Genomic DNA, 115,343 nt, shown 5'->3' with positions numbered 1-115,343 from the left:
TTCCCGATATCAAGTACTACATAGCCGTTGCGAGCGGCAAAGGAGGGGTGGGAAAATCAACCGTGGCCGTTAATCTGGCAGTCGCGATGGCCAGGAAGCGAGATAAGGTCGGCCTGATGGACGCGGACATATGGGGACCGAGCACTCCCACTATGCTGGGCATAAAAGACCGCCCTCACGCAACCGAGGAAAATAAAATCATTCCCCTCAAGAAATACGGACTCGAGCTCATGTCCATAGGGTTTCTCGTCAACGAGGACGAAACCGTAATCTGGCGCGGCCCCATGGTGCACGGAGCTATAAAACAGTTTATCGAGGACGTGGAGTGGAAGGAAACAGACTATCTTGTTATAGACCTCCCCCCCGGCACCGGAGACGCCCAGCTTTCGCTCGTTCAGACGGCGCCCCTGAGCGGGGGCCTTATTGTTACTACGCCCCAGGAAGTAGCGCTTATAGACGTAAAAAGGGGCATACAGATGTTCAGAAAGCTAAACGTCCCGATACTCGGCATCGTTGAGAATATGAGTTACCTCGAATCCCCCGAAGGGGGAGAGCCCATCGACATATTCGGCAGAGGAGGCGGGAGGAGAATGGCCGAGAAATTCGAAGTCCCGTTCCTGGGAGAGATACCCATCGACCCCCGGATAAGAAAAGGCGGGGACTCGGGCGTTCCGATAGTCGAATCCCACCCTGAGAGCAAAGCCGGAAAGGCGTTTCTGGACCTTGCCGACATCGTGCTCGAATCAATAGAAAATCCCCAGTAACCTGGGGCTCTTACACGGCTTAAAACCCCTCAAGCCATGTCTTGACTCAATCCATCCGATGATTATTTTAAAAACATAAACCAATACATCAAGGAGGGAGTTAAAATGAGAAATTTAAGAACTTTCGATCCTTCGAGAGATTTCGGTTCCCTTCAGGAGCGTATCAACAGGCTCTTTGACGATACTATGAGAGCATCGTCCGAAGGGGATGAGGAACTTATGAGAGGGGCTTGGGCCCCCGCCGTCGATATTCACGAAACCGATGACGGTTTCATGGTCACTGCTGATCTGCCGGGCGTAAAGAAGGAAGATATAGAGATCGACCTCAAAGACAGCACTCTCACAATAAAGGGTGAAAAGAAGTTCGAGGAGAAAGCCCCGAAGGAGAGTTACATCAGAATAGAGAGGTCTTACGGGAAATTCATCCGCAGCTTCTCGCTCCCGAACAATATTGACTCGGAGAAAATTAAAGCTACCTTTAAGAACGGGACGCTTGAGCTCAGCATTCCCAAGAAAGAAGAGGCTAAACCAAGGCAGATAACAATTGACGTAAAATAATATTCTGGCTATTCTGTCCTGAACACGTCAGTAAAGATCAGGGCGGAATAGCCCTTTTACAAGAATAAATGGCGACTACCACAAAAGACTATTACAAGATCCTCGGCATCTCCAAGAACGCCACAAAAGATGAGATAAAAAAGGCTTACCGCAGCCTTGCTCGTAAATACCATCCTGACCTCAATCCGGACAACAAGGAGGCCGAGGAAAAATTCAAAGAGGTGCAGGAAGCGCACGAGGTTCTGTCCAACGAAGAGAAAAGGAAGACCTACGACATGTTCGGGAGCGCGGAGTTCAGGCCCGGCGGAAGAACCACATGGAGACGCGCGGGCGCGGAGCAGGGAGGATTCGAGTACAGCTATAGCGCCAATGACTTCCCGGGGTTTGAAGATATTTTCAAGGATATTTTCGGATTTGCGAGCGAAGGGAGAGCCGGCAAAAGCAGGGGAGACGCGTTCCGTGACATACTCAATTACGCCGCTGAAAGGACTTCTCGCGGCAGGGATCTCGAGTCCGAGATAGAGATAGACTTCAACACCGCGATCAGGGGTGGCGTCAGGGACATATCCATCAGCAGGCAGAGAAGAAATAATATCGATACGGAAAAACTTTCGGTCAAGATACCGGCGGGGGTCGATACCGGATCGCGTATCAGGGTTCAGGGAAAGGGCGAGGCCGGAAGCGGAGCCAAGGGGGGGGACCTATATCTCAGAATAAAGGTAAAGCCCCACCCCATATTCAGGAGAAAGGGAGATGATATCCACCTGGAAGTCCCCGTTACTTTCTATGAAGCCGCTTTGGGCAAGAACATAGAAATCCCCACGGTTGACGGACGCGCCGAAATTACAATACCGGCAGGCGTGCAGAACGGCACAAAACTCAGACTCAAGGGCAAGGGCGTTCCTAACCTGAAAACCAAAGCGCGGGGAGACCAGTACGTGGAAGTTAAGATTGTAATGCCCGACAAGATAAACGAAAGCGATCGTAAAAGATACGAAGACCTGGCTAAATCGCATCCATACAACCCGAGGGCGAAATTCAGCAGATATATGGGCTGAGTTCGGAAGCTAACGCTTCAATACATCCCGGTGACCGCGACCGGCAACCGTAAGTAAACGATTGGAATTATTAAATCATGGAGGAGAAGAAAAATGAGCGACGAACAGAAACCCAAAGGGTCGGGAGCATTCACTATGGATTTCTCGGCCTTTATCCTTTCGCTAAACGCCTCATCCCTGATCCATTTGGGAGAGATCCCCGATCCTCAGTCAAGGGAGAGAAGCGTCAATATCCCCGCCGCCAAACACACTATTGAGATACTCGAGATTTTAAAAGAGAAGACAGTGGGCAACCTGGACGAAGACGAAGACAAACTTCTCGATGACATACTATACAATCTCAGGCTGAAATATCTGCAGTATTCGAAATAACAATATCGGGATAGAACTGAGCAAACGTTATTTATCTGCCGCCCGGTTTCCGTTTATGACCTTGTAGCTATTAGTAATTATCTCAGTAGTTTTCTCGGCTCCTATCTCCTTCTCCAGAACCGCAAGACCCCTTGACACTACAGGGCTCCTGTGTTTTACGGAATGGGCGTCTGAGGACACGAAATGAACCGCGCCCAGATTGGCGAACTCTATGGCGCACCTCCTGGCAGAATCGCCGAAATTCCCGCACAGACTCCCGGCGGTCACCTGCACCATAGGGCCTAAATTAACAAGCTCGATTATCCTCTTTGGCGTCGCCTGGAATTCCCTGTTTCTCTCGGGGTGTGCGAGCACCGTTTTTTTACCCATCGATTCGAGGCCGAAAATCACCTCCTCTATTCCGAGCGGAAGGGAATAAAAGGGAATCTCTATCAGAACGAAGTCTCCCTCCGCGAGCGGCAGCACCTCCCCAGAAGACACAACTCTCGCAAGATCGGCGATAATTCCTATCTCCATTCCCGGATACACCCTGAAATCCATGCCGAGCTCCCCAATCCGGGCATTCATCTCCTCAACCAGTATCCTCACAGTATCGGCGCTCGGCTGCCAGTTAGTACCCTGTATCCAGTGGGGAGTTGTAACCGCCCCGGTAATACCGTCCCCCGAAGCGATTCTAACCATTTCCAGACTCTCGTCCCAGCTCTTGGGACCGTCATCGATGTTGGGAAGAAGGTGGCAGTGTATATCAATCATCGCATTAATTATATATAACTATCCGGTGCCGTAAACCGCTTTAATTTACACAAAATCTTAATTCAATTATAATTGTTGTGTGATCACACAGAGACCGGGACGCTCCTGGGTTGCTTGTATTTGGAGGCACATTGCAAAAACACCACGTTGCCAATATCAAAGGAGAGCCGTCTCGCCCGGTTCAATTAGCCTGCGCATTTAAAGGTAAATATAATGCGTGTTGACGAAATATTAAATCGTTTTAAAAATCAGAAAATCCTGGTCGTTGGGGATATCATGCTTGACCGTTACGTGCTGGGCGGAGTGGAGAGGATATCTCCCGAAGGGCCGGTCCCGGTTTTAAAAGTCAGGGAGGAGATCGAGACCCCGGGAGGCGCAGGGAATGTGGCCCTCAATTTGAGGACCCTGGGCGCTTCAGTCGAGCTCGTCGGCACTGTGGGTAAAGATAGAGAGGGCAAAGAGCTCATTGAGGCGCTGGCGCATAACGGGATCAGAACCGGCGGAATCGTTCGGGATAAAACAAAACCCACTACGAGCAAAACAAGACTTATCGCCGGAAACCAGCAAATCGCGCGTATCGACAAGGAAACGAACACATCGGTATCTATGAGTGTGGAAAAAACGCTTATAGACGCAATAAAAAGCTCCGTGAACAATTTTAAACCCAAAGCGATAATAATTTCAGATTACGCAAAAGGGGTGGTGACCGAGAATGTCGCTTCCAAAACGATGAAGCTCGCGAAGGAAGCCGGTATTTTTATAACTGTCGATCCCAAAGGAGATAATTTCACCAAATACTCAGGCGCAAGCGCAATCACTCCCAACGAGAAAGAAGCCGGGGCCGCCTCCGGTGTTAAAATTGTTGACGAGGAGTCGCTCAAGGAGGCAGCTAATACGCTCATACGGATTACCGAGGCGGATTTCGTGCTGGTAACGAGAGGGAAAGAAGGCATAAGTTATTTCTCCAAAAAGGGCGACGCCGGAACAATCCCCTCGCAGGCTGTCGAGGTATTCGACGTCACCGGGGCCGGCGATACGGTCGTAAGCGTTTTCACCCTCTCCTTCATCTCATCGTACCTGCTCGAAGAGTCCGCCGGCATAGCAAACGCAGCGGCCGGAATAGTCGTAAGCCGCATAGGGGCGGCAAGCATCTCTGTGAGCGATCTTACGGCGCATTTCCTGAAGGAAGCCGAGAAGGAAAGGTCGAAAATATACAAGCGCAAAGAGCTTTCCGGAGTTCTCTCCGGCCTTAGAGCGAAAGGGAAAAAAGTTATATTCACGAACGGCTGCTTCGATCTCTTTCACACAGGTCATCTCAAGCTATTGAGAGAGGCGCGGAAGCTCGGGGACTCGCTTGTCGTAGCTATTAACAGTGATGATTCCGTAAAAAGGCTCAAAGGCGAAGGCCGTCCTTACATATCCGAGACCGACAGGGCGAATCTGCTTACCGCTATTGACTGCGTGGATTTTCTGGCCGTATTCGAAGAGGATACCCCGCTTGAGATCATAAAAGAGCTCAAGCCCGACGTAATCGTAAAAGGCGGCGATTACTCGCCCGAAGAAGTAGTCGGCAAAGAGTTTATCGAGAACCGTGGAGGCGAGGTCAAAATTATTCCCCTTATCGACGGCATTTCCACATCTTCTCTGGCGGAAAGGATAAAAAACAGCGGAGAGTAAATTTCTAAATGCGCTCGGGCATGAGACGTCGAGAGAAAAATCCCGACCAAGACCGCTCTAAATCTCGGCCCTTCACTGACATACGGAATTCAGGTAACGGTTGGAATTCACACCGAATTCGGATGCGGGAGCGATTTCAACGACCTTCCTGAAAGACTCGCAGGCATTGTAATTATCATCTGTCTTCAGGTAAGCAAGTCCGAGATTGTAGTAGGCTTCCTCGTAAGCATTATACCCCGAAATAGCCTGCTGAAACTCAAATATCGCCTCCCCGTACCTCCCCGTGGCCATATAAAGCTTCCCGATCTCGTTATGAGCATAGACAAACGCGGGATTGATCTCAAGAGCCTTATCGTAATTTTCCCTTGCCCTCGTCATGTCTCCTTTATTGAAGTAAGCAAGTCCGATATTAGTGTATGCGTTCGCCCTGGCCTTATAGGTCGGATCCGCTACGACCTCGGAGCACTCGGCTATGACGCCGTCGAAATTGTTTTGCTCGAGATAAAGGCCGCAAAGATTAAAGTGGGCGGGCGTATAGTTCGGATTCAGCCCGATCGCCTGTTTATAAAACTGCTCCGCCTTCGCGTAATCCCTAAGCCCGAAGAATATAGCACCTTTAATGGCATAAACCTCGGGGTCCTTGTCATTGATCTTCTCAGCTTCGTTTATCTCCTTTAAAGCCTGCTGAAAATTTCCCCGCCATGATGAAGCGGCAGCGAGCGCCTTTTGATTAGTGAATTCTTCTTCTTTGTCCATGGCGAATTCGCTATTTTTACTTCCGCCGCCACAGGAAAGAAGGAGTACAAAAATCATAATTGAGCTTAAGAATATATTTTTCATTTTAGTCCAGTTTTGAGAGCTGCAGAAACGCGGTAAATCTTTGGTCAATCTCCGCAGGCTTCAACCGGGAGATTCTTCTCACACTGTAATTCTCAACAGTAAAAGAAGCGGCCACACTTCCGTAAACCACCGCTGTTTTAAAGCCGGTATGATCCATAATGTCGTTACCCGCGATAAAACCCATGAATCCCCCCGCAAAAGTGTCTCCCGCTCCTGTAGGGTCTATTACTTCTTCGAGCGGATAACTCGGAGCCCAGAATATGCCGTCATCCGAGAACATGAGAGCGCCGTACTCCCCCCTTTTGACGATCAGCACTTTAGGCCCCATATCGCGGACAACCCGCGCCGCCTGTGTAATCCTCGGCTCCCCGGCAAGAGCCCTCGTTTCCGAATCGTTAAGCATGAGTATATCTACGTGCTTGAGCACCTTTTTAAGCTCGTCCGGCTTGTTGCTTATCCAGTAATTCATCGTATCACAGGCGACAAGCTTTGGATCATTCACCTGATTTAGCACGCTTAATTGTAGCTCGGGATCTATATTCGCAAGAAACACGTACTCCATATTACGGTAGCTTTCGGGAATAACCGGGTTGAAGTTCTCGAATACGTTAAGGTACGTTCCGAGCGTCTCGGGATCGCCCAGATCGTAACCATACCTTCCCTCCCATCTGAAGGTGTCCCCCGACTCCCTCTTTACCCCCTCAAGCTTTATTCCCTTTGACCTGAATAGTTCGAGATGCTCCTCTGGGAAATCTTCCCCGACTACCGCCACAACGGATACGTCCGTAAACATGCTGGCCGCGAGAGAAAAATAGGAGGCCGACCCACCAAGCACGTTTTCCTCCTTTCCGAACGGGGTTTCGATAGTATCAAGCGCCATGGATCCGACAACGAGCAGTTTCATTAGATGTACCTCTCTATAAGTATTCCGAGCCTCTGTTTTACTTCCTCCGAGATGGCGTCTCTGGAAGTGATGATTGCGTTTTCAAGCGCGTTCCGGCAATGACAATCCCTAGATTCACTGATCTGCGGCAAAACTTTGGCAATGACCTTCTTTGCAAGCTCAACGTTTCTTGTAAGGGTTTCGATTATATCATCGACAGTTACGTTCTCATGATGCTCATGCCAGCAATCATAGTCAGTCGATAATGCAAGAGTAGAATAGCAAATCTCGGCTTCACGCGCAAGCTTGGCCTCGGGCATATTCGTCATGCCTATTACGTCCACTCCCCATTTCCTGTATATGTTGCTTTCGGCCCGCGAAGAGAACTGCGGCCCTTCCATACATATATATGAAGCGTCTTTATGCACTGTGGCGCCCGCGTCTACAGAAGATTGGTAGAGCGCCCCGGCTAAATCCGGACAAACAGGGTCTGCCATCGAGACATGCGCGGCAATACCGTCCCCGAAGAATGTTGAGATCCTGGACTTCGTATGATCGTAGAACTGGGAGGGTATTACGATATGACCGGGCTCAATCTCCTCTTTCATGCTTCCGACAGCGCTCACCGATATGATTCGATCGACCCCGAGCTTTTTCATCGCGAAGATATTTGCCCTGTAATTGATTTCAGAAGGCGTAAGCTTATGCCCCCTTCCGTGCCTGGGTAGAAATATGAGCTTTGCGTCACCCAGATTCCCCACACTAAAATCATCTGAAGGTTTGCCCCAGGGGGTATCCACGCTTACGGTAGTGACGCCGGTCAAACCCTCCAGGGCATAAAGTCCGCTCCCCCCTATTATTCCCACTGTTTTCATAATATCCTCTTTTACGTGATTTTGAACTGAATTAGATTTGTGGCTTTCCCATCAATATAAACTTCGAATTATTTATAAAGAAGGTATATCGAGTTTACTGCCGATGCCGGCGCCGGTTGCGATCTTATAGATATGAGCAGCCACCGCAATATCCTCGACCGCTATGCCCAGAGATTTAAATAACGTAATGTCATCCTCCGACTCCCTGCCCTTTGCCTTACCGGCAACTATATCCCCTAACTCCAGGAGGTCAGACCACTGAAGCCTGCCCTTTCCGACGAGCGGCATAAACTCCCCGGCCTCGATGCGGCACTGCTCGACCGACTCGACAGCTATCACATTCGAGCGCATCACGGCCCTTCCGTCAATCTCCCTTTTGAACAAAAAATTTCCGCCGATCGCATTCATATGCATCCCGCTCGTTAGCCATTCTCCCTTGAAAACAGGCTCGAACGACGAAGTGGAGGTGATGACACAACCGACATCAGCGATAGCATCCTCCGGCCTTTCCACCGGGACAACCTCAACGCCCAGTCGCTTCTCCATATCCCCGCTGAAAGCCTCTCTATTCTCGGTATTACGGCTGTAAACATTTATCCTCTTCACGCTTCTGACGGCGCAAACCCCGAGCAACTGCCCCTGAGCCTGCCACCCCGAGCCGTATATGCCTACGCTGTTCAGATCCTCTCTCGCCATATACCTGGTCGCAACAGCGGAAACGGCTCCGGTACGCATCATTCCCATATAATTTCCGTCCATTATCGATAGTAGCTCGCCCGTTTCTATATCATGAAGAAAAACCCTGAACTTGAGCCCCCCCTTGTAGGATGAGTAGGCCTTATAGCCCATTACCCCTAGATGGGGAAGAGCTCCGGCAAGGTAGTGCAGCATACTGTTCTGGGTCCTGATCCTCTGCCTGGGATGGTTAATGATATTCTTTAATCCCTGCTGCCTGAATGTCTCTTCGAGGACTGTTACGGCGTCTTTCATTGTAAGAATCTGCCTTACATCGTCCTCTCCCAGAAATAAGACCATCGAATCCTCCATTCGGTATAATGCAGAAGCCTAAGATTTTAACATTTAAGAACAACTCTTTAAAGAAGCGCACACTCTTGAAAGGCTCGCGGCAAATTAAGGCCGCGCCTATCACCCGCTCATAAAGTATTATTAGCGCAATTCTTCCACGATACAACTTTAATCAGTCCCTGCGTCCAAAGGCTCGATCGCAAAGATAACCCTCGTCTGTCCGCCGTAAGGAAGTTTCAGCGTCTTACATTCGGCAATTCTGAATCTTTTTTTTATTCCCTCGTCCGCCGTTTCCAGTTCTTTCTCCCCCCTCCTGCCCCTCATTAGGACAATCTTTCCTCCCGTAGCCAGATAGGGCGCGCTCAAGTCAAGCATATCGGAAAGCCCTCCGACCGCCCTCGATATGACGCAGTCGAAGCTTTCTCTCTTTATACCGTTATCCTCATCCTCCGCCCTGCCCCACACGGCGGCGGTCTCCCGGAGCCGGAGCTCCCTGATCAGTTCTTTAATGAAAACAACCTTCTTCTGCACCGAATCAATAAGCGTCAGCCGTACTCCGCGGTATACGATTTTGACCGGTATACCGGGGAATCCCGCGCCCGACCCTATATCGAGCACTCTCGATCCGGGCTCTATAAAAGATGAGGCCGAGATTGAATCAAGAAAGTGTGAAATAATGATATCTTTCTCATCCTTGAGACCGGTCAGGTTTACTTTCCTGTTCCAGAGCTTGATCATGTCGAGGTAACGCATAAAAAGCCGTGTCTCCTCCTCCGTGAGCTCAATCCCCAGCTCCAAAGCGCCCCGTGTAAGCATTTCCTCGCTTCTCATTCTACCACCCTGATCAGCATCGGATGATCGACTATCATTCCGGGGGTCCCTCTGTACATCCTGACCCTGCCCGTAACCTCCACCCGTCTCCCCTTATAATAGATCCCGGGATCAATGCCGAAGAACTTGAAATTGCCCCAATCGTCTGAAAATATCACTATATCGAAGCTGTCCTCTATGCTAATCACAGTAGCCTTCTCCGATTTTTTTGCTCCCGTAACCAGCCCCGAGACCAGCACTCTCTTCCCCTCGTACCGTGGAGCGTTCTGAATATCTATCGTGAAATCGAGGTTCCCCGGCGGCGTGTCAAAAGAATTCAACTCGCTCCACATTCCCTTCCTCAATCTACGGGCCTCTTCGGTTGCTTCGTAAATCAAATCCGAGTACCTGCCGTTAGGCTCTATGATGAGAGGAATCGCAAGCCCGCCACGTAGGATTTCCAAGTTCACGAAAAGGCTGTCTGCATAAACATAAGCAAGAAGTCTCCCGTAAACGTCGTACTTCTCTTTATCGAACTCAAGTCTGACCCGCTTCCCCTCCACAAGCGCGGCGTTGAAGTCGCGAGCCTCCTCGGAGAGCGGATCCCCGGGGGAGTCCTGAACAGCTATTTCCGGGCTGTCCAGACCTAGATATCTGACTCTGGAATTCTTTTCGTCGTCTATTATCACGGTATCGCCGTCAACAACTTCGACAACCCTGAAAGAGACCCCGTCACCTTTCCCGTCGTCCTCACCGGAAAAGAAATAAAATCCGAGGGCGAGGGCAATAAAAATCAATACTACTATTGGGTCTCTTCCCGGCTTCATTGTGTTTACAGGCTAATGGTAAGTTTGTAATTCAAGGCAATCATTGCACTTTACTCAGCGTCCGTATCCGTCAAGTTCCCCGGCAAAGGACTCTTTATGAGCGCTTTTCTGCCGAAAGTCAGGAATCCCGTATGGCTTACCATACGGTCAACCGGCCTCGTTTTACCGGTGCTGACCCTGATATACCGGACCAGCACCTCCAGAGTCTCGATGAAAACGAAGCCTTCTTCCATGAGAGTCTCGACGCACTTCTCAACCTGATTGTATGTCGGCGACAGGCTCGCTATCCGCCCGCCGCCTCTAAGCGCCCTTGCGGCTGAAGGGATACCGTGCCAGGGCGAGGGCAGGTCCAGAATCACTACATCCACTTCTTTCTCATCGAAACCTTCCTGAGCTTCCCGCAGTTTGAACTCGACAAATTCCGAATATCCGGCGTTCTCAATATTCCTCCCGGCGTTCTCCAGGAACTTTTCGCTCCTGTCGTATGTGAAGACTTTTCCGTCAGGCGCCACGGCGGTCGCGAGTGCAATCGTAAGCGCACCCGAGCCTGAGCCACACTCTATAACCCTCATTCCGTTCTTGATACCGGTTTTAAGCAGAATGAGGCCGGCATCCTTAGGATAAATTATCTGCGTAAAACGCCTGACCTTCATCATCTTATCCTCTACAGTCGGCTCGAGGAGTAGAAACGGATGCTCAAGGTTTGAGTATATCGTCCCGCCATAATCCAGTCCTATGGCGTCTCCCAGATTTATCTCACCCAGATGGGTGCCCATGCGCTTTCCTTCATCCACTGTTACGAGAAATGTCTTTTCATCAGGGGATATTACGAGAACGGAATCACCGCGTTTTATACTCATTTATTCGCTAGACTAAATAATAATCCTCCTGTTTTCAAGAAACCCTGTCCGATTCGAGAGAGGTAAACAGCAGAAACCCCAGAAACACCGCGCAGCCCGCTACAAGGTACATTCCCTCGTACCCGTAATCCCTGGCAATTACGCCGAAAGGGAAGGCGAGAAAATTTATCCCCATGCTGTAGCTCGCGTTGAAAGCCCCCATGGCTTTCCCCCTTTCGTCGGGTCCCGCTTTATCTATGACAAGTGCGCTCAGGGTCGGATACAGGAATCCGTAGCCGAAGCTGAAAATAAATGATATGAGCACAGCCGTGAAGGCGGAATCAACGAAATACATCGAGGCGAGTGATAGCGAGACCACGAGCAGACCCGGAGAAGCTATTATCTTCCTGCCCCACGTGTCGGATATCCTCCCGCCGAATATCCTCACCGCGGTTACCGTAACGGTATATGTGAGGAAGAAATAATAGGCGTGGAGCTCCTTGGACCTGAAAAACGCCGCAATGAAGTTGAGCACGGCTCCGAGCCCGCCCGCCAGTATGAGATTTGAGATAAGAAGAAGCGAATATTTTCGGGACGAAATGAGACGAAAGAAACCGAATCCGTAAGGGTCTGAAGAGTGCTCGAATTGACCGTCCCTCATAAAAACCGTAAGCACCACGGCAATGAGGCTGAAAAATGACGTATAGAGGAAAAACGAATGAAAACCGAACAGCTCAATTACAAACTCCCCGAGAGAAGGCCCTATCGCATAGGAAGCTATGGTGAATGCGCTGAATATTCCGAGGCCCTCGGCTCTCCTTGCAGGGGGAACATAATCCGCGACGAAAGTCCCCGCTGCGGTAAAGGAGAACGCAAAAGATATTCCCTGAATCAACCGGAGCGCGTATATAAAAGGTGATAGACCGGATATCAGGGTATAGGAGAGCGAAGCCAGGAACATTACCGCGTATCCGAGCAGCATGAAGCGCCTTCTGCCGTATTTATCAACGAAAAATACCACAAATGGTATGGCCCCGAGAGAAGTGATGCCGAATGAGCCCATTATATAGCCGATTTGAGCCTCATCCCCTCCGAGGCTCTTTATATATAAGGGAAGCAGGAAAAAGGAAGAGAAGTTGCAGAAAAAGAAGAAATTCGAAGCTGTGGCGAGCGTGAAATTCCTGAGCTGGGTTTTAGTAAATCCGGAAACCATGATTGTTTCTTGAAAATCGGGCTAAAAGCGCTTAGATTAGTAGCGGTAGGCTTTAAACGCCGCGAGGAAGAAATAATACACTCTTTCTTTGACAATGTGTAATGGCGTGATATATTTTACGCCTTCAAAACTGAGCCGTTAGCTCAGTTGGTAGAGCAACTGCCTTTTAAGCAGTGGGTCACAGGTTCGAATCCTGTACGGCTCAATTCAGACCCAGTCCCCATCGTCTAGCCTGGCCCAGGACATCGGCCTTTCACGCCGAAAACAGGGGTTCAAATCCCCTTGGGGACGCGCTAACCTTCCTAAGTATAGTGACAATATTGCAATCAGCCAATGGCGTCCGGCTGCTCACTTGCTCACCGCCGTTCCCTTGGGAACGCGCTAACCTTCCTAAGTAAATTGACAGAAATTGTATTCAGCAGGGGCGTCCCGTTTATTTCGGTTTCTGATGGACGAGTAAATTTTCACATCCATAACAAGCAAGTGTGTAAGCTTACCTCACAAGCCTCGATATCTGTTTGAATTCGTCTGTGCCTGCGCGCTCGAGAAGCTGGAAAAGGAAAGCCTCGGTGGTGCCCACGACGGCGCCCGCTCTTTCCATCAGCTCAATACCTTTCCGCCAGTCGAGCTCTTTTCTCGATACTACAGCATCGGCGGGCACATATACGCCGTACCCTTCATTTACGAGGTCGATAGCCGTCTGGAGGACACATACATGCGTTTCTACCCCGGCCAGAAGAACGGAGCTCCTTCCGAGGTCATTTAAAGCGGATTTGAATTCCTCGACCCTCGCGCAGCTGAAAACGACTTTCTCTATCGGATTGAACCCGTCTCCTACCGATTCCTTTATATCCTCGATTGTAGGGCCGAGCCCTTTGGGGTACTGCTCAGTGATGTTAACCGGCATATCAAGAATGCGCGCGGACTCAAGCAGTATCTTCACATTTTTAACCGCGCTGCTGCTGTTTATTTCAGGCATCGCCGACATCAGCCTTTCCTGCATATCCACCACTACGAGCGATGTATCTTCCCTTTTTAGAAAATCCATTATCTGTCTCCTTCCAGAAGGTAGCTGGTCTTCTAACCATATTACTACGCATCGCGCTATTTATAAAGTGCCGCAGTAACAGGACGTAAAAACGGTCTGAAGAACGAACGCCGGCAATCCGAGGCACGAGTCGGGCAGAATGAAACAGACACGGAAAAATTCCGACATAATAGTTCAGAATCAAATTTCCGACACACACGTTGTGTGTCTCTACAATTTCTCCGAAACTCCTGCGAATACCTTCAGTGGGTGCTGTCTGCTCATCCTGGGCGCACACGAAGTGTGCAGTCGAAGGGCGGTTTCTCCGAATTCCTGCTTCTCATCCACTGTAGGAGCGGCATCCCAGCTGCGAATAAAAGAAGTCATTGCAAAGACGATTTCGAGCGAGCAACGATTGCAAATGAGCCTCCATCGTTAATCCTGAATCGTGCATCTTTTTTCATTTCAACCCGCTCGTCCTGAGTCCAATCGAAGGACGCTATCCTTTTATAAACAATACAATATGGCCCTCTCAGGAAACACACGGAATCTTTTCAGGAAACACGCTAATTGTGTGTGTTTCTTTTTATCAAGAAAAAGAAAATATTCGCTTTTCTTTTCAGCTTTTATGCCTGGCGAACTCTTCCTCGAATTTAGCGGCAAGCCCCTTCGCCTTTTCATCGTAAGAGTCAGGGTCGTCCCAGCTCTTTCTCGGCTCGAGCAGCTTACTGTCCACTCCGGGGCACGATTCGGGAACCATGAGCCCGAATATGGGCACCTCTTTAAAAGATACTTTATCAAGCTCGCCGCTTACAGCTGCGGTCACGAGCGCTCGTGTCTGCGGGAGTGGCATCCTTTTCCCCGTCCCGTAAGGACCACCTGTTACTCCGGTATTGAGGAGCCAGACGCTGGCGCCGCTCTCCTCCAGCTTCTTTTTCAGCATATCTGCGTAAAAAAGCGGCGGTCTCGGTAGAAACGGAGAGCCGAAACAGGAGCTAAATGTCGCCTGCGGCTCGCTCACTCCCCTTTCGGTCCCGGCCACCTTCGCCGTGTAGCCGAGCGTGAAGTAATACATAGCCTGCTCCGGCGTGAGCTTCGAGATAGGCGGCAGTACGCCGAACGCGTCGTACGTAAGCATAAATATAGTTTTCGGAACGCCGCCCACCCCCTCCGGAACTATGTTTTTAAGAAAGTCGATCTGATAAGCGCTCCTCGTATTCTCGGTATGCTTGTCGCTGTCAAAATCAATCTTGCGAGACTCCGAATCCACCTCAACGTTCTCGAGAACACTACCGAAATGTAAAGACGCGTCGTAAATTTCGGGCTCGGTTTCAGGGTTCAGCTTTATCACCTTGGCGTAGCATCCTCCTTCGAAGTTAAATACGCCGTTATCGAACCACCCGTGCTCGTCGTCTCCAATGAGCGCGCGGTCTGGGTCAGCCGAGAGCGTCGTCTTGCCCGTACCCGAAAGACCGAAGAAAAGCGAGACATCACCGCCTGCACCTATGTTCGCCGAACAGTGCATGGGGAAAACCCCCTCTCTCGGAAGAAGAAAATTAAGCGCTGAGAATACGGATTTCTTCATCTCCCCTGCGTAGTGCGTCCCGCCGATTATTGCCATGCGCTTTTCAAAATTAAGAACGATAAAGGCCCCGCTCTTGGTGCCGTCCGTTTCAGGGTCGGCTTTAAGTCCCGGCGCGGCTATAACCGTAAAACCTACCGACTTGTGCGGAAGCTCTTCGGGTCGGGGTCGTATAAATAGGTTGTTTACAAAAACATTATGCCAGGCGAATTCGTTTATCACGCGGACGGGCATACGGTACTCAGGATGCGCGCACACGTACAAATCCCTTACAAACAGATCTTTGCCTTCGTAATATTGGAGAATTTTATTGTAGAGCGAATCAAATTGCTCGGGCTTGATCGGTTTATTTACACTACCCCAATCAATTTCACTTTCAGTACCGGGCTCTTTTACGATAAATCTGTCCTGAGGCGACCGTCCTGTATGAGGGGCGGTATATGCGACCAGAGTCCCCGCTTCGGCAATCTCTCCTTCGCCCCTTCTTACAAACTCTTCATAGAGCGCGGGTATGGAAAGATTATAGTAGATTTTTCCGGGATTCTTTATTCCGTACTGTCGCTGAAGTTCGTTTTCGGTTAGCTGCTGCACTTAAAATTACCTCCGTTGTTCTCTGCATCCACCTTATATTGGAAAAAGATATGAATACTATCTCAACATCAACCCGATTTCAAGCATACCGGTGTTTATCAAGACAGGCCCAGCGGCGCTACAGTCTTCGAGTTACTATAACCCTGTTCGCCTAAACCATTAAGTATAATTCTTCTTTGGCAAAAAAGCCCATAATTAGCGGATCATTGAGGCATTGAACCATAAAGCTGCCGGGAAATACAGCAAAACGAATTGAAAAAAGATAATTTTAAGGTTAAAAAATATAATCCTACGTCGGATGATACCCATCCCTATTTCTATAAATTTTTAGCTCCTTAACAGAACAAAAGGGAACAATTCAAGAATATATATAAGCATAAATATATATGTTATATTTATTTAATATAGTTTTATCCGAAAACCGGACTACACTTCAAGACTCCGAAAGCGTGCTATCGGATTAAATCTGCTCCGGCGCATGTTAAATCGGTAGATTTGACCTTGGTCCCAAATTATGATAGATTTTAGTTTTCAGCGCCACCTGTAACAAAGGGGAGTCACAAAGAAAATATGTTTAAAGTAGGGAAAAAAGCTGTATATCCAGCTCACGGTGTTGTTCAGGTAAAGGCGGTAGAATCCAAAGAGATTTGTGGTACTACCAAAGACTTTTACATTCTTCAGGTTATCGACAGCGATGTCACCGTTATGGTCCCCACCGATAACGCCAAGTCCGTAGGATTAAGACCCGTAATTACTAAAAAGCAAATCAGCAGAATATACAACATACTTAAAGAAAAGGATAAAGAGTCAGGACAGCAAAACGGCAATCAAAGCTGGAATAAAAGATACCGCGAATACTCCGACAAGCTTAAGAGCGGGGATATATTCGAAGTCGCCAATGTGCTCAGAGATATCAATCTTTTGCAAAGAGGCAAAGACCTTTCCTTCGGCGAAAAGAGAATAATGGACTCGGCGCGAACACTCTTGGTTAAGGAAATTTCAATTGCCAAGAATCTGGGGGAAGACTCGGTAACAAAAGAAATCGAAAAACTTCTAGACTAAGAACCTGAATCTTTACCCTCCCTGGGTTATACTTTCTAACAACAGTCAACTACAATGTCAAACGGTATCCTGGACATAGAGACCGCGCTCAGGCTCAAGCAATTTTACTTCCGCACGCCTTCGCGAGTAAGGGGGCGAAAATCCGGAATTCACAAGAGCTACTACAAGGGCATAAGCCCTGACTTCATGGAATATAAGGAATACAACCGGGGCGACGAGCTCAAACAGGTCGACTGGAGGCTTTTCGGCCGGCACGACAGGTTGTACGTAAAAAAATTCGAAGATGAGGTAAATCTCAACTGGTGCGTACTCATCGACTCAAGCGCTTCAATGGGCTACGGTGAGGAAATTGAGACGAAACTCGACCATTCGAAGAAACTGGCGGCTACGCTCGCATATCTCCTCTTGAGACAAGGGGACGCCGTAGGGACCGGATCCTTTTCAGAAGATGTTTTCGAATTGATACCGCCAAGAGCCGGCAACAAATTCATTTCCCCCTTACTTGAGCACCTCGAATCACTTACGCCTTCGGGCAGGACAGGACTGAGAGAACCCGTGCTCCGGGCACTGGAAACCTTCAAGACCGATGCCTCCTTCGTAATATTGTCCGACTTCCTCACGGAAGAAGCAGAGATAGAAAACACCCTTCAGCTACTCAGGGCATCCGGGAAGGAAACGACCCTGTTTCATGTTCTGCACCCCGACGAGTTCGAATTCGACTTCAGCGGGTCCGTCGAATTTCAGGATATGGAAACGGACGAGAGAGTGGTTGTTGATACTAGAACCATCAGAGATACTTATATGAAAAGGATAAGGGAATTCATAAACAAATTAAAACTAACCTGTCACGAATACGAATCGCGTTATGTTTTTTCTCCTTCCGGCAGACCTATCGAAGAGTCCCTTATTGAAATTGCGGATAAATAGAGAGAGAGGTTTTGAATTTTTCCTTCCTTAACCCATTATTTTTAATCGGCGTCACGGCCCTTGCGCTGCCCATCATAGCACATATTATATCCCGTAAAAGCGGCATCAAAAAAAAGTTCCCCGCAGTTACATTCCTGCTGGCTTCACGCGGCGACACGGCGTCAAAATCCAGGTTGAAAGACCTTGTTCTTTTAATCCTGAGGTCAATCATAGTCGTACTAATAGTGCTGGTATTCGCAAAGCCCGCGGTGTTTTCCTTAGTCCCGGCGGGCAATGAAAACCCGCGCTCGGTCGCAATCGTGATTGACAATTCCTTCAGCATGGAATATGACGGCAACTTCAAGCGTGCGAGACAGAGGGCCCTCAATATAATAAACACTCTTCCTGACGGAAGCTTCGGTCTCGCTGTCCCACTGGTTACCGAAGAAAGCGGCCGTCCCTCTTCCTCTCAGGACCTCGGAAAGCTCAGGGACGAGGTTAATGAGATAGAATTATCGTCGTCATTCACCGACAACGAAAAAAGACTCGAGCAGGTTTACGCAGCGCTGGGGAAAGCTCCTACCAAAACAAAGCAGGTCGTACTGATCACAGACATGCAGAAAAACGGATGGAAGAATGAAGCATACGAGAAAGCATGGCTTCAATTGATCGACATAACAAAAGAGCCCGAACCTGAGAACAGAGCCGTAACCGACGCTGGCGTATCTTACGCCAGGAACTCATTGAAGCTGTCCGTAGAGGTCTCGAATTATTCTGAAGACGCATCGAAAGAGCTACTTGCCGACATTAGCGTCGGCGGTGAGGAGATGAAAGGGTTTTTCAATATTGAGCCCTGGGAGAGCGGGACAAAGGAATTCACTATTCCCAAAGAAAAATTCACGGCGCGGGAAAACCTCGAAGGTTTTGCGGAGATTACTCACGACAGGCTCAAGATCGACGATACGAGATATTTTGTCCTCTCGGACAGGGAGGATTTCAAGGTCCTGATCGTGGACGGCGATCCGAGGGAGGACTCGAGACTCAGCGAAACATACTATCTTGCGAGGGCGGCTGAGACAATCGCCGAGCTTTCAGGTTCAAACATATCAGTCAAAGACAACGACAGCTTCCTCAATGAAGACCTATCAAACTACGACCTGATATTCCTGGCAAACGTGGGAGATATCACGCCCCGGAATTCAGAAGATTTAGAGAGTTTCATTGAATCAGGCGGAACGCTTGTTATTTTTTTAGGTGAAAGGATCAGGAGCAGCTCGTATAACACGCTTCTGAAGAATATACTTCCGGGCGAGCTTTTAGCTGTTAAGGACGGCGAATTTAGAATATCCCCTCTCAGCGCCGGAATGTTCGCAGATAACATAAAAGATAAGACTAATCAGGTACGGGTCAACAGATACGTTGGCACAATACCCTCCCCGGGGTCGGATGTGATATTCAGCATATCCGCCGAAGAGCCGTTTTTGATATCGAAAGATTTAGGCAGGGGGAGTGTTTTCCTGTTCACATCTACGGCGGACGCAAGCTGGAACAATTTCCCCATTACACCCGTGTTTCTGCCTGTAGTGAAGAAGTTCATGGATTTTTCCGGTCATTCCAACTCAGAAAGAAGAAATTACATTATCGGTGAAACCGTCGCAATCGACATCTCTCCCGGCGAGGGCGCGGCGGAAATAATCAATGCGTCAGGAGATAAATTCGAGGTGGGCGCGGACAACCCGCTGTTCGCGAAAACTTATATTCCCGGAATCTATACCGTAACGGAGGGAGGCAAGACCTCTTATAAATTCTCTGTCAATATAGATCCCGCCGAATCGAACCTGGCTAGGATTACAGCCAAGGAAATCGAGGCGGAACCTGAAAACACCGGAGGTTTCGTAAAGGTCTTCAGAGAAATATGGAAGTATTTCCTCTGGGGCGCCCTTGCCTTATTCATATCGGAATCTATCGCGAGAGCCGCTTTTTCATGAATTATTGACAGGCGCTCCGAAACTCTTCATTCCGTCAAATTTACGCCGTCTATATCAGCCGTCACGGATTGTCCGAGAAGGGTTAAAATAGTCGGGTAGATGTCCACGGTGCGTACACATTCTTTATTAATTTTTACGTTCATCGCCAGAGGTACCATCATATGGTCCCTGAAGAGCGCGCCGTGCGATGAAAAATGCTCTGGATTCTCATGTCTGGCTCTGAGATCGTACCCCGGGTTTGCGCTTAATACCAGATCTCCCGACCGCGGCGCTTCCAGCAGCTGTATGATCTGCATCAAAGCGTCCGGATATTCGGAATGATAACTTTCCTTAAGGGCATCTCCCATGCTCATTTTTTCGGGCATACCGTTATAACCGAATGGATCGCCCGAAATCTTTTCGTAATTTATCAAACCCTTCTCATCAAGCCAGGCTGCCGCCTCTCCCCGTACGCTCTTGATTCTGGACCTGCCCATTTCATCAAGACCCGCAACTATATCGACTTCGGGCCTTTCGACAATGTTGTCCGCGAGCCGGCCCAGCTCTTCGAACGTGGATTTCCTCCTCCATCCATCAGGATGCTTCACGTATATATTGCTCATCGCGTTCCCCGAAACCATGCTCGCCGCCTCGGCATCGGTAAAGTGTTTGAACACGTTGGGGTAATAAAACGTCTTATACCCCTGCTTCCTTATGAACTCAACCGAATCAAAATGGGAATGGGTCTGAGTGAGGCCGTGATCGCTTACGATAATGAACAGGGTTTCATCGAGTCTGCCTTCGCTCTTCAGTTGCGCCGCCGCGACACCCACCGTTTCGTCGATCCTCCTGTAGGAGTCGATGACCTTTTTATGAAACGGATGATTTATATGCGAGTAAGTATCGATACCCAGAAAAACCACGAAAATGAAATCGTGCAGGTCCTTCAAGGACCGGAGCAGAATTCTGCGGGCAACCATATCCACCTCATCGCTCCTGTCCGTAAAGTGGCTTTTTACCTTGTAATAGAGCTTGGAGAAACGGGTTTTATCGTTTGTGATTTTAACTCCGCGCGAAAGCTCGTTAAGTATGTTTCCGCTCCTCGGGAAAATTTCGAAGAGGCTTCTGTTGTTATTAGAAACGTCGCTGTTCATGAAGTATGTTTCGAGACCTATGTAGCTTCTGAACCTGTGAAAGGAAAAGAGCCTCCTTTTGTCCGCATACAGGCTCCTGTCAAACCATCTTATTCCCGGAAAGTTGCACCTGCCCGGGTACTTCCCAAGAATATAAGGGGTATAGGCAGGCCCTGTGGTCGAGGGGAAAACCGATACCGCTTTTCTGAACGAGCCTTTTTCAATTATATATTTCGATATATTAGGAAGCTCGCCTTGCTCAAGAAGCTCGGAGAAAACATCCGCCCTCGCCCCGTCTGCCATAATGAATATACAGCTATTAAAACTTGTCATAGATTTAGACCCCTTCCGGATTAACCGATCACTTTACTCGACTTATGAAAAGTATTTATCATATATAGTCCTTATCTTACCCGTCCTGGAAACGTATATTTCTCTCAGTATCTTCCCCTCCGATTTCTTATCCAGCTCCGAGGACAGCTTCTCGAAATCGCTTTCATACAGCTCATTTATTGACCTGTCATGGAGAAGCCTGAGCAGATTCTCGATTTTCCTCAAGAAAAGGAGCCCGTCTCTTAATACCTCGAATTCCTTCTCCTCGATCAGATTTTCATCCCTCAATCCCGTAAGCGCCTGAAGGGTGTTCTGTGCTCTGACTTTCTTATACTCACCGCCGTGCCGCAGCTGAAGCATCTGTACGAGGAACTCTATATCCACTATACCGCCCCTTCCCGTCTTTATATTGAGCTTCTTTGCGCTTTCCTTCGCAAGCTCCTTTTCCATGCGCGCGCGCAGGTGACTGATTTCCCTGTGAAAACTTTGAGGAACCGGGCTTCCGTAGACGAATTCCTCTATCGATTTCATCACCTTTTTGCCGAGTTTCTTGTCCCCCGCCGACGGCGCGGCGCGGACAAGAGCCTGCCTTTCCCACATCTGGGCGCTTTCTTTATGGTATTTCCTGAAAGAATCGAACGAAGTAACGAGCGCCCCCGAGCGCCCGGACGGCCTGAGGCCCATATCTATCTTATACGCAAATCCCTCGCCCGTCGGTATTGAAAGCACGGAGATTACCTTTTGTCCGAACTTCGAGAAAAATTCGTGCTCTTCTTCCTTACCGTCATAGATAAAAATTACATCGAGATCAGAATTATAACTGAGTTCCTTCCCGCCGAGTTTGCCCATACCGAGTATAAGCATACCGGGGTCCTTTATCTTTCCCTTCCGCTTTCCCCGTAGCTCATGCCAGGCGAGTTTCAGCCCGGCTTCCAGAACCGCTTCGGCCACCATGGAAAGATATCTTCCGACATAAAAAGGGTCCACCTCTCCGTTTAGGTCCCTCAGGCATATCTTGAGTGTCTCCACATGCCTGAACCTCCTGATTGCGTCGAGCTTGCCCTCATAATCAACCTCCTCATTTACCGCCGCTTCAAGCTCCGCTATCATGTCCTCTTTCGAACCGAACTCCGTCCTTACCTCCCTGAGCGTGATTACGTCCAGGTATTCGGGATGCCTTATAAGAAAGTTTGAAAGATACCCGCTCGTAGAGAAAAGCTTTGACAGAAGCTCGATAATATCGGGATTTTCAAGCAGCACGGCATATATAGATGTCCTCCAGCCGATCCCCGAGATGAAACGCTCGAGATTCACTAGGGCTGAGTCCGGTTCAGGCGATTTCAAGATACTTGCCAGAAACGCGGGAATCACTCTCCTGGTTGCGAGTTTTCCCTCCCCAGTAAGAGCGCCCCTTCTCGGATCAAGCAGCTTGGAAAACAGGTCTATCGCGCTATCAGGGTACTTAAAACCGAGCTTACTCAGATTTTTGACCGCTTCCTCTTCATCAACATTTCCCTCGGTCAGGAAATCGGCCACTTTCCAAAACTCTTTTCCAACCTCTTCGGTCTTCCGGGAAGGCTCATGAAAGAGACTCTTGTAAATTTGCGAAACTGAATTTGTCATTTCATCATATACACTCTCGAATTCCTCTTTACCGCTAAGTCCCACTCTCCTGGCAAGCTTTTCCAGCTCCTCAGGGGATTTGGGAATCCTGTGAGTCTGCCGCTCGTCAACTATCTGAATATTGTGCTCTACTCTCCTGAGAAACAGATAAGAGGAGCCGAGTGACTCACAGACTTCATCTTCGATAATCCTTTTCTCATTTAATTTATCGAGAGCCCGGAGTGTATTGTTGTCCCTTATAGCCTTAATACCTCCTCCGTTTATAAGCTGAAGAGCCTGTGTGAAAAACTCGATCTCCCGTATCCCCCCCTTACCCAACTTGACGTCCCGCTTCTTCTCCAGCTGGTCGAGCTTTGTCTTCATGTCCTTCAGGCCTTCGATTGAAGTATAGTCGAGAAATTTCTTATATACGAAAGGCTCGATTTCGCGTATGAACTCATCCCCCAGAGCAATGTCCCCGGCCACTGTTCTGGCCTTTATCATAGCCGCCCTTTCCCAGGTGTCACCCCAGTAAAAATAGTGTTCTACCGCTCCTTCGAAAGGGACGGCAACGGTGCTCTTTCCTCCTCCCGGCCTGAGAGCCAGATCCACCCTGTAGAGAAACCCGTCTTCAGTAACAGCGCTCAACGATTTCGTTACCCTTTCCGCAAGCTTGAAAAACGGGTCCGGATCACCTTCATCGCGGTAAATATAGATAATATCTATATCGGAGCTGAGATTGAGCTCCCTCCCCCCGAGCTTGCCCATACCGAGAACCACGAACTCCCCGGCACCGTCCATTTGGAGCTCGGCGCGGTAAAAAGCGATAGCAGCTTCCAGGATGCCGCTCGCCAGATCCGAGAGCTCTTCCATAACATCCGAGAAGGGGGAGCGGCCCGTAATATCCCGGTAGAGTATCCTGGCAAGCTCCCTGTATTTATAGTTCCTCAGGCCTGACTCAAGCTCCGCAGACGATTCGGAAGATTCCCTGATACCGTCTGCCTCTTCCACAAAACGGGAAGACGCTTTCTTCGTTTTTACATTTTTTGCGGAGTCCAGATAGTCGAGGATTTCGGGATCCTTGAGTATTACCCTTCCGAGGAAACTGCTGTATGAAGCAAGAAGCTCAAGGATATTTTTTTTAGAGACGGGTATGCGCCTGTGTATTTCTTTGTAACGTTCTAAAGCGGTCCGGGCGTTATCCGGATCGGGCAAAGCCTTATTCAACGTCAATTTTCCTGTTTCTTTTTCCGCTCGACCCCGCGGCTCCGCTCTTTCTCCGCTCTCTAACCTGCTCCCCGGCCCTCCTGACCAGATCAAATCCTTTGTTGACGGCCTTAAACGGCAGTTCGCAGACGAATTTCCGCCCCTCTTCTTTCTCCAGAAGTTCCTTCACGCCCTTTATGGCAAAACCGGTGCCTACAACCATCTCGGTAGCGCCGACAATAAAATGCTCGCCCGCCTTTCCGAGGTCGGCAAGATTTATCTCGGGCTCTTTCCGCTGTCCGCCCCTTTTCTTCTCCCCGCCGTCTTTCCGCCGCCCGGTCCCTTTCTTTTGCTGCCTCGTAACCATTATTCAGCCTCTCTGTCCGAATTATTACTATCTAAATAAGATAATAAACCCGAATACCAGATTTTACCAGAAAGACGGGCCGGTGTTTATAGTAGAGCTAATTCGCACTCGTATATATAGTGTGTATCTACGAGCTCTCTGTAGCTCGTCCAACCCTGTGCCGTCATTGCAGGTTGAGAATCAACCGCGGCAATCCTGTCCTTTTCCTTTCCCGACATCACGCATACGAATTAGGATTATATGATTCCCTCGAATCTCATCCGCTGAATGAACATCCCGCCCTCAGCTAAAATTATACGGATCGACGTCTATGGAAACCCTCACCTGCCCCGCTTCCTTTGAAATCAGTTTTATAAGCTGCCTCGAAAAACTGTGAAGTATGCCCGTGTTCGAGGATTTCAGGAGCATCTGAAATCTGTACCTGTTCCTTATCTTGCTCACCGGACACGGAGAAGGGCCTAGTACCTCCAGAGCGCCTGGCTTTAGCTTCGACAGGAGCTTTCTGGCAATCTCTGCCGACTTTTTAGCAACATCCCCCGTATCCTTCTCGAGTCTTCCCGTAAATCTTATATTCACAAGTCTCGAGAAAGGTGGATAATCGAGCTCTTCGCGCAGTTTGATTTCTTCTTCAAGAAAGCCCTTGCTGTCCTGCTTCACCGCGAAGGTGATGCTAGGATGATCAGGATTATATGTCTGCACTATAACCTTCCCCGGCCCCTCCCCACGGCCCGCTCTTCCGGCAACCTGCGTCACGAGCTGAAAGGTTCTCTCCCCCGAGCGAAAGTCCGGGATGCCCAGTGATATATCGGCCAAGACTACACCCACGAGCGTTACACCAGGGAGGTCGTGTCCCTTTGCGACCATCTGCGTCCCGATAAGCACATCTATCTCCCCCCTTTCGAGCCTTCCGTAGAGCCTGAGCAGCTTTGTCTTGCCGGCTACCGTATCCCTGTCCATACGGGCTACCCCGGCCTGAGGGAGTATTGCCTTTATCTCGTCCTCGACCCTTTGCGTCCCCATGCCCAGGCCCCTTACCGGCTCCCCGCAGCTAGAGCAGTTTCCGGCGAGCTTCTCCGAGAGACCGCACAAATGACACCTCACCGAATTGTCCCGCGCATGATAGGTCAGTGAAACGCTGCAATTGGGGCACTTGAGTATATCGCCGCACGCGGAGCAAATAACGAGAGAGGAAAAACCCCTCCTGTTCAAAAAAAGTATCGTCTGTTTGCCGCGCTCGAAATTCTCCCTCATAGAATCCTTCAGCTTTCCTGAGAACACAGCGCCCCCCTCATATTTCATATCCGCGACCGTCACCGCCGGAAGAGCCCTGTCCTCTACCCTGAGGGGCAGGGACAAATAGCCGAATTTATGCTTGAGCGAATTGTAATAGGATTCAGCAGAAGGTGTCGCCGAGCCCAGGACCACGACCGAGTCCGTCATTTTCCCGAGCACAAGAGCAAGATCCCGTGCGTTATAGGCCGGCGACTCGTCCTGTTTATAGGTAGTCTCGTGCTCTTCGTCTATAACAATCATCCCTAAATTTCCGAACGGGGCGAATATAGCGGAGCGCGCGCCTATTATGACCTTTACTTCACCACGGCTGGCCATGCGCCATGCGTCGAAGCGCTCCCCGTCGGAAAGAGCGCTGTGAATTACCGCGACCTTATTTCCGAACCTGGCCCTGAACCTTTTTACCAGGAGAGGAGTAAGGGATATCTCCGGCACGAGCACTATCGCCTCCCCGCCTGAAGTCATCACTTCTTCTATGGCACGCAGGTAAACCTCTGTCTTTCCGCTTCCCGTAACCCCGTGGAGCAGGAACGGCGCGTAGGCCCCTGCCTGGATAGCCTCATTTATCTTCTTATGTGCGATCTCCTGATCTATTGTCAGCGTCGGAGGTTTGTCCTTCGTTATCTCCATACCCTCAAACGGGTCTCTCGTCACTTCCTCATATTCAATCCTTAAGAAACCGCTTTTCTCGAGCCAGGGCAGGTGCTGTCCCACATTCCCGAATATCTCCTTCAAGTCATCCAGAGGCACCCTGCCGTGGCTAATCACAAACTCCATAATCTCGGCCTTTGCGTGCTTTCTCTTGAGCGAAGGATGCTCCAGGCTTATACCTTTCTCGGCAACTATGATTTTTTCTGTTTTTACCTTGGGGTCCGATTTAAGCTCGTAACCGAACTCGACCAGATTTCGTCTCCTGAGCGAGTTGAGCAGCTCGTTAGAGGTATTCTCCACCAGATTGAGCAGTCTTTGAGACGTGATCTCCCCTGAATTCAGAATTGTCTTGAGCACAAGGCCTTCGTGTCCTGTAAGCGTATCCTTGAGAAGTGCTTTCTTGCCGTTCCCGGTGATCCTCATAACACGCTTCAGGCTCACGCCGAGCCCCCCCGGGTGGGCGGCCTTCAACACTATGCCGAGAGAAGAAATGTAGTACCTTGCGACCCACTTCAGAAATTCGAGCCTTTTTTCATCGAACAGAGGCTCCTCGTCCAGTATGTCGAGCACCTCCCTAAGCTCCAGATCCGGAGGCGGCTCGCCTGTCCCGACGATGAATCCGATGGACCTCCTGTTCCTGAACGGCACGAGCACGCGCTTGCCCAGCGCGGCTCCCTCCCTCAAATGCAGGGGTAATTTGTAGTGATAGAACTCTTCCCCCGGTATGGGGACAGCGACCTGAATTGTCTCACTCATTTTACTTCGGAGAGTCTAATTGGTTTCGAAAAGCGGCGCAACACCAAGCCCTTGCAAAGACAATATCTTAACAGGATAAAGACAATTAAAAAATCTTATTGTAAATGCAAAGGGTCATGCCTGCCCGCTCTTCTTCATCTTTACGAGCATGTCCTTGACCTCCCTGAATCGCGGAATAGTAAAAAACCCGATTATTAAAGCGGCCAATGTTATACCGCTGACCCTAGGTTTCCCGCTGTGCGGGTAGTGCCTGCTTACATATTCCGAAGTCTCGGAAAGTCCCGGACGCAGGAAACTCTTCTTCCCCCTCATACGTGAGAGCTCATCAGGGGTGAACGAATGAACCGTTTCCCTGTCCAGAACGAAAAACTTCTTATCCGTCACAGCGTAATGAAGTCTCTTGATCCTCACGAAGAACCAGAATGCGCCCAGGAACTGTACAAGGCCAATCAGAACAAACGGAACGCCGAAGAGCGCGAAATAGTCGGACGGGTTACTGAAGTCGGGAATTTTATCGCCCGCAGCCGAGTATATCCACCTTGCGGACATAGCGGTCCAGAATACCGAGAAGATTATTAAAGGCGCTATTACGAGCAGCAACTTTGCGGTTTGCGGACGGCCCGACCACACGAGGGACTCACCGCTTTCGAGAAGCGAATACATTCTGTTGTTCTTTATCAGATCTGAATTCGAGCGCCCGCACATAACCCTAATTCTAGGTCCGATTCAAAGCACAGACAAGCACGGTATTAACAGCTGCAGAGCTCTGAAAGCAATTATTTCATCTCAACTCTTGTACGCGCATTAATTGCCGACTTCCCGACAGCTGCGGCCCACCGTTTCACATTATTCTGGCCGGCACACTCAGGCTAATAAAACTTTTTCGAATTCCTATTCGCCGAACTTCCTATTTTGTGATTTGTCTATTTACCTAATCATCAGATCAGGGCCTGTACGGAGGCCCTATTCATGTCCTAAAGTAGAGGATAAGGCAAGAGCTCTAAGGTCCCTTAGTCATTTCGTATTTTTCAAACCGAGTGACTACATTCGAGAATCCGCCGATTTTAGCCGGAATTAAAATAAATAAATTAAGTTTCGGCTGTTGACAACTCGTATCACAGCAAATATGCTTTAATCAATTTGGATGTCTCATCCAAACGGAGTAAATAATGGGAAGGCTGGACAGGCTACTAAATAAGGCCGACGATTTCAAGGAAGCAGGGCGTTTCGACGACGCGCTGAAAGAACTCACTAAAGCCGTACAAATCGCGCCTCATGATCCGGATGTATATCTCTCGTTTGCGCTTACTTACGACGCAATGGAGGATTTCAACGCCTCCGTATTTTATTTTAGAAAAGCCGTGGACCTTAACCCGGGAGACTCATATGTCTGGGCGCAGCTAGGTATCACTCTTTCAAGAATGAGCAGGCACGATGAATCGCTCAGGGCTTTCCAGGAAGCTCTCGAAATCGATCCCGATTACGTGATTGCAAAATGGCACATGGCTCTTACCTACAGATCAATCGGGCTTTATGAAGACGCGCTTCATTATTTAGAGGAATGTCAAAACTCGGAAATGGATGTCGACTACATAAAGGACGAGATATACTATCAGACCGGACTATGCTTCTTCGATATGGGCTGGACGAAGGAGGCGCTATACGAGTTCAGGAAACATCTCGAAATATGCCCTACGGATACGTGGGCGCATCTATCGGTCGGCAACTGCTACTTCGATTTCGGATGGATAGATGAGTCTTCCGCGAAATTCAGGGAGATCATTTCAATCTCCCCCGAATTCATCCCCGCCTACAACGCCCTTGCTCTCTCGCTTGCGGAAAAAGGCTGGTACGACGAGGCGCTGGAAGTGCTCAGAACCGCTTTACAGATAGCTCCCGACGATGAAACCGTAAAAGATAATATGGATTATATCCAGTCTTTGAAGGAAGATGATGACGGGGCAAAGGGTGTAATACTGTTAAGCCTTATACTCCAGCTTCTAAAGAAGAAAAACATTTCGGATTAGGCGCCGCAGGCTTTTAATTAATATACTCGTCCGCCGCCGATTTACCGGCGAATTCCCTGCCCTCATCAGTAAGCTTCAAGCGCCCGTCATGGGCAAGAATCATACCCCGCTTTACAGAACGTCCGATCACGCCCCTAGCAAACCTTTCATTCCATCTGAGAGTTTCCTCAAGATGCTCTATCCGCGATTCCCGGTCTTCTTCGGGGGTCCCTTCATGGTTAAGGAGATGTATCGCAAGCACCCTCCCGGCAAATTCCCATCTCTGACGCGACCTCCTTCTTGCAAGTGCGATCAGTCCCCTTTCGGGAGCGAGTAGAAATACGAAAATAAATATAACTCCCGACATAGTAGCCATCGAGCCCGCTATGTTCGCATCGAGCAGTATTGCAACCCAGAATCCAGAGACCGCACTGATCACCCCGATCACCGCGCTAAAAATTATCATGTTCGACAGCTTGTCGGTCAGGAGGTAAGAAGCAGCCGGAGGCGCTATCATGAGAGCCACGACCAGTATCGAACCCACAGCGTCGAACGCCCCGACGGCAGTGACGGACACGAGGCCCATGAGTCCGTAATGTATGAGTCCGGGATAAAAACCGAGCGCGGCTGCTAGTCCCGCGTCGAAAGTCGCGACTTTAAGCTCTTTATAAAACAGGGTAATGAAAACAAGGTTAAGGGCCAGTATCGATCCCATAACGTACATCGATTTCGGCCCGAAATCGTGGCCGCCGATAATTAAACGGTCAAAAGGCGCAAAGGCTAGCTCGCCCAGTAAAACTGCGTGAACGTCCAAGTGTATGTTCCACGCGTAGCGCGCGATCAGAATCACTCCGATACTAAATAAAAGGGGAAAGACAAGACCTATCGAGGCATCTTCCCGCACAAGCCCGGTTTTGTTAAGCAGCTCAACCAGACTCACGGTGAGAACCCCGCTCAGTGCCGCCCCTATGATAAGAATCGGGGATGATATGTCTTGTACGACGAAGAATGCGAGTACTATACCTAATAGAATAGCGTGACTTATAGCGTCGCTCATCATAGCCATTCTGCGCAAAACCAGAAACACTCCGGGTATCGCGCAGGTAACCGCTACTAGAGACGCTATAATCTGAACTTCAAACTGCTCAATATTCACTTGTTTCACCCTTCCGTAATTCGATCATTTTTTCGGCTTCCGAGATACCAGTTTTCGTAAGCGCCCATTCCCCGGGTCTTACCAGACGCACAAGGCCTCTTTCTCTCAAGATATCGAGGCTCTTTTCCACTCCTCCCTTCCCGCCGCTCATCAGCCTGAGCACAGAAACCGAATGCGCGTGTTCCGGATTTTCGTGGCTCAGCGCGAGCGAATAGAGGTCTTCCAGTATTCCCTCGAGCCGGAGCCTGCCCCTGTTCTTTCGCTCCCGGAACCATTTCCATAGAAGCCCCCTTCGGGGAGCTGTTAAAAAAGAGACAAACACTATTGCGCTCACGGAGAGAACAATAGTAGGCCCTGTCGGAAGTCGCGGAACGCTTGCGCTGAGAACAGCTCCGCTGATACCGGCCAGCGCCCCGAAAAACGAAGAGAGAATTATCATTATTCCGAGATTATCGGTCCACTGCCTTGCAGAAGCCGCGGGCGCCACTATCATGGCGCTCATCAGAACCACCCCTACCGTTTGAAGCCCGAGCACTATTGCGACTACTATCAAAGTCGTGAGTAATATGTCGAGAATTCTGATAGGGAATCCGAGAGTTGCTCCGAAATCCGGGTCGAAACTGAGCAGCTTAAATTCCTTCCAGAAAATCAAGACCATTGTTATCGCGACAGCTCCCAGAATACCCATCGTTATTACATCTCGCTCGAGAAGGGCAGCCGCCTGACCGAAGAGGAATTTATCCAGACCGGCCTGCGTCGCATCGGGTCTTTTCTGAATAATTGTTAAAAGCACGAGTCCGAACCCGAAAAAAACGGATAAAACCATTCCAAGCGCCGAGTCATATTTGACCCTCGTGCTGTTTACGATGCTCATGATAAAGATAGTGGCGATCCATCCGGCGATTGCGGCTCCTAAAATCAGCACAATGGACATCTTGCTGCCGGTGAGTAGAAAGGCGAGCGCGATACCGGGAAGTGCTGCATGCGACATCGCATCGCCCAGCAGGCTCTGTTTTCTGAGAACTGCGTAAGCACCCAGGGCTCCGCTCACTATCCCGAGCACCGCGGAGCCGAGCGCGACAGTCCGCAATGTGTAATCGAAAAGAAGGTCGTATAGAATCTCGGTGACGTCCACCTTACTCTCCGCTGGTCCCGGTTTCCCGCTCGAAGTCCCCGCTACCGGTCTGGCTCCCGTGCTTGAGAAATGAAACGCGGCCGCCGTACGTAAGTCGGAGATTCTCATCCGTAAACACCTCTCCGACAGGACCGCTCGCGATGAGGCGCACATTCAGAAGCGCCGTCCAGTCAAAATACTCGGGCACCGTCTGCAGGTCATGGTGAACGACGACCACGGTTTTGCCCAAAGCCCGCAGCTCCTGGAGAAGTGTTACTATCGCCCTTTCGGTTGTGGCGTCCACACCCTGAAACGGCTCGTCCATCAGATAGACCTGTGCGTCCTGCACGAGGGCGCGGGCGAGAAATACGCGCTGCTGCTGCCCGCCTGAGAGCTGACTTATCTGACGCTCGGCATAACGTGACATGCCCAGCTTCTCGAGAGCACCGAGCGCCATTTCCGATTCCTTCTTTCCGGGACGTCTGATCCAGCCGAGAGATCCGTAGCGACCCATCATTACCACGTCCTTAACATTTGTCGGAAAATCCCAATCCACGCTTCCCCGCTGGGGTACATATCCCACAAGATGTCTCTGCTTCGTATAGGGTTTCCCGTATATCAACACCTGTCCTGCTGCCGTGTTTACAAGATTCAGTATGGCCTTGATGAGCGTCGTTTTGCCCGCGCCGTTGGGACCCACAATCGCCATCAGCACCCCCGACGGCACAGTGAGATCAATGTCCCAAAGGACGGGTTTTTCGCCGTATGCGACTGTTAAATCCTCAACCTCTATTGCGTTTTCACTCACTGTAGTTTCAATTTCCATCAGGACTGACCGCCCCTGTTTAATGCGTTCACAATAGTATCTATGTTATGCCGCACCATTCCGATATAGTTGCCTTCAGGCGTATCCGGATTGCCCATGGCGTCGGAAAACAGCTCACCGCCCACTTTCACGTCGAACCCTTTTGCCCTTACCGCGGCCTGAACCGCTTCAATATATCTCGGCGGTACCGAGGACTCGACGAAAATGGCGGGAATTTTATTCTTCACTATAAAGGAGGCGAGATTCTGCACGTCCTGTGTCCCGGCTTCAGACTCCGTGCTTATGCCCTGAAGCCCCTTAACCTGAAAACCGTACGCCCTTCCGAAATAGTTAAATGCATCGTGAGCGGTAATAAGCACCCTCTTATCTTCGGGCACCATCCCCGCCAGTGTTTTCATATATTCGTTTAACTCCGACAATTCTTTCAAATAAGCCTCGGTGTTAGAATCGTAATAATCCTTGTTCGGAGGATCCATCCCGGCAAGACTGTCTCTCACAGTCTCCACGGCTTTCATCCACATAGCCACGTCAAACCATACGTGCGGGTCGTAGTTCCCCTCGAATTCGGGAGGGGTGAGGAGAATATTCCGATCGATACCGTCTGTAACAGCAACGGTTTCGATGCCGCGTTTTTTCATCTGCTCGAACACTTCCGACATTTTCCCTTCCAGATGGAGCCCGTTGTAGAATATCAAGTCAGCGTTTGACAAAGACGAAATATCCCCGGCACTCGCCTTATACAGGTGCGGGTCAACTCCGGGCCCCATAAGCCCCTTCACTCTGACATGTTCTCCCCCGACTACGCGGGTTATGTCCGCTATCATTCCGGTCGTAGCGACTATGTTTATTACTTCCCCTTCCGGACGCGTTAACGAGGTCTCTTCGCGATTATCAGAAGAGCACGCAGCAAGAACCAGAATGAACGGAACAAGTAATCTTATAATTTTCATTTACGCAATCTCCTCAGCTGTTAGCGACTTTCACAACACGTAAAGTTAAATCGTAAATAATCACCTTAAGACTCGTGCTATGAAATATATCATACAGTTTTCTAGCTTCAGTAAAAGCAATGCTATCTTAGCCTCTTACGAATAGCGACACTCATTTGCTCCACCAAGACAACCATGAACAGAACAACAATCGTCAGAGTCGCTACTTTATCATATTGAAAGGATCGAATGTATAATTGAATATAAAATCCGATCCCTCCCGCGCCGACAAGCCCCAGAATTAACGATTCTCGGAGATTTAACTCGAACCTGAAAAGTGTGTCCCGTGCCAGATCGGGCGCCACCTGGGTTATTACTCCGAAATGCACTTTCTGAAGCCAGGTAGCTCCGGCACTGTCGAGTGCTTCAAGCGGACCGGGTCTGGCATTTTCAAAAGCCTCTGCGTAAAACTTGCCAAGCATACCGGTCGAATGAAACGCAAGTGCAAGTACACCGGGGAAGGGACCGAGTCCTACCGTGCTTACAAACATCAATGCGAGCAGGATAACCGGTATTCCCCGTAGAATACCCAGAAGCCATTTTACGGGTTGATGCGCCCACCTGGGAGAAAGGTTTTCAGCGCCGAGTATCCCCAGGGGGAAAGAAACCAGAGCGCTGAGAACAGTCCCCGCAAAAGCAATCTGCAGTGTTTCCACGGTAGATGCCAGAACGGTTTTTGCAACGGCGGTATCAGGCGGAATCATACGCCCTATGAATTCAGCCATGCGCGGGAAACTGGTCACGAGCTCTTTCAGATCAATGTCTAAATCTGAGAAAGACCATGCTACCAGAACAACCAGAAGCAATATGCCTCCAAAACGAAAGAGGCTTGCTGCTATCGAACGGCGTATATAATTTCCGGCTATTGGAACACCTTCCTGATACCTAGTTCCGGTCTTTAGGCAATTTCAAGGATGGAACTTCAGGATCAAATATAGAGTTGGGAACAGAGTTGAAAAACATCTCTTCTGAGCTGTCATACACAACTTCTCCGTTGCGGAGACCAACCACCCTGTCGGCGAAGCGTTGAGCTAATTCGACCTGATGCAAATTCATCAGAAGAGTGACTCCATGGTTTTCACTCACCGCTACGAGCAAATCCATAATGTCGGAGGTCAGTGACGGATCGAGATTACTGACAGGCTCGTCAGCCAGTATGATTTCAGGTTCCTGGGCTATTGCACGGGCGATGGCGACACGCTGCAACTGACCCCCGCTCAGCGTATCGGCTCTTTGGTTGATCTGTTTTACGAGATTTACTTCTTCAATTGCTTTGAGAGCTGCTTCCTTGTCCCGTCTCGTGAACCAATTTATCATACTGAAGAGTGAATTAATATACGCCAATCTGCCCCATAAAACGTTTTCGAACACGGTTGCCCTGTCAATTAGGTTAAAATTCTGGAAAACGAAACCGATGCGACGCCTGAAATCCCGGCTTCGTTTAGAATCCGGTCGCAGCCTGACTCCCAGAATCTCGATCTCACCGGATTCAGGCTGTATGAATCCGTTTATCAGACGCATAAGCGTAGTTTTTCCCGCGCCGCTGGGCCCGATGATGGCCACCCTCTGACCTTTTTCGACCATAAGATGCTCAATATTCAAAACCGGGGAAGCATCACGGCTGTAACGAAACTTAATATCCCGAATTGCTATTACATTCCGGGCCCTGATTTCATCAAGATTTTTTACCTTATTTCTATATTCTATTGGTGAATTCAAATTCATCCTAAACGCCTCTATGATTAATTCATAAACCCGTATTGGCGGGCTTTATCTTCAACCGATTTATAATCCGAGTGATCAGCTTCCACGTAGCCGTCCGGGCCATATACATGCTTCAGGAGATATTTGTATTCCGGTTGATTGAGTTTCAGCATCGCCCTTTTAAAAGCATCCACACGCTCTTGATCCAACCCCTTTCTGGCGCAGACAAGATGTGAAGGAATAGGCTTTGACTCGGCAATCCAGGTGATTTTGGGCAGCTGCTCCGGAGTCAGCAAAAGATCGGCAAATTGGCTCACTCCGGCGGCGTCAACCAAGCCATTCGCAAGGGCTTGAATAGCCTGCTGATATCCTCCGGCGAAATACACCTCACCGAAAAAATCTTTCGGATCGTCACCGCGCTTAATAAGACCCGCTTCAACAAAAGTTTCCAGAGGATATATGTAACCTGATTCGGATATGGGGTCTGCAAAAGCTATACTCTTGCCTCTTAAATCATCGAGCTTCTCTATGCCGCTACCCTTGAGCACGAAGATTCGTCCGCGGTAAGTAGGGCTACCCCTGTATACCTCGGCAAGTATTACCTCGGCGCCTATTTTTTCGTGGGCTAGCACATACGGCAATCCGCCCATAAACGATATATCCGCCTCTCCATTGCGCAGGGCTTCAACGGCTGCAGCGTGATCCTGTGTGACGTAACCCTTTACGGGCATACCAAGTTCTTCCTGGAGATACTCAGTAATAACCGCAATGTCCCCGATCAGTTTTTCCGGGTTCTCTTGAGGAATAAAAGCCAGAACGAGCGGCTTCTTTCCCTTATTTCCCTCGGCTAATGCACAGGCGTCCCGGCCGTAACCAATTACAGTTACAGCAAGAGCGGCAAAGATAACTAATGGCAGTCGAATCATAAAATTTCTCACTTATAACTCCTCGCAGCTATTTAAATTGTGATCCGTATTTTTCTTCTATAGACTTGTATTCCATCCATAACCTTGCGGATTCTTTCCAGTCGTTCGCCTCCACAGCATCCAGTATCTCATCGAGCTTATCCGATAATTCATAAACCATCGGCGCTTGGCCGAGGTCCTGCAACCCGATTGCGTCAGCGCGTAGATCGGATGAAACCGTTTCGATCAGAAGCTTTGTATGATATTCATCCTCCGCCGGAATAAGGGTGTCCAGAGTGCTTATGAAAGTCGAGAGCTCCGCCCAGTCTAGCAGGAATGGAGTATTCTCGTTATCAAAAACCTCAAATGGCTCATCGCCTGTACCAACAGCGTCCAGATAGGAAGTTAAGTCTGCTTTCTGCTTTTTGTTCAGACCGAGACTGAAATTAGTATTGAACCAATCTACAACATCTTCGAGAGATTCAAGAGACCCGTCATGAAAGTAAGGCGCTGTGTATTTGATATTTACAAGTGTCGGTGTATCAAAGAAGCTATCTCGAGCTCCCGGACTGGACGGTTCGGCAGAGCCGATGTCATGTCGTAAACCGTCTATAAAATTCGCGCTCGGAATATGGCATGTGCTGCAAGCCCTTCCGCCCATCGATTCAAACTCAGTATTGAATATTACCTCCCCCCGTTTCGCTGAGTCAGACGCCTTATCAGCCAGAGTGCCGTCCGGTCGTAAATATACTGACGGCAGCCAATCGAATTCGAGCATGTAAGTTACAAGAGCATCCAGCATAAACGGCGTAGGCTCCGGCCCTCTGAATTCATTTACTATTACATTCCGGACAAAATCTCTCAGGCTCGCGAAACGACCGTCTCTTCCATACGGAGCTGTAAACCGCAGGCCCCTCAGACTGGGAATATCCAGAGAATCATTACGGTGATCGTTGAATATTGGATTGAATAGGTGACCATCCACGTCCACAGAACCGGCCCTGTGGCTGACACCCGGAATAATAAAACTTTGGTTTATATCACTTCTGTTGTGACAGGTGCTACAGGCAACCCCAAAACTGCGTGCCGGCTCACCAAGAATTTCAGTCGAGTCAAACAGCATATCCCCATACGCAACAAGAAAAAGATCCCTTTCATCCAATCCCCGAGACTCGAAGTTAAGAACCAGTCTGGGCAGTGGGCTTTGGTCGTTTAAGTTACTGCCCGGAGGCAGCCAGGCGGCAATATTCACATCGTTATTCACACCGGATTTATTTTTAGGTAAGGGCAAAAACTCGGGCCGGTCGCTTAAATCGCCAATTTCGTAATTACTCTTCAGATATTTTGTAATATAACTGCTTGCGGAATTGAAACTTTCCTCGTTTGGCGCTACGCCGCCAATATCCAATACACCGGCATTCCCGACACTGTTGGTCAGGCTTAACCATGAACGTCCCATCTGATCATAGGCGTCCGGATCGGCCTGGTCAATGAAACTCTCAAGCGCTCGATATAGCCGTCTGGCTTCTAATACATCTTTAAGCGCTGCGCCCGGCTCGCCGAGTTTAGACTCCGCTCTATCCAGGTGGTAGCGGATGTATTGAGAGAAGGCGCTCGTTGACGAAGAAAAAAGGGCCCTCGGGTCCTTATCAGCGATAGCTTTACGTATGGACTCCACCTGATCTACGTTATCGGTTTTCGGGAGAACGGCTAATAAGTCGTATATCGTCTTTGATTCATAGCCCGGCTCGCCGATAGGGTCCTCGTACTCCCTCGCTATAAGCTCCCAGTTAATTGGCTTGAGGTTAGCGTAAAATAAACTTCGCAGGTAGGCAGCCGCCACAGGATGCCAAGGCTCCTCCCTTATTATGTGCGCGGCGCCTCTGATAGTAAAAGGCAACGAAAGTAAAACGACCAATGCTGCAAAGGCGGCCCCCTTAATCAATTGCATTTTTTTTAATTTCATTTTCCCGGATTCCTTTACTTTTTTTATACTTAACATCTAAACTCAAAAGCTGATAGCCGTATTTAAGACATTTCAGATTCGGCCAGCTGAACATCGGTAATAAAGATGTATTGAGCGGCCTCCGCGCCCAATATGTGTTTCTTATTTCCAACATTTATGGTCATCGGACCGCTAAACGGCTCGACAGAAACAACCTTGACGTTTGTCTTTGGATAGAGCCCCATTTTACCGACGTAGCGCAGGAGACTGGGGTCGTGATCGCTAACCTCCGCGACAACACCCGACTGCCCGGGGCCGAGGTCCGCAAGCGGTATCGACTCTAGCTCTATTATCTCCCCGTCCCTCGTGGGTATCGGGGAGCCGTGCGGGTCCCTGGTCGGATGGCCGAGCGCAGCGTCCATGCGGTCTTCGAGATCCTCTGACAGAACGTGTTCCCACTTCTCGGCCTCCTCATGGACCTTGTCCCAGGGTACGCCGAGAGCTTCCGCCAGATATAGCTCGATCAGCCTGTGATGCCTTATTACCTCAAGCGCTATTTTACGTCCGGCCTGAGTGAGGTTCACGCCCTGGTAGCGTCTGTGCGTGATAAGCTTCTTTTCAGAAAGTTTCTTTATCATACTCGTGACCGAAGCCGGAGCTACACTTAATTTTTCCGAGAGCGCGTTAGTAGACACTTTCCCCTGCTCTTTCTGTATTTCGTAAATTGCCTTTAAATAATTCTCTATCGATTCCGTATACATTTAAAATCTCCTAAAAGAGAATTTAGTCTAGTCTAAAAATATTTTATTGTGCGTATCACATTGTGTCAAGAATAAACGATATTAAAATAAAAACGTAAAAGCCGATGTTATAATGACTTCCTTATCTTTATTTTCCGTATAGACTTCGGGAGTAACCCCTATGATCACTGTTAGCCAGTCCGTGGCAGCAGCGGTAAATCCGGCCGTGATGTTTATAAGCGACACGCTTTCCTCTCCCCGGGCATCTTCATAGCCGAACGCCCCTTCTAAAACCGGCTGAAACCAGGAATTCAGATAATAGCCGAAACCAACCTCCGTGACGAAACTCCAGGCATCGTTCTCGATAATACCGAACACGAAATCCGCATCCATGGAGAATCTGTCGGTAAAATTTTTAGTTAGAATCAACCCCCCGGGCTCGACTATCCAGACGGAATCCCCGCCTGTCGGGAATGTAACACCTCCCTGATAGGCAAGTGAAAAAGGAAATTCCTCGCTCTGATTCAAAAACCTGAATTTTACTCCGGTTTCAATAACACCAAAATTGGTGTCAGACTGTATCAGATTAGCGTCTTCGTGGTCCAGATAATTTACATTCGCCCCGAGTTCGAGGTTATCCAGTGCGCCCAGCGTAAGCCTAACCCCGCCACCGAAACGAAAAGTATTATCTCTGTCATCCACAAACTCGAAAGAGAAAAAAGGCTCAACCTCAACATGTTTTTTGGGTACCGTGTCGGTGCTGGGAACGACGACTTTCGAGTTGGAAATTCCCCCGACCGCCCGGGCTTCCTGGGCCAGAATAAAAAGATAAAAAAGCACAAAGGCCGCAAGAAAAAATTTGAGTTTGTCTGAAAAAATTATTTTCCGGGAAGCTTTGTACCGTGAAAGAAATAAACGCCGCATACAATGAACACGTCCGGAAATACCGTATTTATGCATATCTCATTCCTCCCTTAATTAAAATAAAAGAAACATTTTCTCTAAAAATTAGTTTCTGCAACACTAATTATAATTTTAGATGAGTCTAAATTATACGAATCGACACCCAGTGTCAAGTGGGGGTATTCATAATTGATGAAAATGATAGAGAAAGCGGCTATTATATTAGTTAAATTCGGATGTACGTTAGAGAAAGATTCCTTATGCTAACTAAACCCACCTTCTTTAAAATAAGCCGGCAATTCAACGTATTGACGTTTATGCATGCCGTATGCCTTTTAATATTTAACCTGGTTTCTCCAGATGTCTCCGAGAGTAAAACCCCCGTTAACGAGCAAAATTCTGCAACAGTCTACGGTTATGAAATCATCAACACATATCCCCATGATATAGGAGCTTTTACCCAGGGGCTCGTTATTGACGATGGGATCATGTACGAAAGCACCGGGATCAAAGGCAGATCAACGGTCAGGAAGGTCGATCTCAAAACCGGAAAAATACTGGACTCGATTGAAGTACCAGCCCGGCATTTCGGAGAAGGAATAACGATTGTCGGGAAGAGGATAATTCACCTTACATGGCGCTCCGGAAAGGGTTTTGTCTATAACAAGAATACATTGGACACCTTAGCTTCATTCAGCTATCCGACAGAGGGATGGGGAATCACCTACGACGGAAGAAATCTCATAATGAGCGACGGCAGCTCAAACCTCTACTTTCTCGATCCCGCGAGCTTCGAACAGGTAGGCATATTACATGTCTACTCCGAGGACGGACCGGTAGGTAAACTGAACGAGCTCGAATATGTCGAGGGAGAGATTTTGGCAAACCTGTGGGAATCGGACAGGATCGCACGCATAGACCCGAAATCCGGAAGGGTCACGGGCTGGATCGAGCTCAACGGGCTATTGACCGCCGAAGACAGAAAAACTAAAGTCGGTGTACTAAACGGAATTGCCTACGACTCACGCGAAAAAAGGCTTTTTGTCACCGGCAAACTCTGGCCCAAGATTTTCGAGATAAAACCTGTCCCCAAAAAATAGAGGCAATACGATGTTACTACGCACTGCCCGGCTTATCATTATCAAGGCCCTGACTGGAAGTTGGATAGTTGAAACAAGTTTAAATCCACGTGCGCGGATAATACCGGGAATACGGATGAAAATCACGGCGCGCTATCCGGTTATTTGATAAGCGGAGCGTCTTCATCCTCCTGTGTTTCAAGAGGCATCTCGTCGGACTCAATCTCCTCTTCAATTTCGGGATTATATTTATCCTCCAGATACTGAGGCTCGACTCTGTTTTCAAGCGTATCCGTCTGAGCGGGCTCGGCGGGACCAGCTATATCCTCCGCAACTTTGGCACATCCGGAAAACCCTGCGGTTAATGCCATAAACCATAGAGCTAAAAGTATATTCTTCATATTTTTTATTCACCCTCTCTATTGAAATTTTAATGCGCGCTCCATTAGCGAGATAATATACCACTTTTAACGCTCGGAATAGTAATTATTTTAAGTCTCCATCACCTCACATTTGAAATTTTCTCAAGCGCGAGCAATAATGCCTGAGTCCCTTTGCGGCCGTGGCCCTCTGCGCTGGTCGCTATGTAGAGCTGATGGACCAATGAAAGGCCCGGCAGCGAGAGGTTCATCCTCTCCGCCTCCTTGAGCGCGATCCCCATGTCCTTAATAAAATGCTCCACATAAAAACCCGGACTGAAATCCCTCTTGAGAACCCTGGGCGCGAGGTTCTCCAGCATCCAGCTTGCGGCCGCGCCCCCGCCCACAGACTTCAGCATGGTATCAAGATCGAGCCCCGCCTTATAGCCGTAGAGAAGCGTCTCGCACATCCCTATCATAAGCGCGGCGGCCATTATTTGATTACACATCTTCGTGTGCTGCCCGAACCCGGGGCCACCCTGATAAACTATATTCTTACCCATCAGTTTGAAAAGAGGCATCACCTCATCTACAACCCCTCTGTCGCCCCCTACCATAATGGACAAAGACCCGTCCCTGGCCCCGACGTCCCCTCCCGATACCGGAGCGTCGATCGATGAAGCTCCCCTCTCCACGGCTTTTTTATAAATCTCCTCCGCAAGTGAAGGCTCCGTGGTCGTCATATCTATAATCACACTCCCCTTTTTCAGCCCCTTGAATATCCCCTTCTCTCCGAAATACACCTCCCTCACGTCGTTCGGGAATCCGACAATAGTGAATATGACATCGGTGTTTTCCGCGACTTCTGAAGGTGTATCAACCCACTTGGCCCCTTTATCAACCAAACCCTTTGCCTTTCTTCTCGTCCGGTTATTTACGACAGCCTCGTATCCTTTATTTATGAGATGCATACACATAGACGCCCCCATCACCCCTGTCCCTATCCACCCTATTTTCGTTTTCTTCGGACTCACTTTGACAGATGCCATTACCGTAACCTCCTTAGACGAGTCATAATATCAACTCCACGCCATACTGTAAAGTGTGGGGCTATAATCAAAACTATTATGGACTATATGGGAGAAACCAGACGTACACTCGAAGACACCGATGTCAGGATTGAAGGAAATTATTTGAACCAATAGGGACGATATCCTAGCGTATAGCTTAAAAGCGGTGAATATCTTCAATTTCATATAAAAATGACGCGTCGCCCCATAACTTCTCTCCATATTGCACAGCTGGAAGGGCTAAGGTAAATTAAGTTGACTATCGGACTAGAAAATAACTAGAAAAAAATAATTTCCAGTTTAACTGTATGGCACAATACATTGAAATCTCTTATACGTCCCCGTAGCTCAGCAGGATAGAGCGCAGGATTCCTAATCCTGAGGCCAGAGGTTCGAATCCTCTCGGGGACGCAACTATTTCCCCAAGCATACTGACAACTATGCAATTCCCAACGGCGTCCGATTCCTCTTATTCATCGGAACCGTTCTCTCGGGGACGCCAATTTATTCAATGATATTAAGGAATTACGCCGTCATACTTATACACGACTAAACTTCTATCAAAGAATACTCAAAGAATTAATTGTACTTTGACAAATTTTTGTGCTCGACTTAAATGATTGACTTTAAATATTTTGCTTTCACTGCCGGAGTTCTCGAATGCCTTTTGATTCACAAAAACCTTTTAATTTTCTGACATGAAGTTCAAATATACTAATTAGTTTGGGATCCAAAATATAATTGATCGGTTATTAGAAAACCCTAACTAATCGTTAGAGAACTCATTCACCATTATGTTCCAGCCATTCCAGCATAGTGCTAATACTCCCGGTGGCCAGGGCAATGCTCGTATCCGCTGCGCCATAATACATGCGGATGATATCACCACCGGGTTCAATGGTATAACCGCAAGGAAAGACTACGTTGCCTACATCCCCGTCCCGCTCGTAGTGTTCTTCCGGGGCAAAGATCCATTCGTTGCTGCGTTTTATGCAACGCTCCGGTGTGTCCATATCAAACAGAGCCAGTCCGAGTCGGTAAATGCTGCCGGACGCTGTCTGGCGCACACCATGGTAAATCACCAGCCAGCCCTGCGGGGTTTGTATGGGCGGTGGGGAGAGGCCGATTTTATTCGCATCCCACCATGCGCCGCGACGGGCCACCAGCATCAGCTTGTGGTTGCCCCAATGTCGTAGATCCGGCGAGTAAGATATCCACATGTGCGCGCGGGGAGAACTGACAGGACGATGGATCAAAGCCCAAAGGCCGTCAATACGATGAGGCAGCAAGGCCGCATCTTTATTTTCCGGTGACATGATAAAACCGTAGCGCTCGAAGTGGGAGAAATCTTTTGTAAACGCCAGGGCGACGCCTGGGCCGTCGCGTGTAAAGGCGGTATAGGCTATGGCATACTTTCTTAATTCGGGAACGTAGGTGATGCGCGGATCTTCAATACCCCAAAGTTCTTCGGGGAAGTGCTCGGGATCAGCCAATAGTGTGGGCTCTGAATCAATCTGCCAGTTATCAACGCCATTGGCGGAGCGGGCCACACAAAAGTGGGAATGCCCGCGCCGATCCTCCACACGGCACAAGAGCAGTGTGGTTCCATCGGGCAGCAATGTAGCACCGGGGTTAAATACACTATGGGCCGGATATGGCCAATCGGCGGCGGTCAAGATCGGATTTTGTTCGTGGCGGTGAAATATTTGAGAGTATTGATTATTCATTGAGATCGTGCCTCCACAGTTAGAATAGTACTCTCAGCCAGGCGTAGCTCCAGCAACGCCTGAAGAAAGGCTAGCGTAGACTCAGCGCCCTGATTCTCGTTCGGGCGATCCGGATGCAAACCGTCTCGGCAACCACCTGTCGTCGGGTCGTAAACAGAGAGGTTTAAGTCGTTTCGCCCCAAAAACCACTCGAAAGCGCGCCGGGCTTCATCCAGCCAGCGCTTGTCTCCAGTGCTCCGGTATGCTTCGAGGCAGGCTGAGACCATGGTCTGGGCCTCTACCGGCTGTTGATCGAAGCGGGCGCGCTCTGAGCCCCGCTTATAGAAACCGTTAGATCCTATGGGCACAAAATGGCCTTCCGGCGAAGTAGCGCGCTGCAAGTCGGCCAGCCAGCTGAGCGACTCCAGTCCGGCTTCGGTCATAGCGTTATTCGGAATCCATTGACCACACATGAGCATGGCCTGCGGCAGAGCGGCGTTGCAGTATGATAGCTCGTCTTCATACCAGCACCATTTATCCGAGCGGCTGTTTTGATATAAAGCCAGCAATCGCCCTGCCAATTCATCCCGGATCTGACCTGCCCTGCTGTCGCCGGAATATCTCCTCAGATACTCGTGTATGCCGATGAGCGTGAAAGCCCATGCTCGTGGGCTGGTCGTGCTGAGAATGGCGGGCAGTGCCTGCTCGAACACCAGTCCTGCTATACTCCGGAGGGTTGCAGCGCTTGATCTTCCTAATACGATGGACAACGCTAATAACGCGCGTCCTTGACTGTCTTCTGAACCGACCACTTCCAGCCAATGGCGCTGGTAATCCAGAAAGTTGCGAAATCGTCCGGTCTCGGCACTGAAGGCATACAAGATAAAAGCGAGATAGCGGGATGCCAGTACCAGTGCCTCTCCTTTGCCCAGTTCATCCAGGAGCGTGCTCACTATCAGAGCCCGGGCGTTGTCATCGGTTGTGTAACCCTCACGATAGTTGGGCACCGTAAAAAGGGCGTGCTGCAGCATGCCGGTCTCATCAGTCATATGACGCAAATGATCGAGTTTGAGAGGGGGCAGTTCACTAGGACGCTCAACCTGTGATTTAAGAGCAAATCCGGGGGGAATGAAATGCCGGCGTTCAGCTCGGGCTCGTTGAAAACTCTCCATGTACCGCTGCGCTACCTGCGGCCATATCATTGCCCGGCCAAACAGATAGGCCCGCTTCCGCATGGCATGGCGTTCGGATTCGTTGTCCAGCAGGTAAATCACCTCCCTGGCCAGCGCCGCCGGATCTTTGAACGGTACCAGCAAGCCCCTTCCTGCGGCCAGCATCTCTTCCGCATACCAGTATGGTGTCGAAATCACTGCCTTACCCGCCCCAAGAGTGTAGGCCAGAGTGCCGGAAACGATCTGCGCTTCGTTGAGATAAGGTGTAATATAAATGTCCGCCGCGCTGATGAACTCGATAAGCTCCTCCAAACTGACAAAGCGGTTGTGGAAGATTACGTGATCTTCCACACCTCTTTCCCGAGCTTGTCTTTGAAGGGACAATCTGTACGTCTCGCCCTCATGCTGAATCACGTGGGGATGGGTCGCGCCAAGTATTATGTACACCACGTTCGGATAACGAGCCACAATAGCAGGCAGGGCAGCGATAACATTTTCTATCCCTTTGTTAGCCGAGAGCAAGCCAAAACTGAGCAAAACAAGCTTTCCCTCCACGCCAAAAAGGTCTTTGTGGTAACTCGGATCCACAAAAGGCAGATCGGGAATTCCGTGAGGGATCAGATCAATTTTATCCGGCAGCACACCGTAGACCTCCTGGAGAAATTCCGCACCGCGTTCGCTCATCACAACTAATCGATCGGACAGGGCGGCGACCTCTTCCAAGACCCGGTGCTGATCGGGACTGGGATCATGTAGAATGGTATGCAGAGTCGTGACGATCGGCATACGCAGTTCGCGTAGGAGCGCCAGGATATAACTGCCTGCTTTCCCGCCGAAGATACCGTATTCAAATTGTAGGCAAACCAGGTCGACATTATTGATATTCAGAAAGTCGGCGGCGCGGCGGTAAGAGTCAATGTTCTTCTCGGTAAGTTCGAACCGTACCCGGGACGGGTACGAGTATCCACCATCGATGTCGTTGACCGGTAAAGCAATACACGTTTTTCCAGTGTATTCGGCAGCGATAGCCTCACACAAGTCTGTCGTGAACGTGGCGATGCCGCACTGACGCGGCAGGTAATTACCGATAAATGCAACGCGGTTAATAGTTGAATTGATTGAGTCATATTCCACGACGAGCATCCCCCGTGTTTGTGATTTCTTGGGAAATTAACGAAAACGCGCGGTCACCTGCGTTGTTGCAAATGCTACATCCGGGAAAGATTGGGACCGAGTACTTTCTGGTTGGAAGTTGTAAGATATTTTTCGTGATATTACCTGTCGATAAAAGACTAATTTATTATACAGGATACTTTCACACAAATCACTTCAGTTTAAATAAATATGAAGTTCGAAAGAATTTGTTTATATATTGCCCCCCCTTAACAATAGGGTATAAGAACTACAGCGAGATTTAATAAATATAGCAATTCAGAGGGAGTAATGAAGTCAAAAATGACCTGGTCTACTCCCCGAAATTTAGGCCAAGTTAAATGAGAAAAATCAGGCAAGGTTTTAGCAAATAACCAAGAGGATTTTTCTATGAAGCGAAGCAAGCTTTCTGAACAGCAAATCGCAACTATTCTTCGACGGGCCTAAGAAGCTGTTCCCGTAGAGTAGGTATGCCGAAAGGTGGGGATCAGTGAGCAGACCTATTACCTGTGGTGAAAGAAATATGGAGGATTAATGCACTCCGAGATGAAGCGTCTCAAACAGCTTGAAGAGTAGAATATGCATTTGAAGAAGCTTGTAGCTGGTCTATATCTGGAGAAGGAAATACTGCCGGATGTTGTCCTACTTTTTATCAAAGAATAGTCAAAGAACCATCCATAATATATCTTTCCCTACAGAATTAATAGACCATATGGAATAGATGGAAATCGTTTATTAAAGGAACTTATAAAATTCTTAATCATCTCAGAAAGTTACGAAAATACCCTGAAACGGATTCCTAATCCTGAGGCCAGAGGTTCGAATCCTCTCGGAGACGCAACTATTCCCCCAAGCATACTGACAACTATGCAATTCCCAACGGCGTCCGATTCCTCTTATTCATCGGAACCGTTCTCTCGGGGACGCAACTATTTCAAGCATTTGCGCCACTTCTCCTCGGAGTACATACTCTCCGGCCAAACCATAAGCGCTGCACAGAGCCGCTGGTTTCGTCAGAAAAACAATAAACGGGTTTCAATTTTTTGAAGCAGAACACTTAACAGGATTTTTCGCGGCTAAGACTTCTCAGAAACATTCAACGTTTTCTTCAATTTCAAAAGCTTAACTAGCCTTTTTAAAATCTTTTTTTTGCTCCCACAGTCTACCGAGAGCGTTAACTATTTGAAATAAACTTAAGTCCCTTGTTCCAGGTTTCTGTTGAAAATATCATTAATCCGGGCCTTAAATTTTTCAACTTTAAAGGGTTTTGTTATAAATTCGTTTCCGGTCGCTTTCAAAAAATCAAGCGTCTCATTACTAGGATCACCAGTTATGAAAATAAACCTTTTAACCAAGTCCGGGTTAATCGTTTTAACATCATTATAGAGCGTGATTCCATTCATTTGAGGCATCTTGATGTCACATATGATGAGGTCATATCGGTTAGCATTTATTATTTCCAGTGCCTCTCTTCCATTTCGAGCAAAAGCGACTGTATTATCCTCTTCTTCAAAAACCCTTTTTATTAGGTCAATAATTAAATCTTCATCTTCGACGACAAGGATTCTTTTCCCTTTTACAGAATTCGGATTTTCGGGGACTATTTCTTCTCTATCGTACTCAGGTAGAGCCTTTTGTTCCTGTACAGGCAGTTCTATTACAAACGAAGTCCCTTTTCCCGCTTCGCTCGATACGTGAATTTCGCCGCCGTGCTCCTTTATAATTCCATAAACAACGGCAAGTCCCAGCCCCGTTCCCTTTCCCGGCTCTTTGGTTGTGAAAAACGGATCGAACACTTTGCTCATGAATTCTTGCGGAATCCCGGGACCGTCATCAGAAAAAGATATTTCTATAGTATTTTTTTTCTTAACCCTCGTCTGCACTATCAGTTTTCCACCACCCTGAGACTCGCTCATTGCCTGCTCCGCATTCAGAGTTATGTTTGTAAATACCTGCTGCATCTGGTTGGGATCAACCATTGTTTTAGGAAGTCCGGCGTCCAAGTGCTTGACCACGTATATATTGGCGAGCTTCAATTGGTATTCCCTGAATTCGAGTGACTGTTCAACCAGATGATTTATATTTTCATATATTCTGAGCAGCTTATCTTTTCTCGAGAACGACAGCAATTTTTCAATTATTTTTACCACTCTTTCTGCAGAACTCTTTATAACTTCCAAAGACCGCTTACTTTTTTCATCAGTACTGAGTTGTGATATCAGCAGTTGAGAATAACCTAGTATGGGCGTGAGAGGGTTATTAATTTCGTGCGCTATGCTTGAGATGAGCATCCCTAAAGATGCCAGCTTCTCTGATTGTATCAACTGTTCCTGTGCGATTTTTATTTCTTCGAGCATCTTCGCCTTTGCTATGGCTTGAGCAATCTGGTCTCCCAGAACGGAAAGTAATCTTACCTCTCTTTCGCTGAACTTGCGCTCTTTATAGCTTGTAAACCATATAACTCCTATTACATTGTTCTCCGAAAATATAGGCGTACCCAAGAGACTATGATGTCCCAGATCTCTACCGGCAGGTCCTATGTCCGGGTCTTTCTGAGCGTTCTCGATATTCATAATGTTGCCGGTATTAATCACCTTCCATGTTATCCCTTTGGGATACGGTATTTTCCCGGCTCTTTGTATATAAAATTCTGGAAGGTTTCTCTGGGCCTGAAGTACCGCCTCATTTTTTTCTTTATCCACTAAATAGATCATTATCATATCTACATTTTCCATAGTTATGATCACGTCGAGTGCAACCTTATATACCTCTTGAAGATTAAGAAACCTATGTACGGATTTCATAAGGGTATTCAAAAGCTTGAGTTCCTCTTCCGATTGCTTGGATTGGGTCACGTCACGGAAGCTCCATACCCTTCCAACAATTGTCTCTCCGATTCTCTGAGGACGGGAATAGCGTTCAAAGATCTTCCCGTCGCGAAATTCAAGAAGATCATAGCTTTCGACTTCCGGGCGGCCGTAGAGTTCTCTTATCTTTTCGACAAAGCTCTCAGGGTGTTTTAACTGATCAAAGACGAACGCCATCAATTGATTATCATCCCGCGAGTCCGCAACGGATTCAGGTATTTGCCACATCTCCAGAAATTTTCGGTTATAACTGGTTACCTTTCCTTCTCTGTCAACTACAAGTATGCCGTCGGCAGTTGATTCTAGTGTTGCCTGAAGTAGGGAGAGGGTGTTCTCAAGATTAACTCTCGCTTTTTTGTAATGGGTAATATCGCGTAGAATGGCAGTAAATACTATCTCATCTCCTAATTCAAACCTGGATATCGAGGCTTCAGCGGGGAACTCCGTGCCATCCTTACGACGGCCAAAGACCTCTCCGCGCTCATTCATGCGCCGGGCGGGAGAATCCGATTGGGCAAAATTTCGGATATGTGCCCGGTGAGCTTTTACAATACGCTGCGGTATTAAGATATCTAACGGTTTTCCTTTAATCTCATCGGCGCTATAGCCGAATATTCTTTCTGCCCCGGGATTAAAAAAGGTGATTTTTTGGTTTTTGTCTACAGAAATGATCGCGTCCTCGGCAAGGTTCAGAATGTTATCATAACGAGTCTTTGATGCGCGAAGCCGTTCTTCTGCTTCTTTACGCTCTGTAACCTCTCTTGTAATAATTACGCCTCGGACCTCTCCGGTTGTCGCAAGAAAAGACTTTCCAGTGCATTCAAGCCAGTGATATTGTCCACTTTTATCCCGGGCTCTGAAAGTAATCTCCTCCGTAGAGAAATTCAAAACCGCCCTTTGGAATACAGATTTTGCATGTAAGAGATCTTCAGGGTGTATAAAATCGAATGCGCTCTTCCCTAAAAGCTCACTCTGCTCGTAACCCGCTACCTCCTTACAGACGGGGTTCACATAAAGTATCTTTCCTTCCGAATCCACCTCATATATAAGATCGTAGCTGTTTTCAACAATGGCGCGGTATTTTTTCTCGCTTTCTATTACCGCTTCTTCAGCCTGTTTAATTCTTGTAATGTCTCGAAACACTAAAACTGCGCCTAAAATCTCTCCCTCATTATCCCGAACAGGAGCACAACTCGCGGAGACAAACCGCTTGGTGCCATGATGGGTTATAAGAACCGTATCTTTAGTGAGTCCGACCCTCGTGTCCGTATCGATCGCACTTTTAACAGGGTGCACACAGCGTTCCTTGCTTTTCTCGTTAACAAGCCAAAATACTTCCTCAACCGGTTTCCCTACTGCGTCCTTAGAGTCCCAGCCGGTAAGCTCTTCAGCTTTCGTATTAAAAAAGGATATGTTCCCTTTAGTATCCGTGATGATGGCGCCATCGCCAATGCTTTGAAGGGTTACTATAAGACGTTTATTATCACGTGTTAACTCATCCTCTCTGCTCCTGGATTGGATAAAGCGGTTCCGCAGCTCTCCGAGCTCTTGTATGAACTGCTTTTTTATCTTATCCTCATTCCTCATACCGCACCCTTGTGTTAAGAGTATATAACCTATTTATTAAAGGACTTTCTCCACACCAAAAGTATAATGCGCTTTCTGATGTCAAATTCTTACTCAGGGATAAAATCATTATAGAATGACAACCATAAACGCAACCTATCTCTGCGATACAGACTCCTTATTCATCTGACCTATTCTTGATAGTTAAATTATTAGTGCGCTTAAGTGATGTAGTCAATAGGCAGAACATACTTGAATCTGACTAACCACGGCAGAATAAAAACGGTTTGGCCAAGTCACACATGATCTCCCCAACCGTCGTAGTCATGAGAGGTTTTTAAAGACTTTGCGTACGATGAAGTCGGAGTTCTTCAGGTTATCTTGATTCCTGTGAAACGTAACAGGGCACTAAATGTCCTTACCGCCCCGGGACGCAATTATTTCCCCAGGCATATACACAGTACCGCATTCCGCCAATGGCGCCCATTTGCTCACTTGTTCGCGATTGTCCTCTCGTGCTTTCCTCTCGTAAAGAATAAAGTGAGAAAAGGCATCATTATATCAGGATTAAGATATAAGGCTCGCGATTTTTATAATTAACTACAGACAGCCGAAACGGCCAAGTGTTGGGAAGATGCGCGAGACGCGGGCCAAAGAGATTATGCGGGGATTGGAAGAACAGTAGTCTAGGCTATTTTAATAAAAATTAATACCTTATAAAGACGGGAAATACGAACTAGTCAAATAGCAGATTCGACAGCCTGCCGGTGGCTTCGAGACTCCCGACGATCCTTCTTTCAGGTTTGGGCTCTATCTTCACCAATGTAGGAGTTACAAAAACCCCGTCATCGATAGCTTGTGACGGGTTTTGCAATATATCCACTATATTGAGAACATGTTTGTCGCCACAGCTATTCCGAAGGAACCAGGTCACACCCTCAATCGTACTATTTGATTGCGGCGTTTGACCGGCAATGTAAAGTTTAAATTCATACATGATTAGCCCCTACCAGCTTAATTTTATTTACAGAGCGACCGGACCCGACAGCACGCTTCCCGCGATTAAGGTAATCTCGTTCTTGCCGATGGGCTTTCTTACAACCTCGAAAGATATTTTGTCTTTCTCCAGCTCGCTCAGTTTGCCCAGAAACTCCTCGTGAAAAGCAGTGACTATGAAAACAGGCGCTTCCTTATCCAGTTTATGTATCTCTCTTAATGTCTCTACTCCGTTCATTACCGGCATTTTAAGATCGAGGAATATCAAGTCGTATTTAGTATTCCGCAGTAGCTCTATTCCCTTCTCGCCCGATTCCGCCCCGTCCGCCTCGTAATCCGTGTCTTTGAATGCCAGAACGAACGATTCTCTCACGACGTCTTCGTCATCAATAATTAAAACGCGCTTACTCACAGGTTGTGCTTTCTTTCCCTTCATTGATTTTTTCTTCCCCCCATCTGCAAATTCTCCTTGAAGGTCTAATCAAATTTTTTAAATTTTAAAAATAATCAGCGGAACAAGAATTCAGTTTTAATTATAGTACTGATTAATAAAAAAACAATGCAACTAAATAAAAACGCAACGCAACAATAAAGTGTGGATTGATAGGCGCTTAGGGAGCCAATTATGTAAAGATATTATGGCCCCGGCAGGTTTAAAAAATTATGAATGGAGCGACGACCCGCCGCCATTAACCAGGAGGCAGGAAGCCAATAACCGCTTAAGACATTTGTGGCCTCAGGAACATATTCCGGGACTCTGTTTATGCTAGCAGATCCCGGCCTCAACCGAATTTCATGCTTGTATTGATCTCCCGCTCTCTACGAACTTTCATTCGAGTGAGCCAAAAAATACATTTTGGTATTAAAATTAATTGGTATTGAAATTAACACGGCGCTGAAGAGGAATTACTGAAAAACAGGATAGGACATTTGAGCAAATGACAGAAAAACAATATGTCAAAGAAAAAAGCGAGGACAGAACCGAGGACAAAACGCCCGCTCACATCGGGGAAAAATACGAGCTTCTCGAAGAGTCTCTCAAAAAGGCTAAGGCGGAGCTTAAAGCCAGCGAGGAACGCTTCAGAAACATAATAGAGAAGAACGCCGACGGAATTATCGTTATCGACGGCGACGGAGTTGTATGTTTCATTAATCCCGCGGGCGAAGCTCTGTTCGGATTGGAGAAAAAAAAGATACTAGGAAAAAGCTTCGGCTTGCCGGTCATAGAAGGCGAATCAAGCGAGATGACCATAGTCCGCGGGAACGGAGAAGTCCTCTCGGTTGAACTCCGGGTAGTGGAAACCGAGTGGGATGGCAGGAGCGTTTACCTCGCGTCAGTGAGGGATATCACAAGGCGGAAACGCGCTGAAGAGAAATTGATTCATAACGCATTTCATAGTGAGTTAACGGGCCTGCCCAACAGAGTGTTGTTTATGGACCGCCTGGGGCAATTCTGCGAGAGAATAAAACGAAACGAAGATTTTTCATTCGCCCTGCTTTTTGTGAATATCGACCGCTTCAAGCTGATAAACAACAGCATCGGACAGACGGCTGGCAACAAGGTCATTATCGCGGTCGCCAGGATGCTCGAATCATGCCTCCGCAAACTAGACACTATAGCCCATTTCGGAGGAGATGAGTTTGCCATACTTCTTGAAGATGCGAAGGACCTCGGGGAAGTAATGCGTATCGTAAACCGGGTTCAAACCAAACTGGCCTCACCTGTAGAAGTAAACGGTCATGAAGTTTACGTATCCACGAGCCTGGGCATACGCTTCGGTGACCGCAGTACCGACGAGCCGGAGGCCCTTTTGCGTGATGCCGAGAACGCAATGCACCGCGCCAAAGAAAGAGGAGGAGATACCTATCAGATATTCGACGAGAAAATGCACACGAAGGCCATGAAAAACTTGCAACTGGAATCGGAGATAAGACGGGCGTTTGAGCACAACGAATTTCTAATCTACTATCAGCCTATAGTATCTTTATCCCAAGGAAGGATAACCGGTTTTGAAGCGCTTCTCAGATGGCAGCACCCGGAGCGCGGTATTGTTGCCGCCGGAGAATTTATAGATGTAATTAATGAAATAGGGATGATTGTGCCTATTTGCGAAATCTCCCTAGAGCAAGCCTGTAATCAAAACCGTATTTGGAATTCTGAGGGAATTCCTCCCCTCTATGCTTCCATTAATATCTCCGCGATGCAGTTATGGCAGAGCGACTTTACAGAAAGCATAGTCCGGCTGCTGGAAAACACTGGCCTCGATCCTCATTTGATGACACTCGAGCTAACGGAAGATTCAATCATCATGGACGTTGAATCAAATATGAAGATTCTGCGAGATATACGAGATATGGGAGTAAAAATCTCGATAGACGACTTTGGAACCGGCTATTCCTCATTAAGCTATCTCAAACGCTTTCCGATAAATACCATAAAAATTGACCGCTCCTTTATAAACGGATTGCCCGAAGACACCGATAATTCCGTGATCGTAAAAGCTATTATCACGATGGCGCACAGTCTCGGACTAAAAGTGGTAGCGGAAGGCGTCGAAACCCGAGAGCAACTGACCTTCCTTCACAACCTTAGATGCGATGAAATTCAGGGGTACCTATTCAGCCGTCCCCTTCCCGCCGAAGAATTTACGAAATTATTGCATCAAGATAGTGATTTATTACGCGGGATACCAATCCAGCCGGAATAATTACAAAATTTGTCAGTTTCTTTTGTATAAGCGCAATTTCTATGATCAATATATATATTGACAACAGGAGGTTAAGGTATCTATCAATATTGGCACGATTATTGCAAATTATTAGGTTTGAGTATGAGAATAGATCAAAATCAATAAATTGTATGGATTAATTACGATTAAGAATGAGTATCAACAAAGAAGATGACGATCTGCAAAACGAGCGAATTAAAGTCTTGTTGATCGAAGACAATTACGACTATGCCCAATTAGTTAAAAGGAAGCTTCAGAATTCAAAAAGAGCAAAATTTGAAGTGGAGTGGGCGGACTGTCTTTCAAAAGGCCTTCAACAATTAAAACTCAATCCTATAGACTTAATGCTTTTAGACCTCAGTCTCCCGGACAGTCAGGAAATCGATACACTTATCAGAATACAAAAACATGCCCCGGACATCCCTGTAATTATCATAACGGCAACTGATGATGAAGCGATAGCGATGAAATCAATTCAGATGGGAGCGCGGGCCTACCTTATAAAGAGCGAGATGAAGAGCGTGAATCTGGCACGCAGCATCTTGCATGCTTACCACAGATTCAAATTTGATAGTAATCAGCGCGACAAAGCGCCGGACGTGGGGAGAGTGGATCTTTTCCGTAATGTGCTTGATGGCAATGCCGACGGCATAGTTATAATAAATAAAGAGGGATACGTCCAGTACGTTAACACGGCGGCTGAAATTCTCTTTGGACGCAATGAAGAAGAAATGATGGGAACTAATTTCGGCTTTCCGCTGGCTACGGGTAAAAAGACAGAAGTCAACATTATGCACAAAAGCGGCGTTCATATAGTAATGGAGATGCATGTAGTGCAGATAGAATGGCATGGTGAAACCGCATACCTGGCATCGCTCAGAGACGTCACGGAGCGCAAAAAGAAAGAGGAAAAACTATATAATTTATCCATTACCGACGACCTCACCGGGCTTTATAACAGAAGGGGCTTTTTCAGCCTTGCGGAACGTCATATTAGTACGCTTAATGAGTCTCATAAAGGCTTCTTGATTTTATTTATAGACCTGGACGGACTCAAAGAAATAAACGATACATTAGGGCACCTCATAGGAAGTCAGGCTCTGGTCGACACCGGTGAAATTCTAAAAGAGACGTTCAGGGATTCCGATATAATAGCCAGGTTCGGCGGAGACGAGTTTGTAATTCTGGCGAAGGACACGTCTGAGAACGGCGCCGATCTTATTAAAAGGCGCATGCAGAAAAACATCGACTCTTTCCAGAGAAATGAAACCCGCCCTTACGCTCTCTCTATGAGCATCGGCGCAGCACACTACGATCCCTCTAAGCCGGCCACCCTCGAAAATCTTGTGAGTATTGCCGATGAGCTTATGTACGAAGATAAACAAAACAAAAAAACGAGGAGCTCAAAGATTTCTTTTTAGAAAAATACTGCATTTAAATTCACTAAAGAGAAGACATCGTATGAAAATGAAAATTAAGCGGCAGAGCATTCAGCAAGAATCAGAAGGGGCAAAAACCACGCCAATCGGTTTTATACCTGATGAAAACATTTTCGACTATCACGGCCACTGGACGCGCAGACTATGAACACAGAAAATGGCTCAAGTTCTTCTTTGAATAACCGGAGCAGAGAATACGTGTTAAATATTTTCATAGTGCTCACAGGAGCGTTTGGGTCCGCTCTAGGCCTCATGGTTCTTGTCGGTTGGTACACGCACAATATAAGCCTCGTGCAGCTTCACTCATCGCTCGCGCCGATGCAGTATAACGCCGCGGTCGGATTTATTCTCGGCGGCGTCGGACTTATTGCAGTCGTTTTTCATCGATTCCGTCTTGCTATCATACTAAGTGTAATCCTGGGAATCATGGCCCTTCTTACACTGATTCAGTACATCGTCGGTATAAACCTCGGCATAGACCAGCTCTTCATTGAGCATTATATAATTATAAAAACCTCACACGCCGGGCGGATGGCTCCGACCACAGCAGTCTCCTTTCTTCTCACCTCTGCAGCGTTATCGATTGCGGGTACGTATGTGTTACCAAAGCGGCGGTCCCTGATTTTAGCCGTTCTCAGCTCTCTCCTATTAGCTCTGGGGGCGGGAACTTTGTTTGTTTATCTGTCAGGCCTGGAAATTACCACTTTTTTTGGTTTGGATGATTACACGTTCATGGCCCTTCATACGGCGATTGGATTCACGGTCCTTGGAACGGGTGTTTTTCTTTTTGCCCTGCGTGAATCAATCCTTGAATTGGGAGTGCCCCGTTGGCTGCCTGTCTTTGCGTCTATTGTCATCATAATAATTACTATCGGGCTATGGGAAGCCTTGAGAACTCAGGAGCATGAAAGGATAAATCAAATAGTCGAGAGACAAACGAACAATATCGAGTTAAGGATACAAACGCTTACTGAAAGTCAATTACTGGCCTTAATCCGTATGGCAAGACGATGGGAGATTTCCGGCGGTACGTTAAAAGCTGAATGGCAATCTGATGCCGGGAACTACATTGATCATCAGCCCGGTCTCAGTTCTGTAGCATGGATAGACTCCTCATTTCGTCTCCGCTGGATTGAGTCCGCTGATTTAATAGAGTCTTATCATAATAATGACTTATTATTGCAAGACCGCCTGCGCTCAGCCATGAAAGAGGCGCGGGATACTCGCAAGATGACAGTCTCCGAGCATATAGAACCACTTAAGGCTGAACGAGGATTTATGGTTTTTGTACCTTTATATATAGAAGATGAGTTCGGGGGATTTATTGTAGGTATATATAGCTCTCAGGAATTATTTGACTTTATTTTTGACAGGGAGAAAGACCTCGGTTACTTGGTCGATGTTTATGACGGTGAGCAAAAGATTTATTCCACTTCCAGCATAATAGCAGAGAGGAAAGAGGGACTGGGAAAAGATTTCAATCTGGAACTTAACAATGCCTCCTGGCGTATTGAGATATGGCCGACCGAGATTTCCCTTTCTAAATTTCAATCTCATCTCCCCGGTGCGGTTCTGGTTTTTGGAATCCTGATGGGAATTCTCCTGCCGTTGACTATTTATCAGTACCAAACAAATTATGCCCGCGCTGAATTAATCAATGAGAGCAACATCAAACTTGAAAAACAGGCTTCCGAGCGAAAGAAATTACTACACGAACTCGAGTTAACCAATCAAGAAAAAGATTTGATTTTAAATACGGCTGTAGAAGGGATATACGGTCTGGACATAGATGGAAATACCACATTTGTTAACCCGGCGGCAGCCGAAATGATAGGATGGGAGACAGAAGAAATACTGGGTAAATCTCAACACGACATACTTCACCACACGAAACCGGACGGCACTCCTTATCCGAAGGAGCAGTGTCCTATTTATGCGGCGTATAAAGACGGGAAAACTCATCACGTTGAAGATGAAGTATTCTGGAAAAAAGACGGCACAAGCTTTCCTGTAGAATATACCAGCGCTCCCGTTCGCGATAAAACGGGTGAACTCACAGGCGCGGTCGTTACATTCAGAGACATCTCCGAGCGCAAAAAACACGATGACCTGCTCCGCGAAAGCGAAGAGAGATTCCGCGGGGCGTTCGAAAACTCCGCAGTCGGAATGGCTCTCGTATCTCCTCAGGGCAAATGGCTGCAGGTTAACTCCGCTTTGTGCGAGATAGTAGGTTACCCGGCTGAGGAACTGCTTGAGACCGACTTTCAAACAATAACCTATCCTGAGGATCTCGAGATAGACCTCGATAATGCGGGAAAAGTGCTGAGCGGCGAAATCAAAACATATAAAATGGAAAAGCGCTATATCCATAAAGCGGGACATATAGTGTGGATTCTTTTAAGTGTTTCCCTGGTTCGGGACACGAATGGTGACCCCCTCTACTTCGTATCACAAATACTGGATATAACTAAGGCAAAGGAAGCGGAGCAAGCGCTTAATGAAACTCTTGAGCAACTATCCAAAAAAAGCCAGTATGAATCCATAATCAGCGATGTAACCCGCAGTGTGCACAGCACTATAAAACTGGAAGACGTCCTGGATAACGCCGCTGAATCAATCTATAAAAACCTGAACGGGGTGGGGAATGTGGCAGTCTATCTGGTTGAGGGAAAAACCGCGAAAATAAAAGCGCACAAAGGGTTTCCCGGCTGGTTTATAGATAAAGTGAAAGAGATACCTTATCCGCAGGGCTACACATGGAAAACCATAACAGAGGGGAAACAACTTTACTGTGACGACGTGGATAGGGATAACTCTATTGGCCCCGCCGGAAGAAAAGTAGGGACAAAGAGTTACGCGTCGATGCCGATACGGCACGGGGAGAAAACCATAGGATGTATAAATATAAACTCTTTGAAGAAAAACTCCTTTAGCCCTGACGACCTAAAACTGCTTGATATTATAGCCCGGCAAATAGAGGTAGCGATAAATAACGCGAAACAGGCTGAGGAGCTGGAGCGATCCAATACTGAGCTCGAGCAGTTCGCGTACGTTGCGTCTCACGACCTACAGGAGCCCCTCAGGATGGTTTCAAGCTACCTTCAGCTTTTAGAGCGCAGATATATGGACAAGCTCGATTCTGACGCCTGCGAATTCATCGAATACGCGGTAGACGGCTCAAAGAGAATGCAGTCGCTTATAAATGATCTGCTAATGTTTTCTCGCGTCGCAACAAGGGGGAAGGATTTCGAAACAGCCGATTTGGAAGTTGTTTTAGATAATGCTTTATCCAATTTGAAAGTTGCTGTTGAGGAAAGCGGCGCTGTCGTGACACGCGACTCGCTTCCGAATCTGGAGGTAGATTCGACGCAAATCACTCAGTTATTCCAGAATATCATAGCTAACGGCATAAAATACAGGGACAGCAGGGACCCTGAAATACACATCGGCGCCGAGGAGAAAAACGGAGAATGGCTGTTTTCGGTGAAGGATAACGGGATCGGTATAGACTCAAAATATTTCGAGCGTATTTTCATAATCTTTCAGCGTCTTCATGGAAGGGATAAGTATGATGGTACCGGCATGGGTCTTGCGATGTGTAAAAAGATAGTTGGGCGCCACGGTGGCAGTATATGGGTGGAGTCAGAACCCGCGAAAGGCTCCGTATTCTATTTTACGCTCCCCCGCCACTATTCATAACCTAAGGAGGGCATTAAGAATGAAAACTCATCATATGGAACGAAACAAGAACTCTAAATTTTCAGGCGACCCCATCGATATTCTTTTGGTAGAGGATAACCCAGGCGATGCGCGCCTTACGCAGGAAGCGCTCAGAGAAGGGAAAGTATACAACACGCTGTACGTGGTTGAAGACGGAGAGGAAGCCGTCTCTTTTTTAAAACAAACCGGGGAATATGCCGACTGCCCGAAACCGGATCTTATACTGCTCGATCTGAACCTGCCTAAGAAAAACGGTATAGAAGTCTTGCGGGAAATTAAAATGGATGACGATCTGAAACTCATACCCACTGTGGTTCTTACAACATCGAGCGCGGAAGAGGATATTCTGAAAAGCTACTCTCTTCACGCCAACTGCTATATAACCAAACCGGTGGACCTCGCTCAGTTTTATGACGTAATAAGATCAGTCGAAGACTTCTGGTTTACAGTCGTCAAACTGCCCGAGGCGGAATAAAGGAAGAAACATGATAGCTAATAGAATATTCAGGATTGAAGCACTTGCTGTAAATATTTTGATGAGCACCTCTGAGAGAGTAATCGTCAACGGACAAAGGAGGTTTAAAAGTTGATAAATCTTTTACTTGTCGAAGACAACCCCGGGGACGCACGCATAATTAAGGAACTTTTGCTTGAATCATCTATTGACCGCGTAGAGCTCACAAACGCCGAGTGTCTGGACGATGCAATCGAGCGTATCGGCGAGAAGGATTTTGACATTGTCATTTCGGACCTCTCGCTGCCGGACGCTCAAGGCATAGACACTCTGAAAAGTATTATATCGGCAGTGCCCGAGATACCCGTCGTGGTTTTAACCGGAAATAATGATGATACTCTGGGGCTTAAACTCATTCAGCAAGGAGCCCAGGATTTTCTCGTAAAAGGGCAGATCGACAGCAATCTGCTTATTCGTTCTATCAATTATGCGATAGAGCGCAAACTTGCAGAAACCGAATTACAAAGGAAAAAGACGGAAATTGAGGAAGCGCACGATAAATTGAGGACGACAAGTCAGATGCTGATTCAGGCCGAAAAAATGAGCGCCGTGGGCACCTTGGTTGCCGGCGTTGCTCATGAATTAAATAATCCGCTCATGGGCATAATCAATGCAATAGAGATGGGACTCAGGAAAACGGATCAAGACGACAGAAGGTATGACTACCTCTCAATCGCTAAAGAAGCGACCGAACGCTGCATTGAGATAGTGGAGGTACTGTTGACCTTTTCACACAGTGATGGCGAGTCATTCCAGAGAGAGAGCTGCCTTAAAGTGCTAGATCGTGTACTAAAGTTAGCGCACTATCGCATCACGAAATCCGGCATCCGTATAACACAGCGCACTAACGGCGGTGATCTTGAGGTTTGGATGAGACCTAACAATATGCAGCAGGTATTTTTTAATCTCATCTCAAACGCTATTGACGCCCTGGAAAAGGGAGAGAGGAAAGAAATAATAATAGATATGAACAGAAATGGAAGCCATGTTGAAATAGTGATAGAAGATACGGCTGACGGCATAGCGACCGAGCACCTGCAGAGGATTTTCGATCCTTTCTTCACGACAAAGACCGTGGGAAAAGGGACGGGCCTCGGGCTTTCGATTTGTAAAAACATTATTAATGCCCATGATGGCGATATTACATGCCGTAGTGAGGTGGGTGTAGGCACAAAATTTACCATTTTACTGCCAGTCGAAAGGAGGACAAAGCAATGAGTAAGCGAATTCTCGTAATTGATGACGACAAATTCGTCAGGGAATCATTCGTATTCGTTCTGGAAGATGAAGGTTATTCCCTGGATACGGCGGACTCCGGAGAAAAAGGGGTTGAGAAGCTGTCGGCTCAGAAATATGACCTGGTGTTTCTCGACCTAAAAATGCCGGGCATGGATGGAATAGAAACACTCGGAGAGCTGAGAAAGATTGACAAGCAAGTTCCGGTCTACATAATCACCGCCTTTCATCAAGAGTTCCTCAGCCAGTTAAAAGAGGCGGAGAGAGATGGACTTAATTTTGAGCTTGTAAGTAAGCCTTTAAATAATGAAAAGATAACCCTCGTTATAAAAATCATTTTTAAGGAACCGCAAATCCTATGAAGAAAAGGGGGGGCAAATCGAAATGAATGAATTTAGACTCTACATTGTCGGCAAAAATAAAGAGAACGAAAAAGCTGTTCGCGATATCAAAAATTTTCTCGAGAAGAAGTTAAAGGGCCAATACTCTCTTGAGGTTCTTGACATGTTGGAAAACCCCCCGCAAGCTCTGGAGGACAATATTATAATTACACCGACTATCTTGCGGATCTCCCCTCCGCCATCAACAAGAGTCGTAGGAGATATGAAAGCCAAGGAAGTTATTTTCAAGCTTTTACTGGATTAAGATTCAAGCTCAAGAGGAATTTAGATATATTGCTGCTGAAAATACTATGAATCCATATAAAATAATCGTCTATGCACATCTATAATCGCTATTAGTCTCTTTTCCCAGTCTATAATTGGCAAAATTTGTCATAATCTTCTTCGGCAGTTTGCCATCTATATATACAAAAAACCAATAATACATATAGCTTATAGAACGTTACTATATTCTGGCATAGTTTTTGCAATTCTTTAATTATAGTCTCTTGCGCTTGTTAATAGCACTGAACACAGGTCTATAGAAACATACATGACAAATTATATAAATAAGAATCTTCTTGTTATTTCAGCAGCTATTTTTAGCACCGCTCTTTTCCTTTACTTATCGAGTATCTATCTTCCCCTGTCCTTTCAGTTTATAGTCGGATGGGGGCTCCTGATTCCCCTGTTCGTTTTTAAAGGAAAGCATAATCTCTTACGAAAAATCCCGGTTAGAATCTTATTTCTTTTAATCGCCGCTTTCATTTCTTTAAGATACTGGTCCTGGAGAACTTCCGACACGTTGTATTACCTGGGCCTGGTTGATTTTATCGGAGTTATGGTTCTTTACCTGGCCGAAAGCTACAGCATCCTGGTTCATTTACTGGGAATGTTTGTAAATATCTGGCCTCTAAACAGGGCGCCCGTTCCTTTGCCTGGTGATGAGAATCTTCCCACGGTTGATATCTTTATCCCGACATATACCGAATCTGAAGAAATAGTGCACATTACTGCTGTGGCCTGTAAACAAATAGACTACCCCACAGACAAGGTAAACATTTATATTCTGGATGACGGCAGTACCGTTGCCAGAAGAAATAATCCTGAAACGTCGAAATTAGCATGGGAAAGATATAAAAATCTGAATATGCTGGCCGAAGAGTTGGGAATTAGTTACATAACAAGAGAAAAGAATGAAAAAGCCAAAGCCGGAAATGTGAACAACGCATTAAAGCACTCAAGTGGAGAGCTGCTGCTTGTTCTGGATTGCGATCATGTTCCCACAAGCGATATCTTAAAAAACACGGTAGGCCTCTTTCTCAAGGATGAAAAGCTCTTTTTGGTTCAAACTCCTCACTTCTTTATTAATCCGAGTCCAGTCGAAAAGAATTTATTCACCTTCAACGATGCTCCGATGGAAAACGAAATGTTCTTCAGTGGCATACAGCCCGGTCTGGACTTCTGGAACTCGGCATATTTCTGCGGCTCGGCAGCTATCCTGAAAAGGAGATATTTGGAAGAGATAGGCGGAGTAGCAGGCGAAACTATAACTGAAGATGCAGAGACCGCGCTTGAATTGCACTCGAGGGGTTATAACAGCGCATACGTGTCCCGCCCGATGGTATGCGGCCTGTCGCCGGAAACGTTCGAGGATTTTATTTTACAACGGAGCCGCTGGGCACAGGGAATGACCCAAATTTTCATTTTAAAAAATCCGCTATTCAAGAGGGGACTAAACATATACCAGCGTATATGTTATGCGACATCATGTATTTTTTGGTTTTTCGGATTTACGCGAATAGTCTTCTATTTAGCCCCTCTTGCCTTCATTTTTTTCGGCCTCAAGATATACAACGCATCGGTCGAGCAGGTGCTTGCATATGCCGTTCCCCATGTCGTTGGCACCTTTATAGTCTCCGATTTTCTCTACGGCAGAGTGAGGTGGTCCTTCTTCTCAGAGCTGTATGAAAGTGTGCAATCTATATTTATTTTACCGGCAGTTCTCTCTGCAATTTTAAATCCGAGGTTCCCGAGTTTCAAAATCACTCCGAAAGGCAAAAATATACAAACACAGTTCTTAAGCTCCTTGTCAAAACCTTTCTACATATTGCTGGGCCTGATTTTAATCAGTTTTCCAATCGCTGCAATAAGATGGGTCGCTGAGCCGGTCGATCGGGATGTTATTGCCATTTGCGGCGTATGGGGTCTCTATAATCTGATTATAATTTTGGCGTGCCTCGGCGTTGTATGGGAAAAGAGATATACCAGAAGGTTCCACAGGCTTCCCATTGAGACGAAGGCAAGAATTTTCTTTCCTCGTCTCGATTTTTCGATCGATGGAAATATTAAAGACCTTTCTCTTGGCGGAGCCGGGATTCTATGCGCCGCTCCTTCGAAATCGGAGTTTGATATAGAACGTGGAGAAGAGGTATACGTAGACCTGGAGGATAGCTACGGCGAGGAATATAGCTTCAAAGGCCGGCTGGCAAGAACAATTAACAATCGGGATAAAATAGAGGTCGGTGTTGAATATGAGCTGCTCGAAGATAAAGAAACATTTGCAAACCTTGTGAGATTTTTTTACGGTGACAGCTCCAAATGGAACAATTTCAGAGAAGATAAGCTGAAAAGCATAGGGTTCTGGCATGGATTTATCTATTTCATTAAAAAAGGCATATATGGGGGAATGGATAATTTCAAAGGCCTGACACAAAACTACCTTAAACCCAAATTAAATTATTTGCTCAAGGCGGGTGTTAAAAAGTATCAAATAAATACAGCTGGTAAAGGATAACTATTGTGAATGTAAAAAACCTTATTCAATTTTTCACTATCATTTTGCTGCTATACACGGCTTCCGGAGCTGGAGCGGAAACAGTCAATATTCCGCTTCATAAAATTGCCCCCGTAGGCATAACGGACCTTAAGTGCTCAGAGGCAGAGTTCAACATCAAGTTGCCAATCCCCGAAAGATGGGCGGTCAAATCAGCCGTCATCGATTTCGGATACGTCAATTCTTCTGCTCTCCTGGCTCAAAACTCCCGTTTAATCCTCAAATTAAACAGCTATCCTCTTGCTCAGATAGAGTTAAACCCCCTTGCTCCGGAGGGTATAGCGAGAGTGCAGCTGCCTGCTGATCTACTGGACCCGGGCTACAATGATCTGACCTTCTACGTAACCCAGCATTACACATTGGAGTGCGAGTTCCCCTGCGCGCCCGAACTATGGACTACCCTTAAACTTGACGAGGCGTCCATAGAGCTGACATACGACTTGAAACCGGTTCCCCTGGAGCTATCTTCCATATCCGACTTTTTATTCGATCCCAAGACCTTTCCTTATGGACAAGTAAACATAGTTTCGGAATATAACTCACCCGAATCCGCCCTGTTGGCAAGCACGGTCGCCTCCGGCATAGCGCTCAGATTCGACTACAGAAAAGTGGAGTTCAGCACTTCAAACGAGATAACGCCCGGTGTCGATAACGTGATAATCGGGAGAAAAGAATTTGTGGAGGGCCTTGTAGGAAAAACGAACTTGAACATTAATGGCCCTTATATACGGATAATGCATAACCCCGCCGAAAAAGACAATCCGGTTGGCCCCGCGGATGAAGGAGAAATTCCGTCCGATGGAAATAAATCCACTGATAACAATACCAGGGCGCTTATTATAGTTTCAGGGAATACTTTAGAGGATATCCGGTTAGCCGTAACCGCGATAGCAGTTCTCTCATTTCCTTTTCCAGCTACGGATAAGATGGAAATAAAAGAGATTCTTTTGCCCGCAGTTCATCCATATTCGGGAAAGCTAATGATCAATCCCGGTAGTATTTACGCGTTTAAAACACTCGGATTCCCCAATCACAGCTTCAAGGGCTTTTCCCCTCAGACTAAAGATCTGTCATTTCGACTGCCGACCGATCTTCTTATTGAAGAAAACCGATACGCAGAGATTTCTCTACATTTAGCCTACGGAGCCGGTATGCGCTCGGACTCGGTTTTAAACATTTTATTGAACGATGAAATTGTTACGGCCATACATCTCGACAACCCCAACGGCGCCGTTTTCAGCAACTACAAGATCTCGATTCCAAGTTATCTTTTCAATAGAGGCGACAATATCATCAGGTTCGAACCGGTGCTCACCCCATCCGTAACAGGTCAATGCGAATTAATTCAAGTCGATAATCTCTTTTTAAGTATATTCGATGATTCCACATTCAAATTCCCCTCATTGTCTCATTGGGTGGAGCTGCCCAGGATAGAGCTTTTCTTTCAAGACGGATTCCCGTTTACGCGGTGGCCGGACGGCAGGGAGACAACTCTGTACATAACCAGGCCTGATTACAAAACAATCAGCTCATCCCTAAATCTTATAGGTCTTATGAGTCAGAAAATCGGCTACCCGCTCTTGAATATCGATATAGGATTTGAGGAACCAAAGGATTGGAACCGTGAAATCATCGTCGTCGGCGATATAGCAACCGTACCGGAGAATATAAGAAAGGAAGCTCCTTTAAAGTACGGCCCTATGGTAACCGCCCCTTATCCTGTCATTAACAACCTTAACCTGAACGAGTCCGTTTCGACCTGGGGGAAAATTAAAAATTATGCTGCGGGGACCTCGGAACTACAATCCGAATCTGTAATAGAAACAGCTTACAGCGAACAGACCGGAGGCCTGGGAAACGACCAGGGAGTGATTATGGAATTTGAGTCACCGTATCAACCGGGACGCTCCGTGCTTTTGGTTACCGCGGCTTCGGACAATGATTTATTAGCGTTGACCAGCGCGCTGCTGGACAGTTCCGTCCAGGGTGATTCCCGAGGGGATCTCGCTCTTGTTGATTTTACGCCTGAAGGATATAAAGTGTGGTCTCTAGACGTCGGACGGGGCTACTATACAGGCAAGCTGTCAACCGCTAACCGGGTAAAGTCAGTCATAAACACATCCAGATGGAAGTTCTTCGCACTACTGGCGATTTCCTTGTTAATATTGACCGCCAGCACGTTCTATGTATTAAGGAGAATCAGGAGCGACAGGTATGAGGATTAAAACATTCTACGCCATATCATGCTTCTTGACTGTTTTTGTTTACGGTTATGCCTACTCCCAGGAAGAACCCGGATGGGAACAGTATAAAGAACATTTTATCAGTAAGGACGGGCGTGTTATCGATTATTATCAGGAAAGCGCTTCTCATTCAGAGGGTCAAGGCTATGGAATGCTTTTAGCCGTCATGCATGACGATAAAGTATTGTTCGACCAAATCCGTGTGTGGACTAAAAACAACCTTAATGTAAGGGAGGACGGTCTCTTGGCGTGGCTCTGGGGAAAGAGATCGGATAAAAGGTGGGAGGTAATTGATTACAACAACGCTACCGATGGCGATATCTTGGCTGCATTCGCACTGATCGAGGCTGTAAAAAAATGGGACAAGCAAGAATATAAAGCTGAAGCATTAGAAATAATCGAGAGGATCAGAAAAGAACTGGCCTTTAACTGGCAGGGACGTACTCTTCTCATGCCCGCTTATTATGGATTTAAGAAGGAGGAGGGTTTTGTGATCAATCCCTCTTATTTCATTCTGCCCGCGTTCCGGGCCTTTGCGGAAGTGGATAAAAAGCCTTTCTGGGATAAGGTCTACAAAGACTGTTCTTCAATCCTGTCCGAAGCTTCATTTTCCACACTTCAACTCCCGGCCGATTGGGTAATTTTAAAAAAATCCGGGTTCTCCATATACACGGAGAGAAGTGAGAACTACGGCTACGAGGCGATTAGAATACCGCTATACATGTCATTTGAAGTGAAACCCGAATTTCCCGCCGGAATAAAGGAAATTTTGAGCACTTACGATAAAATCGGCTATATCCCGCTTTGGGTGAATCTAGTTAATGACAGCATCTCGCTAAAATCTGCGCCCGCAGGGTTTTACGCCGTCTACGCAAGGGTTGCCAGGATTATGGGAGAAGATGCGTTAAGCGACAAACTGTTTGAAGAAGCTAGGGCCAAATTACAAGAGGAGAAAGACGATTATTATTCCTTTACTCTCTATCTCTTGGCTAAGGGAAACACCAATTGAAAGTTATTCAGGTTCTCCTGTTGGCCTTAGCAATAAGTTCCGCAGCTTTGGCCGAAGCCCAAAATATCTACACAATCCAAATTGCATCGTTCACGGATCTGGAATCCGCCAAGAGGCTGGCCGAGCGGGTTTCACGGTTGCTCCCCATAACTTTATCCATTAAAAAATCAGGGGACGAATACGCTCTCAGAGCGGGCGAATCGAGCGACAAACAAGGGCTCGCCCCTTACATAAATACCCTTAAAGAAGCCGGTTACAACAGCGCCACACTCCTGTACCTCCCGGCTGCAGAGGGACTGACCGTTCTTATGATTCCGCCAGGCGTCTCAAAAGAGCCTGTATCCTGGGAGAAAAGAAATCCCGGCGTCCTGAAGCTGTCTCAGGCGCCGCAGCCCGCGGAAATCAAAGCAGGAGGATCGAAGCGCGAATCCCCCGAAGAAACGGTCCGCGAGGAGCCTGAGCCCGATAAAAAAAAGGGGCAGACTAATCTATTGGACATCAAGAAAAGGGAGCAGCAGGGAACGGGGGCGATAAAAAACCCTGAACAATTCCGGGATGCAGACGTCCCGGCTAAGGCATCCCGGGCGGATGCCGAGCAAAACCTGAATAGAGGCTGGAAGGGATATAAGGCAGAAAGGTGTAACGAGGCCGTAGAATTTTTTAAACAAGCCGGGAGCCACCCCGGAACATCGCTGGAGGCAGGGCTCGGGCTTGCTTACTGCTACATTAAACTCAACGAAAAAGAACGGGCAATTTCTATACTCGAAGAACTCCTGGTGAAACAGTATCTGGTTGAGCAAACTCTGCCCGTCCTGCTCAACCTTTTGATAGAACAAAACCAGTACGGTAAGGCAAATCTCCACATATCTAAATTAGGCAATCGGGGAAAGAAAGAGTGGGAAAAAAAGATCAAGGAAAGTAAAAGTCGTAAGCCTTTACATCCCAGCATATCAAATGAGTTCAAAAAAGCGGAAAAATCAAATGATACGGCAGCGCTGATTAGTCTCACCAGAAAGTATCAAGACAGACTGAACAAATGTATGGAACCGGGGGTATTTTTCAAGGCAGGGGAGATGCTAAATAGTCAAGGCAGGAAAGATGAAGCGCGGGAGATCTACTACGACCTGCTTGCGGCATGCCTGAATAAATGGGATTTGAGGGTAGGCGTCCTCTACGAATTAAAATCCCTTCTGGAATATTCTGAAATAAATAAACTGATAGATGCCGAAATGAAGCGGGGCGGTTTGCCCGGTGATTATAAGCAGCGAGTCAATGAGCTGAAAATAGACGTTTTAAAGGAACGGATCGCCGGTATTTCCCATGACGAAGAGAAAATTACCACACTTGCGGACGCGATTTTACTTATTAATCCTCAGGACCCGGATGCCCTGCTCGTAAAGGGATGGCACAGCTATAATGCGAATAACTACGAAGAGGCTTATGAAATATTTTCTAAACTTCACGAGAGAGATCCTTCAAACGGCGATTTTACAATCGGTCTGATATACGCTCTCATAGAGCTGAACGAGGAGGATGAGGCCCTGGGCTTATTAGAACAGTCAAGCATAGAAACCGGGGAGAGAGAAAAAATTGAGAACAAAATCTATCTTAGAAGAGGCAATAAGCTTTATGAAGAAGAAAACTATGCCGAGGCTGAGGCGTATATAGAAAAAGCGCTCGTGATTGATCCGGAGAATCAGGGCGCCCGCACTATGCTTGCATGGATTTTATACAACCGGAACAAATTCAACCAAGCGCTTCCTTTATTTATAGCACTATTCGAAAAAACACGGGATTCAACAATTGCGGAGGCCATCCTCAGCACTTACGATCAATTAGGCAAGCGTAAGGAGGCTATCAATTTTAGTTACGAAATAGGCAGGACTTCGGATGAATCATTGAAGAAGGCTGCCGGGAAATACCTTGCCGCAAGCGGCATGCCTATAACCGCTTCGCAAATTGATTCCGACCCGGAAGCTCCCTATCACAATATCGATAAACCGTCGTTTGAGTTTAACCCGTCATACGGACATAAAAGCGGGGATTCCGGTATTTCCGAGTTAAACGACCTCGCTTTTCCGGCTGTATTCTCGTATCCGCTCAAATGGGGGAACGATATCCGCTTTTCATTCGCCCCGCACTGGCTGTATTCCGGCGACGCTCCTTCTTCCCCGTTCGTGGGCACCGCGCCTGACGGAGGTCCGAAGAGGCGTGATCTAATCAACTCGATCCGGGTATTTACTCCGGAAATAAGCTTTGAGAAAGAAGGATATATCAACTATAGCGCCAGGCTCGGCGTTACGCCGCTTAACGGCCCCGTGTTTCCACTTCCTACTTTCTCATTCGAGGCAGAGCAGAACCGCTGGCGTTTAAACATTCACCAGGAATCGGTAAAGGAATCCATTCTGTCCTACGTTGGGCTCGAGGATCCGTTCGGCAGCAGAGAATGGGGAAGAGTGCTCAAAACGGGAGCGGAAGCCGAGCTTAGCCTCACCCCTGTTCCTCGCTACTGGTTTTCAATAATCGGGGGCTATGATTACTATTGGGGGAATAATGTGAAGGGCAACAATGCCGTTTACGGAACCGTATCCGCAGGAAGAACGTTTAACAAACACGAATTCGATATATCTCTCGGCTTGTTTTTTACAAGCGAACACTTCGAGCGCAACTCAAACTTCTTCACACTTGGTCACGGAGGATACTTCAGTCCTGAAATATTTATAATGACAGGCCCTACCCTCGGTATTGTAACCAGGTCATACAAATCGTTCTGGCTGAGCGCTCAGGGAACCGTGGGCTATCTCTATTTCCGTACAGAAGACGCTCCATTTCTGCCGCTCAGAAATGATAAATCAGACGGTGAATTTAAAGGGGAGACTTCATCCCGCATAGGTTTCGACATTAATATAGAAACACTTAAGCTCCTGACTCCGCATATTGCCTTAGGGGCATTTGGTGATATAAACAGGTCCGCGGATTTTACAGAATTATCCGCCGGTCTCACGCTTCGTTATTATCTGTTTTCACGAACCGGCTTGGCGCCCTCAAAAAGCAATGACCTCTGGGAATTAAGGTAAGAATAGGCTCCCCCAAAATAATTCTCGTCAGTTAACTTTTGCTCTTGCATAATAAAGAAGCTGCCGCTTAACCTCTGCCTCTAAATAAGATAAGAGGATCTTCAATAAGGCATTCCGTGACGCCCGGCCTTACGGGAATCGCGCAAATTTTTGCTCCAAGAGATATAACAGGACCGACCTTTTCTCTGGTATAAGAAGGCCGGGAACGGCGCCTCTCATAAGACTATACTGGTCGCCCTTAAAGAGCTCGTGCCCCCCACCAGCCGCAGACATCTCTGAATTTTGAGACAGCAAGTGAAAAGTTATTATCAACCCCAATCAGGTAAAGGAGTTAAATTAGCTCCCGATTCCTGTCCGGCTTTTTCTATAAAACAACCGCCTATAAATTGATTAACCAAGAGCAATTTCTAAACCCTAAAATTTACAGATGACAGCCGACATAGTTTCATATATTCTTACATTAAAACAGTTATTTCTTCCTGATAATCAGAGATAAAGGAGAAAGCAATATGGCAACTAATAATAAAGAAACAACGCCTAAAAAGACAGCGGCTAAAAAAGCGGCAGCGCCTAAAACCCCGAGGAAAAGATCGGCGTCCGCAAATAAATCCATCCATGACAAAATAGCAAAAAAGGCCTACGAGTTATACGAGCAAAGCGGACGTATAGACGGCAAAGACGTCGAACACTGGCTTCAGGCAGAAAAGATGGTAAGCAGCGGCAAAAAGAAAAATAAAGATTCTAATAGCTGAAGTGCTCCCTGTTTATTATTTCGTGGCCGCATATTAGGAAAGAAACCCGCCTTTCTGCCGGAGCACATTATTCAAACCATTTATCCACACGGGCCGCCATCCCTTTATAAGGCTTCCAATTCTGATATATATTTGCCCTTATTGGTGATATCATTACAGGATTGCTAACGCACCTCGGTTTTATCGGTTTCTCGCGAAACGGATTGCGGTTGGCATGGAGCCCCGTAACAGCGTATTGCAGTAAAAAATAAAAGGAGGAATAAAGAGCGCTATACCTGAACCCATCCGGAGTGAGAACAATCACCCGGTTCGTACAGGTAATATTAGAAAAAGCCCTGTGCTACCGCTACGATGACCAAACCAGCCAAACTCACTACGGAAGAAAAACGATTAAAGCAGGATAGGGAAAGAAAGGCATACTGGAGAAGGTGGGGGCCTTACCTCAGCGAAAGACAATGGGGAACCGTAAGGGAAGACTACAGCCCGGGGGGCACAGCCTGGGAATACCTGCCCCACGACCATGCCCGCTCGCGCGCCTACAGATGGGGAGAGGACGGCATTGCAGGAATTTCAGATAACCATCAAAGGCTTTGCTTCGCGGTCGCGCTGTGGAACGGACATGATCCGATTTTGAAAGAGCGCCTTTTTGGTCTCACCGGAAATGAGGGCAACCACGGTGAGGACGTAAAGGAATATTATTATTACCTTGACAATACGCCGTCACACTCTTATATGAAATGTCTTTATAAGTACCCCCAGAACGCATACCCCTATTCGGATCTGGTCAATGAAAACACAAGAAGGTCCCGTCTTGAACCGGAATACGAGCTGATCGACACCGGGGTATTCGACGAGAACCGCTATTTTGATATATTCGTCGAGTACGCCAAAAAAAACCCCGAGGATGTTCTAATAAAAATTACTATCATAAACCGGGGCCCCTCAGAAGCGGTTCTGCACCTGCTTCCCACTCTTTGGTTCAGGAATACATGGTCCTGGAACGGGGGTCAAAAACCTTCTATGAGATACACGGAATCAGAAGAGGAAATAAAGGTGGTAGAGGCCGACCACCATACGCTCGGCAAAAGATGGCTTTACTGCGACAACTCGGCAAGCCTTCTATTCACCGAGAATGAAAGCAATTTTGAGAGGCTTTTCGGCACCGAAAATCCCTCCCCGTATGTAAAAGACGGCATTAACCGTTACATAGTCGAAGGCGACGAGAGCGCGGTAAATCCCAAGGGGAACGGGACAAAGATGTCTTCTCATTACGCTCTTGCCATTCCCGGGGGCGAGGCCCGCACCGTGAAGCTCAGGCTTTGCGATGACCATAATATGTCCGCCCCGTTCGGAAGGGATTTTGAGTCGGTTTTTTCCAGGCGAATCAGGGAAGCCGATGAGTTTCATAAAAAAATCTGCTCCTATGCGATGCCGGAAGATTTAAAAACCATAAAGCGGCAGGCTTTCGCCGGCCTGCTCTGGACGAAACAGTATTATTACTACGTCGTCGAGGAGTGGCTGGATGGGGACTCCCTATTCCCCCCTCCGCCCGAGTCGCGCAAGAGCGGAAGAAACCGCGAATGGACCCATCTTTATAACGACGACATACTTTCCATGCCGGACAAATGGGAGTATCCGTGGTTTGCCGCTTGGGACCTCGCGTTTCATACAATCCCGCTAGCGATGATTGATCCCGACTTTGCCAAACGCCAGCTTACCCGGCTGACAAGAGAATGGTACATGCATCCGAACGGACAGATACCGGCTTATGAGTGGGCCTTCGGCGACGTGAACCCTCCTGTTCACGCGTGGGCGGCCTGGAGAGTATACAATATCGAGAGAAAGATGTACGGAAGGAAAGACATACGCTTTCTGGAAAGGGTATTCCAGAAGCTTCTCCTAAATTTCACATGGTGGGTCAATCGTAAGGACAAGGAAGGCAAAAACGTATTCGAAGGCGGATTCCTCGGACTCGACAATATAGGCGTTTTCGACAGGAACGTAAAACTTCCTGACGGAGTTTTCCTCGAGCAGGCCGACGGGACAAGCTGGATGGGCATGTACTGCCTCAACATGCTGACAATCGCTATCGAGCTTGCGAAAGAAAATCCGAGTTATGAAGATATAGCCAGTAAATTTTACGAACATTTCCTCTACATAGCGAAGGCTATAAACCAGCCAGACCGCGGCCACGACGGACTCTGGGATGAGAATGATAATTTCTACTACGACGTTCTTCACCTTCCTGGCGGCGGTCATCTCCCGATGAAGCTGAGGTCAATGGTAGGACTGATACCGCTCTACGCGATAGAGACACTCGAACCCGATGCCCTCGAAAAGCTCAAGGGATTCAGCAGAAGGATGGAATGGTTTATCGAGAACAGGCCGGACCTTCAAAACAATGTTGCATGCATGAAGACAAAGGGCATAGGAGAAAGGAGAATTCTCTCGATCGTGGATCAGCATAAACTGAGGCTCATTCTCCGAGGAATGCTCGATGAAAACGAGTTCCTGAGCCCCTACGGAATCCGTGCGTTGTCGAAATACTACAAGGATAACCCCTACGTCTTCCGGGCTGACGGCCATGAGCATGTCGTCAATTACGAGCCCGCTGAGTCTTCAAGCGGTCTCTTCGGAGGGAACTCGAACTGGAGAGGTCCCGTGTGGTTTCCCGTGAACTTCCTCATCTTGGAGTCGCTTCAGAAATTCCACCATTACCTGGGAGACAATTTCAAGGTCGAGTGCCCTACGGGCTCGGGCAACTATATGAATCTGTGGGAGGTGGCCGCGGAGATATCGCACAGGATGGTGAGGATATTCAAAAAGGACGCCTCCGGAAGAAGGGCCGTTTTCGGAGGCACGGAGAAATTTCAGACAGACCCGCACTGGAACTCCTGCATACCCTTCTACGAATATTTTCACGGGGACAACGGCGCGGGTATCGGGGCGAGCCACCAGACTGGATGGACCGGACTCGTAGCAAAACTCATACGTCAGTCAGGCGAGTACGGCACAATAGACGAAATCTGAGTAGTAACAAAATCTATAAGAATAATATGACGGGACGTCCCTTATGCGCCTAGGATCCAGCTATTGAACAAACAGGATGAACCAGCCCTCGTGACGTTAAACTTATGAGATTAATTCGTAATACTTAAATTATAGCTATAGGTATTCGCAACTATATCGATCCGGTTAGTTAGTGACAGTCAGGAAGAAAATAAAATTTCTCAAAAAGCCGGCATTGCGCAGAGATGACCGAGTTCCACTTTATAACCTGATTACAACCGTCCCATTTATAAAACTCCCCCCAGACTCAAGAAGGTAATACTGGAAAGACTCAGATTTACTAAAACGTATTTAAATATTTTAATAGACGAGCGAATATAGGGTTCATCTATATAAATTATTGAACTAAAACAGGTGGTTTCACAGAGTCAAAGTGAAACAGGAGTTTGTCATCCGCAATAGAATTTTCTATCATCGGATGAAGTACCGCGTGTGAAAAGCGCGCTGTAATAAAAAAAGCTATGAATCTAGGGTTACGGTATGTATCCTAGATTTTAATACTGCATCAGTTAGAACAAGCTCTTCACTTTGGGGGTTAAAACGGTGGCTACTCTCTCTAAAAAATTACTCGATAAAATTCATAGATACTGGCAGGCCGCGAATTATTTATCCGTCGGGCAGATATATCTTAAAGAAAATCCCCTTCTCCGCGAGCCCCTCAAGGCCGAACATATTAAGCCCAGACTATTGGGACACTTCGGAACAGTTCCCGGCCTGAACCTGATTTACGTACACCTGAACAGAATAATCAGGGATTACGGCGCAAACATTATTTATATCGCGGGCCCCGGGCACGGAGGTCCCGCCCTGTTCGCCAATACCTACCTCGAAGGCACATACACCGAAATATATCCCGACATTACGCAGGACGAAGAAGGAATGCTCCGGCTGTTTAGACAGTTCTCATGGCCGGGAGGAATGCCGAGCCACGCGGGACCGCAGACTCCGGGCTCCATTAACGAAGGAGGGGAACTCGGGTACTCACTTGCACACGCCTTCGGTGCCGCTATGGACAACCCCGATTTGCTGGTAGCCTGCGTCGTAGGGGACGGAGAAGCCGAAACCGGCGCGCTTGCGGCGAGCTGGCAGTCGAACAAATTCCTGAATCCTGCGAGGGACGGCGCCGTACTCCCTGTCCTCCACCTAAACGGTTACAAGATAGCGGGCCCGACGGTGCTGGGAAGAACTGGTGACAAGGAGCTCAGGTCACTCTTCGGCGGCCTCGGATATTCCGTCTATTTCGTCGAAGGAGACGACCCCCATAAAGTGCATAAAAGTATGGCAAAGACGCTGGATACAATATACGCCGAAATAAAGGGCATTCAGGAAGACGCCCGGAGAAAGGGGTTTACGCGGCGCCCGGACTGGCCAATGATTATCCTCCGCACGCCCAAGGGCTGGACCGCGCCCGAATCCATCGATGGTCTTCAGATTGAGGGAACGTTCCGGTCGCATCAGGTCCCTGTGACAAACGTAAGGGAGAACCCGGAGCACTTGAGGATTTTGGAGGATTGGATGAGGAGCTATGAGCCGGAGAAGCTATTTGATAAATCCGGCCGCATAATCGGGGACCTTGCGGAACTGGCCCCTTCCGGTGATAGGCGCATGGGCTCGAACCCCCATGCGAACGGAGGGAAGCTGCTTGCGGCGCTCGACCTCCCTGATTTCTCAGATTATGCGCTTGACATAAAAGAGCCGGGGACGCTCACAGCTGAATCCACTCGCGAGCTCGGCGAATTCCTCCGTGACGTTTTCAAAAAGAATGAGGATCAGAAGAATTTCCGTCTCTTCTGTCCTGATGAAACGAAATCCAACAGGCTAAACGCAGTTTTCGAGGTAACAGACCGCTGCTTAGTAGAAAAGATTATCGATACGGACGATCATATAGCCCCTGACGGCCGAGTGATGGAAGTACTGAGCGAGCACATGTGTCAGGGATGGCTCGAGGGTTATTTATTAACCGGGAGGCACGGAATCTTTCCCTGCTACGAGGCATTCGCAACGATTGTTGACTCTATGCTCAATCAGCATGCCAAATGGCTCAAGATGTGCTCAGAAATACCGTGGCGTGCGCCCCTCTCCTCACTTAACTACCTCCTGACTTCTCACTCATGGCGGCAGGACCATAACGGTTACAGCCATCAGGGACCCGGTTTCATCGACTCGCTTATGAGCAAGAAAAGCTCCGTAGTGCGAATTTATCTCCCGCCCGACGCAAACTGCCTCCTTTCAGTAGCGGACCATTGTCTCAGATCAACGGACTATATAAACCTTATCATTGCAGGTAAACAGCCGGAGCTCCAGTGGCTTGACATGGACTCGGCACGTAAACACTGCGCAAAAGGAGCTTCCGTCTGGGAATGGGCATCAAACGACGGCGGCTCCGAGCCCGATGTGATAATGGGATGCGCGGGCGATGTGCCCACGCTTGAGACCGTGGCCGCTGCGTGGCTTCTCCGCAAACACCTTCCCGAACTCAGGGTCCGCCTGGTCAACGTGGTCGATTTGATGACACTCAATCTTCACAAAGACCACCCGCACGGGCTCGACGAGGCTTCATTCAGAGATCTGTTTACCGATACCGCGCCAGTTGTGTTTGCCTTTCACGGCTATCCGAGGGTTATTCATGAACTCGTCTACCGTAGGCCCGAGCCCGAGCGCTTTCATGTACGCGGTTATATGGAGGAAGGCACAACAACCACTCCTTTCGACATGGTTGCCTGCAACGCGATGAGCCGTTACCATCTCGCAATAGAAGTGCTGCACAGGGTCGGGCGCCTCCAGTCAATATCCGGCGACATCATAACTCACTTTAACGATAAGCTTGACGAACATAGACGCTATGCTCTTGCGCACGGTGAGGATATGCCGGAGATTCAAAACTGGAAGTGGACGAACGAGTTACATGCCGGCGAATAATTAATTCTGTATGGGAATAATGCCAATATAGGGAAAGAATCCGGATACCGGACAGAAAAAAAGTGCAGGAGGTAATTACAAGCGTTAGAATAATAGAACCGTCTCCTTGCCGGCAGATGACCTCATAAAAGAACCTAAAAAAAACAGTGTCAGCGGCTCCCAGGCAATGAAGTTTATAGAAACACAACTAACTTGAGGAAAAAAATCTTTTTCTTGATAAGTGTAAGTTGATGAAATAATTGAATATTTAGTCTGTATATGGGAATAGGGAAAATTTCGCTTGACACCTTAAGCATGATGCTTTATATTATTACCATAAATTAAGTAATTTGCTTAAATTCATCCTCCATCCTCCTTTAAAGACAAGAGGGAACATTTTCAGCATTGAGTGTTCCCTCTTTCTTTTTATTATGTGAGTTCCAAGTCTTTAATTCCGCCTTTAAAAGTAAGCTCGGCAGAGATTAATCTTACTGAGCCGATGTTCACATTAATACGAGATATTAAAAATCCTTTATCAATCCAGGGTTTTTGGTATATTAAATGGGGCTTTTATTCATAACCGGGCGAATCGAATTAATTCTCACGGGAGAAAGTTTCAGGAAAAACAATCATGAGCCAGATTCATATAATTCTCTTTTACAAATTCACTGAAATGGACGAGCCGGAGGAATTTGCATCCGAACAGAGGGATTTCTGCAAAAGGCTGGGATTGCTCGGGAAAATACTCGTTGCAAAGGAAGGAATAAACGGCTCGCTTTCAGGATCGGAAGATCAAATCCGGAGATATAAGGAATACCTGTCAGGTATTCCGCAGTTCTCCGACATAGCGTTCAAGGAAGAGGAGGGAACATTCCAGCCGTTCAAAAAGATGATAGTCCGGGTGAAGGAGGAGATTATACGAATGGAGCAGCCCCTCGATATGAGGAAAAGAGGCAAATATATTTCGCCCGAAGAACTGCTGGAGTTATATGAGAACGGAGAGGAGTTCATAATTCTTGATACGCGAAACAACTATGAGTCCGAGGTTGGTAAATTCAAGAATGCCATAACACCCGACATCGACTCGTTCAGGGAATTTCCTCAAGCCCTTGAAAGCTTGAAACATAAGAAGGACAAGAAAATCGTCACTTATTGTACAGGCGGCATCAGGTGCGAAAAAGCCACCTCGTATATGTTAAGCCGGGGCTTTACCGAAGTTTATCAGTTAAAAGACGGGATTATTAATTTTTGCCAGAAATACCCGAATACAGTTTGGGAGGGAAAGTGCTTTGTATTCGACCAGAGGCTTATTTCCGAAATAGAGCCCGGGAGCGTATGCATTTCTTCCTGCATTCACTGTGGTGCGAGCTGCGACCGTTACTTTAACTGCAAATACCCCCCGTGTGATGAGCTTGTAATTCTATGTGAAAGCTGCGGAGATGAGCTTGAGGGCTGCTGCTCTGTCGAATGCGCCCTGGCATACCAGTCTTACTCAAAGAAAAAATCCCGTAAAAGACAGGGCTACAAATCAAAACATCTTAGAAGAAAACAATAAAACTACTTATTGCCTTAGCGCTATTTTGCGTCACCTCAACCCGGCGCCCTGTGAATGTGAAAGCGAAGAGACTAACGGGGGAGGCTATCGTATTAATCGTAAAAAGGGGGGATTTAACTATACGGGTTTCTGAAGCTTTCTAATCCTGCTCCTTCCTGGCACGGAATATAATGAGCAGAACAAAAACCAAAAGACCCAGAGCGTAGATCATAGGGGCGAGTATTTCCATACCTGATTATTATAACCCCCTATATCATTCTTACAAAGATATAAATCACAGAAAGCCCTCCGGAGACCCCGGCATATGCCGAAGAAGTCTCCGGGCAAGCGGTATTTTCTAATTATTTGGTTTTCTTTCTGGACGCCTTCCCTTTGGACTTCTTGGCGATAAATTTCTTGAGTTCCACAAGGTCTGAGCTGAGCAGCTCCTTAACACGTTCCATATTAATACGAGCTACAATTATATGCCCTATTTCCGTGTTGACCTCGTCATAAATTCCAAGCGATTTCATCCCTTCCGCCTGCTTCTGGTTGTCCTCGGTAGGACTCACATAATGCACCGAGACAGCCTTGTACCTATGGATAAGGAAGAGATGAATCAAGGCCATCAAGCGTTTCTGACGTAACTTTAGATCGTACGTATTCTGATCCCTGACGGATATGAAGTTACTACCCCATCTGTCGTGTATGGTGGAAAATATCACGTCCGCCACTTTATTATCGAGATCGTCTATAACCATAAGCTCAAGCAGCTCCGAGCCCGATGTGTGCGGCTTTAATTTCACGCTGAAATGTCCGGGAATTCCGTAATGTTCGGACCATAATTCGAGCCAATTCTCAAGAAGCCTCGGCGGAACCTCGGTTTCAACAAGATGCTGCACCTGCGTAGAGCCTTTACCCATTGCCTTTGTAGTTGCCGTACGTCCGGAGGAAGCGGATAAAGCGCCGTCCAGTCTGGGGCCGCCGACCAGTGACTGCGGAGTTCTGTAGGGTGAGTCGAGGAGCCTGAATTTCCTCTGAAGCCTTGCGAGCGCGAGCATCCCGTCCTGCCTGAGCGCCGTTGCGAATTCCTCAGCCGCGAGACCGTCTATCTGATGTCCGCCGTAAGTGATGAAGTTGAATACGAAACCGAGCTTTCCTATTTCCTTCGGGAACTCCCTCATCTCCTCCTCGCTCATGCCCGTCGTATCCCAGTTAAATGAAGGCGAAAGGTTGTATGCCAGCATCTTGTCCGGGTAAACGGCGTGTATGGCTTCGGCAAATTCCTTGGCCTCTTCGTAATCGGCCGTTTTAGTTTCCATCCAAATAAGGTCCGCATAGGGGGCCACCGCGAGGGATTTCGCAATCGCGTACTCTATACCGCCCTTTACCTGGTAATAACCCTCGGGTGTCCTTGATAATTCACAGTCCCATTCAGCTTCTATACCCATTGATCTCGCCTTCTCCCGGGCATGATGGAAAGAAGACCGTTTTGCAAAATTGAACCATTTCTCGATTGTCATATCAAGGCTTCTGCCCTCTTCTATCTGGAACTCCATCTCGTCCGCCACAGCCTGAGCGTAAGTCATTAGTCCCGACTCTACCTCCCATGTCTCCACAAATTTCGTGGCGGCGTTATCGAGCGGTTTTGTAATACTCCTTTCCTTACCCTCTTTAAGGGCCTGTATGCTCTTGTCTATGATGGACGTTAATCCGACCTTATCGAACCACTCATAGGCCTCCTCGTATTCCTCATTCGATATCTGGTAGAGCATAAAACCGTTTACATCGGTTATTCCCTTGTCGAAGAATCTTTTCAGAATTGCCAGATAGCAGTTTTTGTATCCAGGCACGTCCGTATTCGTGGCTCCGAGAATAAACGGATGATCACGCTCATCCCCTCTTCCGTCAAGGAGTGTCGCAGCTTCTGCATCCGTCCTCGCGACGATTATTCCGGCCACTTTCATTATATCGAGCTGAAACCTCGCTGCGTTTAGTCTCTTCACCTGCTCGTCCACGGGCACGAGAACCTTACCGCCCTGATGACCGCACTTCTTGGTTCCGGGTTTCTGGTCTTCAATGTGGTATCCGGTAACGCCCGCCTCGACGAATCGTCTTATGAGATTTCTTACATGGGCGTCTCCGCCGTGTCCGGTGTCAGCGTCGGCTATTATGAAGGGTCTGTAATCGACTCTGGGGGTAGCCTTTCTTTCCTTGTCGGACATCCTTGATCTGAAGAATTTCTGGTTTTTATCAGCGGTGAGAAGCGCGCGCACAAGAACGGCGGCTTCATCGGGCACCTGACTGAGTGGATAACTGGCAAGGTCCGAGCCCGGGTCTTCGTCGGTCGAGCCCTTGGCGGAAGTCGCCCATCCGCCCAGATAAATACCCTCTATCCCTATACGCTTCATCGCAACTACCTGCCCCGGAGAATAAGGCCCGAAACTCGTAATCTGCTCGCCCCTGGAGTACAGTTCTCTCAGGCGGTTATAAAATTCCTCCGAGTACCTTCTGGCCACCGTATAATCGGTTTCAAGGGTGCCCCGCTGCTGTACAACCTGACGCGCGGAGTAGAGCCTTCTTATCCCCTTGAACCTGGAGGTTGCAAACCAATCCTTTGTTTCCTGAACTTCCCTCTCAAACGATACGAGCTCGTCCTCAAGGAAATTATCAAGACGCGCGTCCGGCAGAAAGTCCAGATTTTCGGTAATCCTGGTCCCGTCCTTCTTGAACGCGTCCATGTACTGCCTGATCCTTATTTTCGCCGTAGATAGGTCATGATTGTTTAAATTAATGTTAAGTAAATCGATGTACCATGGAGTCTTCGCATCGTCCAGCACATAAGTCTCTACTATCTCCCGCGCTATGGGGAGTGTAGTCGGCTTGGAATCGTCATGAACGTCCTTATCTTTCGCCTTGAGGAGTTTGTCGTATTCCTCGGCGAGAAGCTTCTCGAAAAGATCCACCGTAAAGATATCGCCCGCCTTGACTCCAGTTTCTTTATCGTTTTCGTTGAGTATCGCTTCTTTGTGTATCCATTCCCAGAGAATACTGAGCCTTATTTCACCGGTAGCGGCGTCCTCCATCAAATAGAGAATGTCGTCATTCCCGAAGAAATCCGCGGGCTTCAGAGCCGCCGCCTGAAAACCCTGTCCGAACGCGTTTCCGTACTGAAGACCCACGCTCAGGAGATTCCTCGCGCCGCGCACAGTCCTCGGCGCCGGCTCAAGCAGCGTGAGACCGTCCGCGTCCTCGTCCGTGTAGGTAAGGGGCAGGAATTTCCTTCCCATCTGGTTGGCCTCGCCGACCTTTTCCCATACAGGCCTCACGATATGGACCATCTTCCAGTGAGCGACCCACTTTCCGCTTGCTCCCTCTTTCTGCTCCCTTACAGCGCCTGCCACGGCCTTCTTCATCCCCTCCTCAACGCCTTTCTTTGTTCCGACAGGAATATTCGGCTCCATACCGCCCTGCCAGAGCGCGTAATTATTGTTAATCCCCGGCGTATTCACCGCTTTCCTCACACGGTCCTCATAGTTTCTCATGTAACCGTAAGTCATTGTAATAGATTCGATATTAGGATTGATAAATGTCGCGTCCCAGGCCATTGCGTCCGACACGCTGTTGATGTAATCCCATCTTCCGGTATTGAATCCCACGAAATGCCTGCCGAGAGCCGCGCGTATTTCCATAAGCTGAAAAGTAGCTTCGAGCTGTTCTATAAGCACATAGACCTTTATAGAGCCCACAGGTATATCGAGATGATCTTCAAGTGCGGTAAGGAGTTCGTTCCAGAATGCCGCTTCTTCGGCGGTCTGAATCTTGGGGAGATAAAGAACAATGGAAGAACCCGCACTCTGAAGCTCCCTGTAGTTGTTAACTATATAGAGCACAACATCGACAATTGAAGCCGAAAGCGCGATACCGTTCTCATCCCTTATGTGTCTGTCGTCAAGATGCAGTCCGCGGGCGCGGAAAATTTTAGTTGTAAAGTCGAGCTGCTTCCTCCAGTCCGTGATTATATCGCGTCCGAAAAATCCCTGTGCCCACTCGTTCATATCCCTGGAGATCCGCTCCGCCGTATCCATGAATACAGGATCTTTATTAATCGCAAGCTTAAGGTTCCGCTGATTATCGAGAGACATGGTATTGATCTGACCGAGCGCGTCCTCTCCGTCGAACATCCATCCGTCAGCTCCTGATAATAGCGCGTATGCAACGTTGCGTATGCTTTTTTCTATAGAAGTATTCGGCTTTGCCGCGGGCCCTGTGCCCTGAATCCACTGTCTCTCCAGATCATGCGATATGTCGGAACCCACAAACTTCCCGTCCCTTGCGTCCTGTACCTTTATATTTGTGCGGGGTATAAAATCCTCAGGATTGAGAAACCGTATCCTTTCTTTATTGCGAAAGCGCTGCGCTCTTCTGGCATACCTTTTTTCCATAAGCATTTTCTGGTCTTTGTTAAAAACCGATAGCGCCTTTAACGCATCGAGAACCTGGGGAGTGTAAATATCGGAATATTCGCTCTCCAGATCATTTCTAATCTGCAGGCTCCTCGGCGCAGATACGGACTTTAAAGATCCTTTCGGTAAATTATGAACGGTACTCATTGATCTCCTTCTCCTTACTTGGCTTTTTTTGCTTTGCAAAACTTAAAAAAGGAAACATGATTATAATATAAGTACTTGACAAATCAACTAATATGCTGATATCGCGCCGAAATTGTTGAATATTTTAATTTGCGGAGCGAGAATTCTACAATTTAGATAACATCCCGGCTTATTGTGCAACGCACAATAAAATTACACAAGCCTAACATTAAACCCCGACCCCGGGCGGTATGTTCTAGCTTACCAGATTTATATAAGTTATAAACAGGTCATGCAAATTCCCCTCTGTAACCCGAATAGAAGTAATCAGGACTTCATTTCATCGCGTATCTTACTATAATATAAATCAACATAGTCATGTTTGAAAGAATTCTGCGTATTAAGGATAATTCAGCAGGGAGGATTGATGGAATGCTGCTAAATATCGACACCGCCGCGGACCGTATACCGCACACTGTGAGATCAACCTTACCAATGTTGAATGAAAGCGGAGCGGGAGATCTGTTCAGCTTTAAAACAATATCGAATTATCTCATCGCATCTTTTCCCGCTACTATCCTCTTCCTTCTGCTGATACCGATGACAGCTCTGTGCGAGGACGTGAACCCGGACGAACCGGAAATACCGGCAGCGGAGGAAATAGAGATATTAACTCTTGAAGAAGCCCTCGACATAGCGTTCCGCGATAACAAGAATATCGACAACGCGCTTCTCGAGGTAGAGAAAGCCGGTGATGCCATAAAAGCCGCGCGCACTAGACTTTTTCCTGAATTCGACTTCAGCTTGTATGAGCTTTATCACCTGACCGAAGAAGCGTTCACGTTTCAGAAAGGAGTCTTCGGTGATTTCGCCGGAATCGGCCCTATACCCGCCGAGACAGTTAAAATCCGGACGGCACCGGACTTTACCACATTTCTAACGGCCACGGTAGGACAGCCCATTTCCCATCTATATGAAATATCGCTTCTGGTAAGACAGAGGGAAGTGCAAAAAGAGCTTTCGGGCGAGGACCTTAGATTCAGACGTCAGGAAGTTGCTGACAGGGTAAAAAAGGAATACTACAATATTCTAAAATCCCAGAGCTCTCTCGAAGCCGTCCAGGAAAAAATAGTCTTTCTGAAGGAACTCTATATATTAGTCAATCGATACGTTGAGGTAGAAAGGGCACTCGAATCTGAGAGTCTGGAGGTAAAAGCCAGACTTGGCAGGGCGGAATACGATGAGTTTAAACTCAGAAATGAGCTCGCGACCGAGAAGGAGCGATTAAACAATCTTATGGGCCGGGATATAGAAACACCCTTTGCGGTCACTCCCGTACCCAGCGCAGAACCTATTGTCATAGACATCGAAAACGCTGAAGAGCTGGCGCTCTTCCAGCGCCCGGAGGTAAGAGCCGCAAAATTGGGCATTGAATTCGCCGAAAATGAAGTGCGCCTGAAAAAGTCCAAGTATATTCCGGAAATCGGAGTGGAGTTTCAGTATACGGCAAACCCGGATATTGAGCTCTTGCCTGAAAACATCGCTACTATCGGCCTCTTTGCAAAATGGGACGTATTCGACTGGGGACGAAAGCAAAAAGAGATAGCGGAGAAAAAAAGGGGCGTGCTTCAAGCGAGAAATGAGCTCGATGAGGCCGAATCCACTGTGCTTATTGACGTAAACTCAAAGATACGTAAGCTTGAGGAAGCCGCCGTGCTCATAAATGTTACGGAAATGGAGCAGGCGGCCGCAAGGGAGAGGCTCCGTGTGGAGATGAATAAATACAGGGAAGGCTCGGCGCTCCTCCAGGGGGTGCTCGAGGCGGAGTCCTCGCTTGAGGAGAAGAACAGCGCTTATCAAAAGGCAGTGCTCGGATACTGGACGGCGCGAGCGGAGCTCGAAAAAGCGATGGGAGAAGAGTGAATGAGAAATAAATACATCTCTATTGCCGGAGCATTATCAATCGCAGTTACTGCCCTTATCGGATGCGGCGGAGATGACTACGATAAGGCCGTTACACCCGTCCGAGTACAAACTGCAGAACCTCAGAATGTAAAGGGCGCTCTAAGCTATACAGCGACCGTGAATCCCTACACGCAGGTAGAGCTTGATTTCAAGGTCGAGGGCTATGTTCAGGAAATACTTCAGGTAGAGGGAGTGGAAGGGCGTTTGCGGGATGTCCAGGAGGGAGACGAAGTTTTAAAAGGGACGCCGCTTGCCGCGATTGACCAGACCGAATACCTCTCCAAGGTGGTTGAGGCCAGGGCTCAGCTTGCCGAGGCGCAGGCTTCGCTCGAGAAGGGCACGGAAGATTTCAACAGGGCGTCAATCCTGTACTCAACCAAAAGCATCACGGCGCCCGATTACGAACGAGACAGGAAAGAGTACCAGGTAGCGGCGGCCCAGGTAAAAGGGGGCAAGGCGCAGGTAGTGGCAGCAGAGCAGAATCTCGCTTACTGCACGCTCAGGCCACCCATGAACGGAATGGTCCTGAAACGTGATATTGAAGTAGGGAGCTATGTGAGACCGGGAACAAGAGCATTCGTCATAGCGGACTTAAGCTCCGTCAAAGTTCTGTTTTCAGTGCCGGATGTAATTCTGGGCGATATAAAGCTAGGCGAGGAAATGGCTGTTACTACCGAGTCGATAAAAGATACTATTTTCCTCGGCAGGGTGACCGAAATAGCGCCTTCAGCAAACCAGAGAACGAGAGTGTTCAATATAGAGATTACAGTCCCCAACCCTGAAAATCTCCTCAAACCGGGCATGATAGCCTCTCTCGCACTTGACCCTGCGGGCGGGAATGAACCTGCCATACTCCTGCCCCTGAATTCAGTCGTGCGCTCCGAAAATAATAAGGACGGTTACGCGGTTTACGTCACCGAGCGGCGTGACGGAAAAACCATTGCCAGGAAAAAAGACATAGGGCTCGGCAGCGTTTACGGGAACATGATAGCAGTAGCCGAAGGGCTCGAAAGGGGCGAGGAGGTAATAGTAATGGGCGCTCAGATTGTTCATGACGGCCAGGAGGTAAATGTAATACCGTAGGATCTGATTGCAGACGGGCCCCTGTTGTGAATTAGAAGGGTAAATCATTTAACAGATGTCGCTCAGACAGTCCCAAGGAGGATGATAATATGACCGGACACATCTGGAACGTATATCTTTCCGGCGAAATACACTCAGACTGGAGGGAGCGAGTTATTGAGGGCTCTTCGGGACTTCCCCTAAGGTTTCACTCACCGATCACGGATCATGAAGCGAGCGATATGTGCGGGGTTCAGATACTCGGGGACGAGGACTCGAATTTCTGGCGCGACAGAAAGGGGGCCGGAATAAATTCCATAAGGACCAATACCCTGATAATTAATTCTGATATTGTAATTGTCAGATTCGGCCCCAAATATAAGCAGTGGAATGCGGCGTTCGACGCGGGGTACGCAAGCGCTTTGGGAAAACCTGTTATAACTCTCCACGACGAGGAACATGACCATGCGCTCAAGGAAGTGGACGCCGCGGCCCGGGCGACTACGAGGACGCCGGCTCAGGTAGTGGAAATTCTGCGGTATATAATTTTAAAATAATATCTCCGGCGCTGATATCCGGAACAACCGTGCTTCAGAAAAAAAGAAAATGCCCCATCCCAAAGACAAAGACCTAATCGCAAATAAACACAACACTGCACGCTATTTTACCGAGAATCGCTCAATCTCCTGGGTTCTTATGATAGCAGTGCTTGCATGGGGCGCCTACAGCTATATTGTAATGCCCAAGCAAAAGGACCCCGATATACCGGTCCTCGTCGCTGTCGCTATATGCCCGTGGCCGGGCGCTGACGCCGAAAAAGTAGAACAGCTCGTCACTAAACCTATAGAAGAAACAATCGCCCAGAATTCCTCCCTGCACGAGCCCGACCCCGGGGACGAATTCGCGATCAAATCAATTTCACTACCCGGGGTTTCTATTGTACAAGTCCAGCTGTCGGAAGGTCTGAAGGATACGACAAAAGAGTTCAACGACATAAATCTCAGGCTCGACTATTTAAATAATCGCCTGCCCGAAGGCGCAGGCCCAATTCAGTTCAATAGCGGCTTCGGAAATACGGCAGCCATGATGCTTACCGTAGCCAGCCCCAAGGAAAGCGAAATCGAGATCGCTATACGCGCCCGGAATATCGAAAAGTCTATCGAGGCAGTGCGCTCCCGAGCGTCCGAACATGAAACGTCAGAACGCATGACATTTATACTTGCCTTTCCGGGCGCGGTCGATACCGACAGCATCGAGAGCGTATTCGAACTGCTTTCAATATCATTGCTTGAAAAGGGAATTGCCGAGGATCCTCGCATCATAAAAGGTTCCGGATTCATAGGACTCGACGCTTCGGTCTTAACTGACGAGAAAACATTTCTCGCGTTCACCCGAAATTTCTCGAAAGAAAAACTCGGTCTCTCGGGGTTTCATATTGATGCCTGGGAGCCCGTACTCATAGCCAGTCCTGAGGAAACGGAAGAAACTCTGCAATCCGTGGCCGGGGATAAATATACTTACACGGAGCTTGAGGATGTTACCGAACTCATTGCCGAGACGCTTCAGTCGGTTGAGGAGGTCTCGATCATAGAGCGCTCCGGAGTTCTTCCACAGAGAGTCTATCTCGAATACTCCCAGGACGTGCTTGCATCATACGGCATCCTTCCGGCCGATATAAAGAATACCCTGAACGCCCGGAATACCGATCTGCCAGGGGGAGTGCTCGACATAGGCGGCACGGAAGTAATTGTATATCCCTCGGGCGAATTCACCGATGTAAGGGAGATAGGGAATGTAGCAATTACCGAGACAGCGGACGGCGTGCCCGTCTATCTGCGTGATATTTTTGAAATCGTGAGAGGGTATCAAAGCCCGCCCACTTTTTTGAACTACTACATGTGGCGGGACGAATCGGGCAAATGGCAGAGGAGCCGTGCCGTAACCCTTGCGGTGCAGATGCGCTCGGGTGACCAGATAGGCAAATTCGGTCAGGCGCTGGATGAAGCGAAGGCGGAGCTCCAGCATATAATCCCCGATGACCTGATTATAGCCAAGACCTCGGACCAGCCCCTTCAGGTGAGCGAAAACCTTAGCCTCTTCATGGAGGCGCTTATTGAAGCCATAGTCCTGGTGGTTCTGGTCGCCTTGATCGGTTTTCGTGAATGGCGCTCCGCTCTGCTGATGGCCATCTCAATTCCTTTGACCCTTGCCATGACGTTCGGATTTATGAACCTGCTCGGAATTGAGCTTCAGCAGGTCTCGATAGCTACTCTTATAATTGCGCTCGGGCTCCTGGTGGATGATCCGGTGGTCGCAAACGATGCTATAAAAAGTAATCTTGCAATAGGTCATCCACCCGTTGTTGCCTCATGGCTCGGGCCTACGAAGCTCGCCCGTGCGATAATGTTTGCAACCGTCACGAATATCGTGGCATATATCCCGTACCTCCTTCTCACCGGAACGACGGGAGAATTCATATCCAGCCTACCTGTAGTCATGGCAAGCGCCCTCGTCTCATCAAGAATCGTATCGATGTCATTCGTCCCATTCCTCGCCTACTACCTGCTGAGACCGAGAAAAAGCGGAGAGCCTACTATAGAGGAAAAGAGAAAAAAGGGATTTTACGGCTTTTACTACAGAACGGGCAGATACGCTATTAACCACAGGAAGCGTGTTCTGCTGTTTTCCATCGTGGTCTTCGCACTAGGCGGGATAGTAATCATGAATCTAAAGACCTCGTTCTTCCCGGAAGATGTCCAGTATCTATCGTATGTCGACGTGTGGCTTCCGAACGAAACCACTCTTTCCAACACGAACGAGGTAGCCAGTAAAGCCGAGAATGTCATCCGGGAGACCGCCGCTGCCCATGCGGATGGCAAAAAGGAGGAAAATCAGCTCGAATCGGTAACTTCTTTCATTGGCGGAGGGGGTCCCAGATTCTGGTACACAGTCGCGCCCGAGCAGAGACAGAAAAACTATGCCCAGCTCATAATCAAGCTGAAAGATAAAAAAGCCACTCCTGAGCTTGCCCCGATCTTTCAGAAAGCGCTTACCGAAAAGATCCCCGGCGCTTATTTCGAGGTAAGACAGCTTCAGTTAAACGCCATCGACTATCCGATTGAAATGCACCTTTCGGGGCAGGCCAACATATCTTCCGATCCCGAAGCTGAAGCCGCCGACATTGAGACTCTGAGGAGACTATCGGGCGAACTAAAAACGATATTACGGAATACGCCGGGCACAATGGGGGTAAGAGACGACTGGTTTGAAGAGAGCTTTATAGTCAGCTTAAAGGTCGATCCCGACCGCGCCAACTTATCCGGAATAACGAATCAAGACATCGCCGTATCCTCCGCCGCGGGACTGAGCGGCGCTCAGGTCACTTCATTCAGGGAAGGGGACAAACAGATTCCCGTTGTGGCCAGGCTCAGGATCGATGAAAGGGCCGAGCTCTCGGATCTTCAAAGTCTCTATGTTTACGGCGGGGACAACGAGACGAAAATCCCCCTGATGGAAGTTTCATCAATAGACTACGGAATGAATACATCGAGGATTGCGAGACGCGAGCATTTCCGCACGATCTCCGTGATCGCATTCCCCGAACCCGGGGAGCTTCCTTCGACAATCCTGAGCAAAGCCGAAAAGGAGATTGACGAATTTATCGACTCTTTGCCGCCCGGTTATAGATTTGTATGGGCCGGAGAGAAATCTAAACAGGTCAAAGGTTTTAGAAACCTCACAATGGTCCTCGGTATTTCGGTCATAGCCATATTCCTGGCCCTTGTGCTTCAGTTCAATAATGCGCTGAAACCGTTCCTTGTTTTCGCGGCAGTTCCCTACGGTGTAGTCGGGTCGCTTACCGCTCTATTAATTATGCGCGAGCCTTTCGGTTTTATGGCGTTCCTCGGTATTGCGAGCCTCGTAGGCGTAATAGTGAGCCACGTCATAGTCCTCTTTGACTACATCGAGGAAAAGCACAGCGAAGGGGAAGATTTCAAGGACTCGCTTCTGGATGCGGGAATTGAGCGTCTCAGACCGATATTGATAACAGTAGGCGCTACTATACTCGCCCTTTTTCCGCTTGCCATTCACGGAGGGCCTCTATGGCAGCCCCTCTGCTATGCCCAGATAGGAGGCCTTGCCCTTGCCACGGTCATCGAGCTCGTACTCGTCCCGGTTTTCTACTCAATATTCGTTCTCGATTTGAAAATAATTAAATGGGAAAAAAGAACTTAAGCTCTGACTGCCGCATTCTTGAAATCCAACCCGGAAACATTATTCCGGTTTCAGACGTTCAGCCCTGTTTTTATATTTGCGGCAATTAGGGCACAGCGAATCTTTATTCGAGCAGAGACAGCACTTAAATCTTCTGTAGAGCAGCACGCTTAAAACTCGGTTGAACCATCCGAACCTAACGCAAACTGCTCCGCAATCCTCGCAAATAACATATGTATCATTACCATTCCAGGGCATTTTACACCTTATCCACCTGTTTATATTACATATTATAATACAATAACTCTAGAAAGGTATATTAATTTACAATTTAATGTACAAATGATTGCGGAATACGCGCAGGTCAAATGCGTGAGACGGGATTCAAAAACTCGGTTACAAACGCTTGACACATCAGGGATGAAAACAACGGAAAAAGGATACTATTTGGGGAAATTGAATCCCCTCTCGACAAACCGGGCAGAATAAAAAAGGACTCATGAGAAGAAATTCCTAGCCCATATCCTCTTTTACACTCTTCACCATCTCATCGACCATCTTCTTGGCGTCGCCGAAGAGCATGAGGGTATTATCCGCGGCGAATAAAGGGTTGGGAATTCCCGCGAATCCGGGGCTGAGACTCCTCTTGATAACTACAACGGTTTTTGCGTAATCGACATCGAGTATCGGCATACCGGCTATCGGGCTCTTGGGGTCTGTTCTCGCCACGGGGTTAACAACGTCATTGGCGCCGATTACAATGGCAACGTCCACTTGCTTGAAACCCGGATTAATATCGTCCATATCCTTGAGCCTGTCATAAGGTATATCGGCCTCCGCCAGAAGGACGTTCATGTGGCCCGGCATACGTCCCGCGACCGGGTGTATGGCGAACTCCATGGTTATACCGTGTTTCTCGAGAAGATCGAAAAGCTCCCTTACAGCGTGCTGAGCCTGAGCTACAGCCATTCCGTATCCGGGGACCACCACAACCTTGCGCGCTCCTTCGAGCAGCATGGCGACTTCCTCGGCGGATGTCGATTTGACCTTTCCGGCATAAACATCGTCAGAAGACGGACCGTCCGCAGCGGCGCCGAATGTGCCGAAAAGCACATCGGCTATGGAACGGTTCATCGCCTTACACATAATCAATGTCAGGATTATTCCTGAAGCGCCCACCAGCGTACCAGCGACTATGAGTACGGTGTTATATAAAACGAATCCCGTCGCCGCAGCGGCGAGTCCCGACAGGGAGTTCAAAATGGCGATTACCACAGGCATGTCGGCCCCGCCAATGGGTATAACAACCAGAATGCCCAGCAATGACGCCATGATTACCATCAACCAATACGGTGTCGATGATAACGGATAGACAACCATTACATAAGCCAGGATAATCATTAATATTGCCAGCGCGATTTTAACTACCTGATCTCCGGGGTAGCGGACAGAGCCCTCATTAGTCAATCCCTGAAGTTTTCCGAAAGCAACCAGGCTCCCCCAGAATGTAATAGCCCCGATAAACCCGGAAGCAAAAATAGAAAGGGAAAACTGGGTGTCCGCGTTCACCGTTAACGGAGTACCTGCGAGATGCCCCGCTTCGAACAGGGCAGCACCGGCTACGAAGACCGAGGCTATACCGCCGAAACCGTTGTAAAGGGCCACCAGCTGGGGCATCGCGGTCATCTGTATCCTGATCGCCAGCACGGCACCTATGCCGCTGCCGATAATTAATCCCGCGAATATTACACCGAATCCGACAATATTTTTATCGAGCAGAGTAACTACAATCGCAATCAGCATGCCCAGAGCGCCGAGCAAGTTTCCCCTTACCGCGGTCCTGGGATGAGAAAGCCCTTTCAGGCCGATGATAAATAAAGCTGCCGCTATCAGATACGCTATGTTTACCAGTCCGGGAGACATTCCTTAATCCTTCCTTTTGAACATTGCTAACATTCTGTTTGTTACCATGAATCCGCCGACCACGTTGATCACGGCGAAAACAACCGCCAGAAAGCCGAGCACGGTTGTAAGCCAGGTATGCTGGGTGCCCGCGGAAATAATTGCGCCGACTATGGTAATACCGGATATCGCGTTTGAGCCCGACATAAGGGGTGTATGAAGAGTTGGGGGGACTTTGGAAATCACTTCAAAGCCCACAAATGCCGCCAGAACAAATATTGTGAATACAACTGAAAAACTGTCCATACAGACCTCCCTCCTTATCGATGATTAATTACAGTCCCAAACTTTCCTTTACCCGGTCGTTCACCAATTTACCGTCATCCACCACTATAGACTCTTTTATTATTTCGTCTTCCATATTTATTTTCAGCTCCTCTTCTTCAACCATGAGGAGAAGCAGGTTGGAGATATTCTTAGAATACATCTGAGACGCGTGATAAGGCACGCTGGACGGCAGGTTCACCGGGCCAATTATACTTACGTCGTGCTTCACCACGGTTTTACCGGCTTCGGTCAGCTCACAATTCCCTCCTGTCTCTGCCGCGAGGTCCACAATAATTGAGCCGGGCCGCATTCCCGACACCATGTCTTCCGTAACCAGCACTGGAGCTTTTTTACCCGGCACTGCGGCAGTCGTGATCACGGCGTCGTTCTCCGCTACTACCTTCCCCATCAGTTCCCTCTGCTTCCTGTAAAAATCCTCGTCCATCTCTTTCGCGTATCCGCCCTTGTCCTCGGTTTCTTCGGTATCAAGCTCAAGTTCGACGAATTTGGCCCCCAGGCTTTTCACCTGCTCCTTTACGGCAGGGCGTATATCGTAGGCCGACACAATAGCGCCTAGCCTGTTGCAAGTGGCAATCGCCTGTAGCCCCGCAACACCCGCCCCGACCACGAGCACACGCGCCGGTGTGATGGTTCCCGCGGCTGTCATCATCATGGGGAACATCCTGGGAAGCGAATCCGCAGCTATAAGCGCCGCTTTATAGCCGGCTATGTTTGCCTGTGAGGACAAAACATCCATACTCTGCGCCCTGGTGATACGCGGAACAAGCTCAAGCGCGAAAGCCCTCACTTTGCTTTCCCTGAGCGTCTGAACCGCATCCTTGTTCGACAACGCGTCTATGACGCCTATAACTATCTGACCCTGTTTAAGAAGCTTGATATCTTCCGCATCGGACTCCGGGTTGGTGCCTATTGCTCTTATCTGAAGTATGACGTCCGATTTGGAAAGCACCTGGCTTCGGTCGAGTATAATAGCCCCTTCCTCTTCATACATTTTATCTGTAAAGCCCGCTTCGAGTCCCGCCCCCGTTTCCAGATGCACAACGAAGCCCGCCTTCTGCAGCGCCGGCACGTTGCCGGGAACTATGGAAACGCGTCTTTCTCCCGGATATGTCTCTTTAGGAACGCCTGCGATCATGGATTATTCTATATTCCCCTTGGAGTTAATTTATAATCAATAAAAATTTTGAGTGCAAATTTATACCTGCAATTTCGAGATAACTCAATACCCGTTCTGGATCTTTAATTATTTTCTGCTTATCGAACCATGCCGGATAAATCATTCTAGTAATAATTTAATCCGAGTCAAGTCAAAGCATGCTATTTATAATTGAATACCGGAAAAACCGGCGCCAGGATTATATTTAATATTCGCCTAACAGTCAAAGGAGAATTTCATTCTCAGAGGTCATTACTGTCCTTGTCCTTCTCGTTTTTTCCTGAACGCGTGTAGAGCCATTTGAAAGAAAAAAGGTTAACAAGGGCTTTCAGAAAATCCGCCCCTCCATATTCTCCTTTATTATCGTTACGGTTATTATCGTTACGGCGTTCGTCCTCGAAGACCGCGTCCGTTTTCACGCTGAGTATCAATTCCCTTCCGTCCTCGAAGAACTCTTCGGGAACCATTATCGTTTTCGCGTTAAAGTAATTCATATATACCCCCGAATAGAGCGAGCCGAAATTATCGTTCAAAACATAAAACGGCAGCCCTTCAGCCTCGAACAGACTTTTTAAGAATACAAGCTCGGATTCATCAACAGGCGTATATAGTTTTTTCATGTTCCGGATTAATAATAACTAATAATGAAGGTATATCCGAGAGGACAATACCTGCCTCATATTAGCTGCTATATTGATTTCTTATTTTTCTATATTGACTTTCGCCTGTTGTATACATAATAATTAAGATGCCGGAGTATTTTTTTCAGGCTCTAGCTTGTTTCCATACTGATTTGCGCCACAATCCAAAAGGAGGATCGACCACTACCATGAAGAACATGAAGGTGAGCATAACTCTAGTAATATCTTTATTCTTTATAGCTTTTTTAGCCGTAGGAGGATGCAGCAAGAACCGCGGCGGAGACGGATTTCCCCAGCCCGAGGAAAGACATTCTCAAAACGGCGTTCTGGGAACAACTTTGAGGACATTCATTGCGGAGAATTTCATCGAAAACATGGAAACAGGCGAGCTGGACCTTATAAATACGCCGACATACGAGGGGGCGCTTACCGGTCCTACCCTAAGGTTAAGACCGGGCGACTCACTGCAGATCGATTTAATAAACGATTTTCCTGAAAACCCTGATACTCAAAGGGGAGGAGCTTTTCCCCATGACCCCTTTACCACGAACGTGCATACTCACGGTTTGACAGTCAGCCCGAACGGCATCTCGGATAACGTATTCAGGCACATGGAGCCCGGAACGTCTAATCCGATTCAAGTCGATATAAGCTCCGACCATCAGAGCGGCACTTTCTGGTACCATCCCCACAAACACGGCTCGACCAGCTTTCAGTTCTTCGGCGGAATGTCGGGCTTTCTGATTATCGAAGGCGGGCCCGGAGATTTGAATGAGGTCCCGGAAATAGCCGCGGCCAAAGAAATTCTTATGGCTTTTCAGGTAATCCGGACCGATGAAAACGGCGGGGTTCCTTTTGTAAACGAGGACGCTGTGCAAGCCAATTCAGACTTCGGAGCTACTAACGGACTCTGGGCCACATACCTCAACAGTAACGCCTACTTCACCACAAACGGAGTAACCAACCCTACGCTGAAAATGCGCCCCGGCGAAGTTCAGCGGTGGAGGCTCTTGAACGCGGCTTCCGGCGAAACATTACCCGTAGCTCTCGAGGGGCACAGCCTGAACGTAGTCGCCAACGACGGAATAAACACCCCCGAGATGCTTACGCTTGACGAAGGGGAGCCTTACGTAATGGGAGCCGGTAACCGTGTGGACGTCCTCATTAAGGCGGGTGAGCCGGGCACGTATCTCCTTCAGGTGCTCGACCCATCAGGTCCTTACTCAGTTACCCCGCAGGGTGTAGCCCCCGGGGCCCGGACGGCTCGTATCGGGGGTGATTTCCCCGCAGTAACCTACCCGGTGACTCTGGCCACAATTGTTGTATCAGGCGGCGAAAAAAACATGGGTCTGCCCGCAGGACCTCTGCCCCAAACTTCGGGAATTCCTACAAGAGCAGAGATGTTAACCGCTCCGCTGAATGCCGAACGCAATATGGCAATGGAGGCGTGCGGCATGGGCGGACAACAAGCCATGCCGGAAAACCGCCTGCCTTCCTGTGGATGGTACTTCGCTCTCTACGACGCCGATTACTGGGGAGGCACGGATTTCACCACCTTGCTCATGGCGAGGGATGCTGATGACACAGGTATACCGAACCCGGTCTTCGACCCGGAAATGCCCCGTATCGATTATCTAAAAGAAGGGCTTTTCACCGCGGACGAACCGCTGTATGACAATATGTTCGGCGGTAATTTCGAGGAATGGACAATCATAAACCGTACATTCTCGGATCACCCGTTCCACATCCACGTAAATCCGATTCTGATTACTCATGTAAACGGCATTCCCCTTCCAGAGCCCGAATGGCGCGATACACTCCTGGTGCCGACAGCTATCGGTGGGAGCGGAAATATCAATGACTCAAGTTTCGGCACCATAACCTTCAGGACTTTTCTGGATCCCTTATTCCCGGGAAGCTTTGTAATGCACTGCCACATTCTGACTCATGAGGATGTGGGCATGATGCAGCGTATGGACATTACAGAGCCCTAAATTCGCCGGGTGAGTCAACAGAGCGGGATTTATCATCGCTGCGACTCGAAGACCAAGCCGTGGATAATCGGGTCCTACAGCTCGTACATCCGTATGGATAAGAGGGCTCAGGACCCGCCCGTAGCCATTCTCGAAATGGCAAAGCCCGTTAATCAAGCCTTTCCCGCTTTAATCCATACATCTATTTATGTTACAATATATGTTGAAATATGTTGAAGAATTTTATTTACAACGACATATCATGCGAATTAAATTATAATATTGAGGTGTATATTTGATTTTGCCGGGAGATATGCGACATGCAAAAACTTGAGTCAATACTGGAAGAGCACTACTGCTTCAAAGGACTCGACAAAAAGTATATCGACATGATAGTAGAAAAGGCTTCATACGTTAATTTCGAAGAAGGCGAGCTTATTTTTCACGAGAACGACAAAGCCGACAAGTTCTATTTAATCCAGGAGGGCATAATAGCGCTTGAAACCAAGCTCGCCCCCGATAGAGACCCCATCACTATTCAAATGATCGGGGAAGGCGATGTGTTCGGCTGGGCATGGCTCTTCCCTCCCTATCTGACCCATTTCGACGCAAAGGCGGTAGCCCCCACGGTGGCCGTGTCAATAGACGGCAACTTCCTGCGGACAAAGAGCGAGGAAGATCACGACCTCGGCTATGAGCTATTAAAGCGTTTTGCCTACATCATTCAACAGCGGCTTCAGGCCGTGAGGCTTCAAAACCCGAATATGTATGTAGTGAAATCCAAGTCCTGACTTTTCTGAAACGACTGCGGGTTAATTGCCGATTTGCCGCGGAACTCGGGTAATCAGGGGACTGACCGCTCGCGCGACAGAGACTCGGACATATTTTTAACGCGCCACTGCTTAACGGCTGTTTTCAGAGTGTTAAAGCCCAGATACGCGCACTTGGGTCGTGTGGTAACGAGCCTCTTTCCCAGTATTTGAGTGACAACAGCGGGAGACATTTCCTCGATTTCCGATACTGTTTTACCCTCTACACCTTCAAGTATCAGAGAGGTGCCCGACTGACTCACCATGCACCCCTCCCCTTCAAAACTCGCCTTTTTTATTACACCGTCTTCATCGACATCCATGTACACGGTCACAATGTCGCCGCATCCGGGATTTCCACCCTCCTGAACCACAGAGGCATTTTTCACGGCCCCGTAGTTCCTCGGGTTTTTGTAATGGTCGAGTATAAGCTCCATCAATTCTTCATGATCCATTTTGCCGTCTCTTTAGAAATAGATTATCCCGGATTTGAGGGGGTATTAATAAACGAATTGTCCGCTCACTGAAGCCCGCCCGCTTTTTTGACTTCGCTTTTGATACGGTTATAGACCGCGCTCAGGCCGAACATGCGTCTGGTTCCGAGTTTCTGGTCCAGACTCAGGCTGCTTATCAGGTTTTCGGGCGCTGATAATACCTCCTCAGCCGTCACACCGTTGAAGGCATCGACCAGAAGGGCTACAAACCCCCTCACCGTCGGCGATTCCTCAGGCACATCCGCATAAATCCGAACCCGTCCGTCCTTAACGTCAATGAAAACAAATACGGGGGTCTCACACTCGGGAACCCGGTTGAAACCCGCGTCCCGCGCCTCCTCGTATTCCTGCGGAAGCTCCGGGAGGCCCTCCGAGTAATCAAGGAGCATCGCAAGTGTCTCCTGATAATCAGCTTCCCTGAACTGATCTATAATTTCATCGATTTTCATCTTAATATATTTTCCGTATCAAATATATAAGCATACAGAACCAACCCTTCATAAAATAAGAATGCGGCCCTCGAAGTTTCGCATCCAGTAATTATATAAACCCTCTATCCTTCTCAGGGCTTTTCGATAGGCGCTCTGACAAGGTTGCCCCATTCGGTCCAAGACCCGTCGTAATTTCTTACCTTGTCGAAACCGAGAAGATAAGTCAACACGAACCACGTGTGGGAGGACCTCTCCCCTATCCTGCAGTAGGCGATCACGTCATCCCCGTTCTTCAGCCCCTTCTCTTCCATATAAATGGACTTGAGATCGTCGGCGGACTTAAAAGTACCGTCCTCGTTAACAGCAGTAGCCCAGGGCACATTCGCGGCGCCCGGTATGTGTCCGCCCCTGAGAGCGCCTTCCTGAGGGTAGGCTTCCATATGGAGAAGCTCGCCCGAGTACTCCTTGGGGGAGCGCACGTCTATGAGAGGATTATTCGAACCGATATGTTTCGTTACTTCATCCCTGAAGGCCCGGATCGATTCATTTGTGCCGGAGACTTTGTAATCCGTCTTCGGGTAATCGGGAACTTCCCTGGTAAGCGGGCGGTCTTCTTCCACCCACTTCTGCCTGCCTCCGTTCATAATCAGACACCTCTCGTGCCCGAAAAGCTTGAATACCCAGAACGCGTAGCAAGCCCACCAGTTATTCTTGTCGCCGTAAAATACGACCGTGGTATCATTGGAGATGCCCTTTTGAGACATAAGCCCCTCGAATTTATCCTTGTCTATATAATCCCTAACCAGCTGATCCTGGAGGTCCGTCTGCCAGTCAACCTTGACTGCGCCTTCTATATGCCCCACATCGTATAACAATACGTCCTCGTCCGACTCTACTATTCTTATATCCGGGTCGTCAAGGTGCTCCGAGACCCACTCCGTGCTAACCAGCACTTCGGGGTGTGCGTAATCTGCCATCTCATACCTCCTGATTAACGAAATTTTTAAAACTTTTGATTCTAAAAAATTCTAAAACGCTTCACTTCAACATTTTATTTTATTGGTTACAGCGTCTGAATTCAAGTGGAAAGACGTTTTTAACGTCCCATCAACATTGTGATTTTAAAATACAAATGAGAACGACGAATTAACATAAAATCAAAGGGTGTGAGCTGTAACAAAATGCAGCCCCGGTATAACCGTGAAAAAAGGGGTTTTTTCAATTTGAGTTTTGTGCTACTATGTAATAAGATGGGATTATTGGATTAAAATATTAAAATCTCGCAAAAGGGGGTAAGCATCCATGTTAGAAGAATTAAAAGTACGGGATTTAATCGGCGCGAGAGACAAGGTGTTTTTTGTGGGTGCTGACGATACCGCCGACATCGCTGCTCTCAAACTCAGGAACTTCAAGGTGAGGACTACAGGCGTCATGAAAGACGGGCAGATCGTGGGTGTTGTGGGGCACAGCGATTTCGCAACCAAGATTGTAGCGCTCGGCAAAAAGCCTTCCGACGTAAAGATCGCCGATATAATGAGTACCAAACTGCATACGGTCAATCTCGACACATCATTTTACGAATGCCTGGACCTGATGAATGAACACAGCATATCACACCTCTTCATACTCGATCAGGACGGCGAATATTACGGCATGCTCGCGTGGAGCGATTTACAGAGAAGGCTCATACAGGAGCTCAAGTACCAGCTCAAGGTAGCCCAGGAATACGCGTTCGGACCTTACATAAAGGAAATGTCCTGATACTGATTGATATATCACCTGCGAGGTAATTAGAATGAGCGAGAGCGAAAAAGAAGAAACAAATAAAATTGAAGAAGAAAGTCAGGACGCCGAAGTAAAGAAAGAAGCGGAATCCGCCGAAGAGATAGAATCCGTGGCAGAAGCAAAGGAGACCGGGGGCGGAAAGGAAACCAAACCCGAAGAGCCTGTCGCTCCTGAAAAACACGATGCCCCCAAGAAAGGCCTTATGGAGAGAAGGGATAGTTTTAAGCAGTCGAGCGTCCCCAACGCTCACAAGGGCTACAGCGGGAAGCCCCCTGTAGTGATGCTTCTCATAATAGTAGGGATGTTTATCGTTAGCTATATCCTGGCCGCCCTTACGGGTTGATTCAACCGATCAACAGCACCGGCACAAAATTGTCATTACCTTCAATCTAGAGCTTAACCCGTTCGTACGGAGCCTGTGGAAGGGTTGAACAACTTTTCTTTCTCCTGTACCCTAAAATCCGTCATTCTGAATTTATTTCCGAATCCAGGCTTTTTCCTATCCCGACATTACTGAAATTGCGTTAAAAAAATAAATTACGCAATCGTAAAAATATTTTAGGCTTGCGGGGGGGGGGAATTAAAATATTTTAGATGTAGTAATTTATTTTTAGCTATTTCTGTTAAGTCGGTGATTTTTGCTTCTTTTCATCAAGGAAAAGAAGAAACTCCTTCGGCCTTTTATGCCATTGCGAAGTGGCGAACCCTCTGCGGCATCTCGTCTTAAAACCCGCTCATCCTGAGCCCGGTCGAAGCATGCCATTGCAAAGCTGAGGGGCGGCGAATGCCGCAATCACTCCTCCTCACCATTGCTCACAAGCGCCACAATCTGCTGTCCGGGCTGAGGAACGGGTGCGTTATCATGAGCGAATACAGCAAGCTCACCGTTTTCCCTGATAAGGAAAAGCGGAATGGCTCTTTCCCCGTAATGTGATTTGAAAGACTCGTAGGTGAACTCCTCGGTGAGCGGGGTTTTCTTGATTACTGCGCCCGCGCCGAATCTCTTCGAAAGGTTCGTATAAGTAGCCTCCGGGATGAAAAGCAGCCTTCCGCTCAGGTGCTTCGGTATGCTCTGTTCGGACATTGTCCTGGTCTTGGACTGTCTCGTAAGCTGATATACATTAGACCGTCCGAAGTACTCGATGAAATGGAGCGCCGCCAGGGAATTTACCTCGTCGTTCGGAGTAAGCGCAAGGAGCTTGCCTATATCGTCGAGGTCTATATCCTCGGAGACGTCTTCAAGGAGTATATTCTCGTAGTACGCCTTGATACCGTCCTGCCGTGCGGCGGAAATATTGGTCCAGTTTGAGTCAACCATAGTCACCTGGTAGCTGTTTTCATGAAGGAATTTCGCGATAGTTCTCGCCCAGCTGTGGGCCCCGACTATCAGTACCCCCTGGGGGTTAGGCTTGGCTATACCCAGACGCCTGGCCAGAGGACTCGCGGTAAGACCGTAAACGGCCACCGTCGCGGTAATTACAAGAAACGTTACATCGACCAGATCCCCGGCCTGATCAAAACCAACCTGCTCGAGCCGCAGGGCAAAGACAGAAGATACGGCGGCCGCGACAATACCCCGTGGAGCCATCCAGGACAGAAAAAGCTTCTCTTTGAAATTCAAGCCGCTCCGGAAAGTCGAGACAAATACGCTCAGAGGACGGGCAATGAAGAATAAAACGAGCAGGAAAACTATGCTGACGAAAGTTGCCAGATACTTCACATCCTCAGCCGTAAGCCTTGCGGCCAGTATAATGAAAAGACTCGCGATAAAAAGAACCCGAAGGGTCTCCTTAAATTCCATTATGTGCTTTATGCTTACGGTCTTCTGATTGGCAAGCACAATGCCCATAATGGTCACGGTGATAAGACCCGACTCATGCTGAAAGAAATTAGAGATCGTGAAGGCGGCTACCACGAACATCAGTGACACAGGATTTTGCAGATGGTCAGGCGCCCAGTGTTTTTTAAGAATAAAAATTATTGCCTGTGCGCCTGCAAAACCTATCACGCCGCCCAGAATAAAAGATTTCAATACGCTGAAAGCGACCTGTTCCGTCGCTTTCTCCACCCCTCCCGCAACGATAGCCTCGAACACCAGCACCGCGAGAAGCGCCCCTATAGGGTCTATGACTATCCCCTCCCATTTAATTATGGAACCCACCCTTCCGGAGGGTCTTATTTCCCTCAGCAGGGGAATAATCACCGTAGGCCCCGTGACGACCAGAATCGCCCCGAGCAGCACGGCCAGACGGAAATCGAATCCGAACAGGTAATATGAGGCGACGGACGAAACGGCCCACGAGACAATAACGCCTATTGTCACGAGACTGAGCACGACTTTCCTTATTTCGCGCAACTCCGAGAACTTTAGACTTAACCCCCCCTCGAACAGTATCACCGCCACCGATACCGAAACAATCGGAAGCAAAAGCTCTCCGAATATCAAATTCGGGTCAATAAAACCTGTGGCGGGCCCCGCGATAAATCCGCTTATCAGAAGAAGGAGGATAGCGGGAAGCCCTATGCGCCAGGCTATCCACTGTGCGCCGATTCCGAGAACAATTATTGTTATAAAGCCTATTAATAAATGCTCATCCATATAAACACCCGGGAAGCCCTGATCGGATCATAACGATTTTCAATTAATATTCTCCGCCAGACCGCCGACGAGAAATAATCTCACAGATTCAAATTTTTGCAAGAATTTTAATAAAAATCCCGGAACCGGAATTACATATACGGCCACTATGGTTTCATCCTTCTTCTAAATACCCTTTTGAAGTAAACTCTTTGAATAATCAAAAAATCTATCGAGTGCAATACTTCAATAAGTCAGTGATAATAACATAAAGGATATTATGGAAAGCGGAAACGAAAAACTTCATCGCGTAGTGATACTGGGAGGAGGATTCGGCGGCCTATACGCGGCTAAAGAACTCTCACGCTTGAATTTCAGGGTAACCCTCATAGACAAGAGAAATTTCCATCTTTTTCAGCCCCTCCTGTACCAGGTCGCCGCCGGATGGCTCTCCCCGGGTGAAATCGCCTCACCTCTCAGGATGATGCTTAACCGCTACAAAAACACCTATGTTTTCAAGGGAGAAGTGATAGATATACTGCCCCGGGAAAAAAAGGTGCTGCTGAGGGATGACGAGGTTGAATACGATACGCTCATTGTAGCTACCGGTTCTCATCATCACTACTTCGGGCACGACGAGTGGGCGGAAACGGCCCCGGGCCTAAAAACCGTAGAAGACGCCCTCGAGATGCGGCGCAAGATACTCCTCTCTTTTGAGGCGGCTGAGCGGGAAACGGACCCCGAAATTCAGAAGGAGTGGATGACCTTCCTCATAATAGGAGCCGGCCCCACAGGGGTGGAGCTTGCGGGCACAATAGGCGAGCTCACACGGACCACGCTGAAACACGACTTCAGGAATATAAACACGGCGGACTCGAAGATTATTCTTGTCGAAGGCCTGGACCATGTCCTGCCCACATATCCCCCCGAGCTATCCGTCAAAGCGGAGGAATCGCTTAAATGCCTTGGTGTGACTATCAGGTTGAATACGATGGTTACGGAGATCAAAGGTAACAAGGTAAAGATAAAGAAAAACGGCGAGGAGGAGGAAATACAGTCAAGGACCATACTTTGGACAGCGGGTGTAAAAGCGTCTTTTCTGGGCAAAGTGATAGAGCAGCGCGCGGGAGCCGTGCTCGACAAAGGAGGAAGGGTCATCGTCGAGTCCGACCTGAGCGTCCCTGGTCACCCCGATATATTCGTAATAGGCGACCTGGCTCATTTCTCCGGCAAGGACGGCGAGCCGCTTCCCGGAGTAGCCCCTGTAGCGATGCAGGAAGGCAGATACGTCGCCCGTCTGATAGAGGACAGGAGAAACGGGAAAGAGCCCGGACCGTTTAAATACGTTGATAAAGGGAGCCTCGCCGTAATCGGAAGGAACTCTGCCGTGGCGGAGATTGGAAAGTTTAAACTCTCGGGATTCCTCGCGTGGATCATCTGGGCGTTTGTCCACATCAGATATCTGATCGAATTCGACAATAAAATAGTCGTCCTGTTCAGGTGGGCATGGAATTATTTCACGAGAAAAAGGGGCGTGAGGCTTATTACCGGAGATACGCCCGCCACGCTTATAGAAAATAAGAAGAAAAAACTCAGCGGCTGATTTATATTCCCTACGAGGATCCGTTCAAATTGCTCAGGCCCTCGGCCTCCGCCCGAAGATAAGGGATATGATAAACACGATGAGGAATACAAAGAACAGGATCTTGGCTATCCCGGTAGCGGTACCGGCTATGCCTCCGAATCCGAGAATACCCGCAATTATCGCTATTATTAAAAAAGTCACTGCCCATCCTAACATTTTTCACCTCGCAGATATTTTTTTGAGCACATAACCTTCTTCTAAACTAACACAGGTCATGAACGGAAACAATCCCTGCTTTTATCGCTGTTTAATAACCCGCCCCACAAACCCTGCCGGGCTCACCATACATAAAGCGCTTATATACTAAGCCGCTTATTAAAAAAGTTAATCATCAGAGCTTTTAGGGCCGAATCCGAGTCTTCTCTCCACGAAAACAACTCCACGAAGAGTAAGGAGCGCGATCACCGTAACGCCTACGGCCAGAAGCAGCTTTGACAATGCGACGCATATTCCCACCGAGGCGACGAACAATAAAGTAGCCGCGGTCGTCAGCCCCTGTACTTTGCCAACGCCTCTCCTTATGATAGTCCCCGCTCCCAGAAAGCTCACCCCGGTAATTATCGCCTCTATTATACGAATGGGGTCAGACCTGAGTATCTCGGAATTTATATCGTATTCCCTCACGATAATCTGGCCGAGCGAGACGAGTAAAGTCGCCGAGCCCGCCACGAGCATATGCGTCCTGAGTCCCGCGGGCTTATCCGCAAGCTCCCGGTCGAGACCCACAACAGCGCCTAGAAGCATCGACACGACTACGTATATGAGTATTCTGAGCTGAATCGGGCTGAAATCCAGCAGCTCTGCTATTTCCATCTTTCACTCATGCCTGATCCGTTCTTATGTCGGATCAGGCTTCCTATCTCTTTTCGTGCAATTTGCCAATAAGCATCCCCATCAGGAACGCCAGAAGCACGCTCAGGAAAGGCCTCTCCACGATTTTGCGCTCGACCTCCTCCACACCGCCCTTTCCCAGGAGCCTGCCCGTCTCAAGCGTCTCGGCAAGCTCGTCGTACAATTTACGCGCCTCGGCCTGAAGCTCCCTGTTTTTTGTAGAATAGGCGCTCCGGCTTATATCGATTAGCTTTTCGGTAATATTGGAAAAGTCCGAGCGAATCCTTGTAACGTCGTCTTTGACATCGTCGATGTTTTCCTTTATCTGGTTATTGTTGTCCATAGCATCTTACCTCCTATCAATCAGTATGGAATCCATGAATATAGGTGTCAAGGAAAAAGCTCCGGAATATAAAATTCCGCCTAAAATTTTATAACCCGGCCGGGGATACGGAAGTTGCAACTAGATTGACTTTCGCAAAGAATAACGGTAATTTTTTACGGAGAGGTAACAATATGATAGGCGGACTTGGAATTTGGGAACTTATTATAATTCTGGTGATACTGCTTTTGATTTTCGGCCCGAGCAGGCTCGGAGATCTCGGCTCATCGCTCGGCAAGGGGATCAAGGGTTTCAGGAAATCACTGAAAGACGACGAAATCGACGTCACCCCTCCCAAAGACGAATCCAAAAAGATCGACGACCATAATCTTGAAACACCCAGCTCCACATCGGACAAGAAAGAAAACGTCCGGTAAATTTTCCTTCACCACGAATACTTCACTTCTCTTAATAAGTAGCGAGAGTATTCCCTAACCACCCTGACACACGCAGTGTGTTTCTATTGAGTTCAGCACACAACGTGTGCTCATATACGATTTCTTCCTGCCTCCCCGGCCTGATCGATCATCCTCTTCCATTACTTCCGAGTACGAACACATGTTATGTGCCATTCGTGCTGAGTCCAATCGAAGGACGCATCCCATTCCTCAACCCCTCCGCCTACCCGGCCCCGTCATTCCGAACTGCGATTGCGAACAAGTAACGATTGTGATGAATAAGAACAATCGGAGGCCATTGGCTGAATGCAACTGAGCAAGTGCTTCACGTTATCACCTGTATTAACCCACAATTTTCCGAATCCAGGCTTTTTCCTATCCCGACATTACTGAAATTGCGTTAAAAAAATAAATTACGCAATCGTAAAAATATTTTAGGCTTGCGGGGGGGGAATTAAAATATTTTAGATGTAGTAATTTATTTTTAGCTATTTCTGTTAAGTCGGTGATTTTTGCTTCTTTTCATCAAGGAAAAGAAGAAGAATTATTGTTTTATCCTTCTCTTCACAAAGCAGTAAAACACCTACACCAATCTCACATATTGAACCCGCGCACCTGTCGCAATGTCGCAAACTGCGACGAGCCTAAATCCAGTCCCCCATGTGCTTCCTCTCGAATGGGCATTTCCCGAGTCTCACGTGCTCCTCGAACTCGTGGCGGAACTTTCTCACAATTGACTCGACAGGCATGGCGCACCCGTCGGCCAGGGCGCAAATAGTCGTCCCCCTCATCTGTGAGCACGCGTCGAGCAGAGTGTCGATATACTCCATCTTCCCCCTCCCCTCCTCTATCATGGCGAGCATCTTCGTGAGCCACCACGTGCCCTCCCTGCACTGCACGCACTGCCCGCAGGACTCGTCCCTGTAGAAATGGGCGAGATTGTGAGCGACCCTCACCATGCAGGTCTCTTCATCCATGACCGTGACCCCGGCTGTTCCGAGCATCGAGCCCACGCCCGCCAGTGTGTCGAAATCCATCGGCAGGTCGAGCTCGTCCGCCGAAAGAACGGAAGCCGATGAGCCTCCGGGGGATATTGCCTTCACCTTTCCGCCGCCGGGAACACCTTCGCCGTACTCGTCGAGCAGCTCACGAAGCGGGATCCCGAGGGGAAGCTCGTAAAGGCCCGGCTTGTTGATAGCGCCGCAGAGACCGTAGATCTTGGTCCCGGTATTCTTGGGAGTGCCTATCTCGGAGAACCACTCGGCGCCCCTGTTTATAATGTGGGGAACGCAGGCGAGCGTCTCGACGTTGTTCACAATGGTGGGGCATCCGAAAAGGCCGATCTGCGCGGGGAACGGGGGCTTCGGTCTCGGTTCGCCGTTCTTTCCCTCTATAGACTCCAGAAGGCCCGTCTCCTCGCCGCATATATAAGCGCCCGCGCCCCTGAACAGCACCACGTCCAGATCGAACCCCGAATTCAGAATATTATTACCCAGATAACCCCTGTCGTAAGCTTCTTTGATCGCGTTTTCTATGATCCGCGCGCCGTTTGGCATTTCACCTCTTATATATATGTAGGCCTTGTGGGAATTGATCGTGTAGCATGCGATAATTATCCCTTCCAGCATCTGATGTGGGTCCTGTTCCAGTATTTCCCTGTCCTTGAAGCTGCCGGGCTCGCTTTCGTCCGCGTTACAGCAGAGATATATAGGCTTCTTCGAGTCCCTCTGAATGAATCCCCACTTCACGCCCGTAGGGAACCCTGCCCCGCCTCTTCCCCGGAGACCTGACTTCTTTATCTGCTCTATTATTTCTCCGGGCTCCATCTTAAGCGCTTTCGGAAGCGCAGTGTAGCCTTCGTTGGAAATATAGGATTCTATCGTATGCGAGTCGGTTCTATCCACGTAAGTGCGAATTATTCTAAGCTCGGGCATTTCATTCCTCTGTGTGATTTTTATGACCTGTAAGTTTAAATGGCTTTTGAGAACCTTGGCAAGTTATGAACAAAAAAGAAAGTCAATTTCCACAATGAACGAACCGGCATGAAGCGCGGCAATTTCGAGACAAAAGAAGAGATCGCCACGGCCGCTTGCGCGGCCTCGCGATGACGTAAGAGAGACGACATTGCCACTCACTCCCCGCCCCGAACTGTCATTGCGAGGGAGCGTATTATGCGACCGCGGCAATCCCATCCTTTCTTCCTTCCCCATACGTAGGGGGAAGGTTAGGATGGGGGTGTCATTGCGACAACTTCGATCAACTAAGAAGCCGGACGGCAATTATCCGTAATCAAGTTCTAAAAGTGAAACAGAGCCGTCAGTATTAAAACCGCAGTCTGTAAAATAACTTTCATTTCCTCATTTTTATTATGTATATTGTCTTAAAGCCCGGAGGATAACTTGTACATGCAGCATTCTTTATCTCCCGAAACATACGATGTAATAGTAATAGGAGGAGGCCCGAGCGGCATCCAGACCTCAATGCTTCTCGCGGAGAAAGGCCTCAGGACTGTATTGATCGACAAAAATACCGAGATAGGAAAAGACGTAGTATGCTCCGGCGTTATAAGTAAAGAGGCCTTTTCCAGGTACGACCTTCCGGAGAGCGCAATCCTGGCGAGCCTCGGGAAAGCAGACCTTTATTCACCCTTCGGAACGTTTATTCCCTACTGTCATCCCGAAGAGACGGTTGTAGTAGTTGACAGGCATAAATTCGACTCAGAGCTCGCCAAAGCCGCCGCTCGTAAAGGGGTCGCGATAAGGCTAAATACGAAGGTATCGTCGCTCGACGTAAACGGTGACTGCGTATCGGCGGAGTTGAGAACCGCCTCGGGCGTAAGCAGGATAAGGGCCCGGACGGCGGTAATAGCGACAGGTGTGAGCTTCCACCTCCAGAGCGCGCTTGGAATGGGAAGACCTGAAAAAATCATTAAGGGCATACAGGTAGAGGTCCGAGCCGAAGAGGTCGGTCGTCTCAGGATATACTGGGGGAACGAGATCTCCGCGGGATTTTTCGGATGGGCTATACCGCTCTCGGACGGAAGAACCAGGGTCGGAGTAATGACTGAAGAAGATCCGATTAACGGACTTAATCATATCCTCTCCCGCATAGGTCCCTACAGAAATATTTGCTCCGAGACAGGAAAGGTCAAAAGAAGGGGTATCGCGTTCGGCACCATATCAAGGAGTTACTCCGACAGGGTAGTCGCCGTAGGGGAGGCCTCGGGTCTCGTGAAAACCACCACAGGGGGCGGAATTTACTACGGTCTTATAAGCGCGGAAATGGCGTCCGATACGATCAGCGAGGCTTTTGCCACGGGCGATTTCAGCGCCGGGACGTTGTCCGCCTATGAAAAATTATGGAAAAAAAGCCTGGGACGGGAGATTGCGTTCGGCAAGCGTTTCCACGGTTTCTATTCAAGGCTGAAAGACAATTCGATAGAAGCTCTGTTTGACGCCGCCAAAAAGGACAACCTTCTCCATTACATATCCAGGAACGGAAAGTTTGACTGGCACAAAAACGCTGTGGTTAAAATCCTGAGAAGCCCGAACCTGAGACGGGTTCTCCTATGGGAGGGAATTAACTCGGTAAAGGCAAATATTTCTTACTGATTTATATTAAGTTCTTGTGATGAAGTCATTCAAGCAGCAAATCGACCGTATGCCCGGCAAAAGCCATTGAGCATGTAAAGGCGGGGGAAATCGCGTTTAATATATGTAGTGAGTCCCCATCCCTGACTACAACGAAATCCATTACAAGCTTTTTTGAATTCCAGTCCACGAGCTGAGGGCGTATACCCGCCTTGGGAGTGTCCTCGATATCGCTCATACGAAGCCCCGGAACAAGCCCCCGCGCTTCTTTCAGGAAGAGCCGCGCCGAATACTTTTTTAATTCGGAGATAGCCGCCGCCCTGAACCCGTCGTTCGTGAACAGTAGAATCCCGTCCCTCCACAATATTGAAAAGGTCTCCAGTGAAAGATCGTCCAGAAAGCCGTATTCCTCCCGCCCGAGAGCCGGAATCGCGGTTGGCCCTATATAGACTTCGCCGCTGGCGCCTCTTGTAAAATGAACGCCGAGAAAGGGGTTTCTCAGGTCGGGAACGGGATAGATATTCCCCCTTACGAGATGGGAGCTCCCCCGGGCGAGCTTTCTGTACGTTCCCTTGAAAGGCTGTATCCTGTAACCGCTCCCGACGCCGAACTCCCGTGCCACCCTGTCCGCAAATGCGCCGGCTGCGTTAATAAATTTCTCGAATTTTATATTTCCGCCCGAGCTCACTGCGGTGGCCGACCCCTTGAGCCCGAGGAATGAAGTCCCGTAGAGAATCTTTACATTTCCGGATTCCTCAAGCTCATCGGCGAGCGCGCGCAGAATCTCCTTCGGATCAATCACTGCCGTATCGGGGGAATAGAGCGCCCTCTCCGAAGGGGCGGCGTGAGGCTCGATTTCCAAAAGCTCATTCCGGTCTATCATGCGGGATCTGGCACCGCTCGAATCCGCCCTTCTTTTAAGCTCGTCGAGCGCCGCGAGTTTCTCCTCGCTGTCGGGCACGATCACCTTCCCGCTCTCCATCAAGGTAAGCCCCCTCTCCCTGCAAAACTCCTTCATCAGCCTGTTCCCCTCGACACAGAACCTGGCCTTGTTAGTGCCCGGAGAATAGTAGATACCGGCGTGGAGAACACCGCTGTTCCTGCCGCTCGCATGTGCCCCCGGTGAAGACTCTTTTTCAATTATGATAATATCGCCCAGGCCTCTTTTCAGAAGCTCGCGGGCCGTCGTAAGGCCTGTTATGCCCGCGCCAGCTATCAGGATATGGCACGTATGCTCCACTTTATTTCTATCCACGAAATGTTTTTTACTGATACGCCTTCTCGAATCTGGAAAGCCATCCGGCAAGAACATCGACCGTGAACGCGGGGTTCTCCATGCAGTCATGCCGCGCGCCCGGGACGAAATTAAGTTCGACCTCCTCGTTGCCGGACTCATTTAATATACGGACAAGCTCGCGGGGTTCTTCCTCGCCGACTATGTAATCCTCTTTCCCGTGAATAAACAGCACCGGCACCTTCACTCCGGATATGATCTCTTTGGTCTTGGCGTTATACGCTTCGGGACTTCTCATAAACCACCATGTCCTGTATGTGAACAGTTCCACGTCGGAGGGATCAAAAGTAGGCCCCCACGCTCGGTACACGATAAATACTCTGTCATTCCTGGTAGTAACGGGGTCCGGCCTCAGAACCTTCTTTGCGATCTCATAAATATGGTCATAGGACGGTATGCTGTTCCACTTGTCGAACCTGTTTTTATTGGATTCCGGGAGTGAGGAGGAGCAGCCTTCCAAAATGAGCCCCCTCACATTAGGGTCCGGCTCCTTCACGGCGTAATAAACACTTATATTGGCCCCGAGACTCCATCCGAGGATAATAATATTCCTGAAACCTTCCTTGACCAGAACCTTTACGGCGGCCTCTATGTCCATCACGGCCTCATCGAAAATACCCCCGCCGAATATCTGCCCCGTAAACGCCATACGCGTGTTAATGGAAAGTGAGTTGAACCCGTGCTCTGCGAGAGCGTTTGGAAGTAGTCTGGGTGTGCCCCTTGCCAGGAAGTGCCCCAGAACCCCGTGCACCAGAAGCACTATGGGCGCTTCGTAAAGCTCCTCTGCCCTTTCAAATTCCCCCGAAACCAGCACCGCATTGATAAGAAACCCGTCCTCGGCCTGAAAGCTCATTAATCTTCTCTGTCGTGAAACCATGTCGGAGTTCCCGGTCTATTCTTTGAATCTTCTGTCAAGCCACCTTACAATTATATCTCCCAGTTCTTCATCCTTTCCCTCAAACGTATGTCCGGCGTTCACGTAGAACGCTGATACGTCCTGGTTGCCGGCCTGTATCGCAATCTGAGCCAGATCTTGTGTTTCCTCAGGCTGAACAACATCGTCGTACCAGCCCTGAATGAGAAGTATCGGTATTTTGATCCTCCCCATTTTCAGGTAAGCCTTGGCAGTCTCGGCCTCGGGCCCCGCCAGAAACCACCAGGTCTTGTAAGTGTAGATTTCCGTATGCCAGGGCTGATAGGTGTCACCGCGCGCCTTGTATATCAGAATAGTGCGGTCATTCTTCGAATTGTATGGATCGGGTTTAAGTATCTCCTTTGACTCCTGGTAGACCTCGTCATACGCGGGCTCGCTGCCCCACCGGTTCCACCTGCGGCGGATCGAGTCCGGCATGGAATAGGGCGCCGCAAGAGTTATAACTCCCTTGAGGTGCGGGTACTTCTCGGCGTCGCTTCTGAGATACGCGTACCTTAGAACAATGCATGTGCCGAGACTGTATCCGGACAGAATTATTTTTTTGTATCCCATTTCGACCAGATATTCGACAGCCCTGTCGATTTGCGGGATCGTGTCGTCAAGCAGGCCGTACCCGAAGAAAAGTCCGAAGTTCGCCATGCGTGTGTTTATGGCGAGTGAGGAGTATCCGCCCTCCGCTAGCACAGGAGGGAGAAAACGCTGGCTTCCGTCGAGAAAATTCCCCAGAAAACCGTGTATATGTATTACCACCGCGTCCTTTTCGGCGAGTCTTTCATCCTTGATTGTACTGTGATAGTAGAGCCCGTCTATCTTGCTCCGGTTAAAGGGTATGGAGACCAGCTCCTGTTCCATGAATCTCATTTTATAACCCCGGTTTTTGCGGAGTCATAAGGGCTGAGAAAATTACGGGCGAATTTTTTAACGAAGATTTTACCGGTTAAAAGCATTGAGAAGTCTATTTTAGCAGAGTTTCGAAACATAAAACAGTGAAACCTATTAAATATAACAGAGGGAATAATGGGGAATTTTCATCCAGACCCCTCTGAGAGTTTTGACAAAAGGCTTTCGGGATGCTCGATTATATTATCCGCCAGAACTTTTGCGTCCTCCCACGTGGAGGACTTCCCTACCTGAATCACCTTCCCGGATGAAGCCCCCTTTGCAAAAACCGCTTCCGTTTTAGGATCCCAGATTATCTGCCAGTTGTCCCCCTCCATACTTCTTACCCACCCGAAGGGAAAAGTTCCAACGCCGACCACTTGCAAGACCCCCGTCTCAAGTATTTACGCCGAGATGCGCAAAAAGAAAAATATTATTAATTCGGTATTTGTCAATAACCGGTTTCGGAAGCTAGCGCACTTCCCTTACCACTTCCCTGGTGCCCGAGGGGTTGGTGAAAACGACCTCTTTGAATCCGCATTGCTTCATACGCTCCATCGCGGTTTTGCCCTCATGTACCGTGAGCAGAAACGGAGCGACAAACGACTTCCGGGAGGCGCAGTAAAGGCAGCTAAATACGATAGTCTCGTTAAACTCCCCCCTCGAAGAAATCTGCACAACGGGGTAGTCCTTTTCATATCGCCTGCTCCAGTCGTTGATACATACGATTCTGTTCGGATCGGGAAAGACCCGAGGCACTTCGACGACTATTTCCTGAAGCCCTCTGGCTCCTTTAAATATAGCCTTGTGAAAACCGCACTCCGACAACCGCATAAGCCCCGTTTTACCCCGGTATTCGGACTCCAGGAAAGGCTTCACAAAATGCTCTTCGAGGCTGCAGTCCGGACAGCTGAATATCGCGACCTCATCGTACTCGCCCCTCGTAGTAACGATAATTTCGGCTTTTTGCCTTTCGTAGAGTCTCGACCACAACTGCGCGCAGTACAGGCGCTGGGCCTCCGGTTCGATATCAACTATCTCAACCTCAAGCGCCTCCTCTATAGTCTCGGCCTGAGCCGTCTCATACGGAATCGAATCAGCGTTTTGTTCCTGCGCCGAAGGTGATCCTGCTATTATAGCCGCCATCAATAATGTAAAAAACGTAAAAGTTGCGCCGGGGAAATAGTTCATTCCGTTCATCCTCCACTTTTTTATCTTATTCTACAGCATTTTGCCGTCACATGGAATACCTTTAGTAACACATTAATTTCGGATTAAAACCCTCTTTAGATATTGACTAGTTATAATATGCAGTCTTTTGTTTTCCGAGCCGTCAGGTTTGAGAGATCCGAATGGGAAAGTTTACCGGAGCAGGGTTTCATGAAAGTGAATGCCAGCGGGGCGGATGCCGAGGAATCCGGGCATATCGTGTATCCTTGTCGTGTTTGCAGTATTCAAAACGGCGCATCATAAAATTGTGTTACTAAGACAGGAGGAGCAACATGAATACCGGTATCGGTAAATACATAATTTCAGCTTTAATATTCACTTTGAGCGTTTCTTTCATATCATTCGCGCAGATGGAGGAATCGTTACAGGCGCACGGCGGCCTCGATACATTCAACAGCTACGGCACACTCGAATACGATATGAAGTGGCGGTTCGGCCAGGACGGAGGTCTGACCGACCATCAGCTCATCGACCTCGACTCCCGTAAAGTGCTCATAACGGGCGATGGGTATAAAGTCGGCTTCGACGGGGCTGACGCGTGGATCACACCCGGCACGGACGCCCTTCCGCTTCCCGCAAGGTTTTATTCCTCGACCCCTTTTTACTTCTTCGGACTTCCTTTTCTCTTCGCCGACCCCGGCGTGAACCTGGAATCTCTCGGCACGGAAGAGCTTGAGGGAAAGGAATATAAAGTTGTTAAGGTTACTTATGATAAGGGTGTCGGAGATACCCCGGATGACAATTACGTAGCCTATATAGACAAGGACACGGGCACGCTGAAGCTCGTCCACTACATAGTCACCTACCCCGCTCTCACGGGCGGAAAACCGGTTGATGCGCTTGAGCGGCACGCGGCGGTTTACGAGAAGTGGCAGGAAAAGGACGGGCTTATGGTCCCGGAGAAAATCGTGCTTTATGACTGGAAAGACGGAATGCCGGGGAGTGAGCCGCGGGGTTCGATTTTATTTGAGAACGTGACCTTCAAAAAAGAAAATCCCGACCCTTCGGTATTTGCGAAGCCGGACGGGGCGGAGGTAGACAGCTCACATAAGCAGTAATAGAAAAAATCCCACATTGTGGCATAATTTAAACTCCCAAAATGAAATTCCAAGGAGGAGTGCTGTCATGGCCAGTAAAAATTTCAGGATTGAATCCGATTCTATGGGAGAGATGCAAGTCCCGGCTCAGGCATATTACGGGGCCCAGACCGCGCGTGCTGTAGAGAATTTTCCCATAAGCGGAATACGCAAGCACAATCAGCTGATCAAGGCTCTGGGAATGATAAAACGGGCCGCGGCTGAAACAAATATGGAGCTCGGACTTCTAACAAAGAAAACGGGAAACGCAATAGTAAAAGCCGCTCAGGAGGTGATCGACGGGAAGCTCGACGAACACTTCGTGCTGGACGTATTCCAGACGGGGTCCGGAACCTCCACCAACATGAATACGAACGAAGTAATCGCCAATCGGGCCAACGAGATTCTCAGAGCCGAGAGAGGGGACAAGTCGGGCGTACATCCGAACGACCATGTGAACATGGGACAATCGAG

Annotated in this window: 89 protein-coding genes and 3 tRNA genes (2 of these 92 running past the window's edge); 41 read left to right on the top strand and 51 right to left on the bottom strand. The window is 48.3% G+C overall.

Features of this window, described 5'->3' with window-relative positions:
• The 4 genes from RIG61_10865 to RIG61_10850 form a co-directional block, all read left to right on the top strand.
• A protein-coding gene (locus RIG61_10865; protein MEQ9619660.1) for an Mrp/NBP35 family ATP-binding protein crosses the window boundary here: on the top strand, positions 1-764 show its 3' portion. Its footprint begins 298 nt before the window's first position; 764 of the gene's 1,062 nt are visible here — the last part of the coding sequence; its start codon lies off the left edge, out of view; it ends in the stop codon at positions 762-764.
• 105 nt (positions 765-869) lie between these two features.
• Entirely contained in the window at positions 870-1,322 is a 453-nt protein-coding gene (locus RIG61_10860; protein MEQ9619659.1) for an Hsp20/alpha crystallin family protein, read from the top strand.
• Between the two features lie 68 nt (positions 1,323-1,390).
• Entirely contained in the window at positions 1,391-2,380 is a 990-nt protein-coding gene (locus RIG61_10855; protein MEQ9619658.1) for a DnaJ C-terminal domain-containing protein, read from the top strand.
• A gap of 93 nt (positions 2,381-2,473) precedes the next feature.
• Positions 2,474-2,752 carry a DUF1844 domain-containing protein gene (locus tag RIG61_10850; GenBank protein MEQ9619657.1) on the top strand — a complete coding sequence of 93 codons (279 nt, stop codon included), beginning with the start codon at positions 2,474-2,476 and terminating at the stop codon, positions 2,750-2,752.
• A gap of 27 nt (positions 2,753-2,779) precedes the next feature.
• Here RIG61_10850 and RIG61_10845 read toward each other — a convergent pair whose 3' ends face one another.
• Positions 2,780-3,505, bottom strand: a complete 726-nt coding sequence (locus tag RIG61_10845; protein ID MEQ9619656.1) for a CpsB/CapC family capsule biosynthesis tyrosine phosphatase — start codon at positions 3,503-3,505, stop codon at positions 2,780-2,782.
• A gap of 213 nt (positions 3,506-3,718) precedes the next feature.
• Between RIG61_10845 and rfaE1 the strand changes: the two genes are divergently transcribed.
• The gene (gene rfaE1, locus RIG61_10840; GenBank protein ID MEQ9619655.1) at positions 3,719-5,182 is read left to right on the top strand and encodes a D-glycero-beta-D-manno-heptose-7-phosphate kinase; all 1,464 of its coding nucleotides are present in this window, start codon (positions 3,719-3,721) and stop codon (positions 5,180-5,182) included.
• A gap of 72 nt (positions 5,183-5,254) precedes the next feature.
• Here rfaE1 and RIG61_10835 read toward each other — a convergent pair whose 3' ends face one another.
• The 8 genes from RIG61_10835 to RIG61_10800 all read right to left on the bottom strand — a co-directional run bounded on the left by RIG61_10835 (position 5,255) and on the right by RIG61_10800 (position 12,495).
• Complete coding sequence (locus tag RIG61_10835) at positions 5,255-5,995, bottom strand: tetratricopeptide repeat protein (GenBank protein ID MEQ9619654.1); 741 nt, start codon at positions 5,993-5,995, stop codon at positions 5,255-5,257.
• A 28-nt stretch (positions 5,996-6,023) separates the two neighbouring features.
• Positions 6,024-6,926 carry a PfkB family carbohydrate kinase gene (locus tag RIG61_10830; GenBank protein ID MEQ9619653.1) on the bottom strand — a complete coding sequence of 301 codons (903 nt, stop codon included), beginning with the start codon at positions 6,924-6,926 and terminating at the stop codon, positions 6,024-6,026.
• Positions 6,926-7,783 carry an S-methyl-5'-thioadenosine phosphorylase gene (mtnP, locus tag RIG61_10825; GenBank protein ID MEQ9619652.1) on the bottom strand — a complete coding sequence of 286 codons (858 nt, stop codon included), beginning with the start codon at positions 7,781-7,783 and terminating at the stop codon, positions 6,926-6,928. Before mtnP ends, RIG61_10830 begins: the two co-directional genes overlap by 1 nt.
• Before the next feature lie 69 nt (positions 7,784-7,852).
• Positions 7,853-8,815 carry an ornithine cyclodeaminase family protein gene (locus RIG61_10820; protein MEQ9619651.1) on the bottom strand — a complete coding sequence of 321 codons (963 nt, stop codon included), beginning with the start codon at positions 8,813-8,815 and terminating at the stop codon, positions 7,853-7,855.
• Between the two features lie 159 nt (positions 8,816-8,974).
• Positions 8,975-9,637, bottom strand: coding sequence for a 16S rRNA (guanine(527)-N(7))-methyltransferase RsmG (gene rsmG / locus RIG61_10815; GenBank protein ID MEQ9619650.1), 663 nt, complete (start codon positions 9,635-9,637; stop codon positions 8,975-8,977).
• The gene (locus RIG61_10810; GenBank protein MEQ9619649.1) at positions 9,634-10,443 is read right to left on the bottom strand and encodes a thermonuclease family protein; all 810 of its coding nucleotides are present in this window, start codon (positions 10,441-10,443) and stop codon (positions 9,634-9,636) included. The genes rsmG and RIG61_10810 overlap by 4 nt, the downstream gene beginning before the upstream one ends.
• A gap of 50 nt (positions 10,444-10,493) precedes the next feature.
• The gene (locus RIG61_10805) at positions 10,494-11,303 is read right to left on the bottom strand and encodes a tRNA (adenine-N1)-methyltransferase (protein ID MEQ9619648.1); all 810 of its coding nucleotides are present in this window, start codon (positions 11,301-11,303) and stop codon (positions 10,494-10,496) included.
• A gap of 34 nt (positions 11,304-11,337) precedes the next feature.
• Complete coding sequence (locus RIG61_10800; GenBank protein ID MEQ9619647.1) at positions 11,338-12,495, bottom strand: MFS transporter; 1,158 nt, start codon at positions 12,493-12,495, stop codon at positions 11,338-11,340.
• Between the two features lie 132 nt (positions 12,496-12,627).
• Between RIG61_10800 and RIG61_10795 the strand changes: the two genes are divergently transcribed.
• Together RIG61_10795 and RIG61_10790 are read left to right on the top strand one after the other, a co-directional pair.
• Positions 12,628-12,700 (top strand) — tRNA-Lys (locus tag RIG61_10795).
• Positions 12,701-12,711: 11 nt separating this feature from the next.
• A tRNA-Glu gene (locus RIG61_10790) sits at positions 12,712-12,786 on the top strand.
• A gap of 202 nt (positions 12,787-12,988) precedes the next feature.
• On the opposite strand, the gene RIG61_10785 is transcribed toward RIG61_10790, so the two are convergent.
• Positions 12,989-13,543 (bottom strand): hydrolase, encoded by a 555-nt coding sequence (locus RIG61_10785; protein MEQ9619646.1) that lies wholly within the window; start codon positions 13,541-13,543, stop codon positions 12,989-12,991.
• Positions 13,544-14,141: 598 nt separating this feature from the next.
• Positions 14,142-15,695, bottom strand: a complete 1,554-nt coding sequence (pckA, locus tag RIG61_10780; GenBank protein ID MEQ9619645.1) for a phosphoenolpyruvate carboxykinase (ATP) — start codon at positions 15,693-15,695, stop codon at positions 14,142-14,144.
• Between the two features lie 570 nt (positions 15,696-16,265).
• Here pckA and RIG61_10775 point away from each other — a divergent pair.
• The 3 genes from RIG61_10775 to RIG61_10765 are packed head-to-tail and all read left to right on the top strand — an operon-like array spanning position 16,266 to position 19,651.
• Positions 16,266-16,757: a CarD family transcriptional regulator gene (locus RIG61_10775; GenBank protein ID MEQ9619644.1), complete on the top strand. Its 492-nt coding sequence runs from the start codon at positions 16,266-16,268 to the stop codon at positions 16,755-16,757.
• Between the two features lie 54 nt (positions 16,758-16,811).
• Positions 16,812-17,684 carry a DUF58 domain-containing protein gene (locus tag RIG61_10770; GenBank protein MEQ9619643.1) on the top strand — a complete coding sequence of 291 codons (873 nt, stop codon included), beginning with the start codon at positions 16,812-16,814 and terminating at the stop codon, positions 17,682-17,684.
• An 11-nt stretch (positions 17,685-17,695) separates the two neighbouring features.
• Entirely contained in the window at positions 17,696-19,651 is a 1,956-nt protein-coding gene (locus RIG61_10765) for a BatA domain-containing protein (protein ID MEQ9619642.1), read from the top strand.
• A gap of 26 nt (positions 19,652-19,677) precedes the next feature.
• On the opposite strand, the gene RIG61_10760 is transcribed toward RIG61_10765, so the two are convergent.
• The 5 genes from RIG61_10760 to RIG61_10740 form a co-directional block, all read right to left on the bottom strand.
• Positions 19,678-21,096 (bottom strand): alkaline phosphatase family protein, encoded by a 1,419-nt coding sequence (locus RIG61_10760; GenBank protein MEQ9619641.1) that lies wholly within the window; start codon positions 21,094-21,096, stop codon positions 19,678-19,680.
• A 42-nt stretch (positions 21,097-21,138) separates the two neighbouring features.
• Positions 21,139-23,925 carry a bifunctional [glutamate--ammonia ligase]-adenylyl-L-tyrosine phosphorylase/[glutamate--ammonia-ligase] adenylyltransferase gene (gene glnE, locus RIG61_10755; GenBank protein MEQ9619640.1) on the bottom strand — a complete coding sequence of 929 codons (2,787 nt, stop codon included), beginning with the start codon at positions 23,923-23,925 and terminating at the stop codon, positions 21,139-21,141.
• Positions 23,918-24,271 (bottom strand): hypothetical protein, encoded by a 354-nt coding sequence (locus RIG61_10750; protein MEQ9619639.1) that lies wholly within the window; start codon positions 24,269-24,271, stop codon positions 23,918-23,920. Before RIG61_10750 ends, glnE begins: the two co-directional genes overlap by 8 nt.
• A gap of 282 nt (positions 24,272-24,553) precedes the next feature.
• Positions 24,554-26,968, bottom strand: a complete 2,415-nt coding sequence (priA, locus tag RIG61_10745) for a primosomal protein N' (protein MEQ9619638.1) — start codon at positions 26,966-26,968, stop codon at positions 24,554-24,556.
• A gap of 114 nt (positions 26,969-27,082) precedes the next feature.
• A complete protein-coding gene (locus RIG61_10740; GenBank protein ID MEQ9619637.1) occupies positions 27,083-27,631 on the bottom strand; it encodes a hypothetical protein in 549 nt (182 codons plus the stop codon).
• 506 nt (positions 27,632-28,137) lie between these two features.
• On the opposite strand from RIG61_10740, the gene RIG61_10735 reads away from it, so the two are divergent.
• Positions 28,138-28,995, top strand: a complete 858-nt coding sequence (locus RIG61_10735; GenBank protein MEQ9619636.1) for a tetratricopeptide repeat protein — start codon at positions 28,138-28,140, stop codon at positions 28,993-28,995.
• Positions 28,996-29,008: 13 nt separating this feature from the next.
• Here the strand turns inward: RIG61_10735 and RIG61_10730 are convergent, their stop codons facing one another.
• From RIG61_10730 to RIG61_10685, 10 genes are all read right to left on the bottom strand, one after another.
• Positions 29,009-30,130, bottom strand: a complete 1,122-nt coding sequence (locus tag RIG61_10730; protein ID MEQ9619635.1) for a metal ABC transporter permease — start codon at positions 30,128-30,130, stop codon at positions 29,009-29,011.
• Positions 30,120-31,373 carry a metal ABC transporter permease gene (locus RIG61_10725; protein ID MEQ9619634.1) on the bottom strand — a complete coding sequence of 418 codons (1,254 nt, stop codon included), beginning with the start codon at positions 31,371-31,373 and terminating at the stop codon, positions 30,120-30,122. Before RIG61_10725 ends, RIG61_10730 begins: the two co-directional genes overlap by 11 nt.
• Positions 31,267-32,070 (bottom strand): metal ABC transporter ATP-binding protein, encoded by an 804-nt coding sequence (locus tag RIG61_10720; protein ID MEQ9619633.1) that lies wholly within the window; start codon positions 32,068-32,070, stop codon positions 31,267-31,269. Before RIG61_10720 ends, RIG61_10725 begins: the two co-directional genes overlap by 107 nt.
• On the bottom strand, positions 32,070-33,020 hold the full coding sequence (locus RIG61_10715; protein MEQ9619632.1) for a zinc ABC transporter substrate-binding protein: 951 nt from the start codon (positions 33,018-33,020) through the stop codon (positions 32,070-32,072). Before RIG61_10715 ends, RIG61_10720 begins: the two co-directional genes overlap by 1 nt.
• 122 nt (positions 33,021-33,142) lie before the next feature.
• A complete protein-coding gene (gene phnE, locus RIG61_10710; GenBank protein ID MEQ9619631.1) occupies positions 33,143-33,898 on the bottom strand; it encodes a phosphonate ABC transporter, permease protein PhnE in 756 nt (251 codons plus the stop codon).
• Positions 33,899-33,944: 46 nt separating this feature from the next.
• A complete protein-coding gene (phnC, locus tag RIG61_10705) occupies positions 33,945-34,778 on the bottom strand; it encodes a phosphonate ABC transporter ATP-binding protein (protein MEQ9619630.1) in 834 nt (277 codons plus the stop codon).
• Positions 34,779-34,801: 23 nt separating this feature from the next.
• Positions 34,802-35,689 carry a phosphate/phosphite/phosphonate ABC transporter substrate-binding protein gene (locus tag RIG61_10700; protein MEQ9619629.1) on the bottom strand — a complete coding sequence of 296 codons (888 nt, stop codon included), beginning with the start codon at positions 35,687-35,689 and terminating at the stop codon, positions 34,802-34,804.
• Between the two features lie 28 nt (positions 35,690-35,717).
• A complete protein-coding gene (locus RIG61_10695; protein ID MEQ9619628.1) occupies positions 35,718-37,634 on the bottom strand; it encodes a cytochrome c peroxidase in 1,917 nt (638 codons plus the stop codon).
• A gap of 62 nt (positions 37,635-37,696) precedes the next feature.
• Positions 37,697-38,374, bottom strand: a complete 678-nt coding sequence (locus RIG61_10690) for a metal-dependent transcriptional regulator (GenBank protein ID MEQ9619627.1) — start codon at positions 38,372-38,374, stop codon at positions 37,697-37,699.
• Between the two features lie 81 nt (positions 38,375-38,455).
• Entirely contained in the window at positions 38,456-39,277 is an 822-nt protein-coding gene (locus RIG61_10685; GenBank protein ID MEQ9619626.1) for a hypothetical protein, read from the bottom strand.
• A 239-nt stretch (positions 39,278-39,516) separates the two neighbouring features.
• Here RIG61_10685 and RIG61_10680 point away from each other — a divergent pair, with 239 nt between their 5' ends.
• Positions 39,517-40,356: a glutaminyl-peptide cyclotransferase gene (locus RIG61_10680; GenBank protein ID MEQ9619625.1), complete on the top strand. Its 840-nt coding sequence runs from the start codon at positions 39,517-39,519 to the stop codon at positions 40,354-40,356.
• 140 nt (positions 40,357-40,496) lie between these two features.
• On the opposite strand, the gene RIG61_10675 is transcribed toward RIG61_10680, so the two are convergent.
• Entirely contained in the window at positions 40,497-40,736 is a 240-nt protein-coding gene (locus RIG61_10675; protein MEQ9619624.1) for a hypothetical protein, read from the bottom strand.
• A gap of 101 nt (positions 40,737-40,837) precedes the next feature.
• A complete protein-coding gene (locus RIG61_10670) occupies positions 40,838-41,743 on the bottom strand; it encodes an NAD(P)-dependent oxidoreductase (protein MEQ9619623.1) in 906 nt (301 codons plus the stop codon).
• A gap of 358 nt (positions 41,744-42,101) precedes the next feature.
• Here RIG61_10670 and RIG61_10665 point away from each other — a divergent pair.
• Positions 42,102-42,175 (top strand) — tRNA-Arg (locus tag RIG61_10665).
• 371 nt (positions 42,176-42,546) lie between these two features.
• Here the strand turns inward: RIG61_10665 and RIG61_10660 are convergent.
• The 5 genes from RIG61_10660 to RIG61_10640 all read right to left on the bottom strand — a co-directional run bounded on the left by RIG61_10660 (position 42,547) and on the right by RIG61_10640 (position 51,659).
• On the bottom strand, positions 42,547-43,491 hold the full coding sequence (locus tag RIG61_10660) for a glycosidase (protein MEQ9619622.1): 945 nt from the start codon (positions 43,489-43,491) through the stop codon (positions 42,547-42,549).
• On the bottom strand, positions 43,488-45,785 hold the full coding sequence (locus RIG61_10655) for a glycosyltransferase family 4 protein (protein MEQ9619621.1): 2,298 nt from the start codon (positions 45,783-45,785) through the stop codon (positions 43,488-43,490). The genes RIG61_10660 and RIG61_10655 overlap by 4 nt, the downstream gene beginning before the upstream one ends.
• Before the next feature lie 1,202 nt (positions 45,786-46,987).
• Positions 46,988-50,248, bottom strand: coding sequence for a PAS domain S-box protein (locus RIG61_10650; protein ID MEQ9619620.1), 3,261 nt, complete (start codon positions 50,246-50,248; stop codon positions 46,988-46,990).
• A gap of 715 nt (positions 50,249-50,963) precedes the next feature.
• Positions 50,964-51,224 (bottom strand): circadian clock KaiB family protein, encoded by a 261-nt coding sequence (locus RIG61_10645; GenBank protein MEQ9619619.1) that lies wholly within the window; start codon positions 51,222-51,224, stop codon positions 50,964-50,966.
• Positions 51,225-51,251: 27 nt separating this feature from the next.
• Positions 51,252-51,659: a response regulator gene (locus RIG61_10640; protein ID MEQ9619618.1), complete on the bottom strand. Its 408-nt coding sequence runs from the start codon at positions 51,657-51,659 to the stop codon at positions 51,252-51,254.
• Between the two features lie 502 nt (positions 51,660-52,161).
• On the opposite strand from RIG61_10640, the gene RIG61_10635 reads away from it, so the two are divergent.
• The 15 genes from RIG61_10635 to RIG61_10565 all read left to right on the top strand — a co-directional run bounded on the left by RIG61_10635 (position 52,162) and on the right by RIG61_10565 (position 78,680).
• Positions 52,162-53,931 carry an EAL domain-containing protein gene (locus RIG61_10635; protein MEQ9619617.1) on the top strand — a complete coding sequence of 590 codons (1,770 nt, stop codon included), beginning with the start codon at positions 52,162-52,164 and terminating at the stop codon, positions 53,929-53,931.
• Between the two features lie 173 nt (positions 53,932-54,104).
• Positions 54,105-55,373, top strand: coding sequence for a diguanylate cyclase (locus RIG61_10630; protein ID MEQ9619616.1), 1,269 nt, complete (start codon positions 54,105-54,107; stop codon positions 55,371-55,373).
• A 162-nt stretch (positions 55,374-55,535) separates the two neighbouring features.
• Complete coding sequence (locus tag RIG61_10625) at positions 55,536-59,090, top strand: PAS domain S-box protein (protein MEQ9619615.1); 3,555 nt, start codon at positions 55,536-55,538, stop codon at positions 59,088-59,090.
• Between the two features lie 19 nt (positions 59,091-59,109).
• On the top strand, positions 59,110-59,586 hold the full coding sequence (locus RIG61_10620; protein MEQ9619614.1) for a response regulator: 477 nt from the start codon (positions 59,110-59,112) through the stop codon (positions 59,584-59,586).
• Between the two features lie 111 nt (positions 59,587-59,697).
• On the top strand, positions 59,698-60,843 hold the full coding sequence (locus tag RIG61_10615) for an ATP-binding protein (GenBank protein ID MEQ9619613.1): 1,146 nt from the start codon (positions 59,698-59,700) through the stop codon (positions 60,841-60,843).
• Positions 60,840-61,223 carry a response regulator gene (locus RIG61_10610; GenBank protein MEQ9619612.1) on the top strand — a complete coding sequence of 128 codons (384 nt, stop codon included), beginning with the start codon at positions 60,840-60,842 and terminating at the stop codon, positions 61,221-61,223. The genes RIG61_10615 and RIG61_10610 overlap by 4 nt, the downstream gene beginning before the upstream one ends.
• Positions 61,224-61,245: 22 nt before the next feature.
• Positions 61,246-61,506, top strand: a complete 261-nt coding sequence (locus RIG61_10605) for a circadian clock KaiB family protein (GenBank protein MEQ9619611.1) — start codon at positions 61,246-61,248, stop codon at positions 61,504-61,506.
• Between the two features lie 288 nt (positions 61,507-61,794).
• Positions 61,795-64,038, top strand: coding sequence for a UDP-forming cellulose synthase catalytic subunit (bcsA, locus tag RIG61_10600; protein ID MEQ9619610.1), 2,244 nt, complete (start codon positions 61,795-61,797; stop codon positions 64,036-64,038).
• Between the two features lie 5 nt (positions 64,039-64,043).
• Positions 64,044-66,302 (top strand): cellulose biosynthesis cyclic di-GMP-binding regulatory protein BcsB, encoded by a 2,259-nt coding sequence (locus RIG61_10595; protein ID MEQ9619609.1) that lies wholly within the window; start codon positions 64,044-64,046, stop codon positions 66,300-66,302.
• Complete coding sequence (locus RIG61_10590; GenBank protein ID MEQ9619608.1) at positions 66,292-67,329, top strand: glycosyl hydrolase family 8; 1,038 nt, start codon at positions 66,292-66,294, stop codon at positions 67,327-67,329. Before RIG61_10595 ends, RIG61_10590 begins: the two co-directional genes overlap by 11 nt.
• Positions 67,326-70,406 (top strand): cellulose synthase subunit BcsC-related outer membrane protein, encoded by a 3,081-nt coding sequence (locus RIG61_10585; GenBank protein MEQ9619607.1) that lies wholly within the window; start codon positions 67,326-67,328, stop codon positions 70,404-70,406. The genes RIG61_10590 and RIG61_10585 overlap by 4 nt, the downstream gene beginning before the upstream one ends.
• 509 nt (positions 70,407-70,915) lie before the next feature.
• Positions 70,916-71,158, top strand: a complete 243-nt coding sequence (locus tag RIG61_10580; GenBank protein MEQ9619606.1) for a DUF2934 domain-containing protein — start codon at positions 70,916-70,918, stop codon at positions 71,156-71,158.
• Positions 71,159-71,509: 351 nt separating this feature from the next.
• Complete coding sequence (locus tag RIG61_10575; GenBank protein ID MEQ9619605.1) at positions 71,510-74,188, top strand: glucosidase; 2,679 nt, start codon at positions 71,510-71,512, stop codon at positions 74,186-74,188.
• 582 nt (positions 74,189-74,770) lie between these two features.
• A complete protein-coding gene (locus RIG61_10570; protein MEQ9619604.1) occupies positions 74,771-77,146 on the top strand; it encodes a phosphoketolase family protein in 2,376 nt (791 codons plus the stop codon).
• 610 nt (positions 77,147-77,756) lie between these two features.
• The gene (locus RIG61_10565; protein ID MEQ9619603.1) at positions 77,757-78,680 is read left to right on the top strand and encodes a rhodanese-related sulfurtransferase; all 924 of its coding nucleotides are present in this window, start codon (positions 77,757-77,759) and stop codon (positions 78,678-78,680) included.
• A 341-nt stretch (positions 78,681-79,021) separates the two neighbouring features.
• Here the strand turns inward: RIG61_10565 and RIG61_10560 are convergent, their stop codons facing one another.
• Complete coding sequence (locus RIG61_10560; GenBank protein MEQ9619602.1) at positions 79,022-83,272, bottom strand: isocitrate lyase/phosphoenolpyruvate mutase family protein; 4,251 nt, start codon at positions 83,270-83,272, stop codon at positions 79,022-79,024.
• Between the two features lie 411 nt (positions 83,273-83,683).
• On the opposite strand from RIG61_10560, the gene RIG61_10555 reads away from it, so the two are divergent.
• The 4 genes from RIG61_10555 to RIG61_10540 all read left to right on the top strand — a co-directional run bounded on the left by RIG61_10555 (position 83,684) and on the right by RIG61_10540 (position 90,514).
• Positions 83,684-85,174, top strand: coding sequence for a TolC family protein (locus tag RIG61_10555; protein ID MEQ9619601.1), 1,491 nt, complete (start codon positions 83,684-83,686; stop codon positions 85,172-85,174).
• Positions 85,175-86,299: an efflux RND transporter periplasmic adaptor subunit gene (locus RIG61_10550; GenBank protein MEQ9619600.1), complete on the top strand. Its 1,125-nt coding sequence runs from the start codon at positions 85,175-85,177 to the stop codon at positions 86,297-86,299.
• 89 nt (positions 86,300-86,388) lie between these two features.
• Positions 86,389-86,835, top strand: a complete 447-nt coding sequence (locus RIG61_10545; GenBank protein ID MEQ9619599.1) for a YtoQ family protein — start codon at positions 86,389-86,391, stop codon at positions 86,833-86,835.
• Positions 86,836-86,884: 49 nt separating this feature from the next.
• Positions 86,885-90,514 carry an efflux RND transporter permease subunit gene (locus RIG61_10540; GenBank protein ID MEQ9619598.1) on the top strand — a complete coding sequence of 1,210 codons (3,630 nt, stop codon included), beginning with the start codon at positions 86,885-86,887 and terminating at the stop codon, positions 90,512-90,514.
• A 492-nt stretch (positions 90,515-91,006) separates the two neighbouring features.
• On the opposite strand, the gene RIG61_10535 is transcribed toward RIG61_10540, so the two are convergent.
• The 4 genes from RIG61_10535 to RIG61_10520 all read right to left on the bottom strand — a co-directional run bounded on the left by RIG61_10535 (position 91,007) and on the right by RIG61_10520 (position 94,519).
• Positions 91,007-92,416 (bottom strand): NAD(P)(+) transhydrogenase (Re/Si-specific) subunit beta, encoded by a 1,410-nt coding sequence (locus RIG61_10535; protein ID MEQ9619597.1) that lies wholly within the window; start codon positions 92,414-92,416, stop codon positions 91,007-91,009.
• 3 nt (positions 92,417-92,419) lie between these two features.
• Positions 92,420-92,701: an NAD(P) transhydrogenase subunit alpha gene (locus RIG61_10530; GenBank protein MEQ9619596.1), complete on the bottom strand. Its 282-nt coding sequence runs from the start codon at positions 92,699-92,701 to the stop codon at positions 92,420-92,422.
• A 28-nt stretch (positions 92,702-92,729) separates the two neighbouring features.
• On the bottom strand, positions 92,730-93,878 hold the full coding sequence (locus RIG61_10525; GenBank protein ID MEQ9619595.1) for a Re/Si-specific NAD(P)(+) transhydrogenase subunit alpha: 1,149 nt from the start codon (positions 93,876-93,878) through the stop codon (positions 92,730-92,732).
• A 263-nt stretch (positions 93,879-94,141) separates the two neighbouring features.
• Complete coding sequence (locus RIG61_10520) at positions 94,142-94,519, bottom strand: DUF2007 domain-containing protein (GenBank protein ID MEQ9619594.1); 378 nt, start codon at positions 94,517-94,519, stop codon at positions 94,142-94,144.
• Positions 94,520-94,728: 209 nt separating this feature from the next.
• Here RIG61_10520 and RIG61_10515 point away from each other — a divergent pair, with 209 nt between their 5' ends.
• Both RIG61_10515 and RIG61_10510 read left to right on the top strand, forming a co-directional pair.
• Complete coding sequence (locus tag RIG61_10515; GenBank protein MEQ9619593.1) at positions 94,729-96,534, top strand: multicopper oxidase family protein; 1,806 nt, start codon at positions 94,729-94,731, stop codon at positions 96,532-96,534.
• A gap of 299 nt (positions 96,535-96,833) precedes the next feature.
• Positions 96,834-97,304, top strand: a complete 471-nt coding sequence (locus tag RIG61_10510) for a cyclic nucleotide-binding domain-containing protein (GenBank protein MEQ9619592.1) — start codon at positions 96,834-96,836, stop codon at positions 97,302-97,304.
• A 53-nt stretch (positions 97,305-97,357) separates the two neighbouring features.
• On the opposite strand, the gene RIG61_10505 is transcribed toward RIG61_10510, so the two are convergent.
• From RIG61_10505 to RIG61_10495, 3 genes are all read right to left on the bottom strand, one after another.
• Positions 97,358-97,777 (bottom strand): iron-sulfur cluster assembly scaffold protein, encoded by a 420-nt coding sequence (locus tag RIG61_10505; GenBank protein MEQ9619591.1) that lies wholly within the window; start codon positions 97,775-97,777, stop codon positions 97,358-97,360.
• A 65-nt stretch (positions 97,778-97,842) separates the two neighbouring features.
• Entirely contained in the window at positions 97,843-98,265 is a 423-nt protein-coding gene (locus RIG61_10500) for a SufE family protein (GenBank protein MEQ9619590.1), read from the bottom strand.
• Positions 98,266-98,378: 113 nt separating this feature from the next.
• A complete protein-coding gene (locus tag RIG61_10495; GenBank protein ID MEQ9619589.1) occupies positions 98,379-99,224 on the bottom strand; it encodes a sulfurtransferase in 846 nt (281 codons plus the stop codon).
• Positions 99,225-99,549: 325 nt separating this feature from the next.
• Between RIG61_10495 and RIG61_10490 the strand changes: the two genes are divergently transcribed.
• On the top strand, positions 99,550-100,008 hold the full coding sequence (locus RIG61_10490; GenBank protein ID MEQ9619588.1) for a CBS domain-containing protein: 459 nt from the start codon (positions 99,550-99,552) through the stop codon (positions 100,006-100,008).
• A 34-nt stretch (positions 100,009-100,042) separates the two neighbouring features.
• Positions 100,043-100,375 carry a hypothetical protein gene (locus RIG61_10485; protein MEQ9619587.1) on the top strand — a complete coding sequence of 111 codons (333 nt, stop codon included), beginning with the start codon at positions 100,043-100,045 and terminating at the stop codon, positions 100,373-100,375.
• A gap of 450 nt (positions 100,376-100,825) precedes the next feature.
• On the opposite strand, the gene RIG61_10480 is transcribed toward RIG61_10485, so the two are convergent.
• Positions 100,826-102,631, bottom strand: a complete 1,806-nt coding sequence (locus tag RIG61_10480; GenBank protein MEQ9619586.1) for a cation:proton antiporter — start codon at positions 102,629-102,631, stop codon at positions 100,826-100,828.
• A 259-nt stretch (positions 102,632-102,890) separates the two neighbouring features.
• Here RIG61_10480 and RIG61_10475 point away from each other — a divergent pair, with 259 nt between their 5' ends.
• Positions 102,891-104,213 carry an NAD(P)/FAD-dependent oxidoreductase gene (locus RIG61_10475; protein MEQ9619585.1) on the top strand — a complete coding sequence of 441 codons (1,323 nt, stop codon included), beginning with the start codon at positions 102,891-102,893 and terminating at the stop codon, positions 104,211-104,213.
• Positions 104,214-104,246: 33 nt separating this feature from the next.
• Here the strand turns inward: RIG61_10475 and RIG61_10470 are convergent, their stop codons facing one another.
• The 3 genes from RIG61_10470 to RIG61_10460 form a co-directional block, all read right to left on the bottom strand.
• Positions 104,247-104,411: a DUF1328 domain-containing protein gene (locus RIG61_10470; protein MEQ9619584.1), complete on the bottom strand. Its 165-nt coding sequence runs from the start codon at positions 104,409-104,411 to the stop codon at positions 104,247-104,249.
• A gap of 168 nt (positions 104,412-104,579) precedes the next feature.
• The gene (locus RIG61_10465) at positions 104,580-105,068 is read right to left on the bottom strand and encodes an MgtC/SapB family protein (GenBank protein MEQ9619583.1); all 489 of its coding nucleotides are present in this window, start codon (positions 105,066-105,068) and stop codon (positions 104,580-104,582) included.
• Positions 105,069-105,111: 43 nt separating this feature from the next.
• Positions 105,112-105,429, bottom strand: a complete 318-nt coding sequence (locus tag RIG61_10460; GenBank protein ID MEQ9619582.1) for a hypothetical protein — start codon at positions 105,427-105,429, stop codon at positions 105,112-105,114.
• A 173-nt stretch (positions 105,430-105,602) separates the two neighbouring features.
• On the opposite strand from RIG61_10460, the gene tatA reads away from it, so the two are divergent.
• Positions 105,603-105,845, top strand: coding sequence for a twin-arginine translocase TatA/TatE family subunit (gene tatA, locus RIG61_10455; protein MEQ9619581.1), 243 nt, complete (start codon positions 105,603-105,605; stop codon positions 105,843-105,845).
• Between the two features lie 665 nt (positions 105,846-106,510).
• Here tatA and nuoF read toward each other — a convergent pair.
• On the bottom strand, positions 106,511-107,800 hold the full coding sequence (nuoF, locus tag RIG61_10450) for an NADH-quinone oxidoreductase subunit NuoF (GenBank protein MEQ9619580.1): 1,290 nt from the start codon (positions 107,798-107,800) through the stop codon (positions 106,511-106,513).
• Positions 107,801-108,271: 471 nt separating this feature from the next.
• Between nuoF and RIG61_10445 the strand changes: the two genes are divergently transcribed.
• Positions 108,272-109,477 carry an NAD(P)/FAD-dependent oxidoreductase gene (locus tag RIG61_10445; GenBank protein MEQ9619579.1) on the top strand — a complete coding sequence of 402 codons (1,206 nt, stop codon included), beginning with the start codon at positions 108,272-108,274 and terminating at the stop codon, positions 109,475-109,477.
• Between the two features lie 25 nt (positions 109,478-109,502).
• On the opposite strand, the gene lhgO is transcribed toward RIG61_10445, so the two are convergent.
• From lhgO to RIG61_10420, 5 genes are all read right to left on the bottom strand, one after another.
• The gene (gene lhgO / locus RIG61_10440) at positions 109,503-110,711 is read right to left on the bottom strand and encodes an L-2-hydroxyglutarate oxidase (GenBank protein MEQ9619578.1); all 1,209 of its coding nucleotides are present in this window, start codon (positions 110,709-110,711) and stop codon (positions 109,503-109,505) included.
• 10 nt (positions 110,712-110,721) lie between these two features.
• Positions 110,722-111,603 carry an alpha/beta hydrolase gene (locus RIG61_10435; GenBank protein ID MEQ9619577.1) on the bottom strand — a complete coding sequence of 294 codons (882 nt, stop codon included), beginning with the start codon at positions 111,601-111,603 and terminating at the stop codon, positions 110,722-110,724.
• A gap of 39 nt (positions 111,604-111,642) precedes the next feature.
• Positions 111,643-112,545, bottom strand: a complete 903-nt coding sequence (locus tag RIG61_10430) for an alpha/beta hydrolase (GenBank protein ID MEQ9619576.1) — start codon at positions 112,543-112,545, stop codon at positions 111,643-111,645.
• Between the two features lie 167 nt (positions 112,546-112,712).
• Positions 112,713-112,943, bottom strand: coding sequence for a hypothetical protein (locus RIG61_10425; protein MEQ9619575.1), 231 nt, complete (start codon positions 112,941-112,943; stop codon positions 112,713-112,715).
• A gap of 91 nt (positions 112,944-113,034) precedes the next feature.
• A complete protein-coding gene (locus RIG61_10420) occupies positions 113,035-113,754 on the bottom strand; it encodes a hypothetical protein (protein MEQ9619574.1) in 720 nt (239 codons plus the stop codon).
• A 311-nt stretch (positions 113,755-114,065) separates the two neighbouring features.
• On the opposite strand from RIG61_10420, the gene RIG61_10415 reads away from it, so the two are divergent.
• The gene (locus tag RIG61_10415; GenBank protein ID MEQ9619573.1) at positions 114,066-114,851 is read left to right on the top strand and encodes a DUF6503 family protein; all 786 of its coding nucleotides are present in this window, start codon (positions 114,066-114,068) and stop codon (positions 114,849-114,851) included.
• Positions 114,852-114,918: 67 nt separating this feature from the next.
• On the top strand, positions 114,919-115,343 hold the 5' end (the start) of the coding sequence (locus RIG61_10410; protein MEQ9619572.1) for a class II fumarate hydratase. It continues 982 nt past the right edge of the window; 425 of the gene's 1,407 nt are visible here — the first part of the coding sequence; the start codon lies at positions 114,919-114,921; its stop codon lies beyond the right edge, outside the window.

The organism is Deltaproteobacteria bacterium, from assembly GCA_040223695.1.
Taxonomy (GTDB): Bacteria; Desulfobacterota_D; UBA1144; order Nemesobacterales; family UBA2774; genus JAVKFU01.
This window is presented reverse-complemented; position numbering and strand designations above follow the sequence as displayed.

Coding starts and splice junctions, on each gene's coding strand:
- RIG61_10860 (MEQ9619659.1), top strand. CDS start 870: ATGAGAAATTTAAGAACTTTCGATCCTTCGAGAGATTTCGGTTCCCTT.
- RIG61_10855 (MEQ9619658.1), top strand. CDS start 1,391: ATGGCGACTACCACAAAAGACTATTACAAGATCCTCGGCATCTCCAAG.
- RIG61_10850 (MEQ9619657.1), top strand. CDS start 2,474: ATGAGCGACGAACAGAAACCCAAAGGGTCGGGAGCATTCACTATGGAT.
- RIG61_10845 (MEQ9619656.1), bottom strand. CDS start 3,505: ATGATTGATATACACTGCCACCTTCTTCCCAACATCGATGACGGTCCC.
- rfaE1 (MEQ9619655.1), top strand. CDS start 3,719: ATGCGTGTTGACGAAATATTAAATCGTTTTAAAAATCAGAAAATCCTG.
- RIG61_10835 (MEQ9619654.1), bottom strand. CDS start 5,995: ATGATTTTTGTACTCCTTCTTTCCTGTGGCGGCGGAAGTAAAAATAGC.
- RIG61_10830 (MEQ9619653.1), bottom strand. CDS start 6,926: ATGAAACTGCTCGTTGTCGGATCCATGGCGCTTGATACTATCGAAACC.
- RIG61_10820 (MEQ9619651.1), bottom strand. CDS start 8,815: ATGGTCTTATTTCTGGGAGAGGACGATGTAAGGCAGATTCTTACAATG.
- rsmG (MEQ9619650.1), bottom strand. CDS start 9,637: ATGAGAAGCGAGGAAATGCTTACACGGGGCGCTTTGGAGCTGGGGATT.
- RIG61_10810 (MEQ9619649.1), bottom strand. CDS start 10,443: ATGAAGCCGGGAAGAGACCCAATAGTAGTATTGATTTTTATTGCCCTC.
- RIG61_10805 (MEQ9619648.1), bottom strand. CDS start 11,303: ATGAGTATAAAACGCGGTGATTCCGTTCTCGTAATATCCCCTGATGAA.
- RIG61_10800 (MEQ9619647.1), bottom strand. CDS start 12,495: ATGGTTTCCGGATTTACTAAAACCCAGCTCAGGAATTTCACGCTCGCC.
- RIG61_10785 (MEQ9619646.1), bottom strand. CDS start 13,543: ATGGATTTTCTAAAAAGGGAAGATACATCGCTCGTAGTGGTGGATATG.
- RIG61_10775 (MEQ9619644.1), top strand. CDS start 16,266: ATGTTTAAAGTAGGGAAAAAAGCTGTATATCCAGCTCACGGTGTTGTT.
- RIG61_10770 (MEQ9619643.1), top strand. CDS start 16,812: ATGTCAAACGGTATCCTGGACATAGAGACCGCGCTCAGGCTCAAGCAA.
- RIG61_10760 (MEQ9619641.1), bottom strand. CDS start 21,096: ATGACAAGTTTTAATAGCTGTATATTCATTATGGCAGACGGGGCGAGG.
- RIG61_10750 (MEQ9619639.1), bottom strand. CDS start 24,271: ATGGTTACGAGGCAGCAAAAGAAAGGGACCGGGCGGCGGAAAGACGGC.
- priA (MEQ9619638.1), bottom strand. CDS start 26,968: ATGAGTGAGACAATTCAGGTCGCTGTCCCCATACCGGGGGAAGAGTTC.
- RIG61_10740 (MEQ9619637.1), bottom strand. CDS start 27,631: ATGTATTCGCTTCTCGAAAGCGGTGAGTCCCTCGTGTGGTCGGGCCGT.
- RIG61_10735 (MEQ9619636.1), top strand. CDS start 28,138: ATGGGAAGGCTGGACAGGCTACTAAATAAGGCCGACGATTTCAAGGAA.
- RIG61_10725 (MEQ9619634.1), bottom strand. CDS start 31,373: ATGAGAATCTCCGACTTACGTACGGCGGCCGCGTTTCATTTCTCAAGC.
- RIG61_10720 (MEQ9619633.1), bottom strand. CDS start 32,070: ATGGAAATTGAAACTACAGTGAGTGAAAACGCAATAGAGGTTGAGGAT.
- RIG61_10715 (MEQ9619632.1), bottom strand. CDS start 33,020: ATGAAAATTATAAGATTACTTGTTCCGTTCATTCTGGTTCTTGCTGCG.
- RIG61_10700 (MEQ9619629.1), bottom strand. CDS start 35,689: ATGATTCGACTGCCATTAGTTATCTTTGCCGCTCTTGCTGTAACTGTA.
- RIG61_10695 (MEQ9619628.1), bottom strand. CDS start 37,634: ATGAAATTAAAAAAAATGCAATTGATTAAGGGGGCCGCCTTTGCAGCA.
- RIG61_10690 (MEQ9619627.1), bottom strand. CDS start 38,374: ATGTATACGGAATCGATAGAGAATTATTTAAAGGCAATTTACGAAATA.
- RIG61_10685 (MEQ9619626.1), bottom strand. CDS start 39,277: ATGCGGCGTTTATTTCTTTCACGGTACAAAGCTTCCCGGAAAATAATT.
- RIG61_10680 (MEQ9619625.1), top strand. CDS start 39,517: ATGCTAACTAAACCCACCTTCTTTAAAATAAGCCGGCAATTCAACGTA.
- RIG61_10675 (MEQ9619624.1), bottom strand. CDS start 40,736: ATGAAGAATATACTTTTAGCTCTATGGTTTATGGCATTAACCGCAGGG.
- RIG61_10670 (MEQ9619623.1), bottom strand. CDS start 41,743: ATGGCATCTGTCAAAGTGAGTCCGAAGAAAACGAAAATAGGGTGGATA.
- RIG61_10660 (MEQ9619622.1), bottom strand. CDS start 43,491: ATGAATAATCAATACTCTCAAATATTTCACCGCCACGAACAAAATCCG.
- RIG61_10655 (MEQ9619621.1), bottom strand. CDS start 45,785: ATGCTCGTCGTGGAATATGACTCAATCAATTCAACTATTAACCGCGTT.
- RIG61_10650 (MEQ9619620.1), bottom strand. CDS start 50,248: ATGAGGAATGAGGATAAGATAAAAAAGCAGTTCATACAAGAGCTCGGA.
- RIG61_10645 (MEQ9619619.1), bottom strand. CDS start 51,224: ATGTATGAATTTAAACTTTACATTGCCGGTCAAACGCCGCAATCAAAT.
- RIG61_10640 (MEQ9619618.1), bottom strand. CDS start 51,659: ATGAAGGGAAAGAAAGCACAACCTGTGAGTAAGCGCGTTTTAATTATT.
- RIG61_10635 (MEQ9619617.1), top strand. CDS start 52,162: ATGACAGAAAAACAATATGTCAAAGAAAAAAGCGAGGACAGAACCGAG.
- RIG61_10630 (MEQ9619616.1), top strand. CDS start 54,105: ATGAGTATCAACAAAGAAGATGACGATCTGCAAAACGAGCGAATTAAA.
- RIG61_10625 (MEQ9619615.1), top strand. CDS start 55,536: ATGAACACAGAAAATGGCTCAAGTTCTTCTTTGAATAACCGGAGCAGA.
- RIG61_10620 (MEQ9619614.1), top strand. CDS start 59,110: ATGAAAACTCATCATATGGAACGAAACAAGAACTCTAAATTTTCAGGC.
- RIG61_10610 (MEQ9619612.1), top strand. CDS start 60,840: ATGAGTAAGCGAATTCTCGTAATTGATGACGACAAATTCGTCAGGGAA.
- RIG61_10605 (MEQ9619611.1), top strand. CDS start 61,246: ATGAATGAATTTAGACTCTACATTGTCGGCAAAAATAAAGAGAACGAA.
- bcsA (MEQ9619610.1), top strand. CDS start 61,795: ATGACAAATTATATAAATAAGAATCTTCTTGTTATTTCAGCAGCTATT.
- RIG61_10590 (MEQ9619608.1), top strand. CDS start 66,292: ATGAGGATTAAAACATTCTACGCCATATCATGCTTCTTGACTGTTTTT.
- RIG61_10580 (MEQ9619606.1), top strand. CDS start 70,916: ATGGCAACTAATAATAAAGAAACAACGCCTAAAAAGACAGCGGCTAAA.
- RIG61_10575 (MEQ9619605.1), top strand. CDS start 71,510: ATGACCAAACCAGCCAAACTCACTACGGAAGAAAAACGATTAAAGCAG.
- RIG61_10565 (MEQ9619603.1), top strand. CDS start 77,757: ATGAGCCAGATTCATATAATTCTCTTTTACAAATTCACTGAAATGGAC.
- RIG61_10560 (MEQ9619602.1), bottom strand. CDS start 83,272: ATGAGTACCGTTCATAATTTACCGAAAGGATCTTTAAAGTCCGTATCT.
- RIG61_10555 (MEQ9619601.1), top strand. CDS start 83,684: ATGCTGCTAAATATCGACACCGCCGCGGACCGTATACCGCACACTGTG.
- RIG61_10550 (MEQ9619600.1), top strand. CDS start 85,175: ATGAGAAATAAATACATCTCTATTGCCGGAGCATTATCAATCGCAGTT.
- RIG61_10545 (MEQ9619599.1), top strand. CDS start 86,389: ATGACCGGACACATCTGGAACGTATATCTTTCCGGCGAAATACACTCA.
- RIG61_10540 (MEQ9619598.1), top strand. CDS start 86,885: ATGCCCCATCCCAAAGACAAAGACCTAATCGCAAATAAACACAACACT.
- RIG61_10535 (MEQ9619597.1), bottom strand. CDS start 92,416: ATGTCTCCCGGACTGGTAAACATAGCGTATCTGATAGCGGCAGCTTTA.
- RIG61_10530 (MEQ9619596.1), bottom strand. CDS start 92,701: ATGGACAGTTTTTCAGTTGTATTCACAATATTTGTTCTGGCGGCATTT.
- RIG61_10525 (MEQ9619595.1), bottom strand. CDS start 93,878: ATGATCGCAGGCGTTCCTAAAGAGACATATCCGGGAGAAAGACGCGTT.
- RIG61_10520 (MEQ9619594.1), bottom strand. CDS start 94,519: ATGAAAAAACTATATACGCCTGTTGATGAATCCGAGCTTGTATTCTTA.
- RIG61_10515 (MEQ9619593.1), top strand. CDS start 94,729: ATGAAGAACATGAAGGTGAGCATAACTCTAGTAATATCTTTATTCTTT.
- RIG61_10510 (MEQ9619592.1), top strand. CDS start 96,834: ATGCAAAAACTTGAGTCAATACTGGAAGAGCACTACTGCTTCAAAGGA.
- RIG61_10505 (MEQ9619591.1), bottom strand. CDS start 97,777: ATGGATCATGAAGAATTGATGGAGCTTATACTCGACCATTACAAAAAC.
- RIG61_10500 (MEQ9619590.1), bottom strand. CDS start 98,265: ATGAAAATCGATGAAATTATAGATCAGTTCAGGGAAGCTGATTATCAG.
- RIG61_10495 (MEQ9619589.1), bottom strand. CDS start 99,224: ATGGCAGATTACGCACACCCCGAAGTGCTGGTTAGCACGGAGTGGGTC.
- RIG61_10490 (MEQ9619588.1), top strand. CDS start 99,550: ATGTTAGAAGAATTAAAAGTACGGGATTTAATCGGCGCGAGAGACAAG.
- RIG61_10485 (MEQ9619587.1), top strand. CDS start 100,043: ATGAGCGAGAGCGAAAAAGAAGAAACAAATAAAATTGAAGAAGAAAGT.
- RIG61_10480 (MEQ9619586.1), bottom strand. CDS start 102,631: ATGGATGAGCATTTATTAATAGGCTTTATAACAATAATTGTTCTCGGA.
- RIG61_10475 (MEQ9619585.1), top strand. CDS start 102,891: ATGGAAAGCGGAAACGAAAAACTTCATCGCGTAGTGATACTGGGAGGA.
- RIG61_10470 (MEQ9619584.1), bottom strand. CDS start 104,411: ATGTTAGGATGGGCAGTGACTTTTTTAATAATAGCGATAATTGCGGGT.
- RIG61_10465 (MEQ9619583.1), bottom strand. CDS start 105,068: ATGGAAATAGCAGAGCTGCTGGATTTCAGCCCGATTCAGCTCAGAATA.
- RIG61_10460 (MEQ9619582.1), bottom strand. CDS start 105,429: ATGGACAACAATAACCAGATAAAGGAAAACATCGACGATGTCAAAGAC.
- tatA (MEQ9619581.1), top strand. CDS start 105,603: ATGATAGGCGGACTTGGAATTTGGGAACTTATTATAATTCTGGTGATA.
- nuoF (MEQ9619580.1), bottom strand. CDS start 107,800: ATGCCCGAGCTTAGAATAATTCGCACTTACGTGGATAGAACCGACTCG.
- RIG61_10445 (MEQ9619579.1), top strand. CDS start 108,272: ATGCAGCATTCTTTATCTCCCGAAACATACGATGTAATAGTAATAGGA.
- RIG61_10435 (MEQ9619577.1), bottom strand. CDS start 111,603: ATGAGCTTTCAGGCCGAGGACGGGTTTCTTATCAATGCGGTGCTGGTT.
- RIG61_10430 (MEQ9619576.1), bottom strand. CDS start 112,545: ATGAGATTCATGGAACAGGAGCTGGTCTCCATACCCTTTAACCGGAGC.
- RIG61_10420 (MEQ9619574.1), bottom strand. CDS start 113,754: ATGAACTATTTCCCCGGCGCAACTTTTACGTTTTTTACATTATTGATG.
- RIG61_10415 (MEQ9619573.1), top strand. CDS start 114,066: ATGAATACCGGTATCGGTAAATACATAATTTCAGCTTTAATATTCACT.